Here is a 115,343-nt window from a genome sequence, read left to right on the forward strand (position 1 = left end):
TCCAGGAACGCGTCCTGCCCGACGTACGCCACGAGTTGCTTGAGCACCGAGGCGCCCTTGGCGTAGGTGATGCCGTCGAAGTTGAGCTTGGCGTCCTGCAGATCCCGCACGTCGGCGGTGACCGGGTGCGTGGAGGGCCACTGGTCGGCACGGTACGCCCACGCCTTTCGACGGTTGGCGAAGGTGATCCAGCCGTCGGTGAATCGCGTGGCGCCCACCAGCGAGAACGAGCCCATGAAGTCGGCGAAGGACTCCTTCAACCACAGGTCGTCCCACCATTCCATGGTGACCAGGTCGCCGAACCACATGTGCGCCATCTCGTGCAGGATCACGTTGGCGCGGCCCTCGTAGGACGCCTGGGTCACCCTGCCGCGGAAGACGAACTCCTCCCGGAAGGTGACGAGTCCCGGGTTCTCCATGGCGCCGAGGTTGTATTCCGGCACGAACGCCTGGTCGTACTTGCCGAACGGGTAGGGGTAGTCGAAGTGGTCGTGGAAGAAGTCCAGCCCCTGCTTGGTGACGAGGAAGATGTCATCGGCGTCGAAGTACGGGGCGAGGCCCTTGCGGCACAGCGCCCCGAGGGGGATCCGCAGCCGGGTCCCGTCCGGCAGGTCCCGCTCGTAGGTGTCGGTCACCCGATGGTAGGGACCGGCGACGACACAGGTGATGTACGTGGAGATCGGCCTCGTCTCGGCGAACCGCCACACACCGTCCTCTCCCCGCTCGCCGGCTCCGTTGCCCCACACCGTCCACTCCCTCGGGGCCCGGACCTCGAAGCGGAACGGGGCCTTGAGGTCGGGCTGTTCGAAGTTGGCGAAAACCCGACGGGCGTCGGCGGGCTCGTACTGGGTGTAGAGGTAGACCTCGCCGTCCTCCGGGTCGACGAAGCGATGCAGCCCCTCTCCCGTGCGGGAATAGGCGCACCGGGCGTCCACGGTCAGCTCGTTGTCGGCGGCGAGGTCCTCCAACACGATCCGGGAGCCGTCGAACACCTCGCTGGGGTCCAGGTCCCGGCCGTTCAGCGACACGGCGGTCACGCTCGGTGCCACCAGGTCGGCGAAGCTCGTCGCGCCGGGTTCGTGGCAGCGGAAGCGGATGGTGGTGACGGACCGGAAGACGTCGTCGTCGGCCCGGTCGCCGACGGCGGAGCACACGTCGAGAAAGACCTCGTACCCGTCTACGGACAGCAGGGCGGCCCGCTCCCGGGCCTCGTCGCGGGACAGATTCTCACCGGGCACGGACGGTACTCCCTTGGCGCTTTCGGCATGCGGACTGGGCAGATCCTGTCACGTGGTCCAGCCGGAGGGCACGAGTGAGGGCGGCCGACCCGCGACGGGCCACGTGAAGGGCGTGTCGCGTGGCCCGCGCCTCCTGCCCTCGCCCTTCCCTCCCTCTTTCCCGGGCCCGTGGGGGCGTCCCTCCGGGTCTCCCGGGCCCGGCCCCCGTCCGCGCGGAACGGGGGCCGGGGCGCCGGGGACGGGAATGGACCGGCCGCGACCGGTGTTGACACAGGTCGATCCGAGATCCATCAGCACTCACGAGGAGAGACATGTCGGTCAAGACGCCCGTCGACTTCTGGTTCGACCCGCTGTGCCCCTGGGCCTGGATGACGTCCCGCTGGGTGCTGGAGGTCGAGAAGCTGCGGGACATCGAGATCCGCTGGCATCTGATGAGTCTCGCGGTGCTGAACGAGGAGCGGCTCGACGAGCTGCCCGACAGATACCGGGCGATGATGGAGACGGAGGCGTGGGGGCCGGTCCGGGTCGTGATCGCCGCACAGGAGGAACACGGTGCGGAGGTCCTCGGTGACCTGTACACGGCGATCGGCACCCGGGCCCACAACCGCCGGGAGGGAATAGGCAAGGACACGGTGGTCGCCGCGCTCCGCGAGGTGGGGCTCCCCGAGTCGCTGATGGGCCACTGGGACGCCACGCCGTACGAGGCGCAGTTGCGCGCCTCCCACAAGGAGGGCATCGACCTGGTCGGGCAGGACGTCGGCACGCCCGTGGTGGCGCTCCCGGGCCCGGACGGGGAGCCGATCGCGTTCTTCGGCCCGGTGGTTACCCCCACGCCCCTGGGCGAGGAGGCCGCCCGCCTGTGGGACGGAGCCGTCGCCGTCGCGTCGGTACCCGGCTTCTACGAGCTGAAGCGCACCCGCACCAAGGGGCCCGACTTCGGCAATCTCTAGCGGCCCGAACCGGGCGGCCGGTGGATCAGGTCAGGGCGTGGGCGGGGGGCACGCCGCGAAGCCAGCGGGCGACCTCGTCGGCCGCCGCCCGCACGGCTTTCTCCGCCGCCGCGCGGGTCGCGTCGGCCGCCCCGGGGGCGAGCAGCAACCGGCGGCCGGCCAGGGCGCGAAGGCGTGGGGGAGCGGTGTCGGAGGCGAGGGCGGCCCCCGACACCCTCCCGCTCTCCAGCGCCCGGGAGAGGGCCTCCTCGTCGACCTGAGGGCTCCCGGCCGTGTGCACCACCGCGGCGTCCGGCGGCAGGAGGGCCAGTTCTCGCGCGCCGACCAGGCCGCGGGTCTCGGGTGTGTCGGCGGCGTGCAGGGTGATCACGCGGGATCGGGTGAGCAGCTCGTCCAGAGAGGACACGCGAAGACCGTGGATCTCGCCTCGCGCGTAGGGGTCGTACACCAGCACCCGCGCGCCGAACGCGCAGAGCAGGCGGGCCACCCGGCCGCCCGCGGCTCCGTGGCCGATCACCCCCACCGGGAGGTCCTCCAGTTCCCTCCCCGCGTGCTCGTAGTCCGTCCGGCGTCCACCCCCGCCGACCGTGTGGCGCAGCAGGGCGAGCATCAGCCCCAGCGTGTGCTCGGCGACGGCGGCCGTGCCGCAGCCGGGCGTGTGGCAGATCCGCACGTCGCGTCGAGCGGCGGCCTCCCGATCCAGGTCCCCGGGCCTCTCGCCGCAGATCGCCACCAACCGGAGCGTGGGGCGCGCCTCCAGGAACTCCTCCGTGATCGGGGCGGACCGCGTGACGAGCGCGTCGATCCCCTTCGACGCGGCGAGCAGCTCCTCGCCGGTGATCTCGGCGTCGGCACCGCGAGTCAGTTCCCGCACCCGCGCGCGCGGGTCGCGGACCGCCTCGCCGATCGCCCGCGCGATCAGTGAGGACGGTATCCGGGCATCGCCGGCGGCCAGGATTCGTACCGAATCGGTCATTGTCGGGCACTCCCGTCTCTCGGCTCCTTGCCCGTGCCGCACCCGCGAACCTGTCGTCCCGCGAGGCGCCGTCTCCGTCCTCGGTCGACTGAGAGCACCTGAGCGCGCCGAAGGCGGCGCGTCAACCCCGGCTGCGGGCGAAGAGCCGAATCGTCATGGTGAACGCGGCCACTCGGCCGGATACCCGTCCCGCCGGAACGCCCGGAAGACGCCGCGACGGAGGCGCGCCCGAGAACCGGGGGCGCCCCCGTCGTGGAGGTGTGGCGAAGGTCAGGTCGTGCGGGTTCGGCGCCGCTGCCACGCGTAGCCGACCGCGGCGAGGGCCAGCGTCATGGCGCCGGTGGAGTACAACTGCACCCGCGTTCCGGGCTCCCGCGCCATGAGAACGAACACCGTCGCCATACCGGCCAGCGCGAGCCAGGTCAGGAAGGGGAAGGCCCACATCCGGACCACCAGCCGGTCGGGCGCCTCGCGTTCCACGCGGCGGCGCAGCCGGAGCTGTGACACGGCGATGAAGACCCAGACCACCAGGATCACCGCGCCGATCATGTTCAGCAGCCAAGGGAACACGTCGTCGGGCCGCCAGTAGCTGAGCAGGACGCAGCCGAAGCCGAAGACGCAGGAGGCCAGTACCGCGACACGGGGCACCCGCGCGGAGACCCGCCCCAGTGCCTTCGGGCCCTGGCCCCGCTCGACCAGGGAGTAGGCGATGCGGGAGGCGCCGTAGATGTTGGCGTTCATGGCGCTGAGGAGGGCCACCAGCACCACGACGTTCATCAGCTCCCCGGCGCCCGGGATTCCCAGGGCGTCGAGCGCGGCGACGTACGGCCCGTCCGACACGACCGTGGGGGAGTCCCACGGCACGAGGGTCACGATGACGGCCATCGATCCGATGTAGAAGAGGGCGATGCGCCACATGGCCGTGCGGACGGCGGAGGCCACGCCCTTCACCGGGTTCTCCGACTCGGCCGCGGCGATCGTCACCGTCTCCAGGCCGCCGTAGGCGAACACGGAGGCGAGCAGGCCGATCACCAGTCCCTCGCCGCCGTTGGGCAGCAGCTCGGTGAGGTTGCCGGTACCCGGTGAGTCGGTTCCGGGCAGCACCCCGGTGATCGCGAGCACGCCGAGCACCAGGAAGAGGCTGATGGCGATGACCTTGAGCGCCGCGAACCAGAACTCGAACTCGCCGAACTTCTTCACCGCGGCCAGGTTGGTCGCGCAGAAGGCCAGCATGAACAGCGCCACCCACGGCCACTCGGGGGTGCCCGGCAGCCAACCGGTGACGATCTTCGCCGCGCCGATCGCCTCCAGACCCACGGCCGTGCAGAGCAGCACCCAGAACGACCAGCCCGCCGTGAACCCGGCCCAGGGGCCGAACGCCCGCTCGGCGTGCGCGGAGAAGGAACCCGAGGAGGGATACGCCGCCGACATCTCGCCGAGCATCCGCATCACCAGCATCACCAGGAGGCCGGACAGCGCGTAGGCGAGCACGATCGAGGGACCGGCGGCGGCGATGCCCGCACCGGAGCCGACGAACAGTCCGGCGCCGATCACGCCGCCCAGGGCGATCATCGACAGGTGGCGCTGCTTGAGGCCGTGGGAGAGGGAGGCTTCGTCCGCTCTCGGCGGTGTCCCGGTGGTGGTGCTGGACATCAGGCGGGTCGTCCCATGGGTGCGGAGGGGGTGACGCGGTCGGGTGCGTGGTGGGCGGGAGGCGCCACGGACAAAAACACCCACAGTTTCCGCGCTTGTCGGAAACCGCCGCACCCGGCGTCCATTATGCGGACACTCTCGACACGCACGGTGTTCACGTCGCGACGCGAGAAGCGCCGGAGCGGCGTCCCCGCTCCTCGCGGTCCGCCGTCGTGACGCCCGGCACCCGCGACGGGTGACCGGTGTCACCCGCCGTGTCCCCCGCGGCCGCGGCGTTGTCGGAGGCCCACCAACTCCCGGTGTCGCGCTTGTCGACGGCTGACGGTGAGCGCCTCCGAAGGCCTGGGATAGCGTCGCCGTGTCCCGCCCTGCCACCCCACAGCGGAGTCCCCATGAGCAGCCTTGCCGCAGTACCCGCCCGGACCGGCACGGTCCTCGTCGACCTCCTCCCCGCCTCCCGAGTCCGCGACGGGGCCCTGGTGCTCGGCGGCGCCGCGCTCACCGGCCTCGCCGCCCAGCTCGCGGTGCCCGTGCCGGGATCGCCGGTCCCGGTGACCGGCCAGACACTGGCCGCGCTGCTGGTCGGGACGGCCCTGGGTGCAGGGCGCGGATTCCTCTCCCTGGCCGTGTACGCGCTGGTGGGCATGGCGGGTGTGCCCTGGTTCGCCGGCGGCGGATCGGGAGCGGGCGCGCCCTCGCTGGGCTATGTCTTCGGCATGCTGCTCGCCGCCGCCGCCGTGGGGGCGCTGGCCCGTCGGGGCGCCGACCGGTCGGCGTGGCGCATGGCCGGGACGATGCTGGTCGGCGAGGCGATCATCTACGCCGTCGGAGTGCCGTACCTGGCCCTGTCCACGGGGATGTCCGCCACCGCGGCCCTCGCGGCGGGACTGGTCCCCTTCCTCGTGGGCGACGCCCTGAAGGCGGCCCTGGCCATGGGCCTGCTGCCGACCGCCTGGAAGCTTCTCGACAGGAGCTGACCCGCCGCCCGGCCCGAGACGGAGCCCGTCACGCGCCCGCCGACCGTCCCGACCCCGGCACGGTCGGCGGGCGCGTCGCACCGCCCCGGCGCCGAGGACGCGGCCCCCGGGGCACCCCGCGGCGGCCCCGAACCCCCGCCGCGTGCGGGGCGTGTCAGACTCTCCCCATGCGCGTCTACATCGGTTCCGACCATGCCGGCTTCGACCTCAAGAACCACCTCGTGGGATGGCTCAAGGCCGCGGGCCACGAGCCCGTCGACTGCGGCCCGCACATCTACGACGCCGAGGACGACTACCCCCCCTTCTGCCTGCGCGCCGCCCGACGGACCGCCGAGGACGCCGACGCTCTCGGCATCGTGATCGGAGGTTCGGGCAACGGCGAGCAGATCGCCGCGAACAAGGTGAAGGGCGTCCGCGCCGCCCTGGCCTGGAGCGAGGAGACCGCCTCCCTCGGCCGCCTGCACAACAACGCCAACGTGGTGGCGGTCGGCGCGCGCATGCACACGCCGGAAGAGGCGACCTCGTTCGTCGCGACGTTCCTCGACACCTCCTTCTCCGGGGAGGAGCGGCACGTCCGCCGTATCGAGATGCTCTCCGCCTACGAGACCACCGGAGAACTGCCGGCCATCCCGGCCCACCACCCGACCGCCTCGTAGCGGCGCCCGGCGAACCCGGCGCGCCTCCCCGAACCGGGGCGCGCCGGCACCCGATCCCGAGGCCCGCTTCTCGCGGCGGATGTCGCCCCGGCGACCCCGCCCGCCGGACCTCGGCGCGCCGGCGAGCCGCCGGCCCCCCGGAGAATCCGACCCACCGACGGTCCGGCCCCAGCCCCCGGCCGGAGGAAACGGACGTCCTCGTGCCGGAAGGGCACACCATCCACCGCCTCGCGCGGGACTACGCGGCCACCTTCGGCGGCGGGGTCGTCCGGGCGACCAGCCCCCAGGGCCGGTTCGGCGAGGCCGCCGCGCTCCTGGACGGCACTCCGCTCCGGGCCGCGGACGCGCACGGCAAGCATCTGTTCCTGGGGTTCGGCTCCGACGAGGAGGCCGACTGGGTCCACATCCATCTAGGGCTCTTCGGGAAGGTCGCCTTCGGCCCGGCCCCCGCGCCCCCACCGACCGACACCGTCCGGCTGCGGCTGTCGAGCGACTCCGCGCACGTCGACCTCCGCGGCCCCGCCACCTGCGCCCTGATCACGGGAGCCGAGAAGCGCGCCGTGCACGAGCGACTCGGCCCCGATCCGCTGCGCCCGGACGCGGATCCGGCGGCGGCCTACTGCCGGATCCGCCGCAGCCGCGCGGGCGTCGCCGCGCTGCTCATGGACCAGAGGGTCGTCGCGGGCGTGGGCAACGTCTACCGCGCGGAGGTCCTGTTCCGCCAGGGCCTGGACCCCCACCGACCTGGGCGGGAGATCGAGCCCGGCCGTTGGGACGCGCTCTGGGCCGACCTCGTCGAGCTGATGGGGCAAGGGGTGCGACGCGACCGGATCGACACCGTCCGGCGCGCCCACACGCCCGAGGCCATGGGGCGACCGCCTCGGGTCGACGCCCACGGCGGCGAGGTCTACGTCTACCGCAGGGCGGGGCAGAAGTGCCATGTGTGCGGCGGCGGCATCCGCACGGCGGAGCTGGCGGGGCGCAACCTCTTCTGGTGCCCCGGGTGCCAGCGCGGCTGACACCGACGAGCGCCTCGGCGCTCCCGGTCGACTCGGACCGCCGGCCGCGGCGGGGCCCACCGCTGCCGGAGCGGCCTGACGGTCCCCGGCCCCGCCCACGCCGCCGCTCGGAAGCGATGCGGCGGCCGGGGCGCCGCCTGCGGCGCGTCACCGCGGAAGCGACCGGTTTCCTCCCGGCGGCACCGCACGGGGGCGCGGGGTGGCGAAAGTCACCGACGGGGTCGGGTCTCGGACGGGGGACAACCGGGGCCTCCCGTGCCAAGTGTCCGCCGTGATGGATAGGGTCCCGAACTGATGACAGCAGGACGAGAGCGGCGCGCGGCGGCCGACACGCTTCCTGCCCGGTTGCGCAAGCGGTGGCACCGGGCACGCATCGGCCTGCGTCGGTCCGCGGTGGACTACTTCCGGGGCGACGGATCCGACTGGATCGCGTTGGTCGGTCTGTTCCTGACGATCCCGGTGATCGCGCTCACCACGATGGCCAACCCCCTCTGGGTCGCTCCCTCCGCCCTCGTCCTGCCCATCGTCGCCGGCGGCCTGCTGCTGCGACCGGCCAGTCTGCTGGGCCTGTACGCGGCGGCGGCCGGAGCCCTGATCGTGGAGTCGGTCGCCCTCGGCCCCTACACCGAGGGCCCCTCGCGAGTGACGCCGGGCGTTGTACTGGTCGTCGCCGCGTGCGGCCTCTTCGGTCTGCTGCTGGCACAGTTCCGGAGTCGGGTGGGCGTCCCGTGGCGGCGTGGCGGCACCATGCTGTTCGACCTGCGCGAGCGGATCCGGGTGCAGAGCAAGCTGCCCAAGCTCCCGCCCGGATGGCACCGCGAGATGGCCCTGCGGCCGGCCGGCGGGCAGTCCTTCTCCGGCGACTTCGTGGTCGCCGCGCGCACCAACGGCGGACGCACCCTTGAGGTCGTCCTCACGGACGTGTCCGGCAAGGGCATGGACGCCGGCTCGCGGGCCCTGCTGCTCTCGGGCGCCTTCGGCGGACTCCTGGGCAGTCTGCCGCCGCACGCGTTCCTGCCGGCCGCCAACGGCTATCTGCTGCGCCAGGACTGGGACGAGGGGTTCGCGACCTCCATCCACCTCGTGCTGGAACTCGACTCCGGCGACTACGAGCTGTATTCGGCCGGGCACCCGCCCGGCCTGCACCTGAGCGCCGGCAGCGGCCGGTGGGAGCAGAAGGCGGCGGACGGACCGCTGCTCGGGGTCTACGACGGCGCGCGGTTCGACTCGGTCAAGGGCTCGCTGCGCCCCGGCGACGTGCTGATGCTCTTCACCGACGGTCTGGTGGAGACCTCCGACCGGGACATCGTCGAGGGCATCGACCGGCTCACCGGCGAGGCGGACGGCTACGTCGCCGGCGGTTTCCACGGAGCCGCCTGGCATCTGATCGAGGCGGTCGCCAAGGACGTCAACGACGACCGGGCGCTGCTGTTGATCTGTCGGGAGGGCGCCTCGGTCCACGCTCGGGCCGGCCGGACGGAGGCGTCGCGGGCGACCGCGCGCGGGACCGCCGAGGGCCGGGACATGGCGGCCCCGTCACCCTGAGGCGACGGGGCCGTCCGTCAACGCGGAGTCGTGCCTCCCGGGGCGCTCCCGACGCCGGCCCCGCCGGGGGGCGCGGGCTTCGGTGGTCCCGCCTCGGACGGAGGCGTCGCGCGCGGGGGTCCGGCGCCGTCGCTGCGGGCCGGTTCGCCCGAGGGCTTGCGGAACGCCCACTCCATGCGGGGCTCCACCATGAAACGCATGACCTTTCGGACCGGTGGGGTGCACAGCAGGGTCATGACCGTCGCGGCGAGCACCGTCAGCGCCGCCGCCCCGACGGTGCCGTGCAGGGCCGGATTCTCGAACCATCCGGAGTACTCGCCCTGCTTCACGAGCAGACCGTGCGCCAAGTAGGCGTAGAGAGTGCCCGCGCCCAGAGCCGTGAACCAGACCCGCCGGCCCGGGACCAGTGCGAAGAAGCAGCCGGTGAGCACGACGGACGTGCCGAACAGGATCAGCGTGTGGACCGGCCCCTGCCACCACGGAGCCCCCAGGTCCTGAGCCGCCGCGTTGTGGTAGAGCCAGCCCGTCTTCAAGACGGGCGCGGTCCACCACGCCAGGTACACGGCGAGCGCCGCGACGGGCACCGCCGCGATCCGTGCCGTGCGCCGGCGCACCCATGCGAAGTGCTCGGGGCGCAGTACCAGGCCCAGGACGAAGAACGGCAGGAACTGCAGCAGCCGCTGGAGGTCCAGATCGTCCCCGATCCCCGGCGAGGCCGACGCCAGCGCGGCGATGCCCAGCGCGATCGGCAGCGGCCACCGCACCGTGCGCCAGATCGGGGTGGTGAGCCGCCACACGAACAGGGCACAGAGGAACCACAGCATGTAGCCGGGGTTCAGGAGGCTGAAGGCCGCGTCGGCGGAACCGCCCGCGTAGCGCCTGTGCAGCGTGTAGACGACCTCGAACACGAGATAGGGGACGAGGACGCCGGTGAGCAGTCGCTTGACGCGTTTCGGGCTCATGTCGAAGCCGCGTGAGAAATAGCCGGCGATGACGATGAAGGCGGGCATGTGGAAGGCGTACACGACGCGGTACAGGGTTTCCACGGCGACGTTGTCGCTCATGATCTGACCCCAGGTGTGACCCACACCGACCAACAGGATCGCCAGGAACTTGGCATTGTCGAAGAAGTCGTCCCGCCCGGCTGGAGATTCCGCCCGTCTCTCCGTCGCTCTCACCGTTCTCTCAGGTGGGGGCGGTGCGTCGACGCGGTCGGCCGTCCGGAGCGGATCGTTCTTCATACGCCCTCCCGCCCGCCGTCGAGCGAGCGGGTCCACGACCCGGCGCACCGCGGGGGTGACATCGTGACACTGCACATTGGACGCACCTTAGCGACGGGTACGGGATTTCGAGAAACCCCTGACGGACAGCGCTGCTCGCTATGTCGCGTCTCACTCGCGCAGGACCTGGAGGGCACGGGGAGGGCTCCTTCCTGAAAGGCGCACATATCAGACATCGGAGGGTGAGTCGTTGCTGCGATCCGTTCGATCGGGATGGTTATCAGTGCTGTCGCGGAGAATCGCCGGATATCGACTCCTTGTCAGAGCATGCCCGATCTCTGTTCGATCCTCCTGCGGCAGCGGGGTGAGAGTCCGCGCGGTGGTCGAGTGGCCCCGTCCCGGGGCGCGGGGCCCGGGTGGGGGCGAGGCGGCGCGGTCGGCCCTCGCAGGGGGAGCGGTCGGCGTGGCGCGGTCGGTTCCCCGGGCGTCGTGAACGGTCGAACCCCTTTGCTGTGTCGTGCGTTCGGCCCGGTGGCGACGGGGGCTCGGCCCGGTGCGCGCCGTCGGATCGGCCCGGGCGGGCCGGCCGGTCGTCACCTCCCGCATGACATGGCCGGGTTGGTGGCACGATGGTTCTGGCGGGGGTGTGCCGATCACGTCCCATGCCGGGGTGCGGATCGATCGAGGGTGTGATCAGTTGTGGCCATTTCGCTGTCCGTGGTGCTGCTCTTGGCGATCATCATGATCGTGTTGCTCCGGGGCGGCTCGCTCAAGCCCGGGCCCGCGGTCGTCGCGGCACTCTTCGGCTTCTTCCTGGCGTCGAGCGGCCTGGCGCCGTCGATCAACCGGCTCCTCGGGTCGATAGGCGAGATGATCAATTCGATCAGGTTCTGATCGTCGCGCCGGTCCGGCCTGGCTGTCGGCGGGAGGGGTGCCCGGGTGCCGGTTCGCCTCTCCGGGGTCGCGGGATGCCGGGTCGATGTTTCAGGTGAGAAATATCGACGGCCGGAGTCGTGTTGGGCGGGGAGAGCGGAAGGCCCGCCGAACAGCGTGGAAGGGATCACGGTCGTGCGCGTGGAGATCTGGGGCGACATCAACTGCCCGTGGTGCTATGTGGGCAAGGAGCGCTTCGCGAAGGCGCTCGAAGCCTTCCCGCACAAGGACGAGGTGGAGGTCGTGCACCGGTCCTTCGAACTCGATCCGAGCCTCGGTCCCGGGCCCGCGAGGCCGGTGATCCCGGCGCTGGCCGCCAAGTACGGGATCAGCCTGGACCAGGCCCGGCAGGCCGAACAGCGCATCGGTGAGCACGCGCACGCCGAGGGCCTCGCGTATCGCGGGGCCGACCGTGACACCGCGAGCACCTTCGACATGCACCGGATGCTCCACCTCGCCAAGCGGCGTGGCGTCCAGGAGAACCTGCTGAACCTTCTCTACCGCGCCAACTTCGTCGAGAACTCCGCCTTCGCCGAAGGACGCCTGCTGGAGCTGGCGGTCGAGGCGGGCCTGGGCGAGACGGAGGCGGCGGAACTGCTCGCCGACCGTTCGGTCCTGGCGGACGAGGTCCGCGAGGACCAGGCGACGGCCGCCGCGATGGGGGCCACCGGGGTGCCCTTCGTCGTCTTCGACCGGCGCCTTGGCGTCTCCGGGGCACAGCCCGTGGAGACCTTCGGCGCGGCGCTCCGCCAGGCCTGGGACAGCCGTCCGGAGGGGCCGGTGGCGAGCCTCGACGACGCGGTCGCCGAGACGTGCGGTCCGGAGGGCTGCCCCGTCCCGGGGTGACCGACGGCGGGGAGGGGCCGGGTCACCCGGCCCACGCCGCCGAGCCCGGAAAGCGATCGGGGCCAGGTCGGAGGAAACAGCCTCCGACCTGGCCCCGAATCAGCTGGAGCGGGCGACGGGAATCGAACCCGCGTAGCCAGTTTGGAAGACTGGGGCTCTACCATTGAGCTACGCCCGCACGGCGATCCGTCGATCGGGAGATCGCGGCGCCGGAGGCATCTTAGCGGGTTCCGCCCCTCGCGCGCACACCGCCCGTCGCCGTCCGCCCCGCCCGGTCCGATCGGCGCGTGCCGTGATCGCTCCCGTGCGCGGCCATGTACCCTACGTTTCGCACCAGACGGGGTGTGGCGCAGCTTGGTAGCGCGTCCGCTTTGGGAGCGGAAGGCCGTGGGTTCAAATCCCGCCACCCCGACCCACAGTCGAGCGACCCGTTCGGCCCTCCTCCCGGCGCGTGGCCCGCTCGCCCGCACTCGTGCGGCGGTGCCGGCGCCCGGCCGGTGGGCTCCTCCCGCCTCTCGGCGGCGCTCGGCGCGCGCGGGGAGTCGGGATGTCCATGTCCGGTCGTGCCTCCGATCACCTCGCGTGATCGCCTTTTGGGCCGTGTAGCGGCTGCCGTTACTATGCAGGCTGCACGCCCGTGTGTCTCATCCTGTGCAGTCCTCCGGGCGGCGAAATCCGCCGGGCCGCTCTGGCCCCGGCAGAACCCAAGAAGTCAGCCACAAGGAGACCGAACCGTGAAGAGCGCCGTGGAGACCCTGAACCCGACTCGGGTTCGGCTCACTGTCGAGGTGCCCTTCGAGGAGCTCAAGGACAGCCTCGACGCGGCGTACAAGAAGATCAACCAGCAGGTCACGGTGAAGGGCTTCCGCAAGGGCAAGGTCCCGGCACGCGTCATCGACCAGCGGTTCGGCCGCGGCGCGGTGCTGGAGGAAGCCGTCAACGACGCGCTGCCGCGGTTCTACACCGACGCCGTGAACGAGGCGGAGCTGAGCCCGCTCGGCCAGCCCGAGGTCGACATCACCGACCTGAAGGACGGCGAGACGCTCAACTTCACGGCCGAGGTCGACGTCCGCCCGGCGCTGGAGATCCCCGACTACTCGGGCATCGAGGTCGAGGTCGACGCGGTCGAGGTCACCGACGAGGACGTGGCCGAGTCGGTCGAGCAGCTGCGCGAGCGTTTCGCCTCGACGACCCCGGTCGAGCGCGCCGCCGAGGACGGCGACGTCGTCACCCTGGATCTGCGGGCCAAGGTCGACGGAGAGGTCCTCGAAGACGGCGTGGCCGACGGCGTCTCCTACACCATCGGTTCGGGCGAGCTGCTGGACGGCATCGACGAGGCCGTCACGGGTCTGGAGGCGGGCGGCGAGGCCACCTTCACCTCCGAGTTGAAGGGCGGCTCCGCGGCCGGCAAGGAGGCCGAGGTCACCGTCACGGTCTCCCAGGTCGCCAAGCGTGAGCTGCCCGAGCTGGACGACGAGTTCGCCCAGCTCGCCTCGGAGTTCGACACGCTGGAGGAGCTGCGTGCGGACAGCCGTGATCGGCTGACCGAGCGCAAGCGGTACGACCAGGCCACGCAGGCTCAGGAGCGCGTCCTGGAGAAGCTGCTGGAGCTGGTCGAGGTTCCCGTCCCCGAGAAGCTTCTCGACGACGAGATCAACACCCGCAAGCACAACCTGGAGCACCACCAGCTCGGGCAGATGGGCCTGACCCTCGACAAGTACCTGGAGATCCAGGGCAAGTCGGCCGAGGAGTTCGACGACGAGACCCGGCAGGCCGCGGTCAAGGGGATCAAGACCCAGTTCGTCCTGGACGAGCTGGTCAAGCAGGAGAAGCTCAACGTCAACCAGGAGGAGCTCACCGAGCACCTCATGCGCCGCGCCTCGTCCTCGGGCATGTCCCCGGACCAGTTCGCGCAGGCCGTCGTCGAGCAGGGCCAGGTGCCGCTGCTCGTCGGCGAGGTCGCTCGCGGCAAGGCCCTGGCCTCCGTCGTCGAGAAGGCGACCGTGAAGGACACCAACGGCGAGACCGTCGACCTGGACGACGACGAGGACTCCGCCGAGGCCGAGGTCGTCGAGGCCGCCGAGGCCGAGGAGAAGACCGAGAGCTGACCGCTCCACCCCGGCGTGGCACGACGGGCCCCGGAGGATCACGACGCTGTCGATGATCGCCCCGGGGCCCGTCGTGCTCGCCCGGTCGTGCGGGTCGGCGGGCGTCTCCCACGGAAGGGCGGTCGGTGCCGCCAGCCCTGGCGGGTCGGGGCCGCCGGGGGCGTGCGCCGCCGCCCGAGACGCCCGCCGCCGCTACGCCCCCGGCGAACACTCCGGCTACCGGGATTCCCGGAAGGGACCAGCGCGTTAGGGTCCATGAACAAGAGGGCGGTGGAGTCGCCGGACGGCTCCAGCCCCGCAGGCAAACGTGAGACGGCCCGGCGCCGTCGCAAGACGAGCAGGTGGATACGTGACGAATCTGATGCCCTCCGCCGCCGGCGAGCCCTCCATCGGTGGTGGCCTCGGCGACCAGGTCTACAACCGGCTGCTCAACGAGCGGATCATCTTCCTCGGTCAGCCGGTGGACGACGACATCGCGAACAAGATCACCGCACAGTTGCTGCTCCTTGCCGCCGACCCGGACAAGGACATCTATCTCTACATCAACAGCCCCGGCGGATCGATCACCGCCGGAATGGCGATCTACGACACCATGCAGTACATCAGGAACGACGTGGTGACCATCGCCATGGGCCTGGCCGCCTCGATGGGCCAGTTCCTGCTCAGCGCCGGGACGCCCGGCAAGCGTTTCGCGCTGCCCAACGCCGAGATCCTGATCCACCAGCCCTCGGCGGGCCTGGCGGGTTCGGCCTCGGACATCAAGATCCACGCCGAGCGGCTGCTGCACACCAAGAGGCGGATGGCCGAGCTCACGTCCCAGCACACCGGCCAGAGCGTCGAGCAGATCACGCGTGACTCCGACCGCGACCGCTGGTTCGACGCCGCCGAGGCCAAGGAGTACGGCCTGATCGACGACGTGATGCACACGGCCGCCGGCATGCCGGGCGGTGGCGGCACCGGGGCCTGAGCGCCCCGTCCCAGCCCCCGGCCGACCACCCCAGCCTCTTCCCAGGAGACACTGTGAACGACTTCCCCGGCCGCGGCCTCTACGACCGCATGGCCGCCGAACAGGCCACGGCCGCCGCACAGGGCCGGTACACCGGCCCGCAGGCGGAGTCCCGCTACGTGATCCCCCGCTTCGTGGAGCGCACCTCCCAGGGGGTCCGCGAGTACGACCCGTACGCCAAGCTCTTCGAGGAGCGGGTCATCTTCCTCGGCGTCCAGATCGACGACGCCTCGGCCAACGACGTGATGGCCCAGCTGCTGTGCCTGGAGTCGATGGACCCCGACCGGGACATCTCGATCTACATCAACAGCCCCGGCGGCTCCTTCACCGCGCTCACGGCGATCTACGACACCATGCAGTACGTCGGCGCGGACATCCAGACCGTCTGCATGGGCCAGGCCGCGTCGGCGGCGGCGATCCTGCTCGCGGCCGGCACCCCGGGCAAGCGCATGGCGCTGCCCAACGCCCGGGTCCTCATCCACCAGCCGTACAGCGAGACCGGTCGCGGTCAGGTCTCCGACCTGGAGATCGCCGCCAACGAGATCCTGCGGATGCGCTCCCAGCTGGAGGACCTGCTGGCCAAGCACTCCACCCGGTCCATCGAGCAGATCCGCGAGGACATCGAGCGCGACAAGATCCTCACCGCCGAGGACGCGCTGGAGTACGGCATGATCGACCAGGTCATCACGACCCGCAAGATGGACAACTCCTCCCTGCGCTGAGGCACAGGTGGCCGTAATCCCCGCCGCCCCGGGCAGGGTCCGCCGGTACGCACGTCGAGGCGAACCCTGCCAAGGCGGGCCCGAACGGGGGGCACGGCAAGGTACCGTCGGACACAAGGCAGCACCAGGAGTCCGCTGGGCGTGGACGTCCAGGAGTCTCCCAGGCGAAGGGGAAGCACACCGTGGCACGCATCGGTGACGGCGGAGATCTGCTCAAGTGCTCGTTCTGCGGCAAGAGCCAGAAGCAGGTCAAGAAGCTCATCGCAGGGCCTGGTGTGTACATCTGCGACGAGTGCATCGACCTCTGCAACGAGATCATCGAGGAGGAGCTGGCCGAGACCAGCGAGGTGCGCTGGGAGGAACTGCCCAAGCCGCGCGAGATCTACGAGTTCCTCGAGGGGTACGTGGTCGGTCAGGAGGCCGCCAAGAAGGCCCTCTCGGTCGCGGTGTACAACCACTACAAGCGGGTCCAGGCGGGCGAGAACGGCGGCGGGCAGGGCCGCGAGGACGCCATCGAGCTGGCGAAGTCCAACATCCTGCTGCTCGGCCCGACCGGCTCGGGCAAGACGCTGCTCGCCCAGACCCTCGCCCGCATGCTGAACGTCCCCTTCGCCATCGCCGACGCCACGGCGCTGACCGAGGCGGGGTACGTCGGTGAGGACGTCGAGAACATCCTGCTCAAGCTGATCCAGGCCGCCGACTACGACGTCAAGAAGGCCGAGACCGGGATCATCTACATCGACGAGATCGACAAGGTCGCGCGGAAGAGCGAGAACCCCTCCATCACCCGGGACGTCAGCGGCGAGGGCGTGCAACAGGCGCTGCTGAAGATCCTGGAGGGTACCGCCGCGTCGGTTCCGCCCCAGGGCGGGCGCAAGCACCCGCACCAGGAGTTCATCCAGATCGACACGACGAACGTGCTGTTCATCGTGGGCGGGGCCTTCGCCGGACTGGAGAAGATCATCGAGTCCCGGGCCGGCGCCAAGGGCATCGGCTTCGGAGCCCAGATCCGTTCCAAGCAGGAGCGCGACGCCAAGGACCAGTTCGAGGACGTCATGCCGGAGGACCTCGTCAAGTTCGGCATGATCCCCGAGTTCATCGGTCGCCTTCCGGTCATCACCAGCGTCCACAACCTCGATCGCGAGGCGCTGCTCCAGATCCTCGTCGAGCCGCGCAACGCGCTGGTGAAGCAGTACCAGCGCCTCTTCGAACTCGACGGCGTGGAGCTGGACTTCGAGCGTGAGGCGCTGGAGGCCATCGCCGACCAGGCCATCCTCCGACAGACGGGCGCCCGCGGGCTCCGCGCCATCATGGAGGAGGTGCTCCAGGGCGTGATGTACGAGGTGCCCTCACGCAAGGACGTAGCCCGCGTCGTCATCACCGCCGACGTGGTCCTCTCCAATGTCAACCCCACGCTGATCCCTCGGGACTCGCGAGGGCGCGGTGCCGGGGAGCAGAAGACGGCCTGACGCGTGCGTCCGGTGGCGCGCGCGGGGAATCGGCGCTGCCCGGCGCCGTCGAGGCCCCCGCGCGGGTCCCGGAGGCGGGGCCTCCCGCCGGCGGACGCCCTGGTCGAACCCGGGCGGGCCGCGCGGCGCGCCAAGGTAGCGGCCGGTCCGCGCCGGCCGCCGGGATCGTGTTTAGGGGTCGGGGCCGCTCGCCCCTAAACTGAGCCCGTGACCGAGAACGCTCAGCAGCCACAGCCCGCGCCCCTGACCGAACTGCCGACCAACTACACGCCGGCCGAGGTGGAGGGGCGGCTGTACGAGCGCTGGGTGGAGCGGGGGTACTTCGAGGCGGACGCCGCGAGCGACAAGCCTCCCTTCACCGTCGTGATCCCTCCGCCCAACGTCACCGGGTCCCTCCACCTCGGCCACGCCTTCGAGCACACGCTGATCGACGTGGTGACCCGGCGCAAGCGCATGCAGGGCCACGAGACGCTGTGGCAGCCGGGCATGGACCACGCCGGCATCGCCACGCAGAACGTCGTCGAGCGCGAGTTGGCCAAGGAAGGCACGTCCCGCCACGACCTGGGCAGGTCGGCCTTCACGGATCGGGTCTGGCGGTGGAAGGCCGAGTCCGGGGGGCGGATCTCCGGCCAGATGCGCCGACTCGGCGACGGCGTCGCCTGGTCCCGGGAGCGCTTCACCATGGACGAGGGCCTTTCCCGGGCCGTTCAGACCATCTTCAAGCGCCTCCACGACGACGAGTTGATCTACCGCGCCGAGCGCATCATCAACTGGTGTCCGCGCTGTCTGACGGCGATCTCCGACATCGAGGTCGAGTACCAGGACGACGACGGCGAACTGGTCTCCATGCGGTACGGCGACGGGGACGACAGCATCGTCGTGGCGACGACACGCGCCGAGACCATGCTCGGTGACACCGCGGTCGCCGTGCACCCGGACGACGAGCGCTACCGGCACCTCGTGGGTCGGCACATCCGGCTGCCGTTGACCGACCGCTCCATCCCGGTCGTCGCCGACGAGCACGTCGACCCGGAGTTCGGCACGGGCGCGGTGAAGGTCACGCCCGCCCATGACCCGAACGACTTCGAGATCGGTCGGCGACACGACCTGCCGGCGGTCACGGTCATGGACGAACGCGCGACCATCACCGTCCACGGTCCCTTCCAGGGTCAGGACCGGTTGGAGGCCCGCTCGGCCATCGTGGCCGCGTTGCGGGCCGAGGGCCGGATCGTCGCGGAGAAGCGCCCCTACTCCCACTCCGTCGGCCACTGCTCGCGGTGCAAGACCACGGTCGAGCCGCGCCTGTCCATGCAGTGGTGGGTCAAGGTGGGTCCGCTGGCAGCCGCCGCCGGGGACGCCGTCCGGGACGGGCGGGTGCGGATCCACCCGCGGGAGATGGAGAAGCGCTACTTCGACTGGGTCGACAACCTCCACGACTGGTGCATCTCCCGCCAGTTGTGGTGGGGCCACCGCATCCCCGTCTGGTACGGACCCGAGGGCCAGGTGGTCTGCGTCGGTCCGGACGAGGAACCGCCCCGGGGAGAGGGCTGGCACCAGGACCCGGACGTCCTGGACACGTGGTTCTCGTCGGGTCTGTGGCCCTTCTCCACCCTCGGGTGGCCCGAGCGGACCGACAGCCTCGCGAAGTTCTACCCGAACTCCGTGCTCGTCACCGGCTACGACATCCTCTTCTTCTGGGTCGCCCGGATGATGATGTTCGGTCTGTACGCGATGGACGGGACGCCGCCGTTCCGCACCGTCGCCCTGCACGGCATGGTCCGTGACCAGCACGGCAAGAAGATGTCCAAGTCCTTCGGCAACGTGGTCGATCCGCTGGACTGGATGGACGAGTACGGCTCCGACGCGCTCCGCTTCACGTTGGCGCGCGGGGCCAACCCCGGGGTGGACGTGCCGATCGGCGAGGCATGGGTCCAGGGCTCCAGGAACTTCGCCAACAAGATCTGGAACGCCACCCGTTTCGCCCTGATGAACGGCGCCACGGTCGAGGGTCCCCTCCCCGAGGCCGCTCGGATGTCCTCCGCGGACCGCTGGATCCTCTCCCGGCTGAACGCGGTCGTGGCCGAGGTCGACGCGCTGTACGAGGACTTCCAGTTCGCCAAGGTCTCCGACGCCTTGTTCCACTTCGCCTGGGACGAGGTCTTCGACTGGTACGTCGAGTTCTCCAAGACCACCTTCCAGGCGGCCGGCGAGCCGGCCGAGGTGACCAGGCGCGTCCTCGGGGAGGTTCTCGACGTCACCCTGAGGCTGCTGCACCCGATCGTGCCCTTCGTCACCGAGACGCTGTGGACGACGCTCACGGGCGGCGAGTCGCTGGTCGTCGCCGCCTGGCCGACCGACTCCGGCTTCCGGGACGAGGCGGCGGAGGCCGAGATCGCGACCGTCCGGTCGGTGATCACCGAGGTCCGCAGGTTCCGCGGCGATCAGGGACTCCAACCGGGCCAGCGGGTCCCGGCCCGGCTGTCCCTGGCCGACACGGCGCTGGCGCCGCACGAGGCCGCGATCCGTCAGATGCTGCGGCTCCGGCCGGAGGGTCCCTCCTTCACCGCGACGGCCACCTTGCCCGTCGCGGGCGTCGAGGTCGCGCTCGACCTCTCCGGCGCCATCGACGTGGCCGCCGAGCGCAAGCGGCTGGCCAAGGACCTCGCCGCGGCCGAGAAGGAGGAGGCGCAGGCCACCGCGAAGCTCGGCAACGAGGCCTTCCTCGCCAAGGCCCCCGGGCACGTGGTGGAGAAGATCCGCACCCGCCTGACCGGAGCGCGGGAGGCGAGTGTCAGGATCCGGTCGCAGTTGGACGCCCTGCCGAAGGGCTGAGGCACGGGCCGAGGAAGGGGCGCGCCGGTCTTCCGGCGTCCCACGGCCTCGCCCCGGCCCCGGTTCGTCGGTCGTTTCGCCTGTGGTCAGGGCCCGTCCCCGGCCAGAGTGTCCACCTGCCGACGGTACGTAGACTGGCTCCGTGAGCGACATCCCCGGCAGCAACGACCAGCCCGACCCCCTCGCCTCCTTCGAGGAGATCATCGAGGCCGAGACCGACCGCGACCCCGACCTCGCGGTCATCGAGGCCGGCAGCCGCACGCTGCGCGCCCAGAGCGGCCCGCGGCCCGCCGAGGTCCCGGGGCGTCCCGAGGACCCGGAGGTGGATCGGGCGCTGCGTGAGGTGGAGGCCGAGCTGGCCGGCCGCTGGGGCGAGACCAAGCTGGAGCCGTCCGTGCGGCGGATCGCCGCCCTGATGGACGTACTCGGCGAGCCGCAGCGTTCGTACCCTTCCATCCACATCACCGGCACCAACGGCAAGACGTCCACGGCTCGCATGATCGAGGCTCTGCTGGGCGCCTTCGAGCTGCGCACCGGTCGGTACACCTCGCCCCACGTTCAGTCGGTCACCGAACGGATCAGCCTGGACGGCGCGCCGGTCTCCGCCGAGCGTTTCGTCGAGACCTATCGGGACATCCGGCCGTACGTCGGGATGGTCGACGAGCGCGAGGAGTACCGCCTGTCGTTCTTCGAGGTGCTCACGGGGATGGCCTACGCGGCGTTCGCGGACGCTCCCGTCGACGTCGCCGTGGTCGAGGTCGGCATGGGCGGCAGCTGGGACGCCACCAACGTGATCGACGCGGACGTCGCCGTGGTCACGCCGATCGCCTTGGACCACACCGACCGGCTCGGGTCCACGCCCGCGGAGATCGCCGGGGAGAAGGGCGGCGTCGTAAAGCCGGGCGCGACGGTGATCATGGCGCAGCAGCCGGTGGACGCGGCGCAGGTGCTGTTGCGGCGGGCCGTGGAGGTGGACGCGACGGTTGCCCGTGAGGGGCTGGAGTTCGGTGTGATGTCCCGGCGCACGGCGGTCGGAGGCCAGTCGCTCACGCTGCGTGGCCTGGCCGGCGAGTACACGGACGTCTACCTGCCCCTGCACGGGGAGCATCAGGCGCACAACGCGGCGGTGGCGCTCGCGGCCGTGGAGGCGTTCTTCGGCGTCGGCGCGCGGCGGGCCGATCCGCTCGACGCCGACATCGTGCGCGGGGCGTTCGCCACCGTGGCGTCCCCCGGGCGGCTGGAGGTGGTCCGGCGCTCGCCCACCGTGGTGCTGGACGCCGCGCACAATCCGGCGGGGGCGCGGGCAGCCGCCGCAGCCCTGGGCGAGGCGTTCCAGTTCAGCCGCCTGGTGGGCGTGGTGGGCGCGGGAGGCGACAAGGACGTGCGGGGCTTGCTGGAGGCGTTCGAACCGGTGTTCGCCGAGGTGGTCGTCACGCGGAACTCCAGTGATCGGGCGATGGACGCCGACGCGCTGGCGGCCGTCGCCGTCGAGGTGTTCGGCCCGGACCGGGTCCAGGTCGAGCCGCGTCTTCCGGACGCGCTGGAGGCCGCCATCACCCTGGCCGAGGAGGAGGGCGAGTTCGCCGGGGGCGGCGTGCTCGTCACCGGTTCCGTGATCACCGTCGGCGAGGCCCGACTGCTTCTGGGGAGAGGCTGACACCCTGTGCGCACGCTCTGTTCTTCGACCCTGATCGGCGAGTTCTTCGTCATCGGCTTCGCGGGGCTGGTGGCCATGAAGGACCCGGATCTGTCGATGGCGACGGTCTGGACGGTCGCCGGCGTCGCGATGTTCCTGTGTCTGGCGCTGTGCGCCGCGGTCACCCGGCCGTTCGGGGTGGCCCTCGGCTGGTTGTTGCAGGCCGCCCTGTTCGTGTCGGGACTGGTGGTGCCGATGATGTTCGTCCTCGGTGTCATCTTCGGGGTGCTGTGGTGGGCCTCGGTGCACTACGGGCGCAAGATCGACGAGGCGAAGGCGCGGTTCGCCGAGGCGGCGTCGGCGGACGCCGCCTGACCCGCTCCCCGACACGCCCGGTAACCTCTGTCCTCACCCCGCACGTCCCCTCTCTAGGAGCCCTCGTGACCCAGCGCACCCTTGTCCTGCTCAAGCCCGACGCCGTGCGTCGGGGCCTGACCGGCGAGATCATCGGCCGTGTCGAGCGCAAGGCCGGCTGGCGGATCACCGCGCTCGAACTGCGCACGCTCGACACCGAGACCCTCGAACTGCACTACGGGGAGCACAAGGGCAAGCCCTTCTACGAGCCGCTGCTCGCGTTCATGTCCTCGGGTCCCGTGGTGGCCATGATCGTCGAGGGGGAGCGGGTCATCGAGGGCGTGCGCACCCTGGCGGGGCCGACCGACCCGATCGCGGCGGCCCCCGGTTCCGTGCGCGGTGACTACGGGGTCATCGTCCGGGAGAACCTGATCCACGCCTCGGACTCGGAGGAGTCCGCCGAGCGCGAGCTGAAGATCTTCTTTCCCGGACGCGTCTGACGCTTCGGGAGTCCTCCTGACGGGGCGTCGCTGATGTCCCGTCAGGCGATATCGGTCCATGCGATCGCTCCCGTGTCACCCGGAAGGTGCCGATCGGGGGAACCTGTCACACGGTCGGCCTACTCCGCGGGCGAGGCGGCGCTTGATCTGCCGACAATGGCGAAGACCCTCGCGCGGTGTTCGTGAAAGCGCGTCTACGATGGAAGCATTCACGTCACAGCAGCCCACCTCGCCTACCTGAAAAGCCTTCAAAAGCTCCCGGGAAGGCCAGCCGAATCCTGATGGGGTACTCAATGTCGTTCATCGGCCGTGACATGGCTGTCGACCTCGGGACCGCCAACACGCTGGTGTACGTCAGGGGTCGCGGGATCGTCCTCAACGAGCCGTCCGTCGTCGCGATCAACACCAACACCGGCGGCATCCTCGCGGTCGGCGCGGAAGCCAAGAAGATGATCGGCCGGACCCCCGGCAACATCGTCGCCGTGCGTCCGCTGAAGGACGGCGTCATCGCCGACTTCGAGATCACGGAGCGGATGCTCCGGTACTTCATTCTGAAGATCCACAAGCGCCGGTATCTGGCGCGCCCGCGGGTCGTCGTCTGTGTGCCCTCGGGGATCACCGGGGTCGAGCGTCGTGCCGTGATCGAGGCTTCCTCGCAGGCGGGCGCGCGGCAGGTGCACATCATCGAGGAGCCGATGGCCGCCGCCATCGGCTCGGGGCTCCCGGTCCACGAGGCCACCGGCAACATGGTGGTGGACATCGGCGGCGGCACCACGGAGGTCGCGGTCATCTCCCTGGGCGGGATCGTCACCGCGCAGTCCATCCGGGTCGCCGGGGACGAACTCGACAACGCGATCATCCAGCACGTGAAGAAGGAGTACTCCCTCCTGCTCGGCGAGCGGACGGCCGAGCAGATCAAGATCACGATCGGTTCCGCCTACGACCTTGAGGCCGACGAGCACACCGAGATCCGCGGCCGGGACCTGGTCTCCGGGCTGCCCAAGACCGTCGTGATCTCCGCCGCCGAGGTCCGCAAGGCGATCGAGGAACCGGTCAACGCCGTCGTCGACGCCGTGAAGACCACCCTGGACAAGTGTCCGCCGGAGCTGTCCGGCGACATCATGGACCGGGGCATCGTCCTGACCGGCGGCGGTGCCCTGCTGCGCGGCCTCGACGAGCGGCTGCGCCGGGAGACCGGCATGCCGATCCACATCGCCGAGGACCCGCTGGACAGCGTGGCGTTGGGTTCCGGCAAGTGCGTGGAGGAGTTCGAAGCCCTCCAGCAGGTGCTGGACGCCCAGCCCCGCAGATGACCCGGCACGCCGGCCCCGCCGTACGAGACGGTGTCCGCTCGTACGGCGGACCCTTGGCATAGCGTCCGGAGCGCCGGCCCGTCGCCCGATCGAAGCCCTGTCCGACACCGACGAGTTTCCCGAATTCCGACGAGGAAGGCACGGCCGCCGCACGTGAGGGACACGAAAGAGAGCCGGCTGCTCCTGGTGCTGTTGATCGCCGTATCGTTCGCGCTGATCACGGTGGACATCCGCGGCGGGGAGGACTCGCCGGTCGACGGAGCGCGCCGGGTCGCGGCCTCCGTGCTCGGCCCGATCGAGAACGGCGTGTCCGCGGCGGTCGACCCCGTCGGCAACGCGGTGGCGGCGGTCCGGGGCTCGGGTGACCGACACGACCGGCTGGCGCTGCTGGAGCGACAGAACACCGCGCTCAAGGCCCGACTGGGCAGCGACGAGCGCGGACGCAGCCGCCTGGCCCAGCTGGAGGCGCTGCTGAAGACCGCCGGGAAGGGCCAGTACGGCATCAAGGGAGCCCAGGTCACCGCCATAGGGGCGGCCCAGGGCTTCTCCTGGACGGTCACCATTGACGCGGGCTCCGAGGACGGTATCGAACGCGACATGACCGTGCTCAACGGGGACGGTCTCGTCGGGCGGGTGACGACGGTCGGTCCGACGGCGTCGACGGTCCTGCTCGCCACCGATCCCGACTTCACCGTCGGTACCCGGATGGAGTCCGGCGACGAACTGGGGTTCGCGTCCGGACAGGGGGACCGCCCGCTGCGCGTCGAGCTGCTCAACGGCCGTGCCGAGGTGGAGAAGGGGGACCGACTGGTCACCTTCGGGTCCCAGGCCGACAAGCCGTTCGTGCCCGGAGTGCCGGTCGGCGTCGTCAGCCGTGTCGATCCCTCGGGCGGCGACCTCACCCGCACCCTCTACGTCACCCCCTACGTCTCCTTCACCACACTCGACATCGTCGGCGTCGTCGTCCAGGCGCCCGAGAAGGACCCGAGGGACACGGTGCTGCCCGACAAGCCCGAACCGACCCCCGTGCCGACGGTGACGGTGACCGCCACGCCGTCCGCCGGAGAGCCGGTCGACGGCACGCTGCCCGCCGGGCAGCCCGAGCGGTAGGGGCACCAGATCATGCGCGTCAATCGAATCCTGCTCTCCTCCTCCCTGGTGGTCGTCGCCCTGGTGCTCCAGGTCAGCGTCCTCGCCAGGCTGCACCTCCCGGGTGCCGTGCCGGACCTGCTGCTGCTCACGGTCCTCGGACTCGCCCTGGCCTACGGCCATGTCGGCGGCGCCCTCGTGGGTTTCGGCGCCGGACTCCTCGCCGACCTCGCCCCGCCCGCCGACCACGCCGTCGGCCGGTACGCCCTGGTGCTGAGCGTCGTCGGCTACCTCGCCGGGCTCTTCCGCCCGGAGAACGGCCGACTGAAGTCGGCGTCCGGCCCGTTGACGACGGTGGTCGCGGCGGCCGTCGGCTCCACCCTGCTGCACGCCGGCGTCGGCATGCTCGTGGGCGACACCGCGGCACAGCACGTGGGACTCGCCGGGCTGCTGTTCACCGCCACGCTCTACGACCTCCTGCTCGCGCCGTTCGTGATCCCCGGGGTCATGGCCTTGGCCCGGCGCGCCGAGAACGATCCGCTGTCCGAGACCGGGGCGGCGGGCCCGGGGCCCGACGTCTCGGCCGCTTGGTCCGCCTCGGGTACCGGGATGCGTGTCGGTGGTCGGCGTGGCGGCCTGCGCGCCAGGATGGTCCGGGCCCGGGTGGCAAGAGCCGGGCGGATCAAGGGGGTCAAGCGGCCGTGACAGCAGCGTCGTTCACCGGGTGCCGCCCCGCGGGGGGAACTCCGCGCGGGCGGACCGGCGTTCCTCACCCGTACGCACGCACGCACCCGTCACGTCCGCGCGCCGAGCGGGGGAGGCAGCCGCATTGACATCCTCCCCGCCCTAAAGGACGGGGATTCCTGGCTCACGTTGGCTGGGGACCAGCGGTCCGCCGGCTCTTACACGATCGGCACCAGCCGGGTTGAGACCAGCCCGGACGAGCATCACGCGGGCGGAGTTCTTGTCTCTGGGGGATACGACTCCGCACGCGGTGCAGGTGTAGGTACGTTCGGAAAGAGGAAGTGCGTGCTTGGTTCTCGCTCCGCACGCCGCGCAGTCCATGGTGGTGTGCGCGGGATGCACGAGATGGATGTCCCGTGCGTGTTTGCGGCCCATCTCGATCAGGGCCGTCTTGGTGGCGCCGATCGCCGCGTCGGCGGCTTTGCGGGCCATGGTGGTACGGCTGAGGAACTTCGGGCGGAAGTCCTCGACGGCGATCGCGTCGTGGTCGGTCACGACGGACTTGGCCCACTTGCGGCCGGTGTCCTGGCGTTGCCGGGCGACCTTCTTGTGCACCTTGGCGGTCTGCCGCCGCGCCTGCCGGTAGCCCTTGGACGCTGCCTGTCCCTTGGCGGGGCGGCGGCGGGCCATCATCCGCTGGTAGTGGGCAAGGCGCTGCGCGGCATTCTCGCCGTGTTCGGCGTGGGGGAGGTCGTGGGCCTCGGATGTGGTGGTGGCGGTCTCCTTGGCCCCCCAGTCCACGCCCAGCACGCGTCCCGTGGCGGGGAGCGGCCGCACCTCGGTGGCGACGACGAACGACGCGTACCAGTGCCCCAAGGAGTCCTGGTGGACGCGCACCGAGGTGGGCGCGGCCGGGAGGTCGCGGGACCACACCACGGTCAAGGCGATGCCGCCCGCGACGTGCAGGCGGCCGTCCTTCAACCGGAACCCGCGCTGCGTGTAGTTCAGCGTGGGCAGCGCGTCCCGCTTCCGCTTGATACGGGGCATCCCGGCGCGCTGCCGGAGCGGCAGCCCGGCCTTGATGTCCTTGAGTGCCTTTGTGCGGGACTTGGCGAAATCGCGGATGGTCTGCTGCTGCGGCACCGACGCGCCCTCACGCAGCCACGACATGGCGTTGCGGGCCTCGGTCAGCATCTTGTCCAGCTGCGCCGGACCGCACGTCACCTTGTCGTCCGGGTTGGCGCGGTTCGCGGCGTGGACCTTGCGGGACATGGCCACGCACTCGTTCCACACCCACCGGCAGCGCGCCCACTCGGCGAGCAGCCCGGTGCGGGCGGTCGACGACACGCGAAGCCGGTAGGTGTACCGGGCATGCCCGGTATCCCCCGAAACCTTCTGCCATGTCGTCATGGTGTCACCTTACCACCGGTTGACCACTCGAAATCCACTACTCTGGGGTCATGGATGAAGAGAAGCGCATCACGCTCCGCCTGCCCGCCGACCTGCACGAGTGGCTGGTCACTCAGGCCAGGTCCGCCCGCAGGTCCCTCAACTCCGAGATCGTTTACCGGCTGGAGGTCGAGCGCGACATCTCCGTGGCCGACGCCGAATCGCCCTGACGGCGATTCGGCTTTCCCTACCCTGCTCCGCAGGAGTCCGATTCCTCCCCGGCCTGAAGGCCGGGGCATCCTCGGAGGAACCCGGTGACCAACATTCCCGAGACCGGTCGCAGCCCACGCGTCCAGATCCGGCTGGTCGTCATCCAGATCCTCGTGCTGTCCCTGCTCGGCACCCTGGGCGGGCGCCTGTGGTACCTGCAGATCCGTCAAGGGGCCGAGTACGCCGCGGAGGCCTCCGGCAACCACGTCCAGCGGGTGGTCCAGCCGGCCGTACGCGGTTCCATCCTCGACGCCCGGGGAGTCCCCCTGGCGGACAACGAGACCCGGTTGGTCGTCTCCGCCTCCCGCACGGACCTGATGAAGATGCGCGACGACGGCGAGGGGGTCCTCTCCAAGCTCGCCGAGGTCCTGGGCATGGCCTCCGAGGAGGTCGCCGAGAAGGTCCGGCTGTGCGACGCGCAGACCCCGCAGCCCTGCTGGAACGGCTCCCCCTACCAGCCCATCCCGATCACCGACGAGGCCACCCCCAAACAGGCGCTTCAGATCCGCGAACGCGCCGAGGAGTTCCCCGGCATCACCGCCCAGCCGCAGGCGGTCCGTCGCTATCCGGCGCCCGGTCAGGCCAACACCGGCCAGGTCCTCGGCTACCTCTCCCCGGTGACGGACGAGGAGATCCAGCGGGCCCAGGAAAGCGAGGCGCCCTATCTCCGCTCCGACCAGGTGGGTCGATCCGGCCTGGAACGCCAGTACGACAAAGCGCTACGGGGCCAGGCGGGCGTCACCCGCTACGAGGTGGACAATCTGGGCCGGGTCATCGGCCAGGCCGAGTCCGACGCCGCCGTGCCGGGCTCCCACCTCGTGACCAGCCTCGACGCCAGGGTCCAGCGGATCGCCGAGTACGAACTGAACGAGGCCATGAAGGTGGCCCGCACGCAGTGGGACCGCAACACCAACCGGACCTACGAGGCGGACGCCGGGGCGGTCGTGGTCATGGAGGCCCGGACCGGCCGGGTCGTCGCCATGGCGTCCAACCCGACCTACGACCCCAATGTCTGGGTCGGCGGTATCTCCGCCAAGGAGTACGAGAAGCTCACCGGCAAGGACTCGCACTACCCCCTGCTCAACCGCGCCATCCAGGGCCAGGCCGCGCCCGGCTCCATCTTCAAGGTCGTCTCCACCTCCGCGGCGGTCGACGCCGGATACGACTTCGACGGCGGGTACCACTGCTCCGGCTCCTACTCGGTCGGAGGTCAGGTCTTCAAGAACTTCGAGTCCGCCGACCACGGCTCCATCGACCTCGGCAGGGCCTTGGAGGTCTCCTGCGACACGGTCTACTACCGCCTCGCCCACGACCAGTGGAAGCAGGACGGCGGCATGACTCCGAAGGACCCGCAGGACCACTTCTACCGGACCGCCCACGAGTTCGGCCTCGGCGCGGAGACGGGTATCGACCTGCCCAACGAGGTCACCGGCCGGGTGCCGGACCGGCAGTGGAAGCAGGACTACTGGGACGCCAACAAGGACGCCTGGTGCCGCACCGGCAAGAAGGGCGGCTCGTACGTCGAGATGATCGCCTACGAGAACTGCCTCGAAGGCAACAAGATGCGCGCCGGTGACGCCATCAACTACTCCATCGGCCAAGGTGACACCCTCGTCACCCCGATCCAGATGACCACCATCTACGCCGCCCTGGCCAACGGGGGCACGCTGTACGACCCCTCCATCGGCAAGGCCATCGTCAGCCCGGACGGCAAGCGCGTGACCGAGATCGCTCCCAAGTCCCACGGCGAACTGCCGATAAGCCAGACCACGCTGAAGCGGATGGACAGTGCCCTGGAGGGCGTCGCCACGCGGGGCACGGCGGCCTGGCGGTTCGGCGGCTGGCCGCAGGACGAGATTCCCATGCACGCCAAGACCGGCACGGCCGAGGTCTACGGGAAGCAGACGACCTCCTGGTTCGCCACCTACACGGAGGACTACGCGATCGTCATGACGATCGCGCAGGGAGGCACCGGCTCCGGCGCCTCCGGACCCGCCGTGCGCAACATCTACAACGCGCTCTACGGAGTGGCCGAGGACGGTTCGATCGACACGTCCAAGGCCCTGCTTCCCGAACCGCAGCAGGCCCTCCCGAAGATCAACAGCGATGGGACCGTCGCCGCGCCGAGGATGCCCGAAGACCCGGTCGAGGACCTGAGGGCCGAACGGGAGACGGACGAGAACGGCGAGGAGAGCGGGGAGACGGGACCCGGACCCCGGGACGCCGACGGCCAGGACGTCGACGCGCCCGGCGACGACGGACCGGACGCCGAGGCGACGGCCCCGCGACAGCCCTCGGAGAACCGGGACACCCGGAGGCGCCGCCGCGCGGGTGGGCGCGATCGGTCCGGGCGAGCCCCGGCCCGCCTGTCCCGAGAGCACCCACACGGCCTTCGCCGCCGCCGGAGCGGGAAGGCGCGCCGATGACCGGAGTCGGCTTCCAGGTCTCCGGGTACGGACCCGAACGCGGCTGGTGGACCAGCCTCTTCGCCCGGGGTTCGGTCGCCCGGCGGCTCGACTGGCCGATCCTCCTGTCGGCCACCGCGCTGTCCCTGCTGGGCTCCCTGCTCGTCTACTCCGCGACCCGCAACCGCACCGACATCAATCAGGGCGACCCGTACTACTTCCTCGTCCGCCACCTGCTCAACACCGGTATCGGCATCGCGCTGATGATCGGCACCGTGTGGCTCGGCCACCGCACCCTGCGCACGGCGGTGCCGGTGCTCTACGGCGCCTCCGTCCTGCTGGTCCTGCTGGTCCTCACCCCGCTCGGCACCACGATCAACGGCGCGCACTCCTGGATCAAGCTTCCCGGCGGGTTCTCGCTGCAACCCTCGGAGTTCACGAAGGTCACGATCATCCTCGGCATGGCCATGCTCCTCGCGGCCCGGGTCGACGCCGGTGACAAGCCCTACCCGGGTCAGCGCACCGTCCTCCAGGCACTGGGACTGGCCGTGGTGCCGTGCCTGATCGTGATGCTCATGCCCGATCTCGGGTCCGTGATGGTCATGGTGGTCATCGTGCTCGGTGTGCTGCTGGCCTCCGGTGCCTCCAACCGGTGGGTCTTCGGACTGCTCGGCGCGGGCGTCGCGGGATCGCTGGCCGTGTGGCGGCTCGGCGTGCTCGACGAGTACCAGATCAACCGTTTCGCGGCCTTCGCCAACCCGGAACTCGATCCGGCCGGCGTCGGCTACAACACCAACCAGGCCCGCATCGCCGTCGGCTCCGGCGGTCTGACCGGCTCCGGGCTCTTCAACGGCTCGCAGACGACCGGACGGTTCGTCCCCGAGCAGCAGACCGACTTCGTCTTCACCGTGGCGGGTGAGGAACTCGGCTTCCTCGGGGCCTCCCTCATCGTCGTCCTGCTGGGTGTCATCCTCTGGCGCGCCTGCCGCATCGCGCGGGACTCGGCGGACCTCTACAGCACCATCGTGGCCGCCGGGATCGTGGCCTGGTTCGCCTTCCAGTCCTTCGAGAACATCGGCATGACCCTCGGCATCATGCCGGTGACGGGCCTGCCTCTGCCCTTCGTCTCCTACGGGGGATCGTCGATGTTCGCCGTGTGGATGGCGGTGGGATTGTTGCAGTCGATCACGGCCCGCAGACCCATGTCCGCCTGAGGCACGGCGGCACGCCGCACGGCCGGCCGTGCGAGGCCCGGCGCGGCGGTGCCCGATCGTTGCCGGCACCGGCGAACCACTTCGCCCCCCGTGGGGGACGACGGTCGACCGGGGGGAATCGGCCGGCCCCGCCTTCCCCGCCCCCACGTCCTCGTGACCCACCCGCCCGACCGGACTAGATTCACCCCATGGCGGACACGAGGCGCGAGATCGAGCGGAAGTACGAGTCCAAGGACAGCGGCCTGCCCGACCTGACCGGCGTGCCCGGCGTGGCGGCCGTGGTCGACAAGGGCGTGGCCCACCTGGACGCGACCTACTACGACACCGCCGACCAGCGCCTGGCCGCCGCCTCCGTCACCCTTCGCCGCCGCACCGGCGGATCCGACGCCGGATGGCACCTCAAGCTTCCCGTCGCCCCGGGGGTGCGCGACGAGGTCCACGCGCCGCTCTCCGACCGCCCGCCCCGCCGACTGGTGAGGCTCGTTCGTTCCCGGACCCGCGGAGCCGCTCTGGAGCCCGTGGCCCGACTGGTCACCGACCGGGAGGTCCACGACCTCGTGGACGACCGCGGCGGGGTCCTCGCCGAGGTCGCCGTCGACGCCGTGTGCGCCGAACGCCTCGGCGAGCCCGGTGTGGGCCACCCCGCGCAGTGGTCCGAGATCGAGGTCGAGGCGGCGGACGGGGCCGATCCGGGACTCCTCGACGCGATCGACAAGCGGATGCGCAAGGCGGGCGTCCGCCCGTCCCGGTCGTCCTCCAAGCTGGCGCACGCGCTGGCCCGGACGGCGCCCGGAAAGCCGCGCGAGACCCGGCGGAGGCCGCCGGTCGCGCCGGCCCCGGTCACGGCGGGCGACCACGTGCTCGCCTACGCGCGCGCCCAGCGCGACGCCTTGGTCGCGCTGGACCCCCAAGTGCGCCTCGGCCTGCCCGACTCCGTGCACCGCATGCGGGTGGCCACGCGCCGGCTGCGCGGCGCCCTGCGCTCCTACCGCGCCGTCCTCGACCGGGCCGTCACCGATCCCGTCGGCGGGGAACTGAAGTGGCTGGGCGCGGAACTGGGCGTCGGTCGGGACCATGAGGTGATCGGCGAGCGGCTGTCCCTCGCCTTGGACGACGTGCCGCGAAGGCTGATCGCCGGGCCCGTCCGGACTCGTCTGCGCACCTGGTCGCACGCGCGCGGCGGCGGTTCCCGGCGCCGTCTCGTCGCCGTGCTCGACGGCGGGCGCTACCTCGCCCTCCTCGCCGCCCTGGACGACCTGCTCGCCGAGCCGCCGACGCGACCCCGAGGCCGCACGGGGAAACCGGCGAAGGTCATGGGCAAGGCCGTCCGGAAGGACTTCGGCAGGATGGCGCGACTGATCGAGCGGGCGCTCGCCCTCCCGCCGGGACCCGACCGCGACCTCGCGCTGCACGAGGCCCGCAAGGAGGCCAAGCGGACGCGGTACAGCGCGGAGGCGGCCACCCCGCCGCTGGGCGACCCGGCCGCCGCGCTCGTCCGGTCGGCGAAGGCTCTCCAGAATCTCCTGGGGGACCACCAGGACAGTGTGATGACCCGCGAGGCGCTCAGGGAGGTGGCCCGCCAGGCACACGCGGCCGGGGAGAGCGGCTTCACCTACGGGGTGCTGTACGGACGTGAGGAGCGCCGCGCGGCCGAGATCGAGGCGGCCCTGCCCACTCTGTGGCGCGCCACGCGTGGCGGGCCCTGAGTTCCGAGGGTTCGGGGGACCTCGTGCGTGGCGTTAGGCTGGATGGCCACCCGCCCCGGGCCCGCCGGGGGACGCCCGGTCATCACACGAAGGTTCCGCGAGATGCCTGCCGAAGCCACCGAGTCCGTGTCTTCCGTGTTCCCGCAGCTCGAAGCACTGCTTCCGCATGTGCAGAAGCCGATCCAGTACGTCGGCGGCGAGCTCAACTCCACGGTCAAGGACTGGGACGCCTGCGACGTCCGCTGGGCCCTGATGTATCCGGACGCCTACGAGGTCGGACTCCCCAACCAGGGTGTCATGATCCTCTATGAGGTGCTGAACGAGCAGGACGGGGTCCTCGCCGAGCGCACGTACAGCGTCTGGCCGGACTTGGAGGCGCTGATGCGCGAGCACGGAGTGCCGCAGTTCACCGTCGACAGCCACCGCCCGGTCCGGGCCTTCGACGTCCTCGGGCTGTCCTTCTCCACGGAGCTGGGATACACGAACATGCTCGCCGCCCTCGACCTGGCGGGCATTCCCCTGGAGTCGAGGGACCGGGGCGACGACGATCCGATCGTCATGGCCGGCGGTCACGCCGCCTTCAACCCCGAGCCGATCGCCGACTACATCGACTGCGCCGTCCTGGGCGACGGCGAGCAGGCCGTCCTGGAGGCCACCGGGATCATCAGGGCCTGGAAGGAGGAGGGCCGTCCGGGCGGGCGCGAGGAACTCCTGCTCCGCCTGTCGCGGACGGGCGGGGTGTACGTGCCGGGCTTCTACGACGTGGAGTACCTGCCGGACGGCAGGATCGCCCGTGTGGTGCCGAACCGTTCGGGCGTGCCGTGGCGGGTCGACAAGCACACGGTGATGGATCTCGACGAGTGGCCCTACCCCAAGCAGCCGTTGGTCCCGCTCGCCGAGACGGTCCACGAGCGGATGTCCGTGGAGATCTTCCGGGGCTGTACCCGGGGCTGCCGCTTCTGTCAGGCGGGCATGATCACGCGCCCGGTCCGGGAGCGTTCCATCACCGGTATCGGCGAGATGGTCGACCGGGGGCTGCGGGCGACGGGTTTCGAGGAGGTCGGTCTCCTCTCGCTCTCCTCCGCCGACCACTCCGAGATCGGGGACATCGCCAAGGGGCTGGCGGACCGGTACACGGACGACAAGGTCGGGCTTTCGCTGCCGTCGACCCGGGTCGACGCCTTCAACATCGACCTGGCCGACGAACTCACCCGCAACGGGCGTCGTTCGGGCCTGACCTTCGCGCCCGAGGGCGGATCGGAGCGCATCCGCAAGGTCATCAACAAGATGGTCTCCGAGGAGGACCTGATCCGTACCGTCGCCACCGCTTACGGCAACGGCTGGCGTCAGGTCAAGCTGTACTTCATGTGCGGTCTGCCCACCGAGACCGACGAGGACGTCCTCCAGATCGCCGACATGGCCACCCGTGTCATCGCCAAGGGACGCGAGGTCTCCGGGTCCGGCGACATCCGGTGCACCGTGTCGATCGGCGGTTTCGTGCCCAAGCCGCACACCCCCTTCCAGTGGGCGCCGCAGCTCTCGGCGGAGGAGACCGACGCCCGCCTGGCCAAGCTCCGGGACAAGATCCGGGGAGACAAGAAGTACGGCCGTTCGATCGGATTCCGCTACCACGACGGGAAGCCGGGCATCGTCGAGGGCCTTCTCTCCCGCGGCGACCGCAGGGTCGGCGCCGTCGTACGCGCCGTCTACGAGGACGGCGGGCGGTTCGACGGTTGGCGCGAGCACTTCTCCTACGACCGTTGGATGGCCTGTGCCGACAGGGCGCTGGAGCCGCTCGGCGTGGACGTCGCCTGGTACACCACCCGCGAACGCGGCTACGAGGAGGTCCTCCCGTGGGACCACCTCGACTCGGGCCTGGACAAGGACTGGCTCTGGGAGGACTGGCAGGACGCGCTCGACGAGACCGAGGTCGAGGACTGCCGCTGGACCCCGTGCTTCGACTGCGGTGTGTGCCCCCAGTTCGACACCTGGCCGCAGGTGAGCAACAGCGGCAAGAAGCTGCTGCCGTTGGCGGTCGAGTCGACTCCGAAGCCTCCGGCGGGCTGACCGGACCGGGGCGACCGACGCACTCGCGCCGGGGCGACGGGCGTCCGCCGCGGCTCGCGACGCGCCCCACGCCGTGGCCGAGCCGGTGGCGGAGCGGCGCGGGACACCCACCGGGAACCGGTGGGGTCCCGGGACGTACTCTTGACGGCAGGAAGACCGTTCTCACGAAGGACTGAGCGACACTGGGCAAGCGACAGCCGGAAGGCCCGCCGCCGGTACCCGCGGCGCAGCGCATTCGCCTGCGGTACACCAAGCGCGGACGTCTTCGGTTCACCAGCCACCGTGACTTCCAACGCGCCTTCGAGCGCGCGTTGCGCCGCGCCGAGGTGCCGATGGCGTACTCGGCGGGGTTCACCCCGCACCCGAAGGTCTCCTACGCCAATGCCGCACCCACCGGCACGGGCAGTGAGGCGGAGTACCTGGAGATCGCGCTCACCGAGGCCCGTGACCCCGAGAGGGTCAGGGCGCTCCTGGACGCCTCGTTGCCGGACGGCGTCGACATCGTCGACGCGGTCGAGGTTCGGACCACCGGGCTCGCCGACCGACTGACCGGCTCCGTGTGGGAGATGCGGTTGACGGGGGTGGAGCGGGCCGACGCCGAGGCGGCGGTGGCGGCGTTCACGGCGGCGGACTCCGTCGAGGTGCGCCGCAGGACCAAGAGCGGGGTGCGTGCCTTCGACGCCCGCGCCGCGGTCCGGGACCTCCGGGTGGTCGGGACGGACGGCGCGCGGGCCGATGGGACGACCGGTCGGCCCTGTGCGATACTGCGGCTGGTGGTTCGGCACGTGACGCCTGCCGTACGACCCGACGACGTCCTGTCCGGCCTCCGAGCCGTGGCCGACCTGGCGCCGCCGGTCGCCGCAGAGGTGACCAGGCTGGCGCAGGGGCTGCTCGATGAAGAGACCGGTGCGGTGACCGACCCGCTCGCGCCCGACCGCGAGGCGGCAGTGACCGGGCCCCACCCGGCCACGGCGACCGCCGCCGCGACGGCGCCCGCGTAGGGAAGGTTCCGCGTAGGGACGGACGCCGTAAGCGCCGCCCTCGGACTCGGGAGCCACCTGGGTCGGGCAGCGCACCGACCAGCAGACTTTCGCCAGGCCGTGCGCGACAAGGCGTACGGAACCGGCGAGACAGGACACAGAGAGTTCCCGAGTGGCGCCCGCGCCCCGGACGGCGGCACCGCGCTTGGCGCGAGCCGCGGACGTCAGCGGCGGTCGACCAGGTCGACGCCGGGCCAGGCGCGGCGCCCGGGAGCCTGACGGGAGAAACGCCCGCATGCTCGAACCGACCGAAGCCACCGAGTCCACCGAGGGCTCCGCGGCGAACACCCCCAGCGACACACTGCCGCCGCGCCGCCGCCGGCGAGCCGCTTCCCGGCCCGCCGGGCCGCCGGCAGCCGTCTCCGAGGCTCCCGGGGAGACCCGCGGCGCCGTTTCGGCCGCCGCGGAGGCGGACACCGAGGAACCGGCGGAGGCCGCCGCGACCTCCGAGATCGACCCACCGGACGTCCCCACACCCGCCGCGGAGGAGACCGGGCCGGCCGCGTCCGGCGGTCGGCCGCGGCGCCGCGCCGTACGCCGGGCCTCCGCTCCCGAGGGAGCCCCGTCCGCCGCGGAGAGCGCCGAGACCGTCCTTCCGGCGGGAGCGGCCCAGAGTCCGGCGACGGAGCGTGCCGAGGACCCCGCCTCGGCGGCGGAGGCCCCGCCGAGGCGCGGACGCCGCAGGGCGACGCGGAGCGCGTCCGCGCCCGCCGAGACCGCCGCTGTGCCCGCCGAGACCGCCGCTGTGCCCGCCGAGGCCGACGCGCCGCCCGCCGAGGAGCCGGCCGCCGCGGTGGCGCCGGCCGAGGGGGAGCCCGCGCCCCGTCGCACCCGACGTAGGGCCACGCGCCGCGTCGCCGCCCCCGGCACCGCCGGGGCGGGGTCGGAGGAGGCCGCTGCCGGCGGGTCCGCCCCGGAGGTCGCCTCCGCCTCTCCCGAGGAGCCGTCCACCTCGGCGGAACCCGTGGTGACGCGGGCCGACGTCGCCGAGCCCTCGTCGTCCCCGTCCGCCCTCGGGGAGGCGGCCGAGGAGCCCGCGCCGCGCCGTGCCCGCCGACGCGCGGTCCGCAAGGCCGCCGCCGGGTTCGCGGCTCCGGCCGAGACGCGGGCCCAGGAGGCCGAGAACGCGACGGAGACGGAGGGGAAGGCCCGCGCGAAGGGCGGTCGGCGTCCGTCGCGACCCGCCGTCGCGGTCTTCCAGCCGCCGGTCTTCACCGAGCCCCAGTTCCAGACCCCCGAGCGCGCCGCCGCGGAGGCGGCGGCGGAGGCGTCCGGCGCCACCGGGGCCGTCGAATCCGCTCGGGTCGAGGAGCCTTCGGAGGAGCAGACGGGGCCCGGCCGCCGTCGCCGGCGCCGCCGAGGCGCCTCGCCCGCCGACGAGGTCGAGCCGACCACGCGGGAGGCGACGGCGCGGGCCGGGGACTCCGAGCGGTCGACGGTCCCGGAGGCGAGCACCGAGGAGCCGACGGGCGACGACGAGACCGAGGAGCCCGGCGGCGAGGACGCCGACGCCGGCGAGGACGGCGGCGCCCGACGGCGCCGGCGTCGCGGCGGCCGTCGTCGTAGGCGCGGCGAGTCCGTCGACGGCGACGGGACCGACTCCGTCGACGGCGAGCCCGACGAGGACTCCGAGGACCGCGCCGCCGAGCAGGAGACGGCGGAGGACGACGAGGACGCGGACGGCACGCGGGGCGAGGAACGCGGGGCCGGCTCCAGCAGCAGCCGTCGCCGTCGTCGTCGCCGCCGCCGGGCCGGCGACTCGTCCGCGGACACCGAGACCTCCGCCGACGACCCCGAGCGGACCGTGGTCAAGGTCCGGGAACCCCGCAAGGTCGCCGAGCCGTCCGACGAGGTCCAGTCCATCAAGGGTTCGACCCGTCTGGAGGCCAAGAAGCAGCGGCGCCGGGAGGGGCGCGAGCAGGGGCGTCGGCGTGTTCCGATCATCACCGAGGCCGAGTTCCTGGCCCGTCGGGAGGCCGTCGACCGGGTGATGGTGGTCCGCCAGCACGGCGACCGCACCCAGATCGGCGTCCTGGAGGACGGCGTGCTCGTGGAGCACTACGTCAACAAGGAGCAGGCGACCTCGTACGTCGGCAACGTCTACCTCGGCAAGGTGCAGAACGTCCTGCCCTCGATGGAGGCCGCCTTCATCGACATCGGCAAGGGGCGCAACGCCGTCCTCTACGCCGGTGAGGTCAACTTCGCGGCCCTCGGCATGGGCAACGGACCGCGGCGGATCGAGACGGCGCTCAAGTCCGGCCAGTCGGTGCTGGTGCAGGTGACGAAGGACCCGATCGGGCACAAGGGCGCCCGTCTGACCAGCCAGGTGTCGCTGCCGGGCCGGTACCTCGTGTACGTGCCCGAGGGTTCGATGACGGGGATCAGCCGCAAGCTGCCCGACACCGAGCGTTCGCGGTTGAAGAGCATCCTGAAGAAGGTCGTTCCCGACGACGCGGGCGTCATCGTGCGCACAGCCGCCGAAGGGGCGAGCGAGGACGAACTGCGCCGCGACGTCGAACGGCTGCAGGCGCAGTGGGAGGAGATCAAGAAGAAGGCCAAGAGCGGCAACGCCCCCACCCTCCTCTACGGCGAGCCGGACATGACCGTCCGGGTGGTGCGGGACATCTTCAACGAGGACTTCTCCAAGGTCGTCGTCAGCGGCGCCGACGCCTGGGAGACGGTGCACGGCTACGTCTCGCACGTCGCCCCGGACCTCGTCGGCCGGTTGCAGAAGTGGACCAGCGAGGTCGACGTCTTCGCCACCTATCGGATCGACGAGCAACTCGCCAAGGCGCTGGACCGGAAGGTCTGGCTGCCCAGCGGCGGATCGCTGGTCATCGACCGGACCGAGGCGATGGTGGTCGTCGACGTCAACACCGGGAAGTTCACGGGTCAGGGCGGCAACCTGGAGGAGACGGTCACCAGGAACAACCTGGAGGCGGCCGAGGAGATCGTGCGCCAGCTCCGGTTGCGCGACCTCGGCGGCATCATCGTCATCGACTTCATCGACATGGTCCTGGAATCCAACCGGGACCTGGTGCTGCGCCGGCTGCTGGAGTGCCTGGGCCGGGACCGCACCAAGCACCAGGTGGCCGAGGTGACGTCGCTGGGCCTGGTGCAGATGACCCGGAAGCGGGTCGGCCAGGGACTGCTGGAGTCCTTCTCCGAGACCTGTGTCCACTGCAACGGGCGGGGCGTCCTCGTCCACCTCGACCAGCCCACGGCCGTCTCCGGCGGTGGCGGTGGCGGTGGCAAGCGGCGCAAGCGCGCTCGGGCCGGGGCGTCCGAGCTGCCGCAGGACGCGGCCGTCGACGCCGTGACCGCCGAGCAGGAAGCGGAGACCGAGTCGGAGGAGACCGTCGAGGTCGCCGAGCCGGTCGCGCTGCCCTCTCCCGATTTCGCCCCGGACGAGGAACTCTTCAACAGCGTCGCCGAGGCGGAGGCCGCGGCCGGTCGTGGCCGGTCCCGACGCAGGTCCGGGCGGCGCGCCTCGGCCCCGGCGGGTGGCCCGCGAGAGGTCGAGCCCCCGGTGCGCCAGGAGCCGACGGCGGCATCCGCCACCGTGGAGGAGGAGGTGGCGCGTCCGGTGCGGCCGGATTCCGCCGCCGAGGCGTTGACGGAGCCGGTGGCCGTCGAGGACGCGGTCGTACCCGCCCCGGCGACGGAGGACACCGGGCAGGGTCGCCCGAGGCGTCGCGCGACGCGGAGGGCATCCGCCCCCGCCGGGTCCCCGGTGGCCTCCGAGGCGAGCGCCGTCACCGTGGTGGAGCCCGCGGGCGAGCGGCGTTCGGCCGCGGAGGAGCCGGCCGCCGAACCGACGCGGGAGGCCGAGTCGCCCGTCGCGCCCGCCCGCCCTCGACGGCGTGCCGTACGCTCGGCCGCCGCCGCCACGGCGTCGGAGGACGCGGCCGTCGTGGTCGTGCCGTCGGCGACGGAGCAGGCGGCGCCGACGGGGCCGGTCGAGCCGGAGGCCTCGACGACCTCGCCCGCCGAAGGCGAGGAGCCGACGAAGAAGACGGCGGCGCGGAAGACCGCGGCGAAGAAGGCGCCCGCGAAGAAGGCCGCGGCCAAGAAGACGGCGGCCAAGAAGGCCACCGCCAAGAAGGCGACGGCGACGAAGACCGCGGCCAAGAAGGCGACGGCGACGAAGGCGGAGAGCCCGGAGGCCGTCGATTCGGGGGCGGAGGGCGCGGAGCGGGATCCCGAGCCGGCCGCCACGACGCGCAAGGCCGCGGTGAGGAAGACGACCGCCAAGAAGACCGCGGCCAAGAAGACCGCGGCGAAGAAGGCGCCCGCGAAGAAGGCCGCGGCCAAGAAGACGGCGGCCAAGAAGGCCACCGCCAAGAAGGCGACGGCGACGAAGACCGCCGACGCCTCGACAGGGGCGTCGCCCCAGGAGTGACGACGCCCGTCCGGTCACGGCCGCGTGTCCCGGTGCCCGGCGATCACCTCTCGGTGATCGCCGGGCACCGGCGCGTCCGCTGGTCTTCCGCGGCGGGGGCGTGACGCCGGGAGTCCTGGTTTGACCCTCCGGGCGCGGCGCCCGTAAACTCGACCTTCGGTGTGTCGACTGACGCGCCACATCCCCGTAAACCTCCTCCTTCCGGTTCCGGGCACCCGGTGACCGGAAGAGGCCGTTCGTGTTCGCGCCGGGCGGCTGGCCTGCGGGGGTGCCGTGATCCGAGCGAAAGAGAGTCCCGCGTGTACGCGATCGTGCGCAGCGGTGGTCGTCAGCACAAGGTTGCTGTCGGCGACATCGTCGAGGTTGACAAGATTTCCACCGCCGGGGTCGGCGACACGGTCGAGCTCTCGACCCTGCTCGTCGTCGACGGCGACGCTGTGACCAGCGACCCGTGGGTACTGGCCGGGATCAAGGTCCAGGCCGAGGTCGTGGACCACCACAAGGGCCAGAAGATCGACATTCTGCGCTACAAGAACAAGACCGGCTACCGCCGTCGTCAGGGCCACCGCCAGCAGTACACGGCGCTCAAGGTCACGGCGATCCCCGCGGCTGCGAAGTAAGGACTGAGGAGACATGGCACACAAGAAGGGCGCATCGTCCACCCGGAACGGTCGCGACTCGAATGCCCAGCGGCTCGGCGTGAAGCGCTTCGGCGGTCAGGTCGTCAACGCCGGTGAGATCCTGGTCCGTCAGCGTGGCACCCACTTCCACCCGGGCTCCGGCGTCGGGCGTGGCGGCGACGACACGCTGTTCGCGCTGCAGGCCGGTTCGGTGCAGTTCGGCACCAGCCGCGGCCGCAAGGTCGTGAACATCGTCCCGGTCGCCTGACCGCGCACGTTCGTTCCGCGAGGCGGACCTCACTTCCCGGGTGGGAGGGCGGGTCCGCCTTTCGCGTGTCAAGCAGATGGCGCCCGTTCCGGGCGCCGTCGTCCCCGAGTCTCTGGAGGCCCTTCCCATGACCACCTTCGTGGACCGCGTCGAGCTGCACGTCGCCGCGGGTAGCGGAGGCCACGGCTGCGCCTCCGTGCACAGGGAGAAGTTCAAGCCGCTGGGCGGCCCGGACGGCGGCAACGGAGGTCGGGGCGGGGACGTGATCCTCACCGTCGACCAGTCGGTGACCACCCTGCTCGACTACCACCACTCGCCGCACCGCAGGGCCACCAACGGCAGGCCGGGCGAGGGCGGCAACCGATCCGGCAAGGACGGGCAGGATCTCGTCCTGCCCGTGCCCGACGGTACCGTGGTGCTCGACCGATCCGGCAACGTGCTCGCGGATCTCGTGGGTCACGGCACGTCCTTCGTGGCCGCTCAGGGGGGCCGGGGCGGGCTGGGCAACGCCGCGCTCGCGTCGGCGCGCCGCAAGGCCCCCGGCTTCGCCCTGCTCGGCGAGCCCGGGGACGCGCGAGACGTCCTCCTGGAACTGAAGACCGTCGCCGACGTGGCGCTGGTCGGCTATCCGAGCGCCGGGAAGTCGTCGCTGATCTCGGTGCTCAGCGCGGCCAAGCCGAAGATCGCCGACTATCCCTTCACCACCCTCGTGCCCAACCTGGGCGTGGTCACGGCCGGTTCGACGGTCTACACCGTCGCCGACGTGCCCGGCCTCATCCCCGGCGCCAGCCGAGGCAAGGGCCTCGGGCTGGAGTTCCTCCGGCACGTGGAGCGGTGCAGCGTGCTCGTGCACGTCCTGGACACGGCGACCCTGGAGTCCGACCGCGACCCGCTCTCCGACCTCGACGTCATCGAGGAGGAGCTGCGCGCCTACGGGGGTCTCGGCGACCGCCCCCGTCTCGTCGTGCTGAACAAGATCGACGTCCCGGACGGTCAGGACCTCGCAGATCTGGTCCGCCCGGACCTCGAAGAGCGCGGTTACCGTGTCTTCGAGGTGTCCGCCGTCGCCCACCGGGGGCTGCGGGAGCTGTCGTTCGCCTTGGCCGACCTGGTGGCCGAGGCCCGGACCGCCCGCCCGAAGGAAGAGGCCACCCGGATCGTGATCCGTCCGCGCGCCGTGGACGACACCGGCTTCACGGTCACCCGGGAGGAGATCGGCGGGGAGCCGCTGTTCCGTGTGCGCGGAGAGAAGCCCGAACGCTGGGTGCGGCAGACGGACTTCGCCAACGACGAGGCGGTCGGCTACCTCGCCGACCGGCTCGACCGCCTCGGGGTCGAGGAGGAGTTGACGAAGGCGGGCGCGCGTGCCGGAGACGGTGTCGCCATCGGCCCGGAGGAGAACGCGGTCGTCTTCGACTGGGAGCCGACCACGGTCGCGGGCGCCGAGATGCTTGGCCGTCGAGGCGAGGACCACCGTTTCGACGCGCCTCGGCCCGCCACTCAGCGCCGCCGTGACCGGCAGGCCGAACGGGACGACGCGGAGCGGGAGTTCGACGGTTTCGAGCCGTTCTGACCAGCGCGAGGGCGACCGCCCCCCGGCCGTCACCCGCGTCACCCGCCTCAACCCGTTCCGGCGGGCGCCATAGGGTTGCCCCGTCGGGGCGGCGGCCGTCGCCCCACCGGGCTCACGTCCCTCGGGTTGTTCGGGGCCCGTGGAACGCGTGGTGTCGGAAAGGACCAAGCGGATGTGGATGATTACGGGCGGCGCCGGTTTCATCGGGGCCCATGTCGTGCGGGCCATGACGGAGGGCGGACGGCGGGTCGTCGTCTACGACGACCTTTCCACGGGTGACCGTGATCGACTCCCTGAGAACGTTCCCCTGGTGGTCGGGAGCGTGCTCGACCGGGGGCGCCTCGACCAGGCGTTCCGCGAGCACGGTGTGACGGGCGTGGTGCACGTCGCGGGAAAGAAGCGGGTGGCCGAGTCGGTCGAACGCCCGCTCCACTACTACCGTGAGAACGTCACCGGCATGGCCACGCTGCTGGAGGCCATGGCCGACCACGGCGTGGACCGGATGGTGTTCTCCTCCTCGGCGGCGGTGTACGGCATGCCGGACGTCGACCTGGTCACCGAGGACACCCCCTGCCGGCCGATGAGTCCCTACGGGGAGACCAAGCTCGTCGGGGAGTGGATGGTCGGGGCCGCCGCCCGAGCCCACGGGTTGCGCGGTGCCTGCCTGCGCTACTTCAACGTCGCCGGAGCCGCGTCCCCGCGACTGTCCGACTCGGGCGTGTTCAACCTCATCCCGATGATCTTCGAGCGGTTGGACGCCGGCGAGGCGCCACGCGTCTTCGGGGACGACTACGCCACCCCCGACGGCACCTGCGTCCGGGACTACATCCACGTGCGTGACATCGCCTCCGCCCACCTCGCGGCGGCCGTGCGGTTGGAGGACGCCTCCGCCGGGACCGCACTGACGCTCAACATCGGCCGCGGACAAGGCGTCTCGGTGCGCGAGATGGTCGACCGCGTCCTGCGCGTGACCGGCCACGAGGACGTGCGGCCCGTGGTCCGCGACCGCCGGGCGGGAGACCCGGCGCGAGTGGTGGCCTCCGCCGACCGTATCCGGCGGGAACTCGACTGGACCGCCCGGCACGACCTCGACGAGATGATCGAGTCCGCTTGGCGCGGCTGGCGACACCGCCACCCCTGACCGTCCGTCACCCCCTCCCCGGAGCACGCTCCCCCGAGGGGGTGAGGCGGGCCGTCGAGGGCGCGGGACGGCCCATCAGGCCAGGGCCGACCCCTCCGCGTCCGCCGTCCCGAACGCCTCCGCCGGCGTCGGCACTCGCGGCCGGCGGTCGAACGGCACCACCGGTGGCACGTCCCGCTGTCCGAGGAAGACCCGACGCACCACGCGCTCGGCCGCCCGCCCGTCGTCGAGGGCGCAGAAGCGCCGGCGGAAGGCGTCACGGAGCCGCGCCGCCTCCTCGCCGGCGTACTCTCCGGACTCGATCAGCCGAATCAGCCCCTCCTCGTCGGTCGCCACCGCCCCCGGTGGCTCCCGGAGCAGGTCGAAGTAGGTCCCGCGGACCGCGGAGTACACCTCCCAGTCCGGGGCGTGGACGACGATCGGACGGTCCAGGACGGCGTAGTCGAACATCGCCGAGGAGTAGTCCGTGATCAGGGCGTCCGCGGCGAGGTACAGCTCCTCCACGCGTGGGTGCGCCGTCACGTCGACGACCCGGGCTCCGCCGAGGACGTCCTCGACGTGCGGCGCGTTCCCGTAGAAGTAGTGGCCGCGCACCAGCAGGGTCACGTCCGGCCCCAGCCGTCGCGCGAATCGGGCCGGGTCCAACGGCGGCACGAACCCCGGCTGGTACTCCCGGTGTGTGGGCAGGTAGAGGAACACCCTTCGGCCCTCGCTCAGCCCGAGGTCCTCGCGTGCCTTGCGGACCTCGGCGGCGCCCGCGGAGGCGAGGACGTCGTTCCGCGGGTAGCCGGTCTCCAGCGTCGTGTAGGAGCAGGGATACGCCCGCTCCCACGCCACCGTCGAGTGCCGGTTGGACGTGATGCTGTAGTCCCAGCGGTCGCAGCGCCTCAGCAGCGCGGCGAAGTCCATGTCGGTGGAGGCCGGATACCGACGTTGGTCCAGCCCCATCGTCTTCAACGGCGTGCCGTGGTGCGTCTGCACGTGGACCTGTCCGGGCCGTTTCACCGTCGAGTCGCCGAAGTTGACGTTGTTCACCAGGTACGCCGCGCGCGCCAACGTCGACCAGTAGGCGCGGGAGCCCACCCGGACGTACTCCACGCCCGCCGGCACCCGATCGGCGGCCTCCGGCCGCACGGCCCAGACACGTCGGACCCCGGGTGCCAGACGCCCCAGTTCGGCGTCGATCGCCGCCGGGTTGCAGGCCACCCCCCGGTGCCAGTACGCGGAGAACAGCGCCAGGTTCTCGTCCAGCGGTCTGCGCAGCTGGGCGCGGTAGAAGAGCCGCGTCGCGAGGCGCTTGCCGGTCCTCGCCATCGCCCTGGCGCGCCGCACGACCTTGTGCCGTGTGCGCACCGCCCGCGTCGCGACGGCCATCGCCGCGTAGGCGTCCCGCTCCAACAGCGCGTACTTGCGACCCTGGTTGCCGGGGGGCCGCACGAACCCCGAGGGGACGCGAGCCCGGTAGTCGGCGGAGGCGCGGTGGAAGAACTCCGCCCGCGTGCCGGGCGGCAGCCGGTCCCGACGCCGCAGCACGGTCAGGTAGTGATCCACCATCTTGCGGAACAGCGGATCGCGCCAACGGGCCAGTTCCTCGTGGGCGTCGAGATGTTCGAAGACGCGCCGGTACTGGTCGAAGACGTCGAAGTGCCCGCGGCTGACGGTCCGGAGGATGTTGCTGCCCTCACGGCGCTGCCGGTAGTACAGGCAGACGCGGTCCAACAGCGCGATCCGGCGTGCCGTCGTCAGGCAACGGTACGTCCAGGGGGCGTCCTCGTAGTATCCGGGAGGGAAGACCAGCCCCACACCGGTGACGAAGTCGCGACGGTAGGCCTTGTTCCAGGCGACCTGCAGGAGATCGAGCAGTTCCGGCCGGTCGGCGAGGGAGAACGTCGCCGGTCCCTCGGACCGCAGCAGGTCCGCGCGCAGGTTGCGGCGGATCCTGCCGTCCCAGTGGGAGCGGGCGTAGTCGAAGACGAGGACGTCGGGGTCGCCGGTGTGCGCGAGGCGTTCGGATATCGCCTTCAGCGCGCCCTCGGCGAGGGTGTCGTCGCTGTCCAGGAAGAGCACGTAGTCGCCGTGCGCGGCGGCCAGTCCGCGGTTTCGCGCCCGCCCCAGGCCCACGTTCTCGCCGAGGTGGATCACGCGGAGGCGGGAGTCACGCTCCGCGTACGCGTCGAGGATCGCGCCCGAGCCGTCCGGCGAGCAGTCGTCGACCGCCACGACCTCGAAGTCCGCGCCCTCCTGGGCGAAGACGGAGTCGAGGCACTCCGACAGGTAGGCCCGTACCTGGTACACGGGCACGACGACGGTCAGTCTGGGCATCCTGGCAACCTGTTCCGTCAGGAGAGAGGGCGGGTGGAGCGGCTGGGCGCGGCCCCGGGGAAGGAGCCGCCGCCTCAGCGTAAGGTGTCCGCCCTCGCGGAGCGGAGGCCGGATTCCCCGCTCCGGGCGTCTCCCGTGACGGGCCCGCCCCGGCCGGCGGCCCGGGACGGGTGATCGACCGGGCCCCTCCGGTCCGGCGGCCGTGGTCCCCGACCGTACGAGTCGGACGCGGAGGGGGTCGACACTCCCGTCCGCGAGGCGTCAGCGCGGCGCGGTCGTGCCTCCGTCGGCGGCCGGCTCCCACTCGCGCTGACCCGGGAACTCCTCCGGCCGCAGCGACCTTCGGAGCCGCTGCTCCTCGGCCTTGGCGGTCAGCGTCGCCACCGCGTCGGCGAACCGTCGCGGGGACGGCGGCTCGGAGGGGCCCAGAAGCCGGCCCGCCAACGCGCCGCGAGCCTCGGCGAGGGTGTCCTCCTCCGGGCGACGCACCGCCGCCAACAGCGCCGGCACCCCGGCCGCGTCCGGGGTCAGCACGGTCGCCGCCGCGACCGTCGGGAAGGTCGCGCGGAAGACCTCCTCGCTCATCCCGCTGGTGTTCGCCACCGCGTACGGCTTGCCGCTCGCCAGGAAGTCGCTCACCACGCTGGAGACATCGCTGATCAGCAGGTCGGCGCGGTCGAAACACGCGTACAGCGTCGGCCGCCGATCGAGGACGATCTGGTGCTCCCCTTCCGGCAGGGCCGCCCAGTACGCCTCCAGCCAGGCGTCCTCCGCCGCGGCCAGTCGTGCGGCGCGCCCCTCCGCCGGCATGGGCTGCCGGAGCATCCGTTCCGTGTGGTCGGCGGCCTTGCGGAAGGTCCTCGCGGTGAGCAGGTCCAATTCCACCGCGCGACGGTCCCGCTCGGCGATCGCCGCGGCGTCCGCCCGTGAACCGCCCCGCTTTTGGTTGGCGGCCCGGATCAGCTCCCTGATGCGCAGGTCGGCGGCGCCGGCGCGCGGGTCCACCGACCCGGTCAGCGGGTGCGGCTTGTACAGCAGTCGGACGGCCGGGTCCGCCAGCAGTGCCCGTACCAGGTTCTCCCCGGCGGCGATCACCGAGGTGTTGCCCGGATTGCCGTCCCAGCCCTCCCACGTCGGCGCGTACAGCACCGTGGTGCGCGAGCCGGTCGGCGCGTCGGCCGCGCGCCGGAGCCCGGCCAGTTGGGGGCGGCCGATCTCCACCACGTCCCGGTCCTCCACGCCCACGTCGGCGAGCGCGTACCGCTCGCGTGCGGCGGGCCCGGCCACCCACACCTCGTCGTAGGCCTTCGCGTACGGGTTGCAGGACGAGGGCTTGTCGCTCTCGCCGTGGTTGACGAAGGCGTGCTTGATCGTGGGGATGCGCAGCACCTGCGAGGTCTTGCCGGAGTTCGAGGGGTGCAACAGCACCCGCAGGGTGGAGTGCTCCAGGCGCATCAGGGTCGCCACCCTCGGCAGGCACACGATCGGCAGGTCCGTCTCGCCGATCTTCTGGATCATGAACCGTTCGCGCAACACGATGACGGGTCTCCCGCCGAGCCCGGCCAGCGGCGCCAGCCACATGTTGGCCTGATAGGCGGAGGAGGCGCCGCCCGAGAAGTACAACCCGACCGTCGGCCGGTACTCGGCCAGCCAGGCGTCGAACCACTCCAGCACCTCTTCCTCGCCCGCCGGACGGCGGCTAGGCAGCAGGCGCCACAGCAGGGCCCCGAGCCCGGCCGCCGACAGGGCCAGGGAGAGCGCCAGCCCGACCGCCCCGTGGACGGGGTCGCCGGTGGCGGCGGCGACCAGCAGGCCGGCGGTGGTCGGGAGACCGAACACCGGAAGGCGGAAGCCGGGGCGGCGCAGCAGCAGCGGCGGGGCCGGGCTCAGCCGAAGCGCCGAGGCGTCGATGTTCCGGGTGACCACCGGCAGGGTGCGGCTGCGCCGGACGAGCACCGAGACGGCCTGCGTGGCGCTGTGCAGGGCGTAGAAGAGGGGCAGAGCCGCGACCAGCGGCACGTACCCCGCCACGCCCTCCTCCGCCCCGACGCGCAGCAGCCCCACCGCGAGGAGCAGGTCACGCAGCAACTGCCGCACGGTGACGTCCGCGTTCAGCTTGACGAACAGCGGCGCCAGGACGGCTCGCCGCCGGTGCAGCACCACCTCGGCTGCCAGCGAGGCGGCGGTTCCCGCCATCAGCAGCGGCACGCTGGGCCGCAGCGCGCCGGCGGCCTGCGTGGCGTAGGCGGCCACCAGCACGCCCAGGACGAGCAGCTGCCAGGCGGTCCGCCGGCGTGACGACCACACCGCGAGCAGGCGGTGGAGGAAGGGTAGAGGCACTGCGCTCGCTCCAGGTCACGAAGGTGCGTTGGTTAACGGGAGGCGGACTGAAGATGATACGCACGCGACCTGTGCTCGGTTCGCCACGGGATGTGGCACGCGGGGGCCCTCGCCGACCCGTACGGACCCCGCGAACGGGTCCCGGCGGGACGGGCGGCCGGCCACCGGCGTCCGGGGCGGCCTGGGGAAACCCGGGAGCGCCGAGCGGTCCTCTTCGCGTAGATTGCGGCACCAAGGTACGACGTACGCGAGGGGAACAGCGCAGGTGACAGCGGCAAGGCAGAGGGTGACGGCCGCCCGGAGGATCGTGGTGAAGGTCGGTTCGTCGTCGCTGACGACGGCCGCCGGCGGTCTCGACGCCGATCGCGTGGACGCCCTCGTCGACGTGTTGGCCAGGAGACGGGACGGCGGCGAACGCGAGATCGTCCTCGTCTCCTCGGGGGCCATCGCCGCCGGTCTCTCCCCGCTCGGGCTGCGTCGGCGCCCCCGGGACCTGGCGCGGCAGCAGGCCGCCGCCAGCGTCGGCCAGGGGTTGTTGGTCGCCCGGTACACCGCGTCCTTCGCCCGGTATCGGGTGCGCGTCGGACAGGTGCTGCTGACCAGCGACGACATGAGTCGCCGCGCCCACCACCGGAACGCCTCGCGGACCCTGGACAAGCTGCTCGCCATGGGCGCCCTGCCGATCGTCAACGAGAACGACACCGTCGCCACCGACGAGATCCGTTTCGGTGACAACGACCGTCTGGCCGCGCTCGTGGCCCATCTGGTCCGGGCGGATCTGCTGGTGCTCCTCTCCGACGTCGACGGGGTCTACGACGGCGACCCGGCCAGGCCGGGCACGTCACGGATCGCGGAGGTGCGCGCCCCGGCGGACCTCGCCGACGTGGAGATCGGCAGCGCGGGCAGGGCCGGCGTCGGAACCGGGGGCATGGTCACCAAGATCGAGGCGGCCGGCATCGCCGCCGCCGCCGGCATCCCCGTCGTCCTCACCAGCACGGTGCACGCGACCGACGCCCTGGCGGGGCGGGACACCGGGACCTACTTCCACCCGACCGGGCGGCGCTCCGCCGATCGGCTGCTCTGGCTTCAGCACGCCTCGACTCCGCGGGGCGCGCTGACCCTGGACGACGGCGCGGTCCTGGCCGTCGTCCAGGGACGCAAGTCGCTGTTGCCCGCGGGGATCGCCTCGGTCGAGGGCGATTTCGCGGCGGGTGACCCGGTCGAGTTGCGCGACGCGAGTGGTCGCGCGGTGGCGCGGGGGCTGGTGACCTTCGACGCCCGGGAGATCCCCCGGCTGCTCGGGCGGTCGACCCGGGAGCTGGCGCGGGAACTCGGCCCCGCCTACGAGCGCGAGGTCGTGCACAGGGACGACCTCGTGGTCCTCGGGCCTTGAACCTCCGGGTTGGCGCAAAGGCACCCGGGGCGGTGGTGGACGTTCCGGAAAACCGTCACGGGACGGCCCGCGGCCTGCTCAACTGTGTCCCAGGGACGGGCCCGGGTCCCGGCCGGGCCGCAGCGAGCTTGTGTGGGAGGACGTGGTGAGATCGGTGCCCTCGGGTCCGGCGGCGTCCCGTGACGTCGGCGTCCGCGCTCTGACCCGCGTTCCCACCGGCGACGCCGGGGTCGCCGCCGATCCGGCGGACGGGCCCCGCCTGTGGCACGTCACGTTGAGCCTCTCGGGGGCGCGGGCACCGCGCGAGGAGGTCCGCCGCGCCCTGGAGCGGCTCGCCCACGACCACCCCTTCCTCCTGACCAGCCGGTACGCGGAAGATCACGCCGAGATCCGGTACTGGGAGGAGGCTCGTGATCTCCACGACGCCGCGGCGGTCGCGCTGCGCCTGTGGGGCGAGCACCGACGGACGGCGGGACTCCCGCCCTGGGAGATCGTCGGTCTGGAGGTCATCGACCGCGCCACCTACCAGCAGCGGGTCTCCGCGGGCCGGGGCCCCGCCCCCGCCACACCCGTGGGGGTGCATCCCTTCTGACCGGCGCCGCGCGCGGCGCCGGTCCGCGGCCGTCGGCGGCCGTTCGTCCTCGTTCCGTCCGAGGTGTCTCGGGAGGTGGGACGACTGCCGGTGTCGTCGCCGGGCGGGACTACCCTTCCCCTCATGACCACGCTCTCGTCGCACGACTCCACGTCCCCGGTCGCCCGGGCCGGGCTCCGCGCCAAGGCCGCCGCCGCCGAGCTGGCACCGCTGCCGCGGGCCGACAAGGACGTGGCGCTGCTGGCCGTCGCGGACGCTCTGGAGGCACGGGCGGCCGAGATCGTCGCCGCCAACGCGCGGGACGTGGACAGGGCCCGTGAGGCCGGCACCTCCGAGGCCATCGTGGACCGGCTGACGCTGACCCCGGAGCGTCTCGCCGCGATCGCCTCCGACGTGCGGGACGTCGCGGCGCTGCCCGATCCCGTCGGCGAGGTGGTCCGCGGCTCGACCCTCCCCAACGGCATCGATCTGCGCCAGGTCCGGGTGCCGCTCGGGGTGGTCGGCATCGTCTACGAGGGGCGGCCCAACGTCACCGTCGACGCCGCCGCGCTCTGCCTGAAGTCCGGCAACGCCGCCTTGTTGCGTGGTTCGTCCTCCGCCTACCGCTCCAACACGGCACTGGTCGAGGTGATCCGCGACGCAGTGGCCGGCGCCGGCCTCCCGGCGGACGCGGTGCAGCTGGTCCCCGGCGAGGGGCGGGAGAGCGTGCGCGAGCTGATGCGGGCCCGCGGCCTGGTCGACGTGCTGATCCCGCGTGGCGGGGCGTCCCTGATCGCCACCGTCGTCCAGGAGTCCACCGTCCCGGTCATCGAGACCGGCACCGGCAACTGCCACGTCTACGTCGACGCGGACGCCGACCTGGACACCGCCGTGGAGATCCTGGTCAACTCCAAGGCCCAGCGGGTGGGGGTGTGCAACGCCGCGGAGACGTTCCTGGTGCACCGGGACATCGCCGCGGCCTTCCTTCCCCGCGCGCTCCGGGCCCTCGGCGCGGCGGGGGTGACGGTCCACGCCGACGAGCGGGTCCGGGCTCACGCGGAGGGCACCGAGGCCACGGTGGTGGCCGCCACCCAGGAGGACTGGGGGACGGAGTACCTCTCCCACGACATCGCCGCCGCCGTCGTCGACTCGCTCGACGAGGCCGTCGAGCACATCCGGACGTGGTCGTCCGGTCACACCGAGGCCATCGTCACCACCTCCCAGCGGGCGGCCCGCCGATTCACCCGACTGGTGGACTCCACCACGGTGGCGGTCAATGCCTCCACCCGCTTCACCGACGGCGGCCAGTTCGGTTTCGGCGCCGAGATCGGCATCTCCACGCAGAAGCTGCACGCCCGGGGCCCGATGGGCCTTCCCGAGCTCACCAGCACCAAGTATGTCGTCACCGGCGACGGGCACGTGCGAAGTTGAGGCGGGCGCACGGAAGACGTCCGCCGTCTGCCCAAAACGACCCCCCGGGTCTACGCTGGGTCCGTGCGGGAGGACGTGGGGGGCACCCCGTTCCCTGACGACGGGGAGCCCCATGACGACCACGACCGCGGAGCGTCGGACGAAGAGTTCGCCTCCGTGGTCTTCGACGAGGCCTTCGTGCGCGCGGCTCCGGTGCGCGAGCCGACGGCGACCGAGCGGCTTCGCGCCGCGCGGGCCAGGGCCGAGGCGGAGGTACGCAGGGCCCGCCACCGCGGTGAGCGGTTCGACGACCCCGACACCGGGGACGGCCGCTCCGGCGGTGCCGGATTCGACCCTCCCGACGCCTTCGACGACCCCGACGCGGCGGCGGCGCCGTACGGGAGGCGGGTCCGCTGGCACCGCCCCGTGGCCTGGGTGCTGGCGGTGGTGATGGGCATGGGCATGGTGGTGCTCGCCTTCGCGGCGGTCTACCGGGGCGCCGCCTCCGGCGACGACCGCCGCCAGACCCCGCCGCCGGCCTCGACGGGACCCGAGCCCGGCGGCTCCGTGACCCCCTCGACCTCCCTCGACTTCTCCCACCCCGCCGTGGCCGTGACACCGGACGGCGGCTGAGACCACCGGCGAGGGAGGGGACCTCGGCTCCTCCCGGGATCAGTCCCGTTCGCGCGGGGTCCGACCCTCCGGTCCCTCCCTCTCGTCGACACCGTCCCCGTTCTCCTCGCCCGGCCGCGAAGCCCCCGTCCCCGGCGAGGTGAACCCGCCGAAGCCGCGCCGTACCCGCTGCCCCAGGTCCCCCGCTCCGCCGGCGAGATCGGTGACCAGCTTCATCAACGGGTCCTTGGAGGCGCGCACGTGCGTGGCGTAGCTGGAGGCGGACTCTCGGAAGGAGTCCCGGAGCGAGGCGTCCCCGTCCTCGTCGCGCCGGGGGTAGTGGCCGTCCATGATCCGCTGATGGTCGCGCGTCGCCGCCCACTTCCGAAGTTCCGCGGCGCGCACGGTGGTGAAGGGGTGGGACCGGGGGAGCACGTTGAGGATCTTCAGGACGGAGTCCCTCAGGTCGCCGGAGGCCTCGTACGCGTCGGCCTGTTCCAGGAAGGCGTCCACGTTCATCTCGTCGAGGTGGTTCCCTCCCGCGATCTTCATCAGCCCGCGGAGCGAGGCCTCCAGATCCTGGCCCACCAGGAGACCGGCTCGGTCCGCTGACAGCTCCGACTTGCGGAACCATTCGCGCAGGGCGGTCACGATCGCCATGATCGCGACGTTTCCGAGGGGGATCCACGCCACCCGCACGGCCATCGAGGTCAGGAAGAGCAGAATCGTCCGGTAGACGGCGTGCCCGGAGAGCGCGTGCCCCACCTCGTGGCCGACGACGGCCCGCATCTCCTCCTCGTCCAGCAACTCCACCAGACCGGTGGTGACGACGATGATCGGCTCGTCGAGTCCGACGCACATCGCGTTCGGCATCGGGTCCTGGCTGACGTACATCGCGGGCACCTTGTCCAGGTCCAGGATGTAGCAGGCGTCGCGCAGCATGTCGTTGAGGTGGGCGAACTGCAGGTCCGAGACGCGCACCGAGTCCGACAGGAACAACAGGCGCAGGCTGCGCTCCGGCAGCAGCCCGCTGAGCACCTTGAACACCGTGTCGAAACCGCTCAGCCTGCGCAGCGCCACCAGCGCGCTGCGGTCGGCGGGATGCTCGTAGGCCCGGGAGGAGATCCCGGGGAAACGCCTGCGCCGCCTGCTCGGCGAGGTGGCGCGGTCGGTCTGCTCGGGACGGTCGGTCATCGGGACTCCTTCGTGGACGCCTCGGTTCTTCGACCCGGGCGGGGAGGCGGCTCCGCGTCCTCCCTCGGCGCGCGGAGGACCCGTGTGTCGGCGTCGCGCCGCGTACGGGCCGGCTCACCCGACCGGGGGAGGGGCCGGCCGGATCGTCGCTCCGGTCCCCGGAGCACTCCCCAGCCTAGGCACGCGGACGGGCCCGGGGCAGGGCGGCGGGAAATCGCCCTCGCCCCGGCGCGGCGGAGAGCGGCCCGGGGGACGGCGTCCCGACGCGTACGTTCGCGGGCCCGCCGACCGCGCGGAGGCGTCGGTCTCCCGGTGCTCGGCGCTCCACGTGTCCCTGGCCCGGCGGCTACCGCGGATCCGCGCGGGCGGGGCCCGCCGTCGCTCCCGGCCCCGACCGCGCGGAGCGGGACGTCGAGGCGTGGAGTCGACGTGATGGCCGGTCCGATGCCCGCATACGATGAGCCGACGTCCCTGTCCCGCCCACACCCCGAAGGTCCTGCCGAAGATGATCCTCCACAGCGCCGCCGCCCGACTGGTCACCGTAGCCGCCGAGGAAGGCGGGGAACACGGTGGCAACCACGAGAGCCTCAGCCCCTACGTCACCGGCATCGGCTCCTTCGCCGCCCTGATGCTGCTGCTGTGGGTCACCACGCGCTTCAACCGCGACCGCTGATCCGCCGACGGCCGGCAGGCGGGTCCTGACCGCCGAAGAGCCCCGACCGGGCCGGTAGGGTCTGCACGCATGGGAGAGTTGGACATGCCTACCGGGCCCGGTCCGTCGGGGTCCGGCAAGCGTCGCCTCGGCGTCATGGGCGGCACCTTCGACCCGATCCACCACGGGCACCTGGTGGCCGCGAGCGAGGTCGCCGCCCGGTTCCACCTCGACGAGGTGGTCTTCGTGCCCACCGGCGAGCCCTGGCAGAAAGGCCATCGACGGGTCTCCGCCGCGGAGGACCGATACCTCATGACGGTCATCGCCACCGCCGAGAACCCTCAGTTCTCCGTGAGTCGCATCGACATCGACCGCGGCGGCCCCACATACACCGTGGACACCCTGCGCGACCTGCGCGCGCTCAACCCGGACACGGACCTGTTCTTCATCACCGGCGCCGACGCCCTCGCCCAGATCCTCACCTGGCGGGACAGCGAGGAACTCTTCGCGCTGGCCCACTTCGTGGGCGCCACCCGACCGGGCCACCGCCTCGACGACCCGGGGCTCCCCGAGGGCGGCGTCTCGCTGGTCGAGGTGCCCGCGCTCGCCATCTCCTCCACGGACTGCCGCGCGAGGGTCGCCGAGGGCGACCCGATCTGGTACCTCGTGCCGGACGGAGTCGTGCGGTACATCCACAAGCGCCGGCTGTACCGCGGCGAGTGACCCGAAGGGGGCACCGGTGAACGACCGACACGACGCCGAGCCGGGGAGTCCCGGCGAACCGGTCGGCCACGACGAGTACGGCCGGCCACTCTTCCCGCCGACCCCGGAACCGCCCCCCACGTCCTGGCCGTACGACCCGCTCGGCGCGTCGCGGGACCACCCGGGATGGGACACGACCCAGGACGCGTGGGAGGGGCATCACCACCGCGGGTACGGGCCCCGAAGCGCCGCGGAGGGACCCGAGGCATCGGAACGATACGCCCAGGGGTACGCCCCCCAGGGCGTCGCGGACGAACCGTGGGGGGCCTGGCAGGAGGGCGGGAGCGCCGGGAGCGGGCCCGGAACGGGGTCCGACGGCCGGCCCTCGGACCCACAGGACCCGGCCGGACACCGGGACTGGACGGGAGGGCCGATCGCCCCCCACGACCCCCACGCCCCCCACGACCGGGGAGGCGTGGTCGATCGCGCGGACGGCCACCACCTCGTCGGGCCGGGCGACGCCTGGGGCCGGGATCCCTGGGACGGGGATCCCGGCGGCGGGCGGACCGTCCACGGGCCGACGCCGCGTCCTCGGACGGAGGCGGACGCGGAGGGACCCGACCTCCGAGCCGAGCAGTTCGCGTTCGTCGAGGAGTCGGACGCGCGGTCCGAGGACGTCATCGACTGGTTGAAGTTCACCGAGAACCGCACCGAGCGCCGGGGCGAGGCCCGACGGCGGGCCCGCGCCCGCCTGCTGACGTGGGTGGTGGCGCTCACGTTGCTGATCGTCGCGGGCGTCGGATACCTCTGGCAGACCGGGAGGCTGCCCGGCTCCGCGCCGGACGGGCCGGGCACCGTCGCGGCGACGGACGCCGGATCCGAGCAGCGGCACGTCGTCGTGGTGCACCTGCACGACACCGGCGGCGGTGGCACGGCCAGCGCGTTGCTGGTGGAGAACGCCACCACCCGGCGTGGACACACCGTCCTGCTGCCGGGCTCGCTGGCCCTGACGGCGGACGACGGGACCGCCACCACCCTGGCCGACTCGGTCGAGGACGCCGGGTCCGAGGCCACCCGCGACTCGTTGAACGCGCTGCTCGGAACCGAGATCGAGGGCACCTGGCGCCTCGACACCCCGTTCCTGCGGACCCTGGTCGACCTGGTCGGCCCGATCCAGGTGGACGTCGACAGCGACCTGCCGGCGGAGGACGGCGGGGAGGCGAGTGGAGCGCCGCTGGTCCGGGCCGGAGACGACCGGGTGCTCAGCGGCAGGACCGCCGTCGCCTACGCCACCCACCAGGAGACCGGCGAAGGGGAGGACGCCCGGCTGCGGCGTTTCGGCGCGGTGTTGGAGGGCGCCCTGGACAGGCTCCCCACCGATCCGGAGTCCGGCACCCGCACCGTGGAGGCCCTGGGGCAGGTTCTCGATCCCCCGCTCACCGAAGCCGACCTGGGCGCGTTCCTGGCCTCGCTCGCGGGCCTGGCCGGCGCGGGAGACCACGAGACGACCCTCCTGTCGGTCGGTGAGGACGGCGGACCGAGCGCCGAGGACTCCGTGGCGGTGGTCGGAGGGATCCTCGGAGGCGCGGCCCGTGACACGACGGAGGAGGCCGCCGTCAGCGTCTCGGTCCGCGACGCCACGGGTGGCGGGGAGGAGGGGGCCGCCCGGGCCCGGGCGGATCTGCTCAACGGCGGTTTCACCGTCGTGCCGGGCGGGACCGCGTCCGGCGCGGAGAGCGTGTCCGCCGTCGTCTACGCCGACGCCGGCGACGAGGCGGACGCCGTCCAGGTCGCCAGGACACTGGGTCTGCCCGACGCGAGTGTGGCCCCCGGCGAGATCGCCGGCACCGCGGACGTGGCCGTCACCCTCGGGCTGGACTACGCGCCGACGACCGGGTAGCCCGTGCGGTCCGGCCCCCCGGCGCGGCCGGGCCCGGCAGGACTCACGCCGCCGGCGCCCGCCGGGGCGTCCGCCGGCCGGTGGCGCGAGGGGTGCCCGCCCGGGGGTCCGCGCGTGGGGCGCCGCCGAGGAGCGTGAGACCCTGGGGGCAAGTGACCGACTACCGAAAGCGCAGCAGTGACCGCGACCGACCGCTCTCTTGAGCTCATCCACACCGCTGCCCAGGCAGCCGCCGACAAGCTCGCCCACGACGTCATCGCGTACGACGTCAGCGACGTCCTGTCGATCACGGACGCCTTCCTGTTGGCGTCCGCCCCCAACGACCGTCAGGTCAAGGCGATCGTCGACGAGATCGAGGAACGCCTCGGCAAGGAACTCGGCGCCAAGCCGGTGCGCCGCGAGGGCGACCGTGAGGCCCGCTGGGTCCTGCTCGACTATGTCGACATCGTCGTCCACGTCCAGCACAGCGAGGAGCGGGTCTTCTACGCCCTGGAGCGCCTGTGGAAGGACTGCCCCGAGATCGACCTCCCCGCGGACGCCGTGGCGACCCGGGGCAAGGCCGAGGAGCACGCGCGCCAGGGCGCGGAGGACGGGGCGACGACGCCCGAGGAGGACCGCGGGTGAGCGTCGCCGGGGGGCGGGCCGCCGAGCGGGACGGGCGTGGCCGGAGGATCATCCTGTGGCGACACGGGCAGACCTCGTGGAACACGGCCCGCCGCTTCCAGGGGACCACGGACGTGCCGCTCACCGAGACGGGACTCGCCCAGGCCCGCCGCGCCGCCCGGTTGTTGGCCGGTCTGCGACCCGACGCGATCATCGCGTCCGATCTGGAGCGGGCGGCGCGCACCGCCGCCGAACTGGCCGAGTTCACCTCGCTGGAGGTGGTGACGGAGACCGGGCTGCGCGAGACCTACGCGGGTTCCTGGCAGGGGCTGACGCACGACGAGATCATGGCCCGGCACGGCGAGGAATACGCGGCGTGGAAGCGGGGCGAGCCGGTGCGCCGGGGCGGTGGAGAGCTGGAGACCGAGGTGGCCGACCGGGCCGCGCCGGTGGTGTTGCGTCACCTGGAGAAGATCCCGGAGGACGGGACACTCGTGGTGGTCAGTCACGGCGGCACCATCAGGACCACCATCGGGCGCCTGCTCGGTCTCGACCCGCGCAGCTGGGAGAGCCTGGGAGGGCTGTCGAACTGCTGCTGGTCCGTACTGGGCCAGGGTGCCCGCGGTTGGCGCCTGCTGGAACACAACGCGGGCACCCTGCCGGAGCCCGTCCTGGGCGACGACGACTGACGTCGGGGAGGCCCCGAGATCCGATTTCACTTTCGGGCGGGGCGCAGGCTAGAGTTCTTCTTGTTCGGCCCGCCGAGATGGGAAGAACACCAGCCCGGGGCTATAGCTCAGTTGGTAGAGCGCTTGCATGGCATGCAAGAGGTCAGGAGTTCAATTCTCCTTAGCTCCACAAGATCCGAGGACGAATCCCGTCCCCTCCCCGGGGGCGGGATTTCTCGTTGCCCGCGGTTGAGCGGGGCGGGGCCCGGCGGCGTATAGGTCGGTGGTGTTCCTCGGCCCTCGCCGGGTCGGGTAGTCGCGCGGACGTCGCTGACCGTGGCGCTTCCGGCGTGGCAGAATCAGACGGCCGGAAGGGGGCGCGGCCCGACGGGAGGGAAGGCGATGTCTGCGAGCATCCTCGGGGAGGTCGGCGCCTTCCTCGATTCGGCGGCGCCGCGGACGACGACCACTCGCCACGTGTCTTCTCCGCGTTCTTCCGCGTGGGGCGTGAGGTTACTCGCGGACCGCGCCGTGGACGGCCCCGGGTGGACCGCCGCCCGAAGCCGGGGTTGACGCATGGGTGCGCACAGGCGGAAATGCGACTGGTGTGCCGGCGGCACCCCGATCGTCCGCGACATGGAACCGCCGAATCCGCGGTACCAGTACTGGTGCGAGGAGTGCGCGCGGGCGCTGATCATAAAAGGCGACCCGATCGAGACCTACCGGGAGCTGGAGGGCGAGCCGATCTACGGACGGCTGCTGGAGGAGCACTGCACGCTGAAGCGGTTCTACTCCTTCGTGACGGCCTGAGTCGTTCGCTTCCCCGTATCCCCTGGGCGAGGCGAGGCGAGGCGAGGCGAGGTGCGTTGCGGTGACGGGGTCGCGTGCGGTCGCGCGCTCGCCGACGGGAAGCGATTTGGTGTGGGGCCGGGGGGACCGTGTAGTCTTGGCGTCGCCGCCGGGGAGACCGGGCGGAGCGCCACTCGGGGCTATAGCTCAGTTGGTAGAGCGCTTGCATGGCATGCAAGAGGTCAGGAGTTCGATTCTCCTTAGCTCCACGGTACGTTCAGCGGGGAGGCCCCGGACCACACGGTCCGGGGCCTCCCCGCTGTTCCGGGCACTCAGCGCCCGAGCGCCCGTCGTCCTCGGCCGGGCGAGAGCACCGGGAGGTTGCTGCGGCTGGGCGCCGACCCCCGCGAATCGTCCTCTATCCGCAGCGCCAGCGCCGGACAACGACGCACCGCCCGCATCGCCTTCGCCTCCGCGTAGCGGGGCACCTCCGCCCGCGCGACCGTCGGGAAGCCGTCCGCGCCGAGCTGGAAGACCTCCGGGAGGATGTCCGCGCACAGACCATGTCCCCGGCACAGGGTCCAGTCGACGTGGATCTTCTGGCGGCTCGGTTCGTTCTCCTCCGCCGCGCCCCCGCCGGGGATGCCCGTCGGGGCCCTGCCTCCCTCGAAGAGCGGCAGCACGCCGTGGACGGGTCTGCCGCAGCCGTTGCCGAGGACGTGCGCGGCCAGATCGTCGGTGAAGGCCTTGACGGTCGACTCCAGGAACATCGCCGAACCGTCGGGGTGCGAGCAGGCGCCCCGACGCTTGACGTTCCTGGCGACCTGCTTGAGCGCTTCGAGCGCCGCCGGACCGCCCCCGTTCAGGATGTCCTCCATACCTCGCGCGGCGGCCGGCAGGCCGAGGTAGCAGGGGCCGCACTGGCCCGCGCTCTCCTCGGCCAACCACTGGGCCACCCGCAGGGACTCGCCGAGCGGGCAGGTCTCCTGGCCGATCGGCAGCACCGCGCCGGCACCGAGCGCGCCTCCCACGGCGTCCAGGGAGTTGCGGGAGACGATCGCGTCGTTCGCCGTCGCCGCGTCGATCCACTTGCCGTGGTAGCCGCCCGTCAACACCCCTTGCGGAACCGGCGGCGCCCCGGCGAGTTGGAGCACGTAGCGAAGCGGCACACCGGTGGGAACCTCGATGACCATGGGGCGGGCGACCGCGCCCGAGACCGTCAGCATGACGGTGCCCGGTTCCTCGTAGAGGCCGGTGCCACCGTATCGCTCCGGGCCGATCCGCGCGGCGATGGCGAGTTGCGCGAACGTCTCGGCGTTCGACAGCAGGGTGGGCGCGCCACCGACCCCGCTCTTCGAGGCGCTGGTCTTGCGGCCCGGAGGAATCGCGGGACCGCCGTCGATGGAGCGGATCAGCGAGGCGGCGGCGCCGGTCACCATGCGCACCGGGTTGCGCTGTACGCGGGCGCGCAAGGCCGAGCGGCGTCCGTTGGTCAGACCGCGTTCGGCGAGGGCGGCCTCCATGGAGCGCTGTGTGGACTCGCGGGTGACGCCCACCACGAGCGTGCGGGCGCCCATCGCCTCGGCGCACAACAGCGCGCCGTCCAGGATGAGATGAGGGGCACGGTTGATCAGCACCGTGTCCTTGCGACATGCGGGCTCGTCCTCGCTGCCGTTGACCACGACCACGGGGCGGACCCCGCGCTTGATGGCGGACTCCGCCACCGACCGCAGCTTCTTGTGGAACGGGAACCCCGCCCCGCCGCGACCTCTGAGGTTGATCCGTTCGGCGAGCTGCGCGAGTTGCTCTCCTCCCATCGGTTCCAGTGGGCCGTGCACCTTCAGGTGCATGGGTAGATCCAGTCGTTCGACAAGGTCGAAGCCCGACGTGAGCTGGGGAAGGCCGACCACGCGGACTTCGGGTACGTCGGGCAGGGCCTCGTTCACTTCATTCCTCCGGACGGAGTGTTCCAAGATTCGCCCGAACCCGGTGCGTCGACGCTGTAGTCGTGGTGCGCACCGGGTGTCGATGCTGTGGCGGGACCGCTGTTGTAGGTGTCGTTCGGGTAGTACGTGGCGTAGGCGGCGTTCGTCTCACGGGTGTCGCCCACGTCACTCGCCCCGTATCCCTGCCCGCCGCCCGCGCCCTGCGCGGGGATGCCTTGGCCGGTGTCGGTCATGGCGTTGTAGACGGGGATGCCTTGGCTGGTGTCGGTGGTGGGGGTGTAGACGGGGATGCCTTGGCTGGTGTCGGTGGTGGGGGTGTAGACGGGGATGCCCTGGCTGGTGTCCGGGCTCGGTGTGTAGACGGGGACCGCCTGCCCGGTGTCGGTCATCGGGTCGTAGCGCGGGATTCCGGAATGGGCGGTGTCCTCGAGCGGGTCGTACGCCGACGGCGGTGCCTCTCCCACGGGTGGGGGCGAGGGCGCGGGCCAGTTTCCCGAAGTGCTCCCCGGCCCGTCGATCCGTCGCATGGTCTCGGTGGGGAGCGCGTCCATGGGGAGCGTGCCCCGGGCGTCCGTCGACGGACCCACCCCGGATCCCGCCCCCGTCCGGGCGTTCGCCTGGTAGGACGCGGCGAAACCGTCGGCCGAGCGGCCCCGAGGGGCACCGTTGGGTACCGCCGACGGAGGGGGAGAGGCGGCCCAACTGTTCTCGGCTCCGCCGGGGACCCGCCGATCGTCGGCGGAGTCTCCTCCGGAGGCCGTCCGCTCCCGACTCTCCATGAGCGCCTCGCGCGCCGGGCCTCCTTCGCCGCCGACGAGTCCGCCGAGAGCGTCGGCCACCTTGCGTTTGACGGGACGGGGGGCGGCGCGCAGGGCCAGCGCCGCCATGACGCCGACCACGCACAGGCCGTACAGGATCGTGAAGATCGGCTTGGCGGGGCGACCCGCGTAGAGTCCGTGCAGCAACGCCAGGCACCAGGCCGGATAGGCCAGCATGTGCAGCGCTCGCCAACGGGAGGCGACCACGGCCGGCGCGGCGAAGCGGTTGCGCAGGACCCCGGTGACGCCCACGAAGATCATCAGAAGGCTGGCCGAGGTGCCGAAGCCGATGAGCACCTCGCGGCTGGCGAAGGTCTCGGACTCGGTGGCCAGCAGTCCGAAGGGCACCACGGCGGCCACCCACGTGGTGTGTTCCAGGGCCACCTTGACGCCGATGTGCACCAACAGGAAGACGATCGAGGCGACGGCGGTGGTCCGGTGCACCGCCTGTGCCATGATCCGGCGGCGGGCGTCAAGGACGACCCTGTCCTGTGCGACGAGCCCCCAGATCACCGAGCAACTCAGCAGGACGAGGGAGAGGACTCCGGCGCCGAAGTTGAGGAACTCGGCGAAGTAGGTGTCCAGGGTGCTGTCGTTCGTCGTCTGGGTGACGCCGTCCGCGGTCACCACGGGGACCTCCCGCACGTGGTCACGTGGGGTGTGGGCGACGGGGGACTGGGGGGAGGGTTCATGGGGCGACTCCGAGCGGTTCGGTAAAGCGGTCCCGGTGTCGCACTCTAGGTCGCGCCGCCTCGGCTGGACACCGCGTTTGGGCTATTGCGTGGTTATCGAACGACCAGGTGATCCACTGGGTATCCGTTACGTCCTGTTACGCGTAGTGCCCACTCGGGCGTCACTCGGCGTCCGACGGGGCCCTGGGGGTCTTGGTCGGCCTTTCTCGCACGTCGCGGCCCCGGCCGGGGTTCCTGTACCCTGACGCCATGCGTGCCGTACGCCTTCCGCTTAGCGAGCCGCGCTGATCAGTCCCGACCGCCGCCGTGCCGGACGGTCGGAGTCGGCGCGGCGTCCCCTCCTGTGCGAGGGGCTTTTTTGTTTCCGGGTGTCGCAGCCGCGAGCAGAGACGATCGATGGAGCCTTGAGGATCATGAGCGAGACGAACCCCGCAGCGGTCAACGGCATGTCGGCGGATGCCGCACCTCACCGCTACACGGCCGCCATGGCGGCCGACATCGAGGCGCGCTGGCAGGATTTCTGGGACGCCGAGGGCACGTACGAGGCCCCGAACCCGAGCGGCGACCTGGCGGGGGACGCGGCGACGGTCGCCAAGCCCAAGAAGTTCATCATGGACATGTTCCCCTATCCCTCCGGCGCAGGGCTGCACGTCGGCCATCCGCTGGGGTACATCTCCACCGACGTCTTCGCCCGCTTCCAGCGGATGACCGGCCACAACGTGCTGCACACCCTGGGCTTCGACGCCTTCGGGCTGCCGGCCGAGCAGTACGCCGTTCAGACCGGTACGCACCCCCGGGTCTCCACCGAGGCGAACATCGAGAACATGCGTGGCCAACTGCGTCGCCTGGGCCTGGGGCACGACCGGCGGCGGTCCTTCGCGACCATCGACTCCGAGTACTACAAGTGGACCCAGTGGATCTTCCTTCAGATCTTCGACTCCTGGTACGACGAGGAGGCCCGGCGAGCCCGTCCGATCGCCGAGCTGGTCGAGCAGTTCGAGTCGGGCGCCCGCGTGGTCCCGGACGGGCGCCCCTGGAGCGCGCTCGGTGACGTGGAGCGCGCGGACGTCCTGGGCGGATACCGCCTGGCGTACGCCTCCGACGCCCCCGTCAACTGGTGCCCCGGGCTGGGCACCGTGCTGGCCAACGAGGAGGTCACCTCCGAGGGACGGTCCGAGCGGGGCAACTTCCCCGTCTTCAAGGCGCAGTTGCGGCAGTGGAACATGCGAATCACGGCCTACGCCGACCGGCTGCTGGCGGACCTGGAGGAGTTGGACTGGCCCGAGGCCATCAAGCTCCAGCAGCGCAACTGGATCGGTCGTTCGGAGGGCGCCCGGGTCGACTTCCCCGTGGGCGACGAGCGCGTCACCGTCTTCACGACCCGCCCCGACACCCTGTTCGGCGCGAGCTACCTGGTGCTGGCGCCCGAGCACCCGCTGCTGGAGAAGCTGACCCCCCATCACTGGCCCGACGGCACGAACCCGACATGGACGGGCGGGCACGACACGCCCGCGCAGGCCGTGGCCGCCTACCGCGCCCGCGCGGCGGCCAAGTCCGACGTCGAGCGACAGGCCGAGGCCAAGGGCAAGACCGGCGTCTTCACCGGTGTCCGCGCCGTCAACCCGGTCAACGGCGAGACGATCCCGGTCTTCGTCGCCGACTACGTCCTGATGGGGTACGGAACGGGCGCCGTCATGGCCGTTCCGTCGGCCGACCAGCGCGACTTCGAGTTCGCCCGGGCCTTCGAACTCCCGGTGCCGTGCATCGTGGACGCCCCCGACGGGCGCGGCACGGACACCTCCACCTGGCCGGACGCCTGGATGTCGTACGACGCCCGGATCATCCGCTCCTCGAACGAGGCGATCAGCCTGAACGGCCTCGGCGTCACCGAGGCCAAGGCGAGGATCACCGCATGGCTGGAGAGCGCGGGATTCGGCGCGGGCACCGTCAACTACCGTCTGCGTGACTGGCTGTTCAGCCGGCAGCGTTACTGGGGCGAGCCCTTCCCCATCGTCTATGACGAGCGGGGGATCGCCCACCCGCTTCCCGAGGAGATGCTCCCGCTGGAACTGCCGGAGGTGGACGACTACTCGCCGCGCACCTTCGACCCGGAGGATGCCGACTCCCGCCCCGAGACGCCGTTGTCGCGCGACCGGGAGTGGGTCGAGGTCACCCTGGACCTCGGGGACGGCCCCAAGCGCTATCGCCGCGAGACCAACACCATGCCCAACTGGGCCGGTTCCTGCTGGTACGAGCTGCGCTACCTGGATCCGCGCAACGCCCGCCGGCCGGTCGACCCGGAGATCGAGCGCTACTGGATGGGGCCCCACGAGGGCGCCCCGCACGGTGGCGTCGACCTGTACGTCGGAGGCGCCGAGCACGCCGTGCTGCACCTGCTCTACGCCCGCTTCTGGTCCAAGGTGCTGTACGACCTGGGCCACGTCTCGTCCGCGGAGCCGTTCCACAAGCTCTACAACCAGGGCATGATCCAGGCGTACGTGTACCGCGACGCCCGGGGCATCGCCGTGCCCGCCGCCGAGGTCGAGGAGCGTGACGGCGCCTACTGGTACCAGGGCGAGCGGGTCTCCCGGGTGCTGGGCAAGATGGGCAAGTCCCTGAAGAACGCCGTCACCCCGGACGAGATCTGCGCGGAGTACGGCGCCGACACGCTGCGCCTGTACGAGATGGCGATGGGGCCGCTGGACGTGTCCCGTCCGTGGGACACCCGCGCGGTGGTCGGCCAGTACCGCCTGCTGCAGCGGCTGTGGCGCAACGTCGTCGACGAGGAGACCGGCGAGGTGACCGTCGTCGACACCGAGCCCGACGAGGACACGTTGCGAGCCCTGCACCGGGCGATCGACGGTGTCCGCGGGGACCTGGAGGCCATGCGGTTCAACACGGCCATCGCCAAGGTCACGGAGTTGAACAACCACCTGACCAAGGCGCCAGGACCCGTCTCCCGTCCGGTCGCCGAGGCGTTGGTGCTGCTGGTGGCCCCGTTGGCGCCGCACGTCGCCGAGGAGTTGTGGCACAGGCTCGGGCACGACCGGTCCGTGGTGCACCAGGACTTCCCGGTCGCGGACCCGGCGTATGTCGTCGACGAGACTGTGACCTGCGTCGTCCAGGTGAAGGGCAAGGTCAAGGCCAGGCTGGAGGTCTCGCCCTCGGTGACGGAGGCGGAGCTCGAGGAGGCCGCGCTGGCCGACGAGAAGGTCTTGGCGGCGCTGGGCGGGGCGGCGATCCGCAAGGTCGTCGTCCGGGCTCCCAAGCTGGTCAACATCGTTCCCGCATGAGTGTGGCAGCCGGGTGGGCCGGGGCACTCGACCCGGCCCACCCGGCTGTTTCCTCGCGAAACCCCGGGGGATTTCGGGGTGGGGAGGGAACCCCCCACCGCCGTGCTCGCGTTTACCGTGGAGGTAACCGGCGCGGAGGATGCCGCGCGGCGGCCTGAGCGCCACAGGAGGCGTCGTGGATGTTGTGTTCGTCGTTCTCGTCGTTCTCGTCGTGTTCTTCGCCTTTCTCGGGCTCGGCGTCTACGCGGTCGCGAAGGCGGTGGGTGCCGCCAGGCGCGGAGCCGACCGGACCCTCACCCAGGCCCGGCGCGTGGTGGAGGATCAGACGCTGAAGGCCAAGTCCCTGTCCCGGTCCGGATCGGCGGGCGAGTTGGCCCGGTTGAGGATGAGTCTGCGCACCTCGATGAGGGCCACTCAGGACGCGTTGCACGCCGGTGTCTCCACCGACGAGTCCCTGCGCGAGTCGCTCGACCTGTTCCGGCGACTGAGCGCGCACGGCCACGAACTGGACGCGGAGATGCGCCTCCTGGAGTCCGACCCCGACCGCGCCGGCGCCGAGCGGCGGCTCCCCGAGCTTCGGGAGCGGACCCGCCGGGTGACCGAGGCGGCGGACTCCCTGCGGTGGGCGGCACGCGACCGGTCCGAACGCTTCGCGGGGGACGACCTCGACACACTGACCGCGCAGATCGAGTTGGAGACCGGGGCCCTTCGCCACTGGACCGCCGCGGAGCCGGCGGCCGACTCCGCTCCCCCTTGGCCGGAGGCTCCGGCCGCCGAGGAGGAAGGCGGCCGACAGACCTGGCCGGAGAGCGAACCGGGCAAGCCCGAGGGGGAGGCGGGACGTCCCGCCATCGCCCCGCACGGCTTCCACCCCACTTACCCCTGGCAGCGGCGGAACCGTCCCGAGAACACGAGCTGACCCGGCCGGCCCGACGCCGATCGCCCCTCCACCGCGCCTCCGGGGGCGGCCGGGGAGCCGCGCGCACGGCGGCGGCACCGAAACCCGGCCCGCGCGGCGGGGTGGTGAACGAACGTCGCGGGTTCCGCGTGGCGGCGGGGTCGCGCCGGGTCGGCGCCCCCGTGGCGGCCCGGTCCGGGTAACCTCCAGCGCATGTCCCGTCATGTCGCCATCGTCACCGATTCAACGGCCCACCTTCCGGTCCGGGCGATGGAGCGGGGCGGCATCACCGCGGTGCCCCTGACCGTGGTCCTGGGCGACCAGGCGATCGACGAGGGTTCGGAGAACTCCACCCGGGCGCTGGCCGAGGCCCTGCGCAAGCACCACCCGGTGACCACCTCCCGCCCCAGCCCCGAGCGGTTCGCCGAGACCTATCGCGCGATCGCCCGGTCCGGAGCGGCCGGAGTCGTCTCCCTCCACCTCTCGGCCGAACTGTCGGGCACCTACGACGCCGCGGTCCTGGCGGCACGCCGAGCACCGATTCCGGTGCGGGTCGTCGACACCAAGACGATCGCCATGGCCCTCGGCTACTCCGCGCTCGCCGCGGCCGACGTCGCCAGGACCGACGGCTCGGTGGACGAGGTCGCCGCGGCGGCCGAGAAGCGCGCCGCCGCGACCTCGGCCTACTTCTACGTCGACACCCTCGACTACCTGCGCCGGGGCGGGAGGATCGGCGCCGCGCGAGCACTCCTGGGCTCCGCGCTCGCCGTGAAGCCGCTGCTGCGACTCGACGAGGGCCGGATCGAGCCGATGGAGAAGGTCAGGACCGCCTCGCGGGCCATCGCCCGACTGGAGGAGATCGCCGTCGAGCGGGCCGGAGGGGCCCAGGTCGACGTCGCCGTCCATCACCTCGCGGCCCCGGAACGCGCCTCCGCCCTCGCCGACCGACTGCGCTCCCGCCTTCCCTCGCTCGGCGACCTGCACGTCAGCGAGGTCGGTGCGGTGATCGGCGCGCACACCGGACCCGGTCTGCTGGGGGTCGTCGTCGCTCCTCGCTAGCGGGCGTCCCGAGTTGCGCCCACTCCACGCGAGGGCGTGGCCGGTCGCGGGCAGCGCCGGCGGTGGCCGGTCTGCCCCGCGCCCTCCCTCACCAGGATCGCCTCGGACGTGGTGCGGGCCCCGCGACGGACCTGGACGGCCATGCCGGACCTGTCGCCCCGGTGCCGGGCGCGGCGTCATGGTCGGCACGCCGGGTGCTCCCGGCGTGCCGGGCCCGCCGCCGGGAGAGCGGTTCCGTCGCGCTCCCGCCACCGGCGTCCGTCCACCCCGCGCGCGCCCCGGTGGCGCGCGCACCCGTGTGGCGTCCCCGGTCCTTCCGGCTTGCGCGGTCCCGTTCCGGCCCGACCGGTCGCGACGGGGTCGGGCCCCGGACAACCGGCCACGACACGCCCTCGTCCGAGTGTCGGCATTGTCCACAACCAGGGAGTCGTCCCCGGAAACCGCACAAGATCCACAAGAACGGGTCCGATCCCCGATCCTCCGAGCATGGCCTTGCGACCAGCGATCCACGCTCCCGATTCCCTCCGCTCCCGCCCTTCCGCCGCCCTCCGTCGAAAGGGCGGCGTCGAGGATGGTGCGGGCGCTCCCGCGCATCGGGTGCGCCACCGCAAGCCCCGGCCGCCACGGTTCCTCGGAGGTCTCCTCGCGCTCCGAGGCGTGCCGGGCGCGGGCTCACGCCACCGCGCGGAGCTCCTGCTCGCCGGACCCGAGGCCGAGCGTGGGCCGGGCGGTGCGGGGGCGGCGAGTCGTCCCCTCGGGCCGAGGGGTGGAGAGAGGACGCCAGGCGAGCCCGGGGCACCTCCCCTCGGGGCGTGCGACAGGTGGTCCGACGGCCCCCGCGGGGCCCACTCGGCGGGGAGAGACCCGGCCCGTCCGAGTCCGTCGGCCGGCGCGCCCCGGCGGGCGCGGCCGACCGACACACGCGCCTTCCCGGACCCGGAGGCGGCGCCCGGAAGCGAGTGCGTCGAGGCTTCCCACCGGACGGCGCTCGCCGACGAAGATCCGCCACCGGGCGGGGAGCGCCCACCCCACGAGGGCGCGGTGCCGGGGACCGGACCGGGCGGTGCGGCCGTCGCCCGGGGGCCGATCGCCCGGGAGCGGGGAGACGCTCGCGAACCCCGCTCTCCCGACGAGACACGACGCCCCTCGGGGAGCGAGACGTTTCCCGAGGAGCGGGGGGCGCCGCCCGGCCGGGGGCGCCGGGTCGTACTCGCGCTGGTGGAACGCCTGCCGCTGTGGCTCCAGACGCGCTGCGCCTTGGAACGCCGTGGCGCCGTCGCCCTCGGGTTGCTCTTCGCCGCCGTGTCCGTGTTCGCCGTGCACCACTACTGGACGGGCAGGACACACCCTGTCGGCCCACCCGAGGTGGTCCGCCCGGCGACGGCCGCCGGGCCCGTCGAGGAGGAGCGACCACCTCCGGTCCTCACACCGCGACCCGGGGGCCCCGGGTTCACGCCTCCGGGGGCCGAGATCGTGGTGGACGTCGGAGGCGAGGTCCGCCGCCCCGGCGTCCACCGACTGCCCGCCGGATCACGGGTGGAGGACGCCCTGCGCGCCGCCGGCGGAGTGCGGGGCGGCACCGAGACCGAGGGGCTGAACCGGGCCCGGTTCCTCGTCGACGGCGAACAGGTGCTCGTCGGCATCGCCGCTGTCCCTCCACCGCCCGGAGACCCACGCGAGATCTCGTCCGGCCCGGCCGGGGAGCTTCGGGGCGGAGCGCCCCTCGGCCCCGTCTCGCTGAACACGGCCACCCCCGACCAGCTCGACACCTTGCCCGGAGTCGGCCCCGTCCTCGCACGCCGCATCGTCGAGCACCGTGCCCGGAACGGCGGGTTCCGATCGGTGGAGGAGCTACGCGAGGTGAACGGCATCGGCGACCGTCGCTTCGCGGACCTGAGCCCGCTGGTACGGCCTTGACGGTCGGCAGCGGGGACGGCTCCGCCACCCGGGCGGTCCCGCGTCACCCGCCGGCGGTGACCGGACCGATGCCGGCGAAGCGCCGCCCGGGCTACGACACCGCGCCGCCCGGGGGCCGATCGGGCGGGCACGACGCGACGAACCTCCCCCGCGTCCCCGCCGAGAATCCCCCGGAGGGGCCCCGCGCTCGGGGCCCGTCCGATCTCAGGCTCGTGCCACCCGCCCTCGCCGTCTGGGGCACGGCCGCGCTGCTGACGGGCATGCCCCCGACACCGGCAATCGCGGTGACCACCGTGTCCCTCCTGGCCGCCCTCGTCCTGCTGTACCTCGACCGCCTCTCGCGGCCGGAACGCGGCCCCCGCCCGGCTGCCCGGCCTGGCGGGACGGGCGCCCCCCGCCGCCGCGCCCGCTCCGGACTCCCGAGGTGCCTCGCGCGAGTCGGCTCCGCGCCCGCCGCCGTGCTCCTCGGCGTCGCCGCGTCCGCCGCGTCGGCCGGTCTGCACGGAGCGGACCCGCACCGGGGACCCGTCCCGGAACAGGCCCGCGGCCATGCCACCATCACCGCGGACGTCGAGGTGACCGGTGATCCCAAGGAGATCCGCCCCCGCCACGGCGGTCCGCGCCCGGCCACCCCCGCCGTGTCCATCCGGGCCGACGTCCGCCGAGTCGTGCGGGCGGACGGTTCGACGCTCGCCACCCGGACGCCCGTGCTGCTGATCGTCTTCCCGGGTCGGTTCGACACCGCCGGCGAGGCCGTAGCCGGCCCCTCGTCGGACCCGGCCGCGCGACCGTCCGCCGCGACGGCATGGCTGGGGTTGCTGCCGACCACCCGGTTGCGCGTCACGGCCCAGGCCGCGCCGCCGGCCCGGCCCCGGGATCGGATCGCGGCGGTTCTGCGCATCCGGGACACGGCGGCGCCGGAGGTGACCGCCGGGCCGTCGGCGGCCCAGCGGCTGGCGGGCCGGCTCCGCGAAGGCCTTCGCGAGGCGACGGACGGCCTCCCCGCGGACCCGAGGGCGCTGCTGCCCGGACTCGTCGTGGGGGACACCACGCGGATCACCGCCGACCTGGAGGAGGCATTCGCCGCGACCGACCTCGCGCACACGCTCGCCGTGTCCGGATCGAACCTCACGATCACGCTGGCGCTCCTGCTCGGTGCGCCCGGGACCGCCGGCCGCACAGAGCGGCGGGGGGCGGCCCCGTTGCTCGGACTCTCCCTGCGCGCCACCGCGGTCGCCGGAGGGGTCCTGTGCATCGGGTTCGTCGTGGTGTGCCGGCCCGAGCCCAGCGTGCTGCGTGCGGCGGCCTGCGGCGGCGTGGCCCTGCTGGCCCTGGCCACCGGACGGCGCAGAACCCTCCTCCCCGCCCTGGCCGCGGCCGTCCTGCTCCTGGTGCTCTACGACCCCTGGCTCGCCCGCAGTTACGGCTTCCTGCTGTCGGTGCTGGCCACGGGCGCCCTGCTCACCCTCGCCCCCCGCTGGAGCGCCTCGCTCCGTCGTCGTGGCGTCCCACCCCGCCTCGCCGAGGCGTCGGCCGCCGCGATGGCGGCGCAGGCCGTCTGTGCCCCGGTGGTCGTCGTGCTGTCGGCCCGGGTCAGCCTGGTGGCGGTACCGTGCAACCTCCTCGCCGAGGTGGCCCTCGCCCCTGCCACCGTCCTGGGGTTCGGCGCGCTCGGGATCGCTCCCCTGGCCATGCCGGTCGCCGAGGCTCTCGCGTGGTGCGCGGGCTGGCCTGCGGGATGGCTCGCCGCCGTCGCCCGGTGCGGCGCCGCGCTGCCGGGGGCGTCGGTCGCCTGGCCGGCGACCTGGGGTGGGGCGGCCCTGCTCGCCCTGGCCGTCACCGCGGTGGCGCTCACCGGCCGGCACCTGTCGCGCCGTCCGTGGTGGTGTGGGGCTCTGGCGCTCGCCCTGACGCTGGCGGTGGTCCGACCCGACCCCTTGCCCCGCCTGGTCGGAGGTTGGCCGCCGCCCGGATGGCGACTGGTGATGTGCGATGTCGGGCAGGGAGACGCCCTGGTCCTCTCGGCGGGGCCGCACACCGGAGTGGTCGTGGACGCCGGACCCGACCCCGCCTCCGTGGACCGTTGCCTGAGGTCGCTCGGGGTGACCCGTGTCCCCCTCGTCGTCCTGACGCACTTCCACGCCGACCACGTCGGCGGGCTGTCGGGGGTGCTGCGCGGGCGTCGGGTCGGGGCGATCGAGACGACCGGGCTGGAGGAGCCCGCCGGACAGGCCGCGGCGGTGCGTGCCCTCGCCTCGCGGAGCCGAATCCCCCTTCGGCACGCCGCCGCCGGGGAGGCGCGTCGGTCGGGGTCGTTGACCTGGCAGGTCGTCTGGCCGCCTGCCACCCCCGCCGCGGTCCCCGGCACGGACGGCCCCAACGACGCCAGCGTCACCCTGCTGGTCCGCACGGCGGGGCTGCGGCTCCTCCTCCTCGGTGATCTCGAACCGCCGGCCCAGCGGGCGCTGGACCGTTCGTACGGGACGGCGTTGGCGGACGTGGACGTGGTCAAGGTGGCGCACCACGGCTCGGCCGGTCAGGACGAGGATTTCCTGCGGCGTGTCCGTCCGCGCCTGGCGCTCGTCTCCTGCGGCGCGGACAACTCCTACGGGCATCCCGCCCCGCGCACACTGGCCGCGTTGCGGGCCGGGGGAGCGACCGTGCTGCGAACCGACCGCGACGGTGCCGTGGCGGTCACGGGCACGGCGGCCGATCTTCGGGTGGCCGTCCACCGACGCCCCGCCCGCTCTCGCGCCCGGGGCACCCGTGCCCGGCGTCGCCTCCCCGGCCGGCCTCGGGACTCGACCCGCCCGGGCGGCGGGACCGACTCCGCGGACTCCACCGGCCGATCGGGCCGGGTCCCGCCGTGTCGACCGCCGCCGGTGGGCACCGCGCGGCCCGCGGGAGAATGGCGCGCGTGACCGATGTGAGACACCTGCTCGTGCTGCCGGACCGCGACGCCGCTGAGGAGGCCGCGGCGGCCCTCGCGGAGCTGCTCGCTCTCGACGAGGAGCCCCGTGTCGTCAGGGACGCCCTCGCGGGCGAGGACGACGCCGAGGACGCCCAGTGGCTGGTCGTCGTGGGGGACGAGGGGGAGCGGCTGGGCGCGGACCGGTTGGACGAGTTCGCCGCCCGCTGGGCGGGCTGGCGCGAGACCCCTTGACGGGGCGAGGCCGCGGGACGAGGCGGTCCCGAGAGAGGCGGGCGAGGTGGGCACGCCGGCGAGGCCGCGTTGTCCGTGCGACGTGGGATGCTTCTCGTGATGGCCAGGAAGACTGCGAACGACGACCCTCTCGCCCCGGTGACCCTCGCGGTGGGGCCCGAGGAGCTGCTGCTCGACCGCGCCGTACGGGAGGTGGTCGACGCCGCGCGGGCGGCCGATCCCGACACCGACGTGCGCGACCTGACGCCGGATCGGTTGCCTCCCGGAGCGCTGGCCGAGTGGACCAGCCCGTCGTTGTTCGCCGAGCGGAAGGTCCTCGTCTTCCGCGCCGCGCAGGACCTGTCCGCGGACACGGTCAAGGACTTGAAGGCCTACCTGGCCGCGCCGGCGGAGGAGATCGTCCTCGTGCTGCTGCACGCGGGAGGCGCGAAGGGCAAGGGTGTGCTGGACGCCGCGCGGCGCGTGGGCGCGCGCGAGGTCGCCTGCCCGAAGATGACCAAGCCGGCGGAGCGGCTCGGCTTCGTCCGCGGCGAGTTCCGTGCCGCCGGGCGGTCGGCGGCTCCGGAGGCCTGCCAGGCCCTGGTCGACGCGATCGGTGGCGACCTGCGGGAGTTGGCGTCGGCGGTGGCCCAGCTCGCGGCGGACGTCGAGGGCCCGATCGACGAGGAGGTCGTGGGTCGGTACTACACGGGGCGGGCCGAGGCTTCCAGTTTCACCGTCGCCGATCGCGCGGTGGAGGGGCGGGCCGCGGAGGCTTTGGAGGCCCTGCGGTGGTCGCTGTCCACCGGGGTGGCTCCGGTGCTGATCACCAGTGCGCTGGCACAGGGCGTCCGGGCGATCGGCAGACTGTCCGCCGCCCGAGGGGGGCGACCCGCCGATCTCGCCCGGGAGTTGGGCATGCCGCCGTGGAAGGTGGACCGGGTGCGCAGACAGGCGGCCGGATGGACGCCCGACGCGGTGGCGGCGGCCCTGCGCGCGGTGGCGGTCGCCGACGCGGGGGTGAAGGGCGGCGGCGACGACCCCGGGTACGCGCTGGAGAGGGCGGTCGTCGCGGTCGCCCGCGCGGCGCGCTCCCGGGGAGGTCGGTGAGTGGTCGCCGCTCGTCGTGACCAGTGCGGAGGCGTCGTTCCCGATGGTCGGCACGGCGGCGTCCCCGCGCGTGCGAAGACCCCGTCCACCGCCCTGGGGGAGGGCCGTGCACGGGGTCTTCGTCACGTCTGTGGACTCGTACCCGCGTGGCGAACGCAGGCCGCGTACGAGTCCTCGTTGCCGGCAGGGGGCGGATGAGAGAGGGCCCGCCCGGTTCCTCCCGGCGATGGGTCGGCCGTGGAGTCAGCCCTTGAGGTCGGCGACCCGCTGGGCCAGAGCCGACTTCTTGTTGGCGGCCTGGTTCTTGTGGATGACACCCTTGGAGGCGGCCTTGTCGAGCCGGCGCGCGGCGGCGCGCTGGTACTCGGTGGCCTTCTCCACGTCACCCGCGGCAGCGGCCTCGCGAGCCTTGCGGATCGCGGTCTTCAGCGAGGACTTGACGGCCTTGTTGCGCAGCCGCGCCTTCTCGTTGGTCTTGATCCGCTTCATCTGGGACTTGATGTTCGCCACGTAAGAGCCTTCTCGGGTTCTGGCGCGACCCGCGGGCACCGCTCGGGCCCCCCGGGGTCGTACCGGTGATGTGTTCCTGAACCGCGCCTCGCGCCGGAGGCACGAGACACAGCCACCCACAGTACCAGCGGGCCGATCGGCGGCCCAAACCCGTCGCCGGTCCCCGCCCGTGGGACGATGGAGGCTACGTATCGATCCGACCCGAGACCGCAGACACTGCGGACGCCTCAAGAATCAGGACCCTGCGTGCCCGCGATCCCTAGCCATGTGCCCGAGCCGAGCCGAACCGACCCGGCTCTGATCCGCAACTTCTGCATCATCGCGCACATCGACCACGGCAAGTCCACCCTCGCCGACCGGATGCTGCAACTGACCGGGGTGGTCGAGCAGCGGCAGATGCGCGCCCAGTACCTCGACCGGATGGACATCGAGCGCGAGCGCGGCATCACGATCAAGTCCCAGGCGGTGCGACTGCCGTGGGCGCCCACCCGCGACAAGGACAGCACGCACATCCTCAACATGATCGACACGCCGGGCCACGTCGACTTCACGTACGAGGTCTCGCGTTCGCTCGCCGCGTGCGAGGGGACCGTGTTGCTGGTCGACGCCGCTCAGGGCATCGAGGCGCAGACCCTCGCCAACCTGTATCTGGCGATGGAGAACGACCTCACGATCATCCCGGTGTTGAACAAGATCGACCTGCCGGCCGCACAGCCCGAGAAGTTCGCCGAGGAACTCGCCAACCTGGTGGGTTGCGAGCCGGACGACGTCCTGAAGGTCTCGGCCAAGACCGGCCTCGGCGTCGAGGATCTGTTGGACAAGGTCGTCGCCGACGTGCCGCCGCCCGTAGGGGTCGCCGACGCCCCGGCCCGCGCGATGATCTTCGATTCGGTCTACGACTCCTACCGAGGCGTGGTGACCTACGTCAGGGTCGTCGACGGACGGCTCAACAAGCGCGAGCGGATCCGGATGATGTCCACAGGCGCCACGCACGAGCTGCTGGAGATCGGCACCAACTCGCCCGAGATGCAGGCCGCCGACGGTCTCGGTGTCGGCGAGGTGGGCTACCTCATCACCGGGGTGAAGGACGTCCGACAGTCCAAGGTGGGGGACACCGTCACCAGCCAGCACAAGGGCGCCGAGGGCGCGCTGGGCGGCTACAAGGACCCCAAGCCGATGGTGTTCTCGGGTCTCTACCCGCTGGACGGCTCCGACTACCCGGAGCTGCGCGAGGCGCTGGACAAGCTCCAGCTCAACGACGCGGCCCTGGTCTACGAGCCGGAGACCTCCGCGGCGCTCGGCTTCGGCTTCCGCGTCGGCTTCCTCGGCCTGTTGCACCTGGACGTGGTCCGGGAACGCCTGGAGCGGGAGTTCGGGCTCGACCTGATCGCCACGGCGCCCAACGTCGTCTACCGCGTGATCATGGAGGACGGCGAGGAGATCCAGGTCACCAACCCCAGCGAGTTCCCCGAAGGCAAGATCGCCGAGGTTTTCGAACCGGTCGTGCGGGCGACCCTCCTGGCCCCCACCGAGTTCATCGGGGCGATCATGGAGCTGTGCCAGACCCGGCGCGGCAACCTGCTCGGCATGGACTACCTCTCGGAGGATCGGGTGGAGATCCGCTACACCCTCCCGCTCGCCGAGATCGTCTTCGACTTCTTCGACCAGTTGAAGTCCAAGACCCGGGGTTACGCCTCGCTGGACTACGAGCCCACCGGAGAGCAGTCCAGCTCGCTCGTCAAGGTCGACATCCTGCTGCACGGCGACAAGGTCGACGCCTTCTCCGCCATCACCCACAAGGAGCAGGCATACGCCTACGGGGTGAGGCTCGTCGCCAAGCTGAAGGAGCTGATCCCGCGCCAGAACTTCGAGGTGCCGGTCCAGGCCGCCATCGGCTCCCGCGTGATCGCCCGTGAGACCATCCGCGCCATCCGCAAGGACGTCCTCGCCAAGTGCTACGGCGGTGACATCTCCCGCAAGCGGAAGCTGCTGGAGAAGCAGAAGGAGGGCAAGAAGCGCATGAAGATGGTCGGCTCGGTGGAGGTCCCCCAGGAAGCCTTCATCGCGGTGCTCTCCAGCGACGACGGCGGAGGCAAGTCCGGCAAGGCCAAGGGCTGAGGGCTCCGCCTCTCGGGGGAGGGTTCCCTCGCTTTCGAAGTCGACGCCGGCCATGGTCCCGTCTCCGTCGCTCGACGGAGACGGGACCATGGCGTCCTCCGGGCCGCGCGGGCCGGGTGGGGCAGGAGGTCTCCGCCGCCGGCGGCACGTTCTCGCGCGGTCGCGGTCGCGGTATCCGGCGCCGTTCCGCTCGGCCGTATCTCCACCCCGTCCGCCGCCGCCGCGGACGTCCTGTGAGGCCGAGGGCCGCTCGGCGAGCCCGAGCCCTCGGCGTGCCGGTCGGCGCCCTACCGGGAAAGCTGGGAGGTGCCGCCCCTTACGCGGGCGCCGACCGGCCCTTAGCCTGTCCCTGCCCTCTGGTCGCTTGTGAGTTGAACAAATGGCCGAAAATCGACCCTTCAGTCACATCCCGAGACCGACCAGCCCCACCTGAGCCAGCCGCACCATCGCGGTCCGGAGGATGTCGTGAGCGATACACAGACACTGATCGAGAACCGTCCGCCCTCCGTCGCGGCGCTCTTCCTGGAGCGGGTGGCGGCCACACCGGACGCGGAGGCCTACCGTTACCCGGTTCCGCCCGCCGCCGGAGAGGGCCCGGACGACTGGGAGTCGCTGAGCTGGGGCGAGGCCGGCGAGCGCGTCTGCGCCATCGCCGCGGGCCTGATCGAGTTGGGAGTCCTCCCCGAGCAGCGGGTGGCGCTGGCCTCGTCGACCCGGGTCGAGTGGATCCTGGTCGACCTGGGCATCATGTGCGCGGGCGCGGCGACGACCACCGTCTATCCACAGACCAACGCGGAGGAGTCCGCCTACATCCTCGCGGACTCCGAGAGCCGTGTCCTGGTCGCGGAGGACGCCGAGCAGCTCGCGAAGGCCCGTGCCAACCGACCGGAGCTGCCGGCACTCACCCGGGTGGTGGTGATCGACCCGGCCGGCGCGGACACCGGCGAGGACTGGATCGTCACGTTGGACGAGGTCGAGGCGCTCGGCCGCAACCGCCTTCGCGAGGAGCCCGAACTGGTCAAGGAGAGGGTGGGAGCCCTCACCAAGGACCGGCTCGCCACCCTGATCTACACCTCCGGCACCACCGGCCGTCCCAAGGGCGTCCGGCTCCCGCACGACAACTGGTCCTACATGGCCAAGGCCATCGCGGCGACGGGGCTCTCCCGCCCCGACGACGTCCAGTACCTGTGGCTGCCGCTCGCCCACGTCTTCGGGAAGGTGCTCACCTCCGGTCAGATCGAGGTCGGCCACGTCAGCGCCGTCGACGGTCGAGTCGACAGGATCGTCGAGAACCTCCCCGTGGTGCGCCCCACGTACATGGCCGCCGTGCCCCGCATCTTCGAGAAGGTCTACAACGGAGTCGCCGCCAAGGCGCGCGCGGGAGGCGCGGCCAAGTACAAGATCTTCCAGTGGGCGGCGGGGGTCGCGCGCGAGTACGCCCGCGTCACCCAGGACAACTTCCGCCGTACCGGGACGCCGAGCGCCCCCTACGGCCTGGCCGCCCGACACAAGGTGGCCGACGCCCTGGTCTACGCCAAGATCCGCGAGGCCTTCGGCGGCCGGCTGCGCGCCAGTGTCTCCGGCAGCGCCGCACTGGCTCCCGAGATCGGTTACTTCTTCGCCGGCGCCGGGATCCGTGTCCTGGAGGGTTACGGCCTCACCGAGTCGTCCGCCGCGTCCTTCGTCAACCCGGTCGAGGCCTTTCGCACCGGAACGGTCGGCAAGCCACTGCCCGGCACCGAGGTGCGCATCGCGGACGACGGCGAGATCCTGTTGCGCGGTCCGGGGATCATGGAGGGATACCACAAGCTCCCCGCCAAGACCGCCGAGGTCCTGGAGCCGGACGGCTGGCTGCACACCGGCGACATCGGCGAGCTGTCCCCCGACGGCTATCTGCGCATCACCGACCGCAAGAAGGACCTGATCAAGACCTCCAGCGGGAAGTACGTCGCCCCGGCGGAGGTCGAGGGTCAGTTCAAGGCGGTGTGCCCGTACGTCTCCAACATCCTGGTCCACGGCGCCGACCGGAACTACTGCACCGCACTCATCGCGCTCGACGAGGTCGCACTCGGGCAGTGGGCCGAGGAGAGGGGGCTGGGCGACCGGTCGTACGCGGAGATCGTCGCCGATCCCGCCACCGTCGAGATGGTGGACGGCTACGTCACCAGGCTCAACGAGAACCTGCAGCGTTGGCAGACGATCAAGAGATTCCGGCTGCTCCCGCGCGACCTCGACGTCGAGCACGGCGAGATCACACCCAGCCTCAAGCTCAAGCGGCCGGTGGTCGAGCGGGAGTACCAGCACCTGATCGAGGAGATGTACGAAGGGACCCGCGAGCGGTAGTCGCGCTCGTCCCGGTGGAGGGTCCCGCGCGGCGCGTGACCCTCCACGCGCGCTCCGGTCGGCTTCCCCGAGCCCTTCCCATAGCACGGCCACCGGTACGGCCACCGACTTCGGTGACTCCGTGTTCACGCGACGGTTCGGTCTGTCACCCTGTCGGCAACGACCGTGGTGCCGTCCGCACGAACTTCCCGGGGAGCCGTCCATGGGGGCCATTCCGACGCAGCGGGAGACCACCGCCCGCGCCGGCGGGTCGTCCCCGCACGGCGCCGAGACGACCGCCCAGATCCGTGCCACCCTGCCCGGAAGCTCCCTCGCCCCCGGAGCCGCCAGAGCGCTCCTGCGCCTCGCGCTCGCGGACTGGGCGGGCCCGCGTCCGCCCGGAGCCGAACGCTTCGTCGAGGACGCCCTCCTGGTGGTGAGCGAGCTGGTCACCAACGCGGTCGTGCACACCGGCACCGACATCGAGGTGGCCTTCCGGCTGGAAGAGGACGGCGCTCTGGTGGTCGAGGCCTGCGACCGCGGCCCCTGCGCCCCCCCGGCGCGCGGTGCCTCGCCGGGGTTGTTCGACGCACCGGAGCACGGTCGCGGCCTCGGCCTGGTGGCCGGCCTCGCCGATTCCTGGGGCATCACCCACCGCGGAGGTGCCAAGACGGTCTGGGCGCGGCTGCCGCCGCCTGGCACCCCGCCCCTCGCCGGGCCCGGCGGCTCCGGCGAGGAGGGGGCGCACCACGGCCTCGGCATGGCGCCGCCGCCCGTCGGTGGTCCCCCGCCCGAGGCGTACGCCCGCCCTCTCGGCTGGCCGGACCCGGAGCCCGTGGGAGGCCGGGACCACCCCGAGGAGCCGGGGCGAACCGCGGCAGCGCCCCCGCACGGTGACCCGGGCTCCCCGACATCCCGGGGGCGGGGACCCGACTCGCTCGCCCACGCACGCCACGACCCCGACCGCTCCCACTCGCTCCCCGCCTCCTGGGGGCGCGATGACGCCCCGGTCCCCTGGGCGCCTCCGGCGGAGACCGTCGTCCGGGAGGGTCATCCCGCCCGGAGCGCGGGTCCCCGGCGGGAGGTGGACGCGACGTGGGGGTCCTCCGTCGCCTCCACCCGCCTCGACCGGCGGGACCGCGAGTGGCTGGGGCGAGGGGCCCTGTCCTTCCTCGCCGAGGCGTCCGATCTGCTCGCCGGCCAGCTCGACGAGGATCGCGTGGTCTCCCTCACCGGCCGGCTCATCGTGCCCCGCATCGCCGACTGGTGCGCGGTCTGGTTGGAGGACGACTCTCCGGGGAGTCCGGCCGCGGGCACCCGGCTGGCCCGGGTCTGGCACGACAGCGAGAGCCGTGCGGAGGAGTTGCGTCGGGTCCTGGAGCGGGAATCGCCGCGCCCGCCCGACCCCGCCCACGCGGGTCCCGACAACCATCCGTGGCCCGGTGAGGCGTTCGGGCCCGGCGCGAGCAGGGGCGCCGCCCTCGCCTTCCGTCTCGCCGCGGGTGGCCGTCCGGTGGGAACCCTCGTGATCGGACGCGAGGGACCGACCTCCCTCCCCGACGAGATCACCGGCCTCGTGGAGGACCTCGCGCGACGGGTGGCGCTGGCGGTCGGCACGGCACGCCGCTACGCACGCCAGGCCACCATCAGCGCGGTCCTCCAGCGCGGGCTGCTGCCGGGAGCCGTCGCCGAGATCCCGGGAGTGCGCACGGCGCTGGTCCACGAGCCCTTCGACAAGGGCGGCCCCAGCGGCGACTTCTACGATCTCTTCCCGGCCGGGGACGGCCGCTGGTGCTTCGCCGTGGGCGACGTTCAGGGCAAGGGCCCCGAGGCCGCCGTCGTGATCGGGCTGGTCCGACCCTGGCTTCGGCTGCTGGCCCGCGAAGGGTACGGCGTTCCGGGGGTGTTGGACCGCCTCAACCAACTCCTCCTCGACGACGCCACGGAGGCCGCCGACGCCGCGGCGCGGGCTCTGGTCGCCGCCGGGGCCCGGCCCTTCGCGCCCGGCGACGGCCCGCAGACCCGCTTCCTGTCCTTGCTCTACGGCGAGCTGTCGCCCGTCGAGGGAGGCGGCCTGCGCTGCACGCTCGCAGCCGCCGGACATCCGTTGCCCCTGCTCCTCGCCCCCGACGGGGCCGTCCGCGTGGTGGCGCGACCACAGACCCTCCTGGGCGTCGTCGAGGACGTGGCCTACGTCTCGGACACCCTCGAACTGGCCTCGGGCGACACCCTGCTCTGCGTCACCGACGGAGTCACGGAACGTCGCGACGGTCACCGGCAGCTCGACGACGGAGACGGCCTCGCCGCGGCGTTCGCCGCGTGCGCCGGGCTGGACGCCGAGCGGATCGCCGAGTCGCTGCGCTCGCTCGTCCACGACTTCGGGGACCACCCGCCCGCCGACGACGTGGCGATGCTGGTCCTGCAGACGGAGTGATCCCCGCCACGCCCCCGGGCCGGCCGAACCGCCTCCCGAGGGCGTGGCACGTCCCTCGCCCCGGCGCCCGCGGCGCCCTCCCGCGCCGAAGGGGCACCGGGGTGCGGGACAATGGGCGTCATGCCCTCCGCTCTCCCCGACGGCGTCCCCGTCCCCGCCGACGGCGCCCTGCCGGCGTCCGCGCTCGCCGGGGCCGCGCACCGTCCCCTCGGCTTCTACCTGCACGTCCCGTACTGCGCGACCCGCTGCGGCTACTGCGACTTCAACACCTACACCGCCACCGAGCTTCGGGGGTCCGGTGGCGTCCTCGCCTCCCGCGACGCCTACGCCGACACGCTGGTCGAGGAGGTGCGTCTGGCCCGCAAGGTGCTCGGAGACGACCCGCGTCCCGTCGGGACGGTGTTCGTGGGCGGGGGCACGCCGACCCTCCTCCCCGCCGAGGACCTGGTGCGGATGGTGCGGGCCGTGCGCGAGGAGTTCGGCCTCGCGCCGGACGCGGAGATCACCACGGAGGCGAATCCGGAGACCGTCGACCCCGCGTACCTCGCCGCCCTGCGCGCGGGCGGCTTCGACCGGATCTCCTTCGGGATGCAGAGCGCCCGCCCCCACGTCCTGAGAATCCTGGACCGTACCCACACGCCCGGCCGGCCGGAAGCCTGCGTCGCCGAGGCCCGCGCCGCCGGTTTCGACCACGTCAACCTCGACCTGATCTACGGCACGCCGGGCGAGTCCGACGACGACTGGCGGGCCTCCCTCGACGCGGCCGTCGCCGCCGGCCCCGACCACGTCTCGGCGTACGCCCTGATCGTCGAGGAGGGTACTCGGCTCGCCCGACGTGTCAGAGGCGGGGAGATCCCCATGACCGACGACGACGTCCACGCCGACCGGTACCTGATCGCCGAGGAGCGCCTCTCGGCGGCCGGCTTCGCCTGGTACGAGGTGTCCAACTGGTCCACCACCCGGGCCGGGAGATGCCGCCACAACGAGCTGTACTGGACGGGCGCCGACTGGTGGGGCGCGGGTCCGGGGGCCCACAGCCACGTCGGAGGGGTGCGTTGGTGGAACGTCAAGCACCCGGGTGCCTACGCCGCCGCGCTGGGGGCCGGGCGGTCTCCGGGGGCGGGTCGCGAGATCCTGACCGAGGAGGACCGTCGGGTCGAGCGGGTCCTGCTGGAACTGCGGTTGCGGGAGGGCGTGCCGCTGTCCCTGCTGCGGGAGGGCGGCCTGGCGGCGGCCGGCGGCTTCCTCGCGGACGGGCTGCTGGCCACCGGGCCGTACGAGGAGGGGCGGGCCGTCCTCACCCTGCGCGGCCGGCTGCTGGCCGACGCCGTCGTCCGGGACCTGGTGGACTGACCGGCACATGGGCGGGGACCGGTCCCGCGCCGGGCCGTCGATGCGGGGACACGGGGGCGGCGGGTCGCGCCGGCCACGACCCGCCGACCCCGTCGGTCAGCACCGGCCGTCCTCGGTCAGGAAGTCGATCAGTTCCTCCACGCGGCCGAGCAGCTCCGGCTCCAGGTCCCTGTGCGACCGCACTCGGCTCAGGATCGCCCGCCAGGCCGCTCCGGGCTCGCGCGGCCACCCCAGGGCCTGGCACACGCCCGTCTTCCAGTCCTGGTCGCGAGGCACCCGAGGCCAGCCCGGAATGCCCAGGGTCGACGGTTTCACCGCCTGCCAGACGTCCACGAAGGGGTGGCCGACGACCAACGTGTGCGGGTCGGTGACGGATCGCGCGATCCGCCACTCCTTCGAACCGGGCACGAGGTGGTCGACCAGGACGCCCAGGCGCGCCCCCGGTCCCGGGGCGAAGGCGTCGACGATCCGGGGAAGGTCGTCGACGCCTTCCAGGAACTCCACGACGATGCCCTCGACGCGCAGGTCGTCGCCCCAGACGCGTTCGATCAACTCGGCGTCGTGCCGCCCCTCCACGTAGATCCGCCCGGGCCGGGCGACGCGCGCGGGGGCGTCCGGCACGGCCACGGATCCGGAAGCGGTGCGTGCCGCGCGAGGCGGGGCCGAACGGGGGCGCACCAAGGTCACCGCCCGGCCTTCCAGGAGGAAGCCGCGGGTCCGCAGGGGGAACACGCGGCGTCTGCCCAGACGGTCCTCCAGGGTCACCGACCCGGCCTCACACCCGATCACGGCACCGCAGAAACCCGAGTCGGGGTCCTCCACCACCAGACCCGGCTCGACGGGCACTTCCGGGGCCGCCCGCGACCTCTTCCAGGGTGGGGTCAGATCGGGTGAGTACTCGCGCATTCGGATGACGATACGAGGAACCAGGGCGCCGCGATCACCGCGACACGCCGGACGGCCCGGCCAGGGAGGCCCGTTGGGCGCGGACGAAGTCCGCGTCGACCACGGCGCCGTGCCCCGGCACGTACCGGGCGTCGTCGCCGCCGAGGGCGAGGAGCCGGTCCAAGGCAGCGGGCCACCGACCCCGGTCGGTGTCCGGCCCCTCCTGCGGCGGGCCGGACTCCTCCACGAGGTCCCCGCAGAACACCACCACCGGCTCGCCCGGGACCAGGACCGCCATGTCGTGCGCCGCGTGCGCCGGGCCGAGCCTGACCAGCAGCGCGCGTCGACCGCCTCCCAGGTCGAGCGCGCGCTCGCCCGCCACCTCACGCGGAACGGGTCCCGGCGCCGCCACGGCCTCGGCGGCCTCGGCCGGGTCCAGCCCGTGGGCCACCGCGTCGGCCCGCAGAGTGTCCCGACCGGCCGCGGAGCCCATCGCGGACGCCATGCCCCTCGCCCCGTACGCCTCGACCCGGGGGAAGGCGCCCGCCCCGAGAACATGGTCGAAATGGGCGTGGGTCAGCGCGAGATGCGTCACATCGACACCGGCGAGAGCGCGTGCCTCGGCGCGCAGCCGAGCCCCCTCCGCCGGACTCGCCCCGGCGTCGATCAGCAGGGCCGTCCCCCGCCCCACGACCAGCCCCGCCGTGGCGTCCCAGCCCGGCAGCCGACAGCGGCCGACGCCCGGCGCGATCCGCTCCCAGCCCAGCTCTTCCCAAGTCACCGTCATACCGGGACGCTAGCGGGGAAGACGTCCGACGGGCAGCGCGCTGCCGGCCGGGCCTTGTACGAGGCGCGGTCTCCGGCCGTACACTGGCGGGAAGCCTGGCACTCCCACACGTCGAGTGCCAGGGGGGAAATCCGGTCCGAGGACTCCGGGAGGTGTGCGCGGTGCTCAGTGAACGCAGGATGCAGGTGCTGCGCGCGATCGTCCAGGACTACGTCGGCACCGAGGAGCCCGTCGGGTCCAAGGCCCTCACCGAGCGGCACAACCTCGGCGTCTCCCCGGCCACCGTGCGCAACGACATGGCGGCGTTGGAGGACGAGGGGTTCATCGCGCAGCCCCACACCAGCGCGGGTCGCATCCCGACGGACAAGGGCTACCGGCTCTTCGTCGACAAGCTCGCGGCCGTCAAGCCCATGACGGCACCCGAGCGCCGCGCCATCCAGGGCTTCCTGGAGGGCGCCGTCGACCTGGACGACGTGGTGGCCCGCACGGTCCGGCTGCTGGCGCAGCTCACCCGCCAGGTCGCCGTCGTGCAGTACCCGTCGCTGGTCCGCTCGACCGTCCGACACGTCGAGCTGCTCTCGCTGGCTCCCGCTCGCCTGATGCTGGTGTTGATCACGGACACCGGGCGGGTGGAGCAGCGGATGGTCGACTGCCCCGCCCCGTTCGGCGAGACGTCGTTGGCCGATCTGCGGGCCCGGCTGAACAGCAGGGTGGCGGGACGGCGCTTCACCGACGTGCCCACGCTGGTGGAGGACTTGGCGGACGCCTTCGACCCGGAGGACCGGGGCACGGTCTCCATGGTGCTCTCCACCCTGCTGGAGACACTGGTCGAGGAGAACGAGGAACGGCTGATGATCGGCGGCACCGCCAATCTCACCCGTTTCGGGCACGATTTCCCTCTGATGATCCGGCCCGTTCTGGAGGCGCTCGAAGAGCAGATGGTGCTCCTCAAGCTGCTGGGCGAGGCGCAGGATCCGGGCGTGACCGTCCGTATCGGTCACGAGAACGCCCACGAAGGACTCAACTCCACGTCCGTCGTGTCGGTGGGCTACGGTTCGGGCGGCGAGGCGGTTGCCAAGCTCGGCGTGGTCGGACCGACCCGCATGGATTACCCGGGAACGATGGGAGCGGTACGCGCAGTGGCACGGTACGTCGGACAGATCCTGGCGGAGTCGTAGGTGGCCACGGACTACTACGCCGTTCTCGGCGTACGCCGCGACGCGTCGCAGGACGAGATCAAGAAGGCCTTCCGGCGGCTCGCGCGCGAGCTGCATCCGGACGTCAACCCCGATCCGAAGACACAGGAGCGGTTCAAGGAGATCAACGCCGCCTACGAGGTGTTGTCGGACCCGCAGAAGAAGCAGGTCTACGACCTCGGCGGCGACCCGCTGTCGGGCTCGGGCGGGCCCGGGGCCGGCGGCTTCGGCGGCGGCGGCTTCGGGAACTTCTCGGACATCATGGACGCCTTCTTCGGCACGGCGTCGCAGCGCGGACCGCGCTCGCGCACCCGCCGCGGTCAGGACGCCATGATCCGCATCGACGTCGAGCTGGACGAGTCCGCCTTCGGCACCACCAAGGACATCCAGGTCGACACGGCGATCGTCTGCACCACCTGCAGTGGTGAGGGCGCCGCGCCGGGCACCTCCGCCCAGACCTGCGACATGTGCCGCGGCCGCGGCGAGGTGTCCCAGGTCACGCGGTCCTTCCTCGGGCAGGTCATGACCTCCCGGCCGTGCCCGCAGTGCCAGGGCTTCGGCACCGTCGTCCCGACGCCGTGCCCGGAGTGCGCCGGGGACGGGCGCGTCCGGTCCCGCCGTACGCTGACGGTGAAGGTCCCGGCCGGCGTGGACAACGGCACCCGCATCCAGCTCGCGGGGGAGGGTGAGGTCGGTCCGGGCGGCGGCCCGGCGGGCGACCTCTACGTCGAGATCCACGAGCTGCCGCACTCGGTCTTCCAGCGCCGCGGTGACGACCTGCACTGCACGGTCACCATCCCGATGACCGCGGCGGCCCTGGGCACCAAGGTGCCGTTGGAGACGCTGGACGGCATGGAGGAGATCGACATCAGACCCGGCACTCAGTCGGGGCAGTCGATCCCGCTGCACGGCAGGGGCGTCACCCACCTGCGGGGCGGCGGCCGAGGCGATCTCATCGTGCACGTCGAGGTCACCACGCCGACCAAGCTCGACCCCGAGCAGGAGCGCCTGCTGCGCGAACTCTCCGAACTCCGCGGCGAGGAGCGGCCCCAGGGACAGTTCCAGCCCGGTCAGCAGGGGTTGTTCTCCCGGCTGAAGGACGCCTTCAACGGGCGCTGAGCCGCCGGCCCGGCACAGGCCGCCCGACCGACGGGCCGGCGGCCTGTGCCCTGCCCCCCGGATCGGCCGCTTCGAGTGCCGAGGGATTCGGTGCGCCACCGGGTCTCCTCGCCGTCCGGCGAGCACGGGGTGGCATCGCCGCGGTCGGCGTTCGACGGGCGTAGACGCCGCCGGCGCGTGTCGGGAAGACCGGATTCCGGCTTGTGCGGGGGGCATGGCACCATGCCGTCATGTCGCGCGCACTGACCGATCTCTTCCCCTGTCCGATCGTGCAGGCCCCGATGGCGGGGGGCGTCTCCCTCCCCCGACTCGCCGCGGCGGTCTGCGAGGCGGGCGGACTGGGGTTCCTGGCGGGCGGATACAAGACCGCCGACGGCGTGTACGAGGAGATCAAGCAACTGCGCGGGTTGACCCGCCGACCCTTCGGGGTCAACCTCTTCGTGCCCCCGCGCGACACTCCGGACGCCTCCGCCGTGGACCTCTACGCCCAGCAGCTCGCCGGCGAGGCGGGCTGGTACACCACCCGGCTCGGCGACCGCGCCGGCTCCCGGGACGACGGCTACGACACCAAGGTCGCCGTCCTGGTCGAGAACCCGGTACCCGTGGTCTCCTTCCACTTCGGCGTGCCCACCGCCGAAGTCGTGGACGCCCTGCGACGGGTCGGCACGCTGACGCTGGTCACCGCCACCACGGCCGAGGAGGCGCGGGCCGTGGAGCGCTCCGGGGCGGACGGCGTCGTCGTGCAGGGTGTCGAGGCCGGCGGTCACCAGGGCACCCACCGGGACGTCCCGGAACACGACGGGGCGGGGGTCGGTGTGCTCTCCCTGGTCGCGGAGGTCCGCGAGACGGTGGACCTGCCGATCGTCGCGGCGGGAGGGGTGATGCGAGGCGCGCAGATAGCCGCCCTGCTGGCCGCCGGCGCCGTGGCGGCCCAGCTCGGCACCGCCTTCCTGGCCGCTCCCGAGTCGGGTGCCCACACCCTGCACAAGCAGGCCCTGACCGACCCCCTCTACGACGGGACCCGTCTGACGCGGGCCTTCTCGGGGCGTCCGGCGCGTGGTCTGCTCAACCGCTTCGTCCGGGAACACGGCCCGTACGCACCGGCCGCCTACCCCGAGGTCCACCACCTCACCGCCCCGCTCCGCAAGGCAGCGGCGCGGGCCGGCGACTCTCAGGGCATGGCGCTGTGGGCGGGGCAGGGGCACCGAATGGCCCGTCGGCTCCCCGCCGGGCAACTCGTGGAGATCCTGATGTCCGAACTCGCGCTCGCCGTCTCGGCGGTGCGGAACCTCGAAGAGGAGGCGGGACGTTGACGGCGCCGGTGTTCGTGGACGAGTCGTTGGGCTCGATCGACCCGCACGACCGGCCCTACGTCCTGGACGGCCCCGAGGGCCGGCACGCGGTCTCCGTCAAACGACTCCGACCCGGCGAGACGCTCGTCCTGACGGACGGGCGCGGCCACTGGGCCGAGGGCGTGGTCGGAGCCACCGAGGGCAAGGACCGGCTGATCCTGGACACCCTCTCCGCCGTGCGACACGAGGCCCCGCCGCGGCCCCGGGTCGTCGTCGTGCAGGCCCTTCCCAAGGGCGACCGGGGCGAACTCGCCGTGGAGACGATGACCGAGGTCGGCGTCGACGCGATCGTGCCCTGGACCGCTTCTCGGTGCGTCACCAAGTGGCAGGGGGACCGCGGACGCAAGGCTCTCGCCAAGTGGCGGGCCACCGCGCGCGAGGCCGGCAAACAGTCCCGGCGGACCCGGTTCCCCGAGATCGGGGAACCGGCCACGACCAAGGGCGTGGCGGAGCTGCTCGCGGGAGCCGACTTCGCGGCCGTGCTCCACGAGGCCGCCGACACCCCGCTGGCCACCGTCGACCTGCCGAGCGACGGGACCGTCGTCCTCGTGGTGGGCCCCGAAGGCGGGGTCTCGCCGGAGGAGACGGAGATCTTCTCCGGCGCGGGAGCCCGCGGTTGCGTGCTGGGCCCCAGTGTCCTGCGCACCTCGACGGCCGGCACCGCCGCGGTCGCCCTCCTGCTCGGCCGCACCGGCCGTTGGGGCTGACCCGCGTCTCGCGACCCGCGCCCCGAGGCCTCGTCGGCCACCGAACGCGGCCTGGTGCGACGGTCGGTGGCGGCGTGCCGCGTCCTCGGACCGCACCGGACGCACCTCGGGCCACTGCCGACGGAACGACCCCGCGCGGCGCCGCCCGCCGGCGATTCCCGGGATCCCGCCCGCGCGGGTCCCGCCGCCGACGCGACCGATACGATGCCCGGGCAGCGATCATCGGCGTGAGGAGGCCCCATGCCAGGGGAACCGCAAGACGACTGTCTGTTCTGCAAGATCGTCGAGCGGGCCGTGCCGGCGACGGTCGTCCGCGAGACCGCCACCACCGTCGCCTTCCGCGACATCAGCCCGCAGGCCCCCACGCACATCCTGGTCATCCCGAAGGCGCACCACCGGGACGCCGCCGCGCTGGCCACCGCCGATCCCGAGCTCGCCGCCGACGTGCTGCGCGAGACCCGGGCCGTGGCGGACGAGGAGCGACTGGACAGCTACCGCATCGTCTTCAACACCGGCAGCGGCGCGGGTCAGACCGTCTGGCACGCGCACGCCCACGTGCTGGGCGGGCGTGGCATGCAATGGCCCCCGGGATAGCGCGGGATGTCCGTCCGCGAACTCGTCGTCCTGGGCACCGCCGGTCAGGTGCCCACGCGACACCGCAACCACAACGGCCACCTGCTCCTTTGGGACGGCCAGGGCATCCTCTTCGACCCGGGTGAGGGAACACAGCGGCAGATGCTGCTCGCCGGGGTCTCGGCGCACGACATCGACCGGATCTGCGTGACGCACTTCCACGGAGACCATTGCCTCGGTCTGCCGGGAGTGATCCAGCGGATCAACCTCGACCGGGTCGACCACCCGGTCACCGCCCACTACCCGAGGTCCGGCCGGCACTTCTTCGAGCGGCTCCGGTACTCCAGCGCGTACCACCAGCGTGTCGACCTCACCGAGACCCCGATCGACGGCGACGGCGTGTGACTCTGTTGCGCATTTTGGCTGGTGCTACGCGGCGAGTTGGTAGACGAGGCGGGACAGGCGGCTTGTCCAGGATCGTCTGGTGCGGTGGGGCTGGCGGCTGGCCCAGTGGGCGTCGAGCCGGATGATGTTGATCGCGGTGGCGGAGAAGGCGTGTTGGAGGGTGACCTTGGGCAGGCCGCGGTAGCGGGCCCGGCGCATCCCGGTGACGTCGAGGGCCTGGTTGATGGTGCCCTCGACACCTGCACGCAGGGCGTACTTGGCCTGCCAGGTGTCGCTCTTCTGCTCGGCGCGGGCGGCGGTGACGTGCTCGTGGACCTCGCGGGGCCGCAGGGTGAGCATGCGATTGCCGCGGACGGCAGCGGTGCACCGCTCGCGGGAGGGGCAGGGGCGGCAGTCACCGCCGGCGAAGGCGATCACGATGGCGTCGCGGCCGTGCTGTTGCACGGGATACCAGCCGGTGCTGGTGCTGCCCTCGGGGCAGGTCACCTGGCGGGTGTTCCAGTCGATCCGGAACGCGGCCTTGTCGAAGCCCTCGGCCTCCCGTGCCTGGCGGGAGTGGTCGCCGAGGAGCGGGGTGATCATGGTGATGCCGTCGCGGGCCGCGTCGGTGACGAGGTCGGCGGAGGGGTAGCCGGAGTCGAGGTAGTGCTCGCCCGGCTTGACCTGGCGTTCGGCCAGGCGGTGCTGGATGGCGGCGGTGGCAGTCACGTCCGGCGCGGTCGAGGCGGTGGTGGCCACGTCCGTGATCAGGTGCGGGGCGCCGGCCGCGGCGGGAGCGGTGCCGTCAGTGCCGCCCGCACCGTCAGTGCCGTTGTCGTTGTCGCAGGTCTCGGTGAGGTGGACCTTGTAGCCGCACCAGAACAGCTCGTCTCCCTTCGCCGACCAGCGGGCATCCGCGTCGTAGGGCGAGGCGAGCCGCAGTTGTCCGGGCGGGACGCCGTCACTGTCGGCCTCCCGCTTCCTGACCACCTCCCGTCCCCGGGCGTTGCAGGTGACGTGGTAGGTCTGCACGAAGATCCGCCGCAGCAACTCCACCGGCTCCACTTCGCGCAGCCAAGCGGGGCATCCGGCTCGCGCACGGCGCGCAGCAGCACGAGCGCGTCCTGCCCGTAGACCTCGGCGAGCCGGTCCCGCCTGGTCTTCGACGACGGCAGCCGCCAGGAATCCACGCGGGCCGCATACCGCAGCTCCCACTCGGCGACCCGCTCAGCCCCGAACCGGCCCGCCAGCCAGGACGGCGCCGCACCGGCCAGCGCCTCCAGCACCGCGCGCACGCTCTCCCCGGCCAGCTCCAGACGGTTCAGGTCCCGCACCGCACTGATCACGTGCGTGGAGTCCGTGCGCTGTTTCCCGCCCGCGCCGACCAGGCCCTTGCCGCGGCAGTGCTCCAGCAGCCGGTCGAAGACCAAGCGCTCCATGCCGTGCTCGACCAGCCGAGCCCGGAACCTCGCCAGCACCGTGAAGTCGAAACCGGTGTCGGTCAACTCCAGTCCCAGCGCGTACTTCCACGACAGGCGCTCACGCACCGCCTCCGCGGCCTGCCGGTCGGTCAGGTTCTCCGCGAACTGCAACACCGTGACCAGCGCCAGCATCCCCGGCGACAATCCCGCCGGCCCGCGCGCACCGAACGCCTCCGCGAACGGCTCGTCCGCGAACACCCCCGCCAACTCCTCCCGAACCCGCATCGCCAGCGAGCCGTCCGGGAACACCACCGCGGCCACCGCCGCCGTCAACTCCGGAACCTCTGGTAACCCCTGCGGCCGCATCGACACCGAGCACCGTCCTCCCCGGGCCCCGCAACAACCCGGCAGGACCCAACGGAACGATCATCCCCGACCCGACGAGCACCCCGCAGCAAAATGCGCAACAGAGTCGCGTGTTGGCGCAAACTCCGGCCTACACCCTGCGGGCCCACCGACTCTCCCATCCCGTCGAGTCCTACGGCTACCGCCTCACCGAGCCCGACGGTCACCGCATGCTGCCCGAGCGGCTCGCCGCCCACGGGATTCGGGGGGCCGACGTCGGTCGCCTCCAGAGCCAAGGACGGTTGGGCGCCGTCCGTCTGGAGGACGTCGCCGAGCCGCGCCCCGGCCAGCGGTTCGCGTTCGTCATGGACACCCGGCTGTGCGACGGGGTGTACGCGCTCGCCGAGGGGTGCGACCTGCTGGCCATCGAGTCCACCTTCCTCGACGAGGACGAGCGGCAGGCCGTCGAGTACGGACATCTGACGGCCGGACAGGCCGGTCGCGTGGCCCGCGAGGCGGGCGTGCGTCACCTGGTCCTCACCCACTTCAGTCAGCGCTATCCCGATCCGGCGGAGTTCGGACGGCAGGCCCGGGCCGCCGGTTTCGACGGCGAGTTGACCGTGGCACGGGATCTGCTCCGGGTCGCCGTCCCGCCGCGTCGCTGAGGCGGGACGGGCCTGCCGTGCCACGCGGGCCCTCCTCGCCCCGGCCGCCCGGCGCCGGAGCGTCCCCGGACGGGACCCCTGCGAGGCGACCGACGCCGGACCTCGTACGATGCCCGGATGCCTCTGCCCAAAGCCGAACTGCACGTCCACATCGAAGGCACCCTGGAGCCCGAGCCGGCCTTCGAGTTCGCCGCGCGCAACGGTGTGCCGCTTCCCTACCCCGACGCCGCCGCCCTGCGCGCCGCCTACCGGTTCGGCGACCTCGGCTCCTTCCTGGATCTGTACTACGCGCTGATGTCCGTCCTGCGCACCGAGCGGGACTTCACCGAACTGGCCGACGCCTACCTGGCCCGCGCCGCGGCGCAGGGGGTGCGGCACGCGGAGATCTTCTTCGATCCCCAGGCGCACCTGTCGCGCGGCGTCGCGATGGGCACGGTGGTGGAAGGGCTCTGGCGGGCGTTGGGCAGAGCCGAGCGCGACCACGGCGTCTCCACCCGTCTCATCATGTGCTTCCTCCGCGACGAGAGTGTGGAGTCCGCCATGAGGACGCTCGACGAGGCGCGACCGTACCTGGACCGGATCACCGGTGTCGGACTGGACTCCGCCGAGGTGGGCCATCCGCCGGGGCCGTTCCGCGAGGTGTTCCTGGCCGCCGCCGACCTCGGCCTGCGGCGGGTCGCGCACGCGGGGGAGGAGGGCCCTCCGGAGTACGTCACCGAGGCCCTCGACGCGCTCGGCGTCGAACGCGTCGACCACGGGTTGCGCTGCCTGGAGGACCCGGCGCTGGTGGAGCGGCTGGTACGAGACCGGGTTCCGCTGACCCTGTGCCCCCTCTCCAACGTGCGCCTGCGGACCGTGGACACCCTCGCGGATCATCCGTTGCCCGCGATGATGGACGCCGGGCTGATGTGCACGGTCAACTCGGACGACCCCGCGTATTTCGGCGGCTATGTCCAGGACGCCTTCGACGCGGTCCGCGACGCCCTGGCGTTGTCCCCCGAGCGGCTGCGGGAACTCGCCCGGAACTCCTTCGAGGCCGCGTTCCTCGACGACGACGAGGAACGCAGGTCCCGCTATGTGGCCGAGGTGGAGGGATACGTCTTCCCCTGACCTCCTCCGCGGCCGGCAGGCCGGGGATTCCCGCCTGCCGCCACCGGTCGGGCGGGGGCTCGGACGGGTTCCCGCCGCGCGGTGCGGGCGCGGGTGCCCCTCCTCGGCAGGCGCGGCTTCCGGCCGGTCGCGATCGACCGGCGGGCGTTCCCCGCGAAGCGGACCGTCTCCCCGCCCGCGGTCAGGAGGCCGACGAGCCGGGGTTGGTGGCCGCTTGGCGGGGCCCCGCGGTCCCGTAGTCGCCCCGGACCGGGGCCTTGGCCGGGTCGACCGGGATGACGACCACCGGTTGTTCCGGCGCGCCGACCTCGGGTACGGCGCCGCTCGGGGTGCCGGTGGCCCCGGCGACGACGGCGGCCGGGTGTCCCCCGCGTCGTCGGATCGCTCCGGCCAACAGCGGGCGTCCGCCGGCGGACAGCGCCACCGCGGTCATCGGCAGCGCCGCCAGGAGGAGAAGGAGGCTCAGGACGAGGCCCATCAGCGGGAAGCCGGCCCGGGCGGACAACACGCCCCCGGCCAGCGGTCCGGCGGCGGCTCCCAGGGAGGCCGCCGACCCCACGAGCACCGCCCACCGTCCGCGCGGGTCGAGCGAGGCGGCCAGGCCGATCAGGTACGACAGCACCACCGGGTACAGGGCGTTCCACGCGATCTCGCCGGCGGCGAACGTCACCGGGCCGGTGGAGGAGGCGGTCAGCGCGACACACCCGGCGATCACGACCGTGCCACCGCCGATCGGGATCGCACGCCCCAGCCGGGAGCCGAGCACACCCGCCGCGAGCACCCCGAGGAGACCGGCCCCGAGGGCCACCGCCAGCACCGCGCCCAGCGCCGCCTCCCCGAGGCCCGCCTGGTCCAGCCCGATCCGGCCGCTGACGCCCCAGAGGGAGTTCTGTGCCAGAGCCCAGCAGGCCATCGCCGCCGCCAGCACCACTCCGGCGCGCCGGCGGACGAGTGGTGAGCGGCGGGGTGCGTGCTCGCCCGGCGGCCTGCCGTGCCCCGTCCCGGCCGGAAGGCGGCCGGTCAGCGGCCAGACCACCGACGCCGTCAGGGCGATCGCGGCCATCGGGGTGCCGTGGCCGGGCCCGAGGCGGGGCACGACGAGGTAGACCAGGCCGGCCAGGGCGGAAACGGTGAGCAGGCCGAGGGTGGACGTCCGGTGGGCATCCCGCTCCGCGGCGATGCGGGTGGCGGCGACCGTCGTCGCGGTGCCGGAGCCGAAGCCGCCGACCACCGCCCCGACCACGACGGCCGGCACGGCCGTGGTCAGTGCGGCGGTTCCGTAGCCGAGAACCGCCAGGGAGAGGCCGATCCTGGCCAGCCGTCGGGGTCCGGTGCGCTCGACCCGGGTGGCCAGGAGGAAGCCCGCGCCGGCCGCACTCAGCAGCAGGGCGCTGCCGACGGCCCCCGCCTGAGTGGGGGTCAGTGCCAGGTCGGTGTCCAGCCTGCCGACCGTCGTGGGCAGCAGGTAGGGAGCGAGGTAGCCGGCGGTGAAGAGGGCGACGAGAGGCCAGGAGGCGGTGCGGGGGGCGAACACGGGCGTTCCCAGGGCGTGGCGGGGCAGGGGGCGGTACGGCGAGAGGTTCGCCGGAGAGGCGGTGTGTGGCAGGTGCGAGGTGCGAGGGGCGCGGTGGGGCAGGGGGGTGCGGCGGGCCGAGGGCGTCGGTCGTGGACCGAGGCGAGCACGGGGCCAATTTGTATCAAGGGGGAGGAGCGACCGACGAGGACAATTCATGTGATGTGAATCACATGTGGTTTCGGTATGAACTACTGGGGTAGCAGCCTCGGGCTCCCTTGCGTCGGGACCTGCCGTGAGGTCGCCTCGCGCGCCTCCCCGCGTGGTGTGCCGGCGGGCCCGGACAGCGGTGTGCGGCGCGCGGGGGAGGGGCGGCCGGGGTCGAGGCCGCCCTGCCTCCCGGCGCGGGCCGGGCGGGGGCACGGCACCGTGGTGCACACTGGCCTCACCCGCCCCGTGTCCCACCCGCGACAGGGAGCGCACCGTGACAGCGTCCCCAGAGCCCCCTCAGAGCGCGGCCTCGCCGCCCGCTTCCCGTCGTCACGCGCCGAGACCCACCGCGCAGGTCGATCCGCTGGCCCGCCTGCGCGCCCCGGGGGACCCGCACCACGATGTCCACCTCACCGGAGCGGTCTTCCTCGACATCGTCTTCACCGGCCTCGACTCCGCGCCGCTCCGGGGGAGCGAGTCCTGGGCCAAGGGGATGGGGTCGAGCCCGGGCGGCGTGGCGAACCTGGCGGTCGCACTGGCCAGACTGGGGCTGCGCACCTCGCTTGCCGGCGCCTTCGGCGACGACCACTACGGGGACCACTGCCGGGATTCCCTCGCCCGGGGAGAGGGAATCGACCTGAGCCTGTCCCGCACCGTGCCCGGCTGGCATTCGCCGGTGACGGTGTCCATGGCGTACGAGGGCGAGCGCACCATGGTCTCCCACGGCCACGAGCCGCCCGAGCGGCCGGCCCCCGCCGGCCCGCCGCCGGCCCGGGCCGCCGTCGCCTCCCTCGCGCCGGGGCACCCCGCCCCGTGGATCGCCCGGGCCGCCGCGCGGGGGACCCGCCTCTTCGCCGACGTCGGCTGGGACGAGACCGGAGCCTGGGACCTCGCCTCCCTGGAGGACCTCGACCGCTGCGAGGCATTTCTCCCCAACGCCGAGGAGGCCATGCGCTACACCCGGACCGACTCCCCGCGCGCCGCGGCGCACGCCCTTACCGACCACGTGCCCGTCGCCGTCGTGACCCTGGGCGCCCAGGGCGCCTACGCCGTGGATCGGCGCACCGGGGAGACCGCCGAGGTGCCCGCGATCGATGTCGAGGCGCTGGATCCGACGGGCGCGGGAGACGTCTTCGTGGCCGGTTTCGTGACCGGCACGCTCGCCGGCTGGCCGTTGGCCGACCGGCTCGCCTTCGCGGGGCTGACCGCCGCGCTGTCCGTCCAGGAGTTCGGCGGCTCGCTGTCGGCACCGGGGTGGTGCGAGATCGCCGCCTGGTGGCGGACGGTGCGCGAAGTGCGGCACCAGGACCCGTCCCCGCTGCGCAGGTACGCCTTTCTCGCCGACCTCGTGCCCCGGGAGCCGATCCGGCCGTGGCCGCTGCGCCGGGCCGTGCCGACCATCGGCTTCCGACCGCCGCGCTGACCACGTCGGGCGGGCCCGGCGGAGGACGCCGCGGCCCGTGTCGGCAGCGGCGTCGGGGCGGCGGGCCGGCGGGGCGTCGGGAGCGGAGACCGAGCCGCCCCCGCCAAGGCCCGGGTCTCAGAGTGCGGAACGTGAGCTCTTGTCCGTTTCGTGATTGAGGGTTGGGGAAGGACCGCTGGTCGTGGGTTCGGGGTGGCCTTCAGGTCTCGGGGCGGGTGAACAAGCCGGGTTCAGGTTCGACGAGGATGCCGCGGCTGACCAGGCGTTTCAGTTTGGAGCGGATGCCTTCGGTGTTCTTCGGGAGGGTCGGCAGGTCGAGGGCCTGGCAGAGGTCGCGGGCGCGCATCGGTCGGCCCTCGTCGGCCAGGGCGGTGAGGATCTGCTGGTAGGCGGGGTGGTCCGGGATGTCGGGGCGGTCCGGCTCAGTGGCGGGTGTGGGCAGTGGGAGAGCGAGGAGGGTCTTGCGGGTGATGCGCAGGTTCTCGCTCTCCGCGTCGATCTCGCCGAGCCGCACTCTGAGAGTGCGGTATGTGGCGTTCTGTCGGTCTTGTCATCGCTCGATGGTGTGACGTTGGGGCATCGTTGCCGGTCAGGCGTTCGGGGTTCGCTTGGGTTGTGGCATGAGCATGCGCAAGCCGTACCCGAGTGATCTCACCGATGAGCAGTGGGAGCTCGTCGAACCCGTGATCACGGCGTGGAAGGCCCGGCATCCGTCGGTCAGCGGGCATCAGGGGAAGTACGCGATGCGGGAGATCGTGAACGCCATCCTCTACCAGAATCGCACGGGGTGTCAGTGGGAGTTCCTGCCCCACGACATGCCCCCGCCCGGAGCGGTGAAGTACTACTTCTACCTCTGGCGCGACGAGGGCACCGACCAGGACATTCACGACCTGCTGCGCTGGCATCTGCGAGAGAAGCGGAAACGATTAGCCGACCCGAGCCTGGTGATCCTGGACACGCAGAGCATCCACGCCGCAGTCGGCGTCCCGGCCACGACGACCGGCAAGGACGCCGCGAAAAGGGTGCCGGGGAGGAAGAGATGCCTGGCCGTGGACGTACTGGGCCTGGTCGTGGACTGCGTCGTCCTGCCCGCCTCCGCGCACGAGAACACCGCCGGCATCGCCCTGCTGGACGGTGTCGCCGGGCAGTGCGACACCGTGGCCAAAGCCCTGGTCGACCAGGGCTTCAAGAAGAAGGTCGTCGATCACGGCAAGAACGTGGGCATCGACGTCGAGATCGTCGAGCGCAACCCGGCCGGCAAGGGCTTCGTCGTGCAGGCCAAGCGGTGGATCGTGGAGCAGACGAACGGGATCCTGATGTTCTACCGCCGTCTCGTACGCGACTACGAACACCGGCCCGCCTCCTCCCGATCCCGCGTCTTCTGGGCGATGACCTCCGTGATGAGCCGCCGACTCACCGGAGCCACCCTCGCTTCCTGGAGGACCACGTGAGCGAGAACCCACAGGTCAAAGCCATCCTGGAACACATCGAAACCCGCGAGCGTGAACTAGCCGACCAGGCCGGGCAGTTCCGGGACCGCATCGAGGAGCTCAGAGTGCGGCTCGGCGAGATCGACGCGGAGAGCGAGAACCTGCGCATCACCCGCAAGACCCTCCTCGCTCTCCCACTGCCCACACCCGCCACTGAGCCGGACCGCCCCGACATCCCGGACCACCCCGCCTACCAGCAGATCCTCACCGCCCTGGCCGACGAGGGCCGACCGATGCGCGCCCGCGACCTCTGCCAGGCCCTCGACCTGCCGACCCTCCCGAAGAACACCGAAGGCATCCGCTCCAAACTGAAACGCCTGGTCAGCCGCGGCATCCTCGTCGAACCTGAACCCGGCTTGTTCACCCGCCCCGAGACCTGAAGGCCACCCCGAACCCACGACCAGCGGTCCTTCCCCAACCCTCAATCACGAAACGGACAAGAGCTCACGTTCCGCACTCTGAGCTCCTCGATGCGGTCCCGGAACTGCCCGGCCTGGTCGGCTAGTTCACGCTCGCGGGTTTCGATGTGTTCCAGGATGGCTTTGACCTGTGGGTTCTCGCTCACGTGGTCCTCCAGGAAGCGAGGGTGGCTCCGGTGAGTCGGCGGCTCATCACGGAGGTCATCGCCCAGAAGACGCGGGATCGGGAGGAGGCGGGCCGGTGTTCGTAGTCGCGTACGAGACGGCGGTAGAACATCAGGATCCCGTTCGTCTGCTCCACGATCCACCGCTTGGCCTGCACGACGAAGCCCTTGCCGGCCGGGTTGCGCTCGACGATCTCGACGTCGATGCCCACGTTCTTGCCGTGATCGACGACCTTCTTCTTGAAGCCCTGGTCGACCAGGGCTTTGGCCCAAGGCCGTGAAGTTAGGGTTCGGGAGCCGACGTCAAGATGTCGATGCTGATGGTGGCCTTGTACGTGTGGCGGTCGACCTTGATGCTCTTGTAGGCGTATCGGGACAAGGGCCGTTTGACCGCGCGGGGGACTCTGTTGCGCATTTTGGCTGGTGCTACGCGGCGAGTTGGTAGACGAGGCGGGACAGGCGGCTTGTCCAGGATCGTCTGGTGCGGTGGGGCTGGCGGCTGGCCCAGTGGGCGTCGAGCCGGATGATGTTGATCGCGGTGGCGGAGAAGGCGTGTTGGAGGGTGACCTTGGGCAGGCCGCGGTAGCGGGCCCGGCGCATCCCGGTGACGTCGAGGGCCTGGTTGATGGTGCCCTCGACACCTGCACGCAGGGCGTACTTGGCCTGCCAGGTGTCGCTCTTCTGCTCGGCGCGGGCGGCGGTGACGTGCTCGTGGACCTCGCGGGGCCGCAGGGTGAGCATGCGATTGCCGCGGACGGCAGCGGTGCACCGCTCGCGGGAGGGGCAGGGGCGGCAGTCACCGCCGGCGAAGGCGATCACGATGGCGTCGCGGCCGTGCTGTTGCACGGGATACCAGCCGGTGCTGGTGCTGCCCTCGGGGCAGGTCACCTGGCGGGTGTTCCAGTCGATCCGGAACGCGGCCTTGTCGAAGCCCTCGGCCTCCCGTGCCTGGCGGGAGTGGTCGCCGAGGAGCGGGGTGATCATGGTGATGCCGTCGCGGGCCGCGTCGGTGACGAGGTCGGCGGAGGGGTAGCCGGAGTCGAGGTAGTGCTCGCCCGGCTTGACCTGGCGTTCGGCCAGGCGGTGCTGGATGGCGGCGGTGGCAGTCACGTCCGGCGCGGTCGAGGCGGTGGTGGCCACGTCCGTGATCAGGTGCGGGGCGCCGGCCGCGGCGGGAGCGGTGCCGTCAGTGCCGCCCGCACCGTCAGTGCCGTTGTCGTTGTCGCAGGTCTCGGTGAGGTGGACCTTGTAGCCGCACCAGAACAGCTCGTCTCCCTTCGCCGACCAGCGGGCATCCGCGTCGTAGGGCGAGGCGAGCCGCAGTTGTCCGGGCGGGACGCCGTCACTGTCGGCCTCCCGCTTCCTGACCACCTCCCGTCCCGGGCGTTGCAGGTGACGTGGTAGGTCTGCACGAAGATCCGCCGCAGCAACTCCACCGGCTCCACTTCGCGCAGCCAAGCGGGGGCATCCGGCTCGCGCACGGCGCGCAGCAGCACGAGCGCGTCCTGCCCGTAGACCTCGGCGAGCCGGTCCCGCCTGGTCTTCGACGACGGCAGCCGCCAGGAATCCACGCGGGCCGCATACCGCAGCTCCCACTCGGCGACCCGCTCAGCCCCGAACCGGCCCGCCAGCCAGGACGGCGCCGCACCGGCCAGCGCCTCCAGCACCGCGCGCACGCTCTCCCCGGCCAGCTCCAGACGGTTCAGGTCCCGCACCGCACTGATCACGTGCGTGGAGTCCGTGCGCTGTTTCCCGCCCGCGCCGACCAGGCCCTTGCCGCGGCAGTGCTCCAGCAGCCGGTCGAAGACCAAGCGCTCCATGCCGTGCTCGACCAGCCGAGCCCGGAACCTCGCCAGCACCGTGAAGTCGAAACCGGTGTCGGTCAACTCCAGTCCCAGCGCGTACTTCCACGACAGGCGCTCACGCACCGCCTCCGCGGCCTGCCGGTCGGTCAGGTTCTCCGCGAACTGCAACACCGTGACCAGCGCCAGCATCCCCGGCGACAATCCCGCCGGCCCGCGCGCACCGAACGCCTCCGCGAACGGCTCGTCCGCGAACACCCCCGCCAACTCCTCCCGAACCCGCATCGCCAGCGAGCCGTCCGGGAACACCACCGCGGCCACCGCCGCCGTCAACTCCGGAACCTCTGGTAACCCCTGCGGCCGCATCGACACCGAGCACCGTCCTCCCCGGGCCCCGCAACAACCCGGCAGGACCCAACGGAACGATCATCCCCGACCCGACGAGGACCCCGCAGCAAAATGCGCAACAGAGTCGCGGGGGCCGAGGCGGATTCGCCGGGCGGGCATGAGAGTGCCCAGGACCGCGTGCCCGATCGCGCCGACGAGGTCGATGACGGTGTCGGCGATCACGCCTTGAGCCTGGACGATCTGGTCACGGGCGGTGTTCAGGGCGATGGAGAAGCTGCATCGGTCGGGATCGGCGCCGGATGCCTGGGCAGCGTCGGCTATGGCGATCCGGATCACCTGGTAGGCGGTCAGGAGAGCGTAGATCTCCTGGGCGATGCCGGGCCAGGTCCGAGAGCGCAGGACGCGTCGGCCGAGCATCGATTTCTTGATCTCGAAGTAGGCCGATTCCACTTCCCAGCGCTCGTGATAGAGCCTGACCAGGTCGAATGCCGGGTGGGTGCGATGGTCAAGGAGCGTGGTGGCCAGCCGGTAGGCGCCGGTGCGGCGGCCCGCGCTGGTGGCGATGGTGATCTCGCAGATGATGACGCGGACCTCGATGTCACCGATCCTGGACAGGAACGAGCCGTCCGCAAAGACGGCCAGGACGGGCGGCTTGCGTCCCGAGGAGAGACGGGCGAGGAAGTCCGCTCCGGCGCCGGCGACGGTCGTCAGGAACGGATTGGAGGAGAATCCCCGGTCCAGCAGGACGATCATGTCGTTGGTCAGGGAGCGTGCCAGGCGGCGGCCCAGGACGGACTCGCCGGGCTTGCGGGGCCCGAAGACCGCGTCGATGACCGCGCGGGTGCCGCAGGCGACCAGGGCCACCAGCATGACCTGCGGGTATCCCGAGGCGGCGGTGTACTGGTTGGACCCCTTGCCCAGCTTGGCGCGGACCGCTTCGTCGTCGGCGACGTCCAGGTGGGTACCGTCGATCGCGACGACGAGCAGGCCCTTCCAGCGTGCTCCGGTCGTACGGATCGCGGAGACGGGTCCGCGCAGGACGTCGAACAGGGCTCGCACCGGGCGCACGCCGAGCCGGCAGCGGGCGTGCCACAGCGCGGTCGCGGTCACTTTCACCAGGGGCAGCCCCACCAGGGCGCCGGTGAGCTTGCGCCATACCTCGCGATAGCCGCAGTCCTCGAACAGGGCTGCGGCCAGCAGCAGGTAGACGATGACCCGCGCGGGCAGTTTCCGCAGCCGTTGCTGGACCGTTCCGCACTCGACAAGCACGGCATCGACCAGCTCGAACGGAACGATCCGGGTCAACTCACCTAAGTGACCCGGGGCATAGAGTCCTTCGGCCACCTTGACGACACGCGTGATGGCAGACTGTCCGGACAGCGGAGCCTCCGGTGAGTGAACGGTTGTCTTGGTCGACTGCCAGTTCTACCGGGGCTCCGCTTCTTGCGTCTCCCGAACCCGCAGATCACAGCCCTATCGACAACCCAGCCCGGACCGTAACTTCACGGCCTTGGGCTTTGGCCACGGTGTCGCACTGCCCGGCGACACCGTCCAGCAGGGCGATGCCGGCGGTGTTCTCGTGCGCGGAGGCGGGCAGGACGACGCAGTCCACGACCAGGCCCAGTACGTCCACGGCCAGGCATCTCTTCCTCCCCGGCACCCTTTTCGCGGCGTCCTTGCCGGTCGTCGTGGCCGGGACACCGACTGCGGCGTGGATGCTCTGCGTGTCCAGGATCACCAGGCTCGGGTCGGCTAATCGTTTCCGCTTCTCTCGCAGATGCCAGCGCAGCAGGTCGTGAATGTCCTGGTCGGTGCCCTCGTCGCGCCAGAGGTAGAAGTAGTACTTCACCGCTCCGGGCGGGGGCATGTCGTGGGGCAGGAACTCCCACTGACACCCCGTGCGATTCTGGTAGAGGATGGCGTTCACGATCTCCCGCATCGCGTACTTCCCCTGATGCCCGCTGACCGACGGATGCCGGGCCTTCCACGCCGTGATCACGGGTTCGACGAGCTCCCACTGCTCATCGGTGAGATCACTCGGGTACGGCTTGCGCATGCTCATGCCACAACCCAAGCGAACCCCGAACGCCTGACCGGCAACGATGCCCCAACGTCACACCATCGAGCGATGACAAGACCGACAAAACGCCACATCTCGCACTCTGAATGGCGAGCAACCCCCGCAGGCGCGGGGACGACACACCGACACCCGTGACCGTGGCGTTCCCGCAGGAGCAACCCCCGCAGGCGCGGGGACGACTGGGAGCGCCCCGGGGGGTCGGCCCGACCCGGGGAGCAACCCCCGCAGGCGCGGGGACGACCGCGTCGGCCAAAGCCGGATCCGGCGACATATGGAGCAACCCCCGCAGGCGCGGGGACGACCCGGTGGCGGTTCCCGGTGGCGGGCGGTACCCCGAGCAACCCCCGCAGGCGCGGGGACGACAACATCCCGAACCGCGCCTCCCGCGACATCGGAGAGCAACCCCCGCAGGCGCGGGGACGACCGTCCAGCGCGCCATGTCCGACGGGCCGACACCGAGCAACCCCCGCAGGCGCGGGGACGACGGAAGATCCGGCCCTGAATCCACGAAGAACACCGAGCAACCCCCGCAGGCGCGGGGACGACCACAAGCTCATCGCACCGAATCTCCTCACGCGGGAGCAACCCCCGCAGGCGCGGGGACGACTACGCTCGTCAACGCAACGTTTCCTGTCTCGCCGAGCAACCCCCGCAGGCGCGGGGACGACGGTCGGGTGCGTACGGGGAGGGCGGCGGAGGTGGAGCAACCCCCGCAGGCGCGGGGACGACAGCGGGAGACGACCGCACAGCGTGTTTCAGGCGGAGCAACCCCCGCAGGCGCGGGGACGACATGCCCGGCTGACGCCACTCCGGCGGCACCTGGGAGCAACCCCCGCAGGCGCGGGGACGACGCGACCATGGGCAAGTCGTCGACGTCCTCCGGCGAGCAACCCCCGCAGGCGCGGGGACGACTGGGTGCGGCCGGTTCGGTCGACGAGTCCAGCGGAGCAACCCCCGCAGGCGCGGGGACGACATCGCCAACGCCAACCGCGGCAAAGGCCGCAAGGAGCAACCCCCGCAGGCGCGGGGACGACACTTCTTGACCTGCAGTGACGCTGCCAAGAGCCGTGCTTTTCATTTACCTGGGTTCAGCTCTGTTGTTTTCGCCCCAGGCGATGTCAGTGGTAGAGCCTATGGTGCCGGGACGTTGGATTTGGGGGGTTTCGTGGATCGTGGGACTTCGATCGTCGAGTTGATGAAGGCGATGGGTCTGTCGCCGGAGGCCGTCGAGCGGGTGTCGCGGCTGTGGGGGAAGTCAGCCGCGCGTAACGGCGGACGAACGCATCTGCTGCTGGGGCATCTGCTGGACACGGCTGCTGTGGCGGGGGTGATGTGGGACAGGTATGTGTCGCCGGCGTTCCGGCGGCGGCTGGACGAGATCAGTGGTGGCCGGGGGCGGTTGTGGTTCATGTGGGTGTGCGGCATTCACGACTGCGGGAAGGCGTGCCCCGCGTTCCAGGCCATGGATGCCGCTGAGGCCGCGCGGGTGCTGGCGGCGGGGCTGACGTGGGGGCGTCTGCCGACGGACCGGCGGAAGCGGTGGCGTCATGACGTGGCCGGAGCCGTGCTGCTGATGCCGCAGATGGTCGCCCAGTGGGGTGACGAAGAGGCCGCCGGGTGGGTATGGCCGCTGGTCGCCGGGCACCACGGGACGTTTCCGTCGGCCGCTGCTCTCAGGCCACCGCGAGGGGCCCAGGGCCGGGGCGCCGCTTGGGAGGAAGCCCAGCGGGTGGTCGTGGACGTCTTCACGCGCGCCGTCGGCTTCGAGGACTTGGCGGCCGCGCGGCCGGTGGGCTCCCTGCGGAAGGCCGAGCAGTTGGCGTTGTCGGGCCTGATCGTGATGGCGGACTGGATCGCCAGCGACAGTAGCCGGTTTCCCGGTCTGGCGGACGCCGGCCTGATCTCCTTCGACGGTGCGCGAAACCGTGCCGAGGTGGCCTGGGAACGGCTGCGTCTGCGTGGAGGCTGGCGGGATCTCCGCTTGCCGGAGCATCCGCTGGACCCGCTGACCCACCGCTTGGGCGTGCGGCCGCGGGCGTCGCAGAGGGAGCTGGTGGAACGAGCCTGGTCGATGCCGGCGCCGGGGCTGTTGGTGGCCGAGGCCCCGATGGGCGAGGGTAAGACGAAGGCGGCGTTCGCGGCCGCCGAGATTCTGGCTGCGAGGTTCGGCCTCGACGGGGTGTTCGTGGCGATGCCGACTCAGGCGACGAGCGATCCGATGTACGACCAGGTGCTGCGGTGGGTGCGCACCTTCGGCCCGGAACTCGAGTCGCAGGTCGCGCTCCTGCACGGCCGTCGGCGGTTCAACGCCTGGTGGCGGACCATCTGGGATGGGAAGCCGCGCCCGGACGGCGATGAGTGCGGATGCGAGGACGGGAGCGGCCTCGGCGCTGCGGACATGGCCGACGACGATTTCGGCGCGATCGATGAGGACGCCGATTACGGCGTGGTGCCCGCTGATCCTTCGACGGACCGGGCCGCCGACCTCCGGGCGGACGGTCCGGCGTACTGGTTCCTGGGGGACAAGCGCGGCCTGCTCACCGCGTTCGCGGTCGGAACGGTCGACCATCTGCTGCACGCGGCGACCCGTACCCGGCACGTCATGCTCCGGTTCGCGGGGCTGGCCGGGAAGGTCGTCGTCGTGGACGAGGTTCACGCCGCCGACGTCTACATGCGACAGTTCCTCGTCGAGGCGCTGCGCTGGTTGGGGCAGGCGGGTGTTCCCGTGGTGCTGCTGTCGGCGACGCTGCCGCCCGCTCAGCGGCAGCTGTTCGTCGACGCCTACCTGTCCGGCGTACTCGGCACGGCGGACGTGCACCAGCCCGTGCCGGAGCCGGCCGGGTACCCGTGCGTCACGGTGGCCTACGGTGTCGACGGCCGGGCGGTGGCCGGGACGTCTCGGGAGGCGGTGCGGTCTTGGCGCGAGTCGGCGCCCGTGCGGCTGGCCTGGCTGCCCGATACGGACCCTGAAGGTAAGCGGGTCGCCGTGGCCGTGCGGAAGTCCGTCGCCGACGGAGGGGTCGCCCTGGTGGTGGTCAACCAAGTCGACCGGGCCCAGGCCATCTACCGCGATCTCCGGGACGGAGGCTTCGACGGTGCACTGCATCTTCTGCACGCGCGCCTGTGCGCCGCCCACCGCGCGGACCGGACGGCGGAGTGTCTGCGGCTGATGGGGCCGCAGGCCGGTGAGGACCGACCGGAGCGCATGGTCGTGATTGCCACTCAGCTTGCCGAGCAATCCTTCGACGTGGATGCCGACGTGCTGATCACCGACTTGGCGCCCACCGACCTCCTCCTCCAGCGCATCGGCCGGCTGCACCGGCACACCGGTACTCGTCGCCCGGTCGCACACCGGGTGCCCCGCGTGCTGGTCAGTGGTGTGGCGCCCGGCCGGGACGGGACACCGCGGTTTCTGCGTGCCTCGGAGCGGATCTACGGAGAGTGGTCGCTACTGCGGGCGGCGGCCCTGGTCACGCGGGCCGCGGGCCCGCTCGCGGCCGGGGAAGCGGGCGAGGCGTCATCGGGTTGGAGCATTCCCGCGGACGTGCCAGGGCTCGTGGCGCATGCCTACGGGAACGCCGAGATCTGCCCGGCGGAGTGGAACGAGGCCGGTGCTTGGGAGCAGTGGCAGGCGAAGGAACGGAAGCGGGAGAAGAACGCCGAGGAGTACCTGCTGTGCCGTCGGCGGGAGTGGGCCTTCCCGACGCTGGAGGGACTCCATTACGCCGGCAGCCGCGCCGCGTCCGAGAGGCAGCTCGATGCCGTCGTCCGTGACGGTGACCCGCCCGTCGAAGTGGTCATCGTCCGGCGGATCTCCGGGGGCTACCGGGCCGTCGACGGAACCTGGCTCGGAGTGCACGGCGAGGTGGACGACGACGAGGTGACCGACCGGCTGATGGGCGGCACCGTCCGGCTTCCCCCGCGTCTCACGGACGCCGCCCAGGCTGAGCTGAGCCCGCTTCCGGGATGGGCCGGCCGGCCCTGGCTCCGATACCGCCCGGCGCTCGTACTGGAGGAGGACGGCATGAGGCTGCTGGGAGCGGACCGGGTGTCGTACCACGACGAGCTCGGGCTGGTCATCGAGCGAGAGGCGCGGTGATTCGGCTGTGGAGCCGGGCCGGGACCGCCACACCCCGCGCCTGCGGGGACGGCTTCTCGTCCTGAGCGAAACACCAAGCGGGAACACCCCCGTCCTCGGGGAGGCTCCGGCTCCACGAGCCGTGCGCAGGGTACCCGCTGCCTGCCACGATGAAGTGCGCCGGTCGGTCATTCGGACCGAGTTTCCTCGATCAGCTTGAAACAACAAGCGTTTGGGTGTCACGCTGTCGGCGACCGGTCGAGGCCAACTCCACACCGAGCGAGGTGCGGGGGGACGCGGGAATGTCAGCACATGGAGGGGGAACCGCCATGGCCAGCGAGGGAGACCTCGTCCACGATGTATGGCTCAGAGCCGTCCTTCACGACGGCGTTCAGAAGTCCGTCGGACTGTTGGACGCGTTGTCCGATGCCCACACCATCCGGCGTCTCGAGTTGCCGGTGCACACGATGCTGCCGGTGGTGCTCCGGCAACTGCTGCTCCCGGTGATGATCGATGCCCTTGGAGCTCCCCGCAGTCGGCAGGAGTGGGGCGAGCGGTTCCACCGAGGCCGCTTCTCACAGGACGAACGAGATCTCCTTGCGCACTATCTGGGCGCCCGCTACGGGGACCGGTTCCGCCTGTTCCACGCGGAGCGCCCCTTCGCTCAAGTTGCCGGCCTGGAGTCGTTGAACGGGGAGACGAAGACGGCTGCTCAGCTGGTGCCTTCCGTGGCGTCCGGCAACAACGTGCCCCTGTTCAGTGCGCTCAGCGAGGCCGACGAGCTGCTGCTGACGCCGGGGGACGCGGCGTTGTGGCTGCTGCACGTGCACTGCTGGGACACGGCGTCGATCAAGACCGGCGCCGCGGGGGACCCGCGGGCGAAGAAGGGAAAGACGACCGGCAACCCGACCGGGCCGCTCGGCCAGCTCGGAGTGGTCGTACCCACCGGGGAGACGCTCTACGAGACACTGCTGCTGAACACACCGATCCGGCCCGACGGGCCGGAGCCGGGGGACCGGCCGCAGTGGGCGTGGGACGAGCGCCCGGTCGGTCTGGGCTGCCAATCGCCGGCCGGAGCCGCCTGGTCCGAACGCCCCGCGACCGGTCTGCTGGACCTGCTGACCTTCCAGGCCCGCCGGATGCGTCTGATCGTCTGCGAGACGGAGCAGGGGCCGCGGGCGCACCGGGCGATCGTGTCGGCCGGTGACCGGCTGGCACGGACCCCCGAGATCGAGCCGCACACGGCGTGGCAGCACACCGCCAAGCCGAAGAAGGGGCAACCCCACCGGCGGCCCCGCCGGCACGCCTCGGGCCGCGCTGCCTGGCAGGGGCTGGCAACGCTCCTGGCGATGACGCTGCCCGTGCAGAGCGATGGCCCCTACACCTCGCTGTTGCTGCGTCAGATCGGAGATTTGCAGGGCAGCGGGGTCCTGCACTGGCAGTACCGGCTGGGTGTCGAGACCTCGGGTCTCGAGTACGGCACGCAGTCCGCCGTAGTGGAGAACGCAATCGGCGACGACATGCCCCTGCCGGTGAAGGCCCTGCTGGCGCAGGACGACTGGCTGCGTGAAGCCCTGCTGGAGTGTGTGGCGCAGGCGGACCAGGTCGCCCGGGCCCTGGACGGTCTCAACAACGACCTGCGGCGTGCCGCCGGCGGCGATCCGCTGCCCCGTGACAAGGGCAGCCGGCCATCGGCACAGTTCCTGCACTGTCTGGACGGAACCATGCGCCGCCTGCTCGCCGGGCTGCGGACCGTCGACGAGAACGACGAGGAACTTCTGGAGCGCGCACAGCTCGCGTGGGAGCAGTCGGTGCGGATCGCCGCCGACCGGGAGGCGCACCTCCTGCTCGCGGCCGCCCCGCCGCGGGCTGTGGTGGGCCGCACGGTGAAGACCGGCGACAAGGAGTTCACCTACCGCAGCGGCAAGGCCATCGGCGTCTTCCGGACGAAGCTCGCCGAGATCTTGCAGCGAGCCGCCGAGGAACGCCGCGCCGAACGTGAGGAGGCGGCCGCAGCATGAGGACCACCAGCACGACTCCCAGCGGCCGTCCCGCGGCGGGCCGGGCCCGCCTGTCCTTCTGGGAGGAAGCGGTTCAGGACTGGCAGTCGTCGCGCAAGGAAGGGCGGCGACCGGAATTCTCCGAGTACGTCGCACGGAACCTGCGGGCCCTGCGCGAGGGCGTCGGCCGGGAGGCCGGCACCGCCCCGTCCATGCGATTCGTCCATCGCGTCCCCCTGCCGGACGACGGCTTCGATCGCCTCCCGGACCGCTACATCGCGGAGCACCACACGCTCACCCTGTTTGGGTTGCATCAGCATGCCGCGTCCGAACCCGTTCACCGGTCGGGTGTCGGCCTGGGCACCGCCTGCCTGCTGCTGCGCCGCAGCGAGGCGCTGACGGAGGCCGCCGTGGAGCGGCGGCTGATCGCGGCCGCGACCGCCCAGGACATCCACGAGCTGACGCAGCACCTTCAGCGGCTCGTACCACTCCTGCGGCAAGCGGGTATCGCCCTGGACTACACCCGCCTGTTTCACGAACTGACCGCCTGGGACGGACCGGACCGCAATCGGGTGCTGCGCTCCTGGGGCCTGCAGTACACCGATCCCGGCACCCCGGACCCGGGAGACGGGGAGAACGCTGGGCGAGAGCGGACGCCGTACTGGAGAACGTTCGACCCCGGTAGCCAGGATGCCGGGGCGGAACTGGCAGCGCTGCGCTCGGGTACCGGCCGCGAGCCGGGCACGGTCGCCGCGATGTGGCCGTACCATCGCACCCGCATGGCATCCCAGTGGCGGGACAAGGGCTCCCTCACCCGGGACCTGGGGGCTGAACACACCGCGCTCACCCTCTTCGCCCGCCACCAGCAGACGCACGACCGACGGATGTACGTCGCGGGCAACAGCCCGGGCACCGCTGCCGGCCTGCTCGCCGGCAAGGCGGTCGCGGGCAGCGAGGGCAAGGCGAACACCGCGGCGCTGGAGCGGCGCTTCGGCGTTCTGCTCACCTCCGCCGACACCGACGAACTCGCCATGCACCTGCGGTCCCTCGTCCCGCTGCTGAACCAGGCCGGAGTCGGCCTCGACTACGACCTGCTCCGCACCGCGCTGCGGACCTGGGACGACCCCCGCCGCCCGGGCGCCGCCACCGGCTTCCGGCAGCGCTGGGACCGCGACTTCCACGCTGCGGCGTCCTCCTGAAGCCACCCGGTCAGAACGGCCGACTACGGCACCGGGCGTCCGCCCGGCGTCCCCGTTCACCTCAACCCGTCCTCCTTCGCGCCCCGTCCGGGCGGCGCCTCCCATCCTTCAAGGAGTATTGCCATGAGCCGGCCCACCCTCTTCGTCGAGGTCCACATCCTGCAGAGCCTGCCGCCGTCCAACGTGAACCGGGACGACTCCGGCACCCCCAAGCAGGCCGTCTACGGCGGCGCCCGCCGCGCTCGCGTCTCCTCACAGGCGTGGAAGCGGGCCACCCGCACCGAGTACGCCAAGCACGTGCCGGAGACCGACCGGGCCACCCGCACCAAGCGGATTGCCACCCTCCTCGCCCAGCGCCTCGCCCGCCCCGCTTCCGAGGACGGCGCACGTCTCACCGGAGAGCAGGCCGACCGCCTGGCCGCCGCCCTGCTGGAGCCGCTCGGCATCACCAAGTCCACCAAGAAGGACGACCAGTCCGCCTACCTTCTGTTCTTCGGAAAGAAGCAGCTCGACGCCCTGGTCCGGCTGTTTGAAGGACGAGCCGCCGAGCTCGCCGCCCTGCCCGACGACGACCTCAAGAACGAGGTGAAGAAGCTCTCCGTCGTGGAAACGCTGTCCACCGGGCACCCCGCCGAAGTCGCCCTGTTCGGCCGCATGGTCGCCGACCTGCCCGCCCTGAACGTGGACGCCTCCGTCCAGGTCGCGCACGCCCTGTCCAGCCACGCCGTGCGCACAGAGTTCGACTACTACACCGCGGTCGACGACGAGAACACCGACGACCACGGCGCCGGCATGATCGGCACCGTCGAATTCAACTCCTCCACCCTGTACCGGTACGCCGTCCTCGGCGTGCACCAGCTGCGTGACAACCTCACCGACGCCGAGGAGACCCGGAAGTCGGCGGTCGGGTTCGTCGACGCGTTCGCCCGGTCCATGCCGACCGGGCACCAGAACTCCTTCGCCCACCGCACCCTGCCCCACCTGGTGCTGCTCACCGTCCGCACCGACCAGCCCGTGAACCTGGTGTCCGCCTACGAGGAGCCCGTCACCGGCGTCACCGGCCTGGCGTCGGAATCCGTCGTGCGGCTCGCCGACGAACTCAAGGCGGTCGGCGAGACCTGGGGCGACATGCCGCTGCGGACCCTGGCCACCTACACCACCGAAGGCGACAAGATCACCGAGGTCTTCGGCTCCTCCCTGCCCTTCCCGGCCCTGCTCGACTCCCTCGACGCTCTGGTCGGCCAGTGGCTCGCCGACGGCGAGATCGTGCCCGCCGGGACCCCGAAGGCCGACACCCGATGACCCGCAACGACCACGCCGTCCTCGTGCTGCGGCTGGCCGCCCCGCTCCAGTCCTGGGGGGGCCCGTCCCACTACAACCGGCGCGAAACCCGCCCCCGACCCACCAAGTCCGGCATCCTCGGCCTCCTCGCCGCCGCCGAGGGCCGCGACCGCGAGGCGACCCTCACCGACCTGGTCGGCCTACGCCTCGGCGTTCGAGTGGATCAGCCCGGCACCCTGCTGCGGGACTACCACACCTACAGCGACTACCGCGGGCTCCCACTGCTGTCGGCCAAGACCAACGCCAAGGGACAGCAGACCAAGACCACACCGCCCAAGTACACCGGCGTCACCCAGCGCTTCTACCTCCAGGATGCCGTCTTCGTCGCCGCCCTCCGCGGCCCGAAAACGCTGATGCGGAGTCTGGAAGAAGCCGTCCGCAAGCCCGTCTTCCCGCTCTCCCTCGGCCGCCGCTCCTGCCCACCGACCGGACCGGTCAGCCTCGGACTCCGCGCCGACACCCAACTGGAGGACGCCCTGAAAGGGGTGCCGTGGCAGGCGGGCAGCCACCGTCGCCGGCAGGCCCAGGGCGCCCTCGTGTCTCTGGAGGCCACCGTCGAGGACCCGGCCGGTGACCAGTTCGCCGTCGACGTCCCCGACACCTACGACCTCAAGACCGGAACCCGGTTCGGCCGGCGCGCCGTCCGCCACCTCTGGGTCACCGTGCCCACCGGCCACGCCCAGCCGGCCCGCCCCGCAGCGGACACCGGCGCCGCGCGGCAGTCCGACCACGACCCGTTCGCCCTCCTGGGCTGGTGACCACATGCCCTACCTGTCGAAGCTCGCCCTCAACCCGCGCCGCCGCGCCGCAGTGGCCCTGCTCTCCAGCCCGCACCGCCTGCACGCCGCCATCCTGTCCGGCCTGGCCGAGCAACCCGTCACCGAACGCGTCCTTTGGCGCCTGGACAGCAACACCCAGCACCGGGCCGACATCCTCGTCCTCACCGAGAGCCGCCCCTCGTGGGCCCATCTCGTCGACGAGGCAGGCTGGCCCGGAGCCGACGGAGGCGCTCCGCTCATCGCCGACTACACGCCGCTGGTGGAACGCCTGGACCGCGGCCGCGAGTTCGCCTTCCGCCTCACCGCCAACCCCGTCCAGAACGTCCCCCGGCCCAGCCGGCCGAGCGAACAGCAGGCCGCCCGCCTGAAGGAAGGAGCCGACGACGGCAGTCGGCACCGCGGCTTTCGCGTCGCCCACCGCACCGCCGCCCAGCAACTCGAGTGGCTCCTCAAGCGGTGCGAACGCCATGGCTTCAGCATCCCCGAGGCCACCGCCACACCCTCCGCCCCCGGTCTCCAGACCGAGAACCAGGACCTGTCCGCCGGACCCGCGGTGACCATCGTCAGTCGCGACATCCTCCGCTTCCGCAAGCGCCCCGACGGCCCCCGCGTCACCCTGTCCACCGCCACCTTCGAAGGCCGCCTCCGCGTCACCGACCCCGACACCCTGCGGACCTCCCTCCTCGGCGGCATCGGCCCCGCCAAGGGCTACGGACAAGGCCTGCTCACCCTCGCCCCGCTCCGGACCGACGAGACAGACCATGCCTGAACCCTGGTGGCGGACCGGACCGCAGGACCTCCACCGGCTCGAGGACCGCATCAGCAGCCTCTACGCCGAGCGCTGCCACATCGACCGCGACGACAACGCCATCGTCCTGGTCAACAAAGCACGCACCGTCCACGTCCCGGCCGCCTGGCTCGCCGTCCTCCTCATCGGACCCGGCAGCCGGATCACCCACCCCGCCGTCACCCTGCTCGCCGACTCCGGCACCGCCCTGTGCTGGGTCGGAGAGCAGGGCGTGCGTCTCTACGCCACCGGCACCAGCACCGCACGCGGCTCCCAGCTCCAGCTCCGCCAGGCCTGGCTGGTCACCCGGCCCAAGGAGCGCGTCGCTGTCGCCCGCCGTATGTACGACATGCGCTTCCCCGGTGAGGACACCACCGGCCTGAGCCTGCAGCAGCTCCGCGGTCGCGAGGGCACCCGCGTCCGCCGGCTCTACGCCCAGCACGCCGAGCGGACCGGGGTGCCCTGGACCAAACGCGACTACAAGCCAGGTGATGCCTTCGCCGCCGGTGACGACGTCAACCGGCTCCTGTCCGCCGCCAACTCGGCCCTCTACGGCATCTGCCACGCAGCCGTCACCGGACTGGGCGCCAGCCCAGCCCTCGGCTTCGTCCACACCGGCAACGCCCTCTCCTTCGTCCTGGACATCGCCGACCTCTACAAAGCCGAGTTCTCCATCCCTCTCGCCTTCGACCTCACCGCGAAGGGCCTCACCTCGGAACGTGACGCACGTACCGCCCTGCGGGACGCGGCCGTGCGCGGCAAGCTTCTGCCCCGCATCGTCGCCGACATCAAGCGACTCCTCGTCCCCGATGGCGATGACCTGCCGGACGAGGACCTCGGCGCCCTCTGGGACGACGGCGAGACCGTCGTCAGCAGCGGCCGCAACTGGAGCGCCACGCACCACCTCGACGTCATCCCGGAACCCACCGACCCCACCCCTGCGGGGACGGCCCCGTGAGCGCCGGAACGACCGTGGTTGTCCTCATCGCGGCCCCTCCTGGGCTCCGGGGACACCTCACCCGCTGGTTCGTTGAAGTGGCCGCCGGCGTCTACGTCGGCAACCCCAACGCCCGAATCCGTGAACGCCTTTGGAATGTCCTCGCCGAGCGCATCTACGACGGCCAGGCCGTCATGATCGAACCAGCGGCCACGGAACAGGGCTGGACCGCCCGCACCGCCGGCCGCGACCGCTGGACCCCCGTCGACTTCGACGGGCTGACCCTCATTGCCCGCCCGCGCCAGACCGGCCAGCCCTGGCGGCCCGCGAACGAGGTGAAGCAAAATGACGTGATCACCTGACAACACCGCAGGTCACGAAGTGTCGTCCCCGCGCCTGCGGGGGTAGCTCGTCCGCGTCCAGAGCCGAGATCTGCGCGCTGGAGTCGTCCCCGCGCCTGCGGGGGTAGCTCCATGATCGACAGGGGCCAGGCGAGCCGCGGGTGGTCGTCCCCGCGCCTGCGGGGGTAGCTCCCGATGCTCGTCATCATCGACGAGATCCTAACAGTCGTCCCCGCGCCTGCGGGGGTAGCTCCTGACCCCGTCTCGCGCGCGCATGCGTAGGGCCGTCGTCCCCGCGCCTGCGGGGGTAGCTCTGGGATTGTCGGGAAGGTCAATCGATAGCTTCCGTCGTCCCCGCGCCTGCGGGGGTAGCTCGTCGACCACGTTCAGCCAGTCCCGCACCGAGGCGTCGTCCCCGCGCCTGCGGGGGTAGCTCCCCGTCGTCGGTCTCACTGGACGAGTACGCGTTGTCGTCCCCGCGCCTGCGGGGGTAGCTCGAGGTGGCGGCCGAAGACGTTGGGGGCGAGACGGTCGTCCCCGCGCCTGCGGGGGTAGCTCGGGTGACAGCACTGCGCTCGTCGCCTGTCGCGTGTCGTCCCCGCGCCTGCGGGGGTAGCTCCTCATGGTCGGCCTGTTCAAGGACGGCATCGGCGTCGTCCCCGCGCCTGCGGGGGTAGCTCGATCACCGGCGGCGTCCTCAGGGCCATGGCCGGGTCGTCCCCGCGCCTGCGGGGGTAGCTCCGTGGATCCCGGATGGGGGTGGGAGCCCGTCGCGTCGTCCCCGCGCCTGCGGGGGTAGCTCCGTGCGCCTCGACTCCGCCTACCGGGCGGTGGTGTCGTCCCCGCGCCTGCGGGGGTAGCTCCACCGCCGCCGACTCCTCGTCGTCGAAACGCTCGTCGTCCCCGCGCCTGCGGGGGTAGCTCCTCAGCGGAGGGACAAGACGCGATCGGGAGCGTGTCGTCCCCGCGCCTGCGGGGGTAGCTCTCCGGCCCTCATCACCGTGGCGGTGGTGCTCGTGTCGTCCCCGCGCCTGCGGGGGTAGCTCGACTGTGGGACTGGTCAAACCGCCGGGTGTCCTGTCGTCCCCGCGCCTGCGGGGGTAGCTCTGGACGTGTGGAGGGCGGGGATCCCGATCGGGTGTCGTCCCCGCGCCTGCGGGGGTAGCTCGACTCCCGGGCGAACCAAGCGGGACCGGCGCGCGTCGTCCCCGCGCCTGCGGGGGTAGCTCCACCCCTACTCCGGCGAACCACGCCTCAGCTCCGTCGTCCCCGCGCCTGCGGGGGTAGCTCGAACGACGC

General features: G+C 72.1%; 89 protein-coding genes, 4 tRNA genes, 4 pseudogenes and 2 CRISPR repeat arrays (2 of these 99 running past the window's edge). Of the genes and pseudogenes, 72 read left to right on the forward strand and 25 right to left on the reverse strand.

The annotated features are described in order from the left end of the window. A protein-coding gene (gene pepN, locus JEK78_RS15450; RefSeq protein WP_200259575.1) for an aminopeptidase N crosses the window boundary here: on the reverse strand, positions 1-1,238 show its beginning. Its footprint begins 1,342 nt before the window's first position; the window shows 1,238 of its 2,580 coding nt (coding positions 1-1,238); it begins with the start codon at positions 1,236-1,238; the stop codon falls past the left edge of the window. Between the two features lie 311 nt (positions 1,239-1,549). Between pepN and JEK78_RS15455 the strand changes: the two genes are divergently transcribed. Further along, entirely contained in the window at positions 1,550-2,188 is a 639-nt protein-coding gene (locus JEK78_RS15455) for a DsbA family protein (protein ID WP_200259578.1), read from the forward strand. A 25-nt stretch (positions 2,189-2,213) separates the two neighbouring features. On the opposite strand, the gene JEK78_RS15460 is transcribed toward JEK78_RS15455, so the two are convergent. Both JEK78_RS15460 and JEK78_RS15465 read right to left on the reverse strand, forming a co-directional pair. After that, positions 2,214-3,164, reverse strand: a complete 951-nt coding sequence (locus JEK78_RS15460; RefSeq protein WP_200259581.1) for an NAD(P)-dependent oxidoreductase — start codon at positions 3,162-3,164, stop codon at positions 2,214-2,216. A 270-nt stretch (positions 3,165-3,434) separates the two neighbouring features. Beyond that, positions 3,435-4,817 (reverse strand): amino acid permease, encoded by a 1,383-nt coding sequence (locus tag JEK78_RS15465; RefSeq protein ID WP_200259584.1) that lies wholly within the window; start codon positions 4,815-4,817, stop codon positions 3,435-3,437. 392 nt (positions 4,818-5,209) lie between these two features. On the opposite strand from JEK78_RS15465, the gene JEK78_RS15470 reads away from it, so the two are divergent. From JEK78_RS15470 to JEK78_RS15485, 4 genes are all read left to right on the forward strand, one after another. Continuing rightward, positions 5,210-5,794: a biotin transporter BioY gene (locus tag JEK78_RS15470; protein ID WP_200259587.1), complete on the forward strand. Its 585-nt coding sequence runs from the start codon at positions 5,210-5,212 to the stop codon at positions 5,792-5,794. A gap of 167 nt (positions 5,795-5,961) precedes the next feature. Continuing rightward, positions 5,962-6,450 (forward strand): ribose-5-phosphate isomerase, encoded by a 489-nt coding sequence (locus tag JEK78_RS15475; protein ID WP_200259590.1) that lies wholly within the window; start codon positions 5,962-5,964, stop codon positions 6,448-6,450. Between the two features lie 200 nt (positions 6,451-6,650). Beyond that, entirely contained in the window at positions 6,651-7,469 is an 819-nt protein-coding gene (locus JEK78_RS15480; protein WP_200259593.1) for an Fpg/Nei family DNA glycosylase, read from the forward strand. A gap of 294 nt (positions 7,470-7,763) precedes the next feature. After that, entirely contained in the window at positions 7,764-9,014 is a 1,251-nt protein-coding gene (locus tag JEK78_RS15485; protein WP_200259595.1) for a PP2C family protein-serine/threonine phosphatase, read from the forward strand. Positions 9,015-9,031: 17 nt separating this feature from the next. On the opposite strand, the gene JEK78_RS15490 is transcribed toward JEK78_RS15485, so the two are convergent. Then, on the reverse strand, positions 9,032-10,255 hold the full coding sequence (locus JEK78_RS15490) for an acyltransferase family protein (RefSeq protein ID WP_200259597.1): 1,224 nt from the start codon (positions 10,253-10,255) through the stop codon (positions 9,032-9,034). 678 nt (positions 10,256-10,933) lie between these two features. On the opposite strand from JEK78_RS15490, the gene JEK78_RS15495 reads away from it, so the two are divergent. Beyond that, positions 10,934-11,128, forward strand: coding sequence for a hypothetical protein (locus JEK78_RS15495; protein WP_200259600.1), 195 nt, complete (start codon positions 10,934-10,936; stop codon positions 11,126-11,128). A 174-nt stretch (positions 11,129-11,302) separates the two neighbouring features. After that, complete coding sequence (locus tag JEK78_RS15500) at positions 11,303-12,013, forward strand: DsbA family oxidoreductase (RefSeq protein WP_200259603.1); 711 nt, start codon at positions 11,303-11,305, stop codon at positions 12,011-12,013. 104 nt (positions 12,014-12,117) lie between these two features. Here JEK78_RS15500 and JEK78_RS15505 read toward each other — a convergent pair. Beyond that, positions 12,118-12,191, reverse strand: a tRNA-Gly gene (locus JEK78_RS15505). A 160-nt stretch (positions 12,192-12,351) separates the two neighbouring features. Here JEK78_RS15505 and JEK78_RS15510 point away from each other — a divergent pair. From JEK78_RS15510 to mreD, 12 genes are all read left to right on the forward strand, one after another. Next, positions 12,352-12,425: transfer RNA gene (locus tag JEK78_RS15510), tRNA-Pro, on the forward strand. Positions 12,426-12,747: 322 nt separating this feature from the next. Beyond that, positions 12,748-14,121: a trigger factor gene (gene tig, locus JEK78_RS15515; RefSeq protein WP_200259606.1), complete on the forward strand. Its 1,374-nt coding sequence runs from the start codon at positions 12,748-12,750 to the stop codon at positions 14,119-14,121. A gap of 361 nt (positions 14,122-14,482) precedes the next feature. Continuing rightward, a complete protein-coding gene (locus JEK78_RS15520) occupies positions 14,483-15,088 on the forward strand; it encodes an ATP-dependent Clp protease proteolytic subunit (protein ID WP_200264198.1) in 606 nt (201 codons plus the stop codon). 53 nt (positions 15,089-15,141) lie between these two features. Next, entirely contained in the window at positions 15,142-15,849 is a 708-nt protein-coding gene (locus JEK78_RS15525) for an ATP-dependent Clp protease proteolytic subunit (protein WP_277953041.1), read from the forward strand. 182 nt (positions 15,850-16,031) lie between these two features. Continuing rightward, positions 16,032-17,318 (forward strand): ATP-dependent Clp protease ATP-binding subunit ClpX, encoded by a 1,287-nt coding sequence (clpX, locus tag JEK78_RS15530; RefSeq protein WP_200259610.1) that lies wholly within the window; start codon positions 16,032-16,034, stop codon positions 17,316-17,318. Between the two features lie 207 nt (positions 17,319-17,525). Continuing rightward, positions 17,526-20,150 (forward strand): valine--tRNA ligase, encoded by a 2,625-nt coding sequence (locus JEK78_RS15535; RefSeq protein ID WP_200259613.1) that lies wholly within the window; start codon positions 17,526-17,528, stop codon positions 20,148-20,150. 142 nt (positions 20,151-20,292) lie between these two features. Continuing rightward, positions 20,293-21,807, forward strand: a complete 1,515-nt coding sequence (locus JEK78_RS15540) for a folylpolyglutamate synthase/dihydrofolate synthase family protein (RefSeq protein WP_200259616.1) — start codon at positions 20,293-20,295, stop codon at positions 21,805-21,807. A gap of 6 nt (positions 21,808-21,813) precedes the next feature. After that, the gene (locus JEK78_RS15545) at positions 21,814-22,161 is read left to right on the forward strand and encodes a DUF4233 domain-containing protein (RefSeq protein ID WP_200259619.1); all 348 of its coding nucleotides are present in this window, start codon (positions 21,814-21,816) and stop codon (positions 22,159-22,161) included. 65 nt (positions 22,162-22,226) lie between these two features. Continuing rightward, positions 22,227-22,640, forward strand: a complete 414-nt coding sequence (gene ndk, locus JEK78_RS15550; RefSeq protein WP_200259622.1) for a nucleoside-diphosphate kinase — start codon at positions 22,227-22,229, stop codon at positions 22,638-22,640. 293 nt (positions 22,641-22,933) lie between these two features. Continuing rightward, positions 22,934-23,953: a rod shape-determining protein gene (locus tag JEK78_RS15555; RefSeq protein ID WP_200259625.1), complete on the forward strand. Its 1,020-nt coding sequence runs from the start codon at positions 22,934-22,936 to the stop codon at positions 23,951-23,953. Positions 23,954-24,106: 153 nt separating this feature from the next. Then, on the forward strand, positions 24,107-25,063 hold the full coding sequence (mreC, locus tag JEK78_RS15560; protein ID WP_200259628.1) for a rod shape-determining protein MreC: 957 nt from the start codon (positions 24,107-24,109) through the stop codon (positions 25,061-25,063). 12 nt (positions 25,064-25,075) lie between these two features. Then, entirely contained in the window at positions 25,076-25,747 is a 672-nt protein-coding gene (mreD, locus tag JEK78_RS15565) for a rod shape-determining protein MreD (protein WP_200259631.1), read from the forward strand. Between the two features lie 141 nt (positions 25,748-25,888). Here mreD and JEK78_RS15570 read toward each other — a convergent pair whose 3' ends face one another. Continuing rightward, positions 25,889-27,136 carry an RNA-guided endonuclease TnpB family protein gene (locus tag JEK78_RS15570; RefSeq protein ID WP_200259634.1) on the reverse strand — a complete coding sequence of 416 codons (1,248 nt, stop codon included), beginning with the start codon at positions 27,134-27,136 and terminating at the stop codon, positions 25,889-25,891. Between the two features lie 50 nt (positions 27,137-27,186). Between JEK78_RS15570 and JEK78_RS15575 the strand changes: the two genes are divergently transcribed. The 11 genes from JEK78_RS15575 to galE all read left to right on the forward strand — a co-directional run bounded on the left by JEK78_RS15575 (position 27,187) and on the right by galE (position 43,821). Further along, positions 27,187-27,345: an Arc family DNA-binding protein gene (locus tag JEK78_RS15575; protein WP_200259638.1), complete on the forward strand. Its 159-nt coding sequence runs from the start codon at positions 27,187-27,189 to the stop codon at positions 27,343-27,345. Between the two features lie 84 nt (positions 27,346-27,429). Continuing rightward, positions 27,430-29,811, forward strand: coding sequence for a penicillin-binding protein 2 (mrdA, locus tag JEK78_RS15580; RefSeq protein ID WP_200259641.1), 2,382 nt, complete (start codon positions 27,430-27,432; stop codon positions 29,809-29,811). Further along, complete coding sequence (gene rodA, locus JEK78_RS15585) at positions 29,808-31,004, forward strand: rod shape-determining protein RodA (RefSeq protein ID WP_200259644.1); 1,197 nt, start codon at positions 29,808-29,810, stop codon at positions 31,002-31,004. The genes mrdA and rodA overlap by 4 nt, the downstream gene beginning before the upstream one ends. A 188-nt stretch (positions 31,005-31,192) precedes the next feature. Beyond that, positions 31,193-32,710: a CYTH and CHAD domain-containing protein gene (locus tag JEK78_RS15590; RefSeq protein WP_200259647.1), complete on the forward strand. Its 1,518-nt coding sequence runs from the start codon at positions 31,193-31,195 to the stop codon at positions 32,708-32,710. A 102-nt stretch (positions 32,711-32,812) separates the two neighbouring features. Further along, complete coding sequence (locus JEK78_RS15595) at positions 32,813-34,777, forward strand: TIGR03960 family B12-binding radical SAM protein (RefSeq protein ID WP_200259650.1); 1,965 nt, start codon at positions 32,813-32,815, stop codon at positions 34,775-34,777. Between the two features lie 182 nt (positions 34,778-34,959). Beyond that, complete coding sequence (locus tag JEK78_RS15600) at positions 34,960-35,778, forward strand: TIGR03936 family radical SAM-associated protein (RefSeq protein WP_200264200.1); 819 nt, start codon at positions 34,960-34,962, stop codon at positions 35,776-35,778. A 274-nt stretch (positions 35,779-36,052) separates the two neighbouring features. Then, a complete protein-coding gene (locus JEK78_RS15605) occupies positions 36,053-40,219 on the forward strand; it encodes an Rne/Rng family ribonuclease (protein WP_200259653.1) in 4,167 nt (1,388 codons plus the stop codon). Between the two features lie 299 nt (positions 40,220-40,518). Beyond that, positions 40,519-40,839 carry a 50S ribosomal protein L21 gene (gene rplU / locus JEK78_RS15610; RefSeq protein WP_200259656.1) on the forward strand — a complete coding sequence of 107 codons (321 nt, stop codon included), beginning with the start codon at positions 40,519-40,521 and terminating at the stop codon, positions 40,837-40,839. Positions 40,840-40,852: 13 nt separating this feature from the next. Then, a complete protein-coding gene (gene rpmA / locus JEK78_RS15615) occupies positions 40,853-41,107 on the forward strand; it encodes a 50S ribosomal protein L27 (protein ID WP_200259659.1) in 255 nt (84 codons plus the stop codon). Positions 41,108-41,234: 127 nt separating this feature from the next. Beyond that, entirely contained in the window at positions 41,235-42,680 is a 1,446-nt protein-coding gene (gene obgE, locus JEK78_RS15620) for a GTPase ObgE (RefSeq protein WP_200259662.1), read from the forward strand. Between the two features lie 172 nt (positions 42,681-42,852). Next, positions 42,853-43,821 carry a UDP-glucose 4-epimerase GalE gene (gene galE, locus JEK78_RS15625; protein ID WP_200259664.1) on the forward strand — a complete coding sequence of 323 codons (969 nt, stop codon included), beginning with the start codon at positions 42,853-42,855 and terminating at the stop codon, positions 43,819-43,821. A 75-nt stretch (positions 43,822-43,896) separates the two neighbouring features. Here galE and JEK78_RS15630 read toward each other — a convergent pair whose 3' ends face one another. Next, on the reverse strand, positions 43,897-46,143 hold the full coding sequence (locus tag JEK78_RS15630; protein ID WP_200259667.1) for a bifunctional glycosyltransferase/CDP-glycerol:glycerophosphate glycerophosphotransferase: 2,247 nt from the start codon (positions 46,141-46,143) through the stop codon (positions 43,897-43,899). A gap of 261 nt (positions 46,144-46,404) precedes the next feature. Then, a complete protein-coding gene (locus JEK78_RS15635) occupies positions 46,405-48,402 on the reverse strand; it encodes a hypothetical protein (protein ID WP_242483413.1) in 1,998 nt (665 codons plus the stop codon). 346 nt (positions 48,403-48,748) lie between these two features. Here JEK78_RS15635 and proB point away from each other — a divergent pair, with 346 nt between their 5' ends. The 4 genes from proB to JEK78_RS15655 all read left to right on the forward strand — a co-directional run bounded on the left by proB (position 48,749) and on the right by JEK78_RS15655 (position 52,490). Further along, positions 48,749-49,876 carry a glutamate 5-kinase gene (gene proB / locus JEK78_RS15640; RefSeq protein WP_200259670.1) on the forward strand — a complete coding sequence of 376 codons (1,128 nt, stop codon included), beginning with the start codon at positions 48,749-48,751 and terminating at the stop codon, positions 49,874-49,876. 199 nt (positions 49,877-50,075) lie between these two features. Beyond that, positions 50,076-50,468 (forward strand): hypothetical protein, encoded by a 393-nt coding sequence (locus JEK78_RS15645; protein ID WP_242483414.1) that lies wholly within the window; start codon positions 50,076-50,078, stop codon positions 50,466-50,468. A 123-nt stretch (positions 50,469-50,591) separates the two neighbouring features. After that, positions 50,592-51,878, forward strand: coding sequence for a glutamate-5-semialdehyde dehydrogenase (locus JEK78_RS15650; RefSeq protein ID WP_200259673.1), 1,287 nt, complete (start codon positions 50,592-50,594; stop codon positions 51,876-51,878). A gap of 63 nt (positions 51,879-51,941) precedes the next feature. Beyond that, positions 51,942-52,490: a hypothetical protein gene (locus JEK78_RS15655; RefSeq protein WP_200259676.1), complete on the forward strand. Its 549-nt coding sequence runs from the start codon at positions 51,942-51,944 to the stop codon at positions 52,488-52,490. Between the two features lie 39 nt (positions 52,491-52,529). Here the strand turns inward: JEK78_RS15655 and JEK78_RS15660 are convergent, their stop codons facing one another. Next, positions 52,530-53,663: a M48 family metallopeptidase gene (locus tag JEK78_RS15660; RefSeq protein WP_200259679.1), complete on the reverse strand. Its 1,134-nt coding sequence runs from the start codon at positions 53,661-53,663 to the stop codon at positions 52,530-52,532. Between the two features lie 457 nt (positions 53,664-54,120). Between JEK78_RS15660 and JEK78_RS15665 the strand changes: the two genes are divergently transcribed. The 8 genes from JEK78_RS15665 (at position 54,121) to JEK78_RS15700 (ending at position 59,246) form a co-directional block, all read left to right on the forward strand. Continuing rightward, positions 54,121-54,336, forward strand: coding sequence for a hypothetical protein (locus tag JEK78_RS15665; protein WP_200264323.1), 216 nt, complete (start codon positions 54,121-54,123; stop codon positions 54,334-54,336). A 69-nt stretch (positions 54,337-54,405) separates the two neighbouring features. After that, positions 54,406-55,038, forward strand: coding sequence for a nicotinate-nucleotide adenylyltransferase (nadD, locus tag JEK78_RS15670; RefSeq protein ID WP_200259682.1), 633 nt, complete (start codon positions 54,406-54,408; stop codon positions 55,036-55,038). Between the two features lie 16 nt (positions 55,039-55,054). Then, positions 55,055-56,917 carry an LCP family protein gene (locus tag JEK78_RS15675; RefSeq protein WP_200259685.1) on the forward strand — a complete coding sequence of 621 codons (1,863 nt, stop codon included), beginning with the start codon at positions 55,055-55,057 and terminating at the stop codon, positions 56,915-56,917. Between the two features lie 177 nt (positions 56,918-57,094). Continuing rightward, a complete protein-coding gene (rsfS, locus tag JEK78_RS15680; protein ID WP_200259687.1) occupies positions 57,095-57,541 on the forward strand; it encodes a ribosome silencing factor in 447 nt (148 codons plus the stop codon). Next, complete coding sequence (locus tag JEK78_RS15685) at positions 57,538-58,209, forward strand: histidine phosphatase family protein (protein ID WP_200259690.1); 672 nt, start codon at positions 57,538-57,540, stop codon at positions 58,207-58,209. The genes rsfS and JEK78_RS15685 overlap by 4 nt, the downstream gene beginning before the upstream one ends. Positions 58,210-58,305: 96 nt before the next feature. Then, positions 58,306-58,378: transfer RNA gene (locus JEK78_RS15690), tRNA-Ala, on the forward strand. Between the two features lie 386 nt (positions 58,379-58,764). After that, on the forward strand, positions 58,765-58,998 hold the full coding sequence (locus tag JEK78_RS15695) for a hypothetical protein (RefSeq protein ID WP_200259694.1): 234 nt from the start codon (positions 58,765-58,767) through the stop codon (positions 58,996-58,998). 175 nt (positions 58,999-59,173) lie between these two features. Beyond that, positions 59,174-59,246: transfer RNA gene (locus tag JEK78_RS15700), tRNA-Ala, on the forward strand. A 63-nt stretch (positions 59,247-59,309) separates the two neighbouring features. Here the strand turns inward: JEK78_RS15700 and JEK78_RS15705 are convergent. Together JEK78_RS15705 and JEK78_RS15710 are read right to left on the reverse strand one after the other, a co-directional pair. Beyond that, positions 59,310-60,923 (reverse strand): NADH-quinone oxidoreductase subunit NuoF family protein, encoded by a 1,614-nt coding sequence (locus JEK78_RS15705; RefSeq protein WP_200259697.1) that lies wholly within the window; start codon positions 60,921-60,923, stop codon positions 59,310-59,312. After that, a complete protein-coding gene (locus JEK78_RS15710) occupies positions 60,920-62,368 on the reverse strand; it encodes a ferric reductase-like transmembrane domain-containing protein (protein WP_242483415.1) in 1,449 nt (482 codons plus the stop codon). The genes JEK78_RS15705 and JEK78_RS15710 overlap by 4 nt, the downstream gene beginning before the upstream one ends. Positions 62,369-62,846: 478 nt before the next feature. Between JEK78_RS15710 and leuS the strand changes: the two genes are divergently transcribed. The 7 genes from leuS (at position 62,847) to holA (ending at position 73,852) form a co-directional block, all read left to right on the forward strand. Next, positions 62,847-65,726 (forward strand): leucine--tRNA ligase, encoded by a 2,880-nt coding sequence (gene leuS / locus JEK78_RS15715; protein ID WP_200259702.1) that lies wholly within the window; start codon positions 62,847-62,849, stop codon positions 65,724-65,726. A 139-nt stretch (positions 65,727-65,865) separates the two neighbouring features. Further along, positions 65,866-66,645 (forward strand): hypothetical protein, encoded by a 780-nt coding sequence (locus JEK78_RS15720; RefSeq protein WP_200259705.1) that lies wholly within the window; start codon positions 65,866-65,868, stop codon positions 66,643-66,645. Positions 66,646-66,837: 192 nt separating this feature from the next. After that, positions 66,838-67,683 (forward strand): DegV family protein, encoded by an 846-nt coding sequence (locus tag JEK78_RS15725; protein WP_200259708.1) that lies wholly within the window; start codon positions 66,838-66,840, stop codon positions 67,681-67,683. 1,041 nt (positions 67,684-68,724) lie between these two features. Next, complete coding sequence (locus JEK78_RS23425; RefSeq protein ID WP_242483094.1) at positions 68,725-69,600, forward strand: helix-hairpin-helix domain-containing protein; 876 nt, start codon at positions 68,725-68,727, stop codon at positions 69,598-69,600. A 68-nt stretch (positions 69,601-69,668) separates the two neighbouring features. After that, positions 69,669-72,521 (forward strand): ComEC/Rec2 family competence protein, encoded by a 2,853-nt coding sequence (locus tag JEK78_RS15735; protein WP_200259714.1) that lies wholly within the window; start codon positions 69,669-69,671, stop codon positions 72,519-72,521. Beyond that, a complete protein-coding gene (locus JEK78_RS15740; protein WP_200259717.1) occupies positions 72,518-72,763 on the forward strand; it encodes a hypothetical protein in 246 nt (81 codons plus the stop codon). Before JEK78_RS15735 ends, JEK78_RS15740 begins: the two co-directional genes overlap by 4 nt. 99 nt (positions 72,764-72,862) lie before the next feature. Beyond that, positions 72,863-73,852: a DNA polymerase III subunit delta gene (holA, locus tag JEK78_RS15745; protein ID WP_242483095.1), complete on the forward strand. Its 990-nt coding sequence runs from the start codon at positions 72,863-72,865 to the stop codon at positions 73,850-73,852. Positions 73,853-74,095: 243 nt separating this feature from the next. Here the strand turns inward: holA and rpsT are convergent, their stop codons facing one another. After that, positions 74,096-74,362: a 30S ribosomal protein S20 gene (gene rpsT / locus JEK78_RS15750; RefSeq protein ID WP_200259719.1), complete on the reverse strand. Its 267-nt coding sequence runs from the start codon at positions 74,360-74,362 to the stop codon at positions 74,096-74,098. 246 nt (positions 74,363-74,608) lie between these two features. Here rpsT and lepA point away from each other — a divergent pair, with 246 nt between their 5' ends. The 4 genes from lepA to hemW all read left to right on the forward strand — a co-directional run bounded on the left by lepA (position 74,609) and on the right by hemW (position 82,589). Next, positions 74,609-76,480, forward strand: coding sequence for a translation elongation factor 4 (lepA, locus tag JEK78_RS15755; protein WP_200259722.1), 1,872 nt, complete (start codon positions 74,609-74,611; stop codon positions 76,478-76,480). Positions 76,481-76,945: 465 nt separating this feature from the next. Beyond that, positions 76,946-78,823 (forward strand): long-chain fatty acid--CoA ligase, encoded by a 1,878-nt coding sequence (locus tag JEK78_RS15760; RefSeq protein WP_200259724.1) that lies wholly within the window; start codon positions 76,946-76,948, stop codon positions 78,821-78,823. 202 nt (positions 78,824-79,025) lie between these two features. Further along, the gene (locus tag JEK78_RS15765; RefSeq protein ID WP_200259727.1) at positions 79,026-81,236 is read left to right on the forward strand and encodes a SpoIIE family protein phosphatase; all 2,211 of its coding nucleotides are present in this window, start codon (positions 79,026-79,028) and stop codon (positions 81,234-81,236) included. Between the two features lie 120 nt (positions 81,237-81,356). Next, the gene (gene hemW / locus JEK78_RS15770; RefSeq protein WP_200259730.1) at positions 81,357-82,589 is read left to right on the forward strand and encodes a radical SAM family heme chaperone HemW; all 1,233 of its coding nucleotides are present in this window, start codon (positions 81,357-81,359) and stop codon (positions 82,587-82,589) included. 96 nt (positions 82,590-82,685) lie between these two features. Here the strand turns inward: hemW and JEK78_RS15775 are convergent, their stop codons facing one another. Together JEK78_RS15775 and JEK78_RS15780 are read right to left on the reverse strand one after the other, a co-directional pair. Next, entirely contained in the window at positions 82,686-83,495 is an 810-nt protein-coding gene (locus tag JEK78_RS15775; RefSeq protein ID WP_200259733.1) for a DUF3097 domain-containing protein, read from the reverse strand. Between the two features lie 34 nt (positions 83,496-83,529). Next, entirely contained in the window at positions 83,530-84,261 is a 732-nt protein-coding gene (locus tag JEK78_RS15780; protein WP_200259736.1) for an MBL fold metallo-hydrolase, read from the reverse strand. Between the two features lie 161 nt (positions 84,262-84,422). Here JEK78_RS15780 and hrcA point away from each other — a divergent pair, with 161 nt between their 5' ends. The 6 genes and pseudogenes from hrcA to JEK78_RS15810 form a co-directional block, all read left to right on the forward strand. Next, positions 84,423-85,439, forward strand: a complete 1,017-nt coding sequence (gene hrcA / locus JEK78_RS15785) for a heat-inducible transcriptional repressor HrcA (RefSeq protein WP_200259739.1) — start codon at positions 84,423-84,425, stop codon at positions 85,437-85,439. Further along, positions 85,440-86,576, forward strand: a complete 1,137-nt coding sequence (gene dnaJ / locus JEK78_RS15790; protein WP_200259742.1) for a molecular chaperone DnaJ — start codon at positions 85,440-85,442, stop codon at positions 86,574-86,576. A 230-nt stretch (positions 86,577-86,806) separates the two neighbouring features. Further along, entirely contained in the window at positions 86,807-87,889 is a 1,083-nt protein-coding gene (locus tag JEK78_RS15795) for a nitronate monooxygenase (protein ID WP_200259746.1), read from the forward strand. After that, positions 87,886-88,635, forward strand: a complete 750-nt coding sequence (locus tag JEK78_RS15800) for a 16S rRNA (uracil(1498)-N(3))-methyltransferase (RefSeq protein WP_200259749.1) — start codon at positions 87,886-87,888, stop codon at positions 88,633-88,635. The genes JEK78_RS15795 and JEK78_RS15800 overlap by 4 nt, the downstream gene beginning before the upstream one ends. Before the next feature lie 240 nt (positions 88,636-88,875). Continuing rightward, positions 88,876-89,229, forward strand: a complete 354-nt coding sequence (locus JEK78_RS15805) for a histidine triad nucleotide-binding protein (protein WP_200259752.1) — start codon at positions 88,876-88,878, stop codon at positions 89,227-89,229. Positions 89,230-89,235: 6 nt separating this feature from the next. Further along, positions 89,236-89,607, forward strand: a pseudogene (locus JEK78_RS15810) (MBL fold metallo-hydrolase); the annotation flags it as partial. Between the two features lie 30 nt (positions 89,608-89,637). Here JEK78_RS15810 and JEK78_RS23430 read toward each other — a convergent pair. Next, positions 89,638-90,477 carry a transposase gene (locus JEK78_RS23430; RefSeq protein ID WP_242483416.1) on the reverse strand — a complete coding sequence of 280 codons (840 nt, stop codon included), beginning with the start codon at positions 90,475-90,477 and terminating at the stop codon, positions 89,638-89,640. Further along, positions 90,360-91,379: a transposase gene (locus tag JEK78_RS15815; RefSeq protein ID WP_242483417.1), complete on the reverse strand. Its 1,020-nt coding sequence runs from the start codon at positions 91,377-91,379 to the stop codon at positions 90,360-90,362. Before JEK78_RS15815 ends, JEK78_RS23430 begins: the two co-directional genes overlap by 118 nt. Positions 91,380-91,492: 113 nt before the next feature. On the opposite strand from JEK78_RS15815, the pseudogene JEK78_RS15820 reads away from it, so the two are divergent. After that, a pseudogene (locus tag JEK78_RS15820) lies at positions 91,493-92,023 on the forward strand (MBL fold metallo-hydrolase); the annotation flags it as partial. Between the two features lie 117 nt (positions 92,024-92,140). Then, a complete protein-coding gene (locus JEK78_RS15825) occupies positions 92,141-93,133 on the forward strand; it encodes an adenosine deaminase (protein ID WP_200259758.1) in 993 nt (330 codons plus the stop codon). 181 nt (positions 93,134-93,314) lie between these two features. On the opposite strand, the gene JEK78_RS15830 is transcribed toward JEK78_RS15825, so the two are convergent. Further along, on the reverse strand, positions 93,315-94,667 hold the full coding sequence (locus JEK78_RS15830) for an MFS transporter (protein ID WP_200259761.1): 1,353 nt from the start codon (positions 94,665-94,667) through the stop codon (positions 93,315-93,317). A gap of 553 nt (positions 94,668-95,220) precedes the next feature. Here JEK78_RS15830 and JEK78_RS15835 point away from each other — a divergent pair. Beyond that, on the forward strand, positions 95,221-96,279 hold the full coding sequence (locus JEK78_RS15835; RefSeq protein ID WP_242483418.1) for a PfkB family carbohydrate kinase: 1,059 nt from the start codon (positions 95,221-95,223) through the stop codon (positions 96,277-96,279). A 199-nt stretch (positions 96,280-96,478) separates the two neighbouring features. Here JEK78_RS15835 and JEK78_RS15840 read toward each other — a convergent pair whose 3' ends face one another. After that, positions 96,479-96,793: a hypothetical protein gene (locus JEK78_RS15840; RefSeq protein ID WP_200259767.1), complete on the reverse strand. Its 315-nt coding sequence runs from the start codon at positions 96,791-96,793 to the stop codon at positions 96,479-96,481. Positions 96,794-96,899: 106 nt separating this feature from the next. On the opposite strand from JEK78_RS15840, the gene JEK78_RS15845 reads away from it, so the two are divergent. Together JEK78_RS15845 and JEK78_RS15850 are read left to right on the forward strand one after the other, a co-directional pair. After that, positions 96,900-97,730, forward strand: a complete 831-nt coding sequence (locus tag JEK78_RS15845; protein ID WP_200259770.1) for an IS5 family transposase — start codon at positions 96,900-96,902, stop codon at positions 97,728-97,730. Further along, positions 97,727-98,149, forward strand: a complete 423-nt coding sequence (locus JEK78_RS15850) for a hypothetical protein (protein WP_200259772.1) — start codon at positions 97,727-97,729, stop codon at positions 98,147-98,149. Before JEK78_RS15845 ends, JEK78_RS15850 begins: the two co-directional genes overlap by 4 nt. 41 nt (positions 98,150-98,190) lie before the next feature. Here JEK78_RS15850 and JEK78_RS15855 read toward each other — a convergent pair whose 3' ends face one another. The 7 genes and pseudogenes from JEK78_RS15855 to JEK78_RS15875 form a co-directional block, all read right to left on the reverse strand. After that, positions 98,191-98,334 carry a hypothetical protein gene (locus tag JEK78_RS15855; protein WP_200259775.1) on the reverse strand — a complete coding sequence of 48 codons (144 nt, stop codon included), beginning with the start codon at positions 98,332-98,334 and terminating at the stop codon, positions 98,191-98,193. After that, a pseudogene (locus JEK78_RS15860) lies at positions 98,331-98,618 on the reverse strand (restriction endonuclease); the annotation flags it as partial. The pseudogene JEK78_RS15860 and the gene JEK78_RS15855, both read right to left, overlap by 4 nt. A 17-nt stretch (positions 98,619-98,635) precedes the next feature. After that, entirely contained in the window at positions 98,636-98,767 is a 132-nt protein-coding gene (locus tag JEK78_RS23690; protein WP_277953074.1) for a hypothetical protein, read from the reverse strand. Between the two features lie 11 nt (positions 98,768-98,778). Then, positions 98,779-99,618 carry a transposase gene (locus tag JEK78_RS15865; protein ID WP_242483416.1) on the reverse strand — a complete coding sequence of 280 codons (840 nt, stop codon included), beginning with the start codon at positions 99,616-99,618 and terminating at the stop codon, positions 98,779-98,781. Next, positions 99,501-100,520 carry a transposase gene (locus JEK78_RS23435; RefSeq protein WP_242483419.1) on the reverse strand — a complete coding sequence of 340 codons (1,020 nt, stop codon included), beginning with the start codon at positions 100,518-100,520 and terminating at the stop codon, positions 99,501-99,503. Before JEK78_RS23435 ends, JEK78_RS15865 begins: the two co-directional genes overlap by 118 nt. Before the next feature lie 60 nt (positions 100,521-100,580). Continuing rightward, positions 100,581-101,807, reverse strand: a complete 1,227-nt coding sequence (locus JEK78_RS15870) for an IS4 family transposase (protein WP_200259781.1) — start codon at positions 101,805-101,807, stop codon at positions 100,581-100,583. Positions 101,808-102,042: 235 nt separating this feature from the next. After that, positions 102,043-102,564 (reverse strand): annotated as a pseudogene (locus tag JEK78_RS15875) (IS5 family transposase); the annotation flags it as partial. A gap of 109 nt (positions 102,565-102,673) precedes the next feature. Then, positions 102,674-103,616: direct repeats of the CRISPR family, unit length 28 nt; unit sequence GAGCAACCCCCGCAGGCGCGGGGACGAC. A gap of 131 nt (positions 103,617-103,747) precedes the next feature. Here JEK78_RS15875 and cas3 point away from each other — a divergent pair. From cas3 to cas2e, 8 genes are all read left to right on the forward strand, one after another. Further along, entirely contained in the window at positions 103,748-106,681 is a 2,934-nt protein-coding gene (gene cas3 / locus JEK78_RS15880) for a CRISPR-associated helicase Cas3' (RefSeq protein ID WP_200259784.1), read from the forward strand. Between the two features lie 308 nt (positions 106,682-106,989). After that, on the forward strand, positions 106,990-108,681 hold the full coding sequence (casA, locus tag JEK78_RS15885) for a type I-E CRISPR-associated protein Cse1/CasA (RefSeq protein ID WP_200259787.1): 1,692 nt from the start codon (positions 106,990-106,992) through the stop codon (positions 108,679-108,681). Continuing rightward, positions 108,678-109,859, forward strand: a complete 1,182-nt coding sequence (gene casB / locus JEK78_RS15890) for a type I-E CRISPR-associated protein Cse2/CasB (protein ID WP_200259790.1) — start codon at positions 108,678-108,680, stop codon at positions 109,857-109,859. Before casA ends, casB begins: the two co-directional genes overlap by 4 nt. Positions 109,860-109,982: 123 nt before the next feature. Continuing rightward, a complete protein-coding gene (gene cas7e / locus JEK78_RS15895) occupies positions 109,983-111,161 on the forward strand; it encodes a type I-E CRISPR-associated protein Cas7/Cse4/CasC (protein ID WP_200259793.1) in 1,179 nt (392 codons plus the stop codon). Then, entirely contained in the window at positions 111,158-111,958 is an 801-nt protein-coding gene (gene cas5e / locus JEK78_RS15900; RefSeq protein WP_200259796.1) for a type I-E CRISPR-associated protein Cas5/CasD, read from the forward strand. Before cas7e ends, cas5e begins: the two co-directional genes overlap by 4 nt. 4 nt (positions 111,959-111,962) lie before the next feature. Next, the gene (gene cas6e, locus JEK78_RS15905) at positions 111,963-112,748 is read left to right on the forward strand and encodes a type I-E CRISPR-associated protein Cas6/Cse3/CasE (RefSeq protein ID WP_200259799.1); all 786 of its coding nucleotides are present in this window, start codon (positions 111,963-111,965) and stop codon (positions 112,746-112,748) included. Continuing rightward, positions 112,741-113,724, forward strand: a complete 984-nt coding sequence (cas1e, locus tag JEK78_RS15910; protein ID WP_200259802.1) for a type I-E CRISPR-associated endonuclease Cas1e — start codon at positions 112,741-112,743, stop codon at positions 113,722-113,724. Before cas6e ends, cas1e begins: the two co-directional genes overlap by 8 nt. Beyond that, positions 113,721-114,065 carry a type I-E CRISPR-associated endoribonuclease Cas2e gene (gene cas2e, locus JEK78_RS15915; protein ID WP_200259805.1) on the forward strand — a complete coding sequence of 115 codons (345 nt, stop codon included), beginning with the start codon at positions 113,721-113,723 and terminating at the stop codon, positions 114,063-114,065. The genes cas1e and cas2e overlap by 4 nt, the downstream gene beginning before the upstream one ends. 21 nt (positions 114,066-114,086) lie before the next feature. Further along, positions 114,087-115,343: a CRISPR direct-repeat array (repeat unit 28 nt; unit sequence GTCGTCCCCGCGCCTGCGGGGGTAGCTC); it runs 540 nt beyond the window's last position.

This window comes from Streptomyces sp. HSG2 (assembly GCF_016598575.1).
In the GTDB taxonomy this organism is placed as follows: domain Bacteria; phylum Actinomycetota; class Actinomycetes; order Streptomycetales; family Streptomycetaceae; genus Streptomyces.

Excerpts from the sequence above, each read along its gene's own strand:
- JEK78_RS15720 (WP_200259705.1), top strand. The coding sequence starts at position 65,866 with ATGCCGCGCGGCGGCCTGAGCGCCACAGGAGGCGTCGTGGATGTTGTG.
- JEK78_RS15630 (WP_200259667.1), bottom strand. The coding sequence starts at position 46,143 with ATGCCCAGACTGACCGTCGTCGTGCCCGTGTACCAGGTACGGGCCTAC.
- JEK78_RS15665 (WP_200264323.1), top strand. The coding sequence starts at position 54,121 with ATGAGCCGACGTCCCTGTCCCGCCCACACCCCGAAGGTCCTGCCGAAG.
- cas5e (WP_200259796.1), top strand. The coding sequence starts at position 111,158 with ATGACCCGCAACGACCACGCCGTCCTCGTGCTGCGGCTGGCCGCCCCG.
- JEK78_RS15490 (WP_200259597.1), bottom strand. The coding sequence starts at position 10,255 with ATGAAGAACGATCCGCTCCGGACGGCCGACCGCGTCGACGCACCGCCC.
- hemW (WP_200259730.1), top strand. The coding sequence starts at position 81,357 with ATGCCCTCCGCTCTCCCCGACGGCGTCCCCGTCCCCGCCGACGGCGCC.
- cas1e (WP_200259802.1), top strand. The coding sequence starts at position 112,741 with ATGCCTGAACCCTGGTGGCGGACCGGACCGCAGGACCTCCACCGGCTC.
- JEK78_RS15460 (WP_200259581.1), bottom strand. The coding sequence starts at position 3,164 with ATGACCGATTCGGTACGAATCCTGGCCGCCGGCGATGCCCGGATACCG.
- JEK78_RS15650 (WP_200259673.1), top strand. The coding sequence starts at position 50,592 with ATGACCACGCTCTCGTCGCACGACTCCACGTCCCCGGTCGCCCGGGCC.
- rpmA (WP_200259659.1), top strand. The coding sequence starts at position 40,853 with ATGGCACACAAGAAGGGCGCATCGTCCACCCGGAACGGTCGCGACTCG.
- holA (WP_242483095.1), top strand. The coding sequence starts at position 72,863 with ATGGCCAGGAAGACTGCGAACGACGACCCTCTCGCCCCGGTGACCCTC.
- leuS (WP_200259702.1), top strand. The coding sequence starts at position 62,847 with ATGAGCGAGACGAACCCCGCAGCGGTCAACGGCATGTCGGCGGATGCC.
- JEK78_RS15825 (WP_200259758.1), top strand. The coding sequence starts at position 92,141 with ATGCCTCTGCCCAAAGCCGAACTGCACGTCCACATCGAAGGCACCCTG.
- cas7e (WP_200259793.1), top strand. The coding sequence starts at position 109,983 with ATGAGCCGGCCCACCCTCTTCGTCGAGGTCCACATCCTGCAGAGCCTG.
- casA (WP_200259787.1), top strand. The coding sequence starts at position 106,990 with ATGGCCAGCGAGGGAGACCTCGTCCACGATGTATGGCTCAGAGCCGTC.
- JEK78_RS15695 (WP_200259694.1), top strand. The coding sequence starts at position 58,765 with ATGGGTGCGCACAGGCGGAAATGCGACTGGTGTGCCGGCGGCACCCCG.
- JEK78_RS15765 (WP_200259727.1), top strand. The coding sequence starts at position 79,026 with ATGGGGGCCATTCCGACGCAGCGGGAGACCACCGCCCGCGCCGGCGGG.
- JEK78_RS15805 (WP_200259752.1), top strand. The coding sequence starts at position 88,876 with ATGCCAGGGGAACCGCAAGACGACTGTCTGTTCTGCAAGATCGTCGAG.
- JEK78_RS15605 (WP_200259653.1), top strand. The coding sequence starts at position 36,053 with ATGCTCGAACCGACCGAAGCCACCGAGTCCACCGAGGGCTCCGCGGCG.
- JEK78_RS15775 (WP_200259733.1), bottom strand. The coding sequence starts at position 83,495 with ATGCGCGAGTACTCACCCGATCTGACCCCACCCTGGAAGAGGTCGCGG.
- JEK78_RS15845 (WP_200259770.1), top strand. The coding sequence starts at position 96,900 with ATGAGCATGCGCAAGCCGTACCCGAGTGATCTCACCGATGAGCAGTGG.
- galE (WP_200259664.1), top strand. The coding sequence starts at position 42,853 with ATGTGGATGATTACGGGCGGCGCCGGTTTCATCGGGGCCCATGTCGTG.
- JEK78_RS15485 (WP_200259595.1), top strand. The coding sequence starts at position 7,764 with ATGACAGCAGGACGAGAGCGGCGCGCGGCGGCCGACACGCTTCCTGCC.
- cas6e (WP_200259799.1), top strand. The coding sequence starts at position 111,963 with ATGCCCTACCTGTCGAAGCTCGCCCTCAACCCGCGCCGCCGCGCCGCA.
- JEK78_RS15555 (WP_200259625.1), top strand. The coding sequence starts at position 22,934 with ATGTCGTTCATCGGCCGTGACATGGCTGTCGACCTCGGGACCGCCAAC.
- nadD (WP_200259682.1), top strand. The coding sequence starts at position 54,406 with ATGGGAGAGTTGGACATGCCTACCGGGCCCGGTCCGTCGGGGTCCGGC.
- JEK78_RS15570 (WP_200259634.1), bottom strand. The coding sequence starts at position 27,136 with ATGACGACATGGCAGAAGGTTTCGGGGGATACCGGGCATGCCCGGTAC.
- JEK78_RS15735 (WP_200259714.1), top strand. The coding sequence starts at position 69,669 with ATGCCGGCGAAGCGCCGCCCGGGCTACGACACCGCGCCGCCCGGGGGC.
- JEK78_RS15815 (WP_242483417.1), bottom strand. The coding sequence starts at position 91,379 with ATGCGGCCGCAGGGGTTACCAGAGGTTCCGGAGTTGACGGCGGCGGTG.
- JEK78_RS15595 (WP_200259650.1), top strand. The coding sequence starts at position 32,813 with ATGCCTGCCGAAGCCACCGAGTCCGTGTCTTCCGTGTTCCCGCAGCTC.
- obgE (WP_200259662.1), top strand. The coding sequence starts at position 41,235 with ATGACCACCTTCGTGGACCGCGTCGAGCTGCACGTCGCCGCGGGTAGC.
- JEK78_RS15520 (WP_200264198.1), top strand. The coding sequence starts at position 14,483 with ATGCCCTCCGCCGCCGGCGAGCCCTCCATCGGTGGTGGCCTCGGCGAC.
- rodA (WP_200259644.1), top strand. The coding sequence starts at position 29,808 with ATGACCGGAGTCGGCTTCCAGGTCTCCGGGTACGGACCCGAACGCGGC.
- casB (WP_200259790.1), top strand. The coding sequence starts at position 108,678 with ATGAGGACCACCAGCACGACTCCCAGCGGCCGTCCCGCGGCGGGCCGG.
- JEK78_RS15465 (WP_200259584.1), bottom strand. The coding sequence starts at position 4,817 with ATGTCCAGCACCACCACCGGGACACCGCCGAGAGCGGACGAAGCCTCC.
- mreD (WP_200259631.1), top strand. The coding sequence starts at position 25,076 with ATGCGCGTCAATCGAATCCTGCTCTCCTCCTCCCTGGTGGTCGTCGCC.
- JEK78_RS15780 (WP_200259736.1), bottom strand. The coding sequence starts at position 84,261 with ATGACGGTGACTTGGGAAGAGCTGGGCTGGGAGCGGATCGCGCCGGGC.
- JEK78_RS15475 (WP_200259590.1), top strand. The coding sequence starts at position 5,962 with ATGCGCGTCTACATCGGTTCCGACCATGCCGGCTTCGACCTCAAGAAC.
- JEK78_RS15470 (WP_200259587.1), top strand. The coding sequence starts at position 5,210 with ATGAGCAGCCTTGCCGCAGTACCCGCCCGGACCGGCACGGTCCTCGTC.
- JEK78_RS23435 (WP_242483419.1), bottom strand. The coding sequence starts at position 100,520 with ATGCGGCCGCAGGGGTTACCAGAGGTTCCGGAGTTGACGGCGGCGGTG.
- JEK78_RS15590 (WP_200259647.1), top strand. The coding sequence starts at position 31,193 with ATGGCGGACACGAGGCGCGAGATCGAGCGGAAGTACGAGTCCAAGGAC.
- JEK78_RS15575 (WP_200259638.1), top strand. The coding sequence starts at position 27,187 with ATGGATGAAGAGAAGCGCATCACGCTCCGCCTGCCCGCCGACCTGCAC.
- JEK78_RS23690 (WP_277953074.1), bottom strand. The coding sequence starts at position 98,767 with ATGCGCAACAGAGTCCCCCGCGCGGTCAAACGGCCCTTGTCCCGATAC.
- JEK78_RS15795 (WP_200259746.1), top strand. The coding sequence starts at position 86,807 with ATGTCGCGCGCACTGACCGATCTCTTCCCCTGTCCGATCGTGCAGGCC.
- JEK78_RS15455 (WP_200259578.1), top strand. The coding sequence starts at position 1,550 with ATGTCGGTCAAGACGCCCGTCGACTTCTGGTTCGACCCGCTGTGCCCC.
- JEK78_RS15725 (WP_200259708.1), top strand. The coding sequence starts at position 66,838 with ATGTCCCGTCATGTCGCCATCGTCACCGATTCAACGGCCCACCTTCCG.
- JEK78_RS15660 (WP_200259679.1), bottom strand. The coding sequence starts at position 53,663 with ATGACCGACCGTCCCGAGCAGACCGACCGCGCCACCTCGCCGAGCAGG.